The organism is Colwellia sp. MB3u-8, from assembly GCF_014076985.1.
Taxonomy (GTDB): domain Bacteria; phylum Pseudomonadota; class Gammaproteobacteria; order Enterobacterales; family Alteromonadaceae; genus Cognaticolwellia.
On sequence record NZ_JACGVA010000030.1, the window covers coordinates 346,028 to 461,370 of the forward strand.

The following is a 115,343-nucleotide window of genomic DNA, read 5'->3' on the forward strand; positions in this document are numbered from 1 at the left end:
TTCGCTTGAAAGCAACCAAGGTTCAAGACAAAAAAGAACAGTCGTTATTGGTTTAATGATATTACTGATTAGTATCGTGCTAATATTTTTCTTTGAGGTACTCTTTAGCTTTATCGTGAGTTTTACTACTCAATATAGCCAACCACTCATCAGTTTAATTACCTGTCTATTCATTGGTTGGGTATGGCATAGAAACAAAATATTAGAAGAATTAAAACAAGGTAATGAGTTATTAGAATCAACTTTTTTTTGGCGTATATGGCCCTACTATGTGAAATTGATCTGCCCTATTATTATCATGGTAATGTTCATTCAAACCATTCGAGCTTAAGGTGTAATGACTGAATAAACCTTGGCACTTCTTCTTGATTTTCTTTCGTGTTCCAAGTGAGAACGCACGTATATTGTTCAACACATACTGGTAAAAAAATGAGCCCTAGTTAATAAAGCAGAGTACCTTGGTTGAAATGTAAAGCAAGACGATATTTTTTGGCCATAGGTAGTTCACTACATGCGTCAAAGAAAAGATCAAAATCGCTGGCTAGGTAGCGGTTTAGATCCTCGAACCCAATTACGCTCAGTACACATTAGCAGAGTTTTTCTAATATACGTGATGAGCTAGGCCTATTTGATGATATTGAAAAATGCACAGACCGCCCTAGTTTTCACGATATTAGATCCTTATCTATACAGCTCCAAGAGAGTAATGTTTTTGATGCTCAAAAGCGTGCCGCCCACTTAGACAGAGTTTTTTAGTACCAGTAAAAATGTAATTGAGTTCTCAGGCATTTGAATATTCATCAGAATTTTTATTGGCTCAAGTCTTAGCATTTTGTTAACTAATTTGGCCATTGAAAAAATGGTATAATTCGCATAATTGTTCAACATAGTGAAAGTTGTAATGCGGATCAAAATAATCCAAGACATAACATGTCATCATGATACTTGTTCAACTAGAGAATAGTACTAGGCTGTATTGATATTACTGGACTTCCGATACTTCGCTCAGCAACAGCTGGTTGGCCAAACATCTATAGTAATCAAACTTATTTTATGGTTATTTATCGGTTTTTTCATCAAGGTTTTTCATCAAATCTTTATGCACAAAACGAGTACCAACAAAGACCAAAAAAATAACAATAGGTACTGAAAAACCACTAACCAAATCGTGATTATATGCAACGCCTAAAGAAGGTAAAGAACTTAGCATGGTTTCAAATAACTGCATACCATAGTAACTAATAGCGGCAACAGATAAGCCTTCAACCGTTTGTTGCAAGCGCATTTGTATACGAGCACGACGATTCATTGATTTGAGTAATTTTTGATTTTGCTCTTGCAGTACCATATCAACTCGTGTGCGGAGTAAATCACTAGCACGGGTAACTCGCCTAGAAATATCTTCTAAATGATTGGCCGCTGTTTGACAGGTTTTAACCGCTGGAGTAATTCTACGCATTAGAAATTCTTGTAGAGTCATATACCCTGAAATTTCGTCTTCTTTTAATTCTTCTATACGTTGTAAAAACACGTCGTAATAGGCATTAGTTGCCGAAAATCGGTAGGTACTTTGGCTACGAAAATCCTCAACTTTGGCTGCTATTATGGATACTTGGGTCAGTAATTCACGGTCATTTTTCTCTGTGCCGAAGGCGATGCAAGTGGTTACTTCTTGAAGCTGTAAATCCAGTTGATTGAGTTCGCTATTAATAGCTTGTGCTAATGGTAGCCCCAAGGTGGCCATTAATCTGTAGGTATCAAGTTGTAACAGTTGTTGTACTAATCGTCCTAACTGTTCAGACGATAGGTCTTGCTGATAAATCAAAAAACGAGCAAAACCATCCTCATGTAATTTAAACGAGCTCCATACCTTAGCCTTTGAGTTTACTGGCGCACTGGCAATTAACAGCATGTTATCAAAAAATCTCTCTACTTTATGTTCATTTGAAACCTTAATATCTTCAGGTTCAATCACTAGATGTACAGCAGAAATTACTTCGCCTGGCATATGTTCAAACCAACCACTTGGCACATAATCGATAGCATTTTTGATAAAAGGCTGGTCAGTTAATGGCGCTTGATGAATAAAAGTATAGGTAGAGTACTCTAAATGTCTTTCCCAGCGTAAATTGAACAAACCAAAGTCTTGATAAAAACAAGGCATAGGTTCTGCGGGACAACTGATTTGAAAGCGATTACATAGCAGAGAAATAAATGCATACTCTTGCTGTTTTAGTTCACCTTGATGCTGGATAACAATATGCGTAAGTTGCGAAGGGTTTGAGATTGACTGAAAAGGACGACTGTGTAATTCATTATAGAGCCTTTCTCTTAACGGGTGAATCACCATTTCACTTAACAAGGGTATAGAGGATCCTGTGTTGTTTGATGTTTTATTACCTATTGATTTTTTTAACAAAATAATACACCTATCACTTATATTTTTGTAGCTTTTATCTAGCCCTTATTTAAGAGTAAAGGGTATGTTGGTCGGACTTTTAATTTACTTTGTCGTCATAGTGATGACATTGATGTGAATATATGTATGTTTGAATGGTTGGTTTTTTCAATGAAATTTCTATTATAAAAGCACACTATAATCAAAATAAATTTTCCAATTATAGTGTGCTTGTATAGCTAACGTAAGCTTCACATTAGCTATGCAACTTAGAGCAATAGTAACTGTTTAGGTTTACTAGAAATAAATGTTTATTATTTAGGTAACTTAAATGTCCAAACACTACCACCTTGGTTTAAGTGTTTAATACGTTTAGCTACATCACCACCCCATAGAGGAACAGCGCCACCCCAGCCAGATAGTACTGAAATATATTGCTCACCATCCATTTCCCAAGTAATGGGAGAACCAACGATACCAGAGCCAGTGTTGAACTTATATTCAACATCACCGGTTTTAGCATTCAGGCCTAACAAGTAGCCTTCAGGGTTACCGGTAAATACTAAGTTACCTGCAGTCGCTAACACACCAGCCCATAACGGTGAGTAGTTTTTGAAACGCCAAACTTCTTTACCCGTTTTAGGATCCATCGCTCTTAAGACACCAATGTAATCTTCATTGATTGCTTTAATAGTAAAACCCGCACCTAAATAAGCTGAGCCTTTTTTATAGGCTGTTGGTTCATTCCAAATATCCATAGACCATTCATTTGATGGTACATAGAATAATTCAGTGTCTTTACTGTAAGCAACTGGCATCCAGTTTTTAGCGCCTAAGAAGGCAGGTGTAGACTCAACAGAGCTACCTTTTTTACCATCTTTAGAATCAGCCGGGTTACTGGGTCTGTTGCTATCAATGTAAAGAGGACGACCATTTTTATCTAGACCTGAAGCCCAAGAAATTTTATCTACAAATGGGAAGCCTCTAATGAAATCACCATTTTCGCGGTTAAGTACATACATGAAGCCATTACGGTCAGCAGTAGCCGCCGCTTTTATTGTTTTTCCATTTTGCTTGTAGTCAAAAGAAACTAATTCGTTTACACCATCAAAATCCCAACCATCATGCGGAGTAGTTTGGAAATGCCAAACAATTTTGCCGGTATCAGGATCAATCGCTAAACGAGATGATGAGAAAAGGTTATCACCTGGGCGTAAATGTGAGTTCCAAGGTGCAGGGTTACCCGTACCAAAAAACAGTAAATCTGTATCAACATCGTAAGTACCACCTAACCATGGCGCAGCACCACCTGATTTCCATAAGTCACCTGGCCAAGTTTTTCCGGCTTCACCGCCAGAAATACCATTTTCCATTTTCTTGCCATCTTTCCAAATATACCCCATATGGCCTTCAACAGTAGGACGTTCCCATACAAGTTTACCGTTTTTAGCATCATACGCTCTTACTTTACCGACAACACCAAACTCACCACCAGCAACACCCGTAATAACATTGCCTTTAACGACAATTGGCGCAGCTGTGATTGAATAGCCGGCTTTATAATCTTCTACTGTCTTTTTCCAAACAACATTACCGGAATCTTTATCCAACGCAACTAGCTTAGCGTCTAGCGTACCAAAAATAACTAAGTCACCGTATAAAGCAACACCACGGTTTATTACGTCACAACATGGCATTATGCCATCAGGTAACCTTGCATCATATTGCCAAAGTTCATCGCCTGTTCTGGCATCAATAGCATAAACACGAGAATAAGAGCCAGTAATATACATCACGCCATCTTTGATCATGGGTTGTGATTCTTGCCCGCGTTGTTTTTCACCACCAAGCGAAAAAGCCCAAACAGGTCGCATTTCTTTAACAGTTTCAGTATTGATTTTTTTCAACGGACTGTAACGTTGTCCTTTAAGGCCTAGGCCGTAAGAAACAACATCATCCGTTGTCATTTGGTCATTTAGAATGTCTTTATCGGTCACATTAGCATTTGCCATGCCTGTTAGCGCTAATGAGACTATCATCGATAATGACAATGCTTTGGTTTTATTTTTAGTCATTTTAATCATTGTTTTTCCCTCATGAAATTTAATATACAATTTGCTTATAATGCTATTTATACGTTGATATAACTTGCTAAATATATTTGAATTATGCAGGTTGAATTAATCATAAAATGTTGCTTTAGTATTAACTACTGAACCGCAGTATGAATTTGCCTCATCACTTAGGATGACTACTTATTCAGCAGCTTTATACAAATTGGGTATTTTGTAGATAACATGATATTTAGCGAATATTTTCTCTATTTCACCTGTATTTATCATGCTTTCAACGATATCAGCTACCATATAACCTAACTGTCTATAATCATTTTTAACCGCCATACCGATATCCCATTGTTGCTGTCCCATCATAGGAAAAGCATTTTTAGCAAGTGGATAGTTTGTTTTAGAAAGCTCACTTTGATAGTGACTAATCTGGCTGGTAAGTCCCATTACGGCATCAACTTTACTTTCGGTCATGGCACTAATGGCTTCGCTAATCGTTGGGAATTGTTTAGCTCGATCTCTCATGCGACCTTGAAAGGCAGAAGTGAGATAAAACTGAGGAATTGAATCAACTTCAACACCAACATCATGATATTGAAACACAGCAATGGTTTCGACTGATTCAATTTTTTTACTATTAAAGATAACTTTCCAAGATTCAGTATGAAAAGGTGCAAACATATGAACATGCTGATGAACTAGCTCGCCAATATCATCACGTAATAAAGAATAATCTCTATCATATGGTACTCTTAACATCAAATCAGCGACTGTGCGGTTAAGAAAGTGCCCTTTCCAGAGATTGTTGCGCAGATCGTCATCAACCGTCTCATCGGCAGTCATCCAACGGAGCTTAAGTTTAACACCGAGTTTTTTTGCGATGGCGTGTGCTAAATCAATATCTATGCCCTTTTCTTCACCATTCTCTAGATAAGAAAAAGGTTGAAAATCACGATAGACTGCAACAATAATTTCATTTTTTTCAATGATATCATCATAAGAACGCGAAAAAGCTGTTGCACAAAGAAACCAGCAACAGCTTAAGACGAGAAAAAGTAAACGTGAGTTACTCTTCATCATTTCTCACAGACTCTAACCAAGTTCGAACAGCCCAAAGTGCTTCTTGAGATAAATGTTCAGTCATTTTTGGCATATAGACAGCGCCGTTGCGTACCGCACCATTTTGTACACGATAGCCATACCATTCATCACCATCATAATCAGTTGGTAGAATACGAAGGTCAGGTGCTATACCTCCAGAAATGCCACCTAAGCCATGACAACGAGCACAATTTTGATTATAGGCAGATGCACCAATGCTAAGTACACTTTTACGCACATCACCTGTTACTTCACGATAAGGGTTTCTTTCTAGCCACTCTTCCCCTAATTGAGGTAGTTCAGATGTGTCTATTGATTGCGGCGTTACCGGTCCATGACCTGATACTCCATACGAAAAAAGGGATACACAGGCTATCAAGCATGTACGCTTAAAGTTTAACTTAATCATTTTTAAAACCTCTTAGTTCATTTTTAAATTGTATAAAACTAGTCTAGCGAATCGTTTGTTATTTCCGAACTGTACTTTAGATATGTTCCCCTCATCCTTTAGTATGATTTTAATCAACCTCTACTATAAAAAATACAGATAAATACTTAATAAACAGATGGTTAATGTTTTATTTGCTATAAATATTGCACCTATAAATCAGTTCATTACTACTATATGATGATAAATAATAAGACGTTATGACTTCTATAGCTGAGATTAAATTACCATGCTAAAAAAAAATTCATCTAAAAAACCAACACGACTAATAGGCATTATCTATTTTGCTTTTTTAGTTAGCTTTAGTGCTTTTTCAACGCCTTTATCTATTGATATTACTTATCTCAAGCTAGAAAAACAGCACGCGCCAGCTTTATCAAATGTGATAAAAATGGCACCTGACAGTGGTTATCAAGGGGTAAGGTTAGCAATAGAAGATTCAAATACTACGGGAAAGTTTTTACAGCAGCATTTTTCCCTGAGATCTTTTGAGTTTACAAAACAGCAAAACTTACTTAAACGTTTAAAAGAAGAATTCAGTCTTGGAAAAGCTATTTTCATACTTGATGCGCCATTACCTGTGTTGAATGAAATCAACGTGTGGGCACAAAATAAAAAAATTTTATTGTTCAATATAAGTGAATTTTCAAATAAATTACGTAATGGCCAATGTTTAAATAAAATTTTACATACTGCCCCAAGTAATGCCATGAAGTCTGATGCCCTTGCCCAATGGTTACTTTATCGACGATTAACTCAAGTATTGCTAATTCGTGGCGAAAAACCGGCTGATATTGCTTTAGCTAACTCATTTAAACGCTCTGCTAAGCGCTACGGCCTGAAAGTAATTTCAGAGAAAACATGGAGTTTTAATACCGATCTCAGACGAAGCGCCCAACAGGAAATACCACTTTTCACCCAAACATCAAAAGAATATGATGTTGTCTATGTTGCCGACCAAACTAAAGATTTTGCCGAGTACATTCCTTTCAATACTTACCTACCCAGACCCGTTGTTGGCTCTGCAGGTCTTGAAGCATTGTCTTGGCATAAAGTTATAGAGCAATGGGGAGCTGCGCAATTACAAACGCGCTTTAAAAAATTAACGAGTCGGTATATGAATGAAATTGACTTTACTGGCTACCTTGCAGTTCGATCCGTTGCCCAAGCCGTTCATAAAATCAACTCTGCATCAGTTACAGAGCTAGCAGCTTACATTAAATCTGCTGACTTTAAATTGGCGGCCTATAAAGGACGCAAGCTAAGTTTTCGCACTTGGAATGGACAGCTAAGAATGCCAATGGCATTAATTCAGCCTCATGCTTTGGTGTCTCAATCTCCTCAAGCGGGAATTTTACACCCTAGAACTGAATTAGACACCTTAGGTTTTGATCAAGAGGAATCTCACTGCAATGCCAATTAACGATTCAAATATGCACAGTCAAATACTCATATTAAAAGCATCTATTTTAAAAAAACCTCACTTTTAAAAGGTATATTATGAAAATTAAATTTTTACTTGGTTTATTGTTTATTAGCCAAATTTCATGTGTAACAGCGGCTGAATTTGCTTATGTTACCAACGAAAAAGACGATAATATTTCAGTGATAGACCTTCAAAAACAACAAGTGATTAAAAAAATATCGGTAGGCCGAAGGCCAAGAGGTATTATTTTTAATCATGACCAATCGCTTGCTTACATCTGTGCCAGTGATTCTGACCGTATTCAAATACTCGACTTAAATACAGAAGCGATTGTTGGCGAATTACCTTCAGGTGAAGACCCTGAAACCATCGCGCTTCACCCCAATGGTAAAACTATTTATACCTCAAATGAAGACGATGCTATTTTAACGGTAATTGATATTGCTTCTAGCCTAGTGATTGCTCAAATTGAGGTTGGTGTTGAACCAGAAGGTTTGGCGGTAAGCCCTGATGGCAGCCTGGTTGTTGTTACCTCAGAAACAACTAACATGGTGCACTGGATAGACACTAAAACCAATAAAATTATTGCTAATACCTTAGTGGGGGCAAGGCCTAGATCAGCACAGTTCACTCGAGATAATCAACATTTATGGGTAAGCTCTGAAATAGGTGGCGCTGTCGTTGTTATTGATGTAGCTAGTAAAAAAATCATCAAAGAATTTAATTTTAAAATTCGTGGCATTCACCGAGATAGAGTACAACCTGTCGGCATAGAATTAAGTCGTGATGGCCATTATGCGTTTGTTGCTTTAGGGCCAGCAAACCATGTCGCTGTTATTAATAGAGAAAGCATGGAGATTGAAAACTATTTATTAGTGGGCCGCCGAGTTTGGCAATTAGCGCTCAATCAAGATCAAAGCCAACTGCTTACTACCAATGGTATTAGTGGTGATGTATCTATTATTGATGTCAATAAAATGAAAGTAACAAAATCAATAAAAGTAGGTCGTTACCCTTGGGGTGTGGCTATCAAACACATTAACGATAAGTGAGGAAATAATATAATGGGCATAGTGACCAACAATTTATCTTTCGCTTATGGCAATAAAAAAGCACTGAACAATGTAAATCTAACATTAAGTAACGGTTTTAACGTGTTATTAGGTCCCAATGGCGCAGGTAAAAGTACCTTGTTTTCATTATTAACAGGGCTGACTCAAACCGTACATGGCACAATTAAGATTAACGAAAATAATTTAAGTGATCATAAATCAAAGATAATGTCTGAAATGGGCGTTGTTTTTCAACAAAGCACCTTAGACCTAGATTTATCAGTAAAACAAAACCTACTTTATTACGCTTCTTTGCATGGTATAGCACCGAAAAAAGCACTGATAAATATTGAACTCATTTTATCTCAATTAAGTTTAACTGAGCGTTTACACGATAAAGTAAGAACCTTAAATGGTGGACATAGACGACGGGTAGAAATTGCACGCGCACTCATTCATCAACCTAAAGTGTTATTACTTGACGAAGCCACCGTTGGCTTAGATGTTGATAGCCGTTTATTAATTATTTCTTACGTTCGCAATTTATGCGCCCAACGTGAAATTTGTGTGTTGTGGACAACACACTTAATGGATGAAGTAGAGCCGAGCGATCAACTTATTGTTATCAACAAAGGTGAAATTCAAGCGCAAGCTCAAAGTAGTCAATTGTGTGAACAATATAATGTCGATGATATTTACCAATTGTATTTTGCTTTAACCAAAAATACGGAGGCAGTATGACCTTAAACCACTATTTTTATTGCTGCTTAGGTATTGTTAAACGTGAAATATCACGTTTTTTTCAACAACGTTCGCGCTTATTTAGCGCCTTGGTTCGGCCCCTGTTATGGCTAATTGTGTTTGCCGCTGGTTTTAGGGCTGCATTGGGTGTTTCTATCATGGAACCCTATGGCACCTATATTACCTATCAAGAATATATCATTCCTGGCTTATGCTGCATGATAGTACTATTCAATGGCATGCAAAGCTCACTATCAATGGTGTATGATCGCGAGATGGGCAGTATGAAAGTATTGTTAATGAGTCCGTTACCTATGCCTTTTTTATTGTGCTGTAAACTGATTGCCATTGCCCTTTTATCCTTAATGCAAGTGTATGTTTTTTTACTTTGTGCACAACTAGTTGATGTTGATATATCGATTTTAGGTTACTTAACGGCAGCACCCGCTGTTTTTATGATTGCTTTTTTTCTCGGTGCTTTAGGTTTACTGTTATCGAGTTTAATAAAACAGTTAGAAAACTTTGCCGGGGTGATGAACTTTGTTATTTTCCCCATGTTCTTTCTTTCTAGTGCGTTATATCCCTTGTGGAAAATGCAAGAAGCCAGCATTTGGATATACTGGCTATGTCAGTACAATCCTTTTACTTATTGTGTTGAATTATTGCGCTTCGCACTGTTTGGGCAACTTAATTTGACCGCTTTTGCCGTAGTACTAGGCGCCACGTTAATAACAGCCGTATTAGCACTGATCAGCTTTAGTCCTAAATTTAGTCAAAAAAGATAAGCTGAAAATAACAGGTATAAGTAAATGTTATCACTCTACCCGGCCATTGAGCCTTTTAATCATTATCATCTAACCGTCACTAATGATGTGCTAACTGACGCAATAACAGCTGAAGACTCAACGCAAGCTCATCACCTTTATATAGAGCAATGCGGAAATCCTTTAGGAATTCCGGTGGTGTTTTTGCATGGTGGGCCAGGCTCTGGATGTCGACCATCACATCGCTGTTTTTTTGATCCTCAGCTTTATCATATTATTTTATTTGATCAACGAGGCTGTGGACGGTCTCGACCTTATGGGTCATTAACACAAAATACCACTGCGAATCTTATTCAAGATATGGAGGCCATACGACAGCATATTGGTATTACAAAATGGTTAGTTTTTGGTGGCTCTTGGGGAGCCACACTCGCTTTATATTATGCCCATCACTTTGCTGAGCAAGTATCCGGCTTAATATTACGCGGAGTGTTTCTTGCTCGTAAAGAAGATATTGATTGGGTTTACAGCGAAAATGGCGCAGCGAAAATTTATCCTGAGGCGTGGCATAACTTAGTTAACCATTTACCTTTATCACAACAAGCGCAACCGCTATCAGCAATTTATCAACAACTCACCAGTGATGACACTAAGGTATCAGACGCTATTTTTAATAAATTGCAACACTGGGAAGCTAGTCTTATCTATTGGCAAAAATCATTAAGCGTTGAAGAAAGTTCAATGGAAAAATCAATAAATGAAGACGATAAGTCCCCTGCCATTATTCAGCTGTATTATTCAATAAATGAATGTTTTATTGCCCAAAAGCCTTTGCTTGAACTTATCGATAATATTCGACACATCCCAACAAAAATTATTCATGGGCGCCATGATATGGTCTGCCCACTTCAACAAGCATGGCTATTAAAACAACACTGGCCTGAAGCTGAATTTTCAATCATTGAAATGGCGGGACATGTTGCCAATGAACCAAAAATTATTAACGCTTTAGTTAAGGCAACTAACCACTTTGCAAAACGTACATATGTAAAGCCTGTGCTTTAATTCATAATTGAATGGTTTTTTTGCCTAATCACCAATCACACCACCTAGCACCTAATAACTCACAACTTATTCATGCCTACGCCCCATCCTTTTCCATCTAAAGTAGGATGTTTTATTAAATGAAAATTAAATATAGTAAAAGGGTACTAAATAAAAAATAAATTAATATTATTAACCAGCGAGGAATAAATTATGTGGATTAAGCCTAACTTTGAAGAAATGCGTTTAGGATTTGAAGTAACTCTTTACATCAGTAATCGTTAATTAAAAAAATTAATAAGAATAAATTACCTCAGTGATAGCCAATGCTTAAATACTGAGGTAATTAGTTTATCACTAGGCAATTTTTTATTTCCCCCTTTGTCTTGATTTCGAGGCACATATGAAAATTTTAGTTCTAGGCTCAGCTGCAGGCGGTGGATTTCCACAATGGAATTGTCACTGCGCAAACTGTAAAGGCTTACGTGACGGTACAATTAAAGCAACCGCACGCACTCAATCGTCTATTGCCGTCAGCCCTAATGGCAAAGATTGGGTATTGATCAATGCATCTCCCGATATTCGTGAACAAATAAATAAATCTCCACAACTTTGGCCTGAGCAAGGTAGTCGTGGTACTAACATTCGTGCAGCCATTTTAACTGACAGCCAAATAGATCATACCACTGGGCTAGTAACCCTGCGTGAAGGCCTGCCACTTGATGTGTATTGCAGTGATGTTGTCTATGAAGATTTAACAACGGCTTACCCATTATTTAACTTGCTAGAACATTGGCATGGCGGTCTAAATTTCACCAAAATAGATACCGAACAACGACAAGCCTTTGATGTAAAGGGTGTTGACGGGTTAGCCTTCGTGCCTGTTATTATCGAATCAAATGCTCCGCCTTATTCACGCTATCGCGATAAAGTGGTGGATGGTAATAATATTGGTTTAAAAATTATTGATAAAAGTACCGGTAAATATTTATTTTATTTGCCGGGTATTGTTCAAAGCACGCCAGAAGTTGAACGCATATTATCCGAAGCAAGCTGCGTCCTCATTGACGGTACGTTATGGCTAGACGATGAAATGATTGCCCAAGGTGTGGGGACTAAATTAGGCTCTGAGATGGGGCATATGCCTGTCAATGGTGACTTTGGTACGGTTGCTCTATTGAATAAATTTACAATAGATCGAAAAATCCTTATCCACATTAATAATACTAACCCCATTTTAAATGAAGAATCTCCTGAGCATCAGTTTGTTTTAGACAATGATGTTGAAATTGCCACCGATGGCATGGAAATCACGATTTAACCTCACTTTAAAGGATCCACTTTTATGCAAGCTTGGACCAAAGAACAGTTTGAACATAAACTTAGAGACAAAGGTCAGCTATACCATATTCACCACCCTTTCCATATTGCTATGCATAAAGGAGAGTGTAGCGAAGAAGAAATTAGAGGTTGGGTTGCTAATCGATTTTATTATCAAGTAAATATACCGATTAAAGATGCCGCAATTATGGCAAATTGTCGTGACATAGAAACGAGACGCTTATGGATCCAGCGTATTCTAGATCACGATGGCAATGCCGGTGAAAAAACCTTAGGTGGTATCGAAGCTTGGTTACGTTTAGGCGAAGCGGTTGGCCTAGACAGACAAGATTTATTGGATGAAAAATTTGTACTTCCCGGTGTACGTTTTGCAGTAGACGCTTATGTAAATTTTGCACGCAAAGCTAGCTGGCAAGAAGCAGCCTGTTCATCATTAACTGAAATGTTTGCGCCTGAAATACATCAAAGCCGCCTTAATAGTTGGCCACAAAATTATCCCTGGATAAAACCTGAAGGGTTAGAATATTTTCAAATGCGTTTGTCGCAAGCCCGTCGTGATGTAAATCATGGTTTGCAAATAACCTTAGATCATTTTACTAGCCGCGAAGCACAAGAAGATGCCTTAAATATTTTACAATTTAAACTGGACATTTTATGGAGTATGTTAGATTCAATGACCTTGGCTTATCAACAAAATAGAGCGCCTTATCAAGTGATACTTGGTCAAGAAACCCTTAGTAACCCTATTTATCATAAAGGACTATTTAAGTGACTACACCTATAATACCCTCAAAAATAAGCCCGACAATGACCCCATCACTTAATGCGATGTTCCGCTTTCAGTGGGAAAAAGCGCAAGACTGCTTTGTGTTATTATTTCCGGAGGGCATGGTTAAACTCAATGGCGGTGCTGGCGAAATTATGCAGCTTATTGATAGCGAGAAAAACGTACAACAGATTACTGACGCATTGCACGTTAAGTTCCCAGATGCCGGAGACTTAACCACAGATGTAAATGAGTTTATCACCACAGCAATTGAAAAAAAGTGGCTTTATTATGACTAATCAACCCATAACTGACATCTCAAAGCAAGATTCAACTACCATTTCCGCTGGCATAGTTGGCCCGCCACTTTGGCTACTTGCAGAGCTAACTTATGATTGTCCTCTGCATTGCCCATATTGCTCAAATCCAACGAATTTAAGCGAAACAAAAAATGAGTTAAGCACAGAGCAATGGTGTCAGGTATTTAGCGAAGCAAGAGACCTTGGCGCGGTACAGCTCGGTTTTTCTGGTGGTGAGCCTTTACTACGAAAAGATTTAGAAGCACTGGTCAAACATTCTAGAGATTTAGGTTTTTATACCAATTTAATTACTTCGGGTATCGGTTTAACCGAAAAACGTATAGCTAAGCTCAAAGAAGCCGGCTTAGATCATATCCAAATAAGTTTTCAAGGGGCTGATCCTGAGTTAAATGATGCGATTGCAGGTCGCGGTAATGCCTACCAACAAAAATTTAATATGGCTAAATCGGTTAAAGCGCAAGGTTACCCTATGGTGCTTAACTTTGTTTTATCCAAACAAAACCTTGACCAAATTGCTGATATTATGCGCTTAAGTTGTGAGCTAGAAGCTGACTATGTCGAGTTAGCAACAGCCCAATATTATGGCTGGGCGTATGAAAACCGTGACCATTTATTACCGACGCGAGAACAGCTAATTGAAGCTGAACGTATTGTTAATGAATTTAGAGATGAGCAACAAGGCAAAGGGCCGCATTTTATTTTTGTCACGCCTGATTATTTTGAAACGCGTCCCAAAGCGTGTATGAATGGCTGGGGATCAACCTTTTTAACTGTTACACCTGATGGCTCAGCTTTACCTTGTCATAGTGCAAAAATGCTGCCACTCACTTTTCCTAATGTTAGAGACAAATCTATTGCCGATATATGGCTGCAAGACTTTTCTTTTGATTATTTTCGCGGCGATGATTGGATGCCACAACCCTGTAAAGGTTGTGATGAAAAAGAAAAAGACTTTGGCGGTTGTCGTTGTCAAGCCTTTATGATGACTGGCGACATGCATAAAACTGATCCCGTCTGTAGTAAATCTGAAGATCACCATTTAATTCAACAGGCGATAGCCAATGCAACTACCCCATCAAAACCAATAGTAAAGCGTGTTAACCAGAAGGCAATGAAACATGCTAAAGACACCAGGTTAAACATTGCACGTATGAAAGTATGATCTTGGCTTTAGCAATGAAAAAAATGACCAAATGATAGAAGCTATTTATCGCCATAAAAATGGTTTGAAACATATTAATATACTCAATAATGATGGCTTTAGCGCACTTTTTGTTGTTAATACGCCCATTTTTGATAATAGTGGTGTTGCTCATGCCGTTGAACATATGGTTTTTCGTCGTAGCACGGCTTTTCCCAAAGCAGAAACTTTATTTCAACTGACATCACTAACCGATGCTAAAATTAATGCATCAACATTGGCAAAAACCACTTATTTTCATTGCCAAAGCCAGTGCTCTCATACCTTTATGTTGGCGATTGATTACTTATTAAACGGCTTATTTAATCCTATTTTCGATGCTGAGGATTTACACTGTGAACTTCATGATGGTAATGACAGAGGTGTGATTTATCAGGAGTTGATCGGCGCAGAACAAGCAAATAAAGAAAGCCCTGAAAGCCGCGTTCAAAATAACAATCTAGATAATAATCAAAATGATTTTTGCTACGGCGGCACTAGCGCAACCATTGGTAAATTATCACTTAAGGACTTAACGACTTTTCATCAACGCCTTTACCAAGCAACTAAAATCATCTTAGTTACCGCTAATGCTGATAGTGAACAAATAGCAAATTTAATTGCTTTATTACCTAAGCCGGCTAATCAATCAAAGCAATCTAAACAGACAAAAGTAGCGTTAGATAAAAACAGAAAACAGTCAAAAAATAATGTCCAAGAAAATGCACAGGGTAATGAAAGTAACGCGCATCATCAAAAAAAATATTCCCCAGCAATCAATACGCTGATTACAAGCTATCATCTATGGTTGCAAGATCCCTATTACCAAGAAATTGATGACTACGGTGAAATTCAAAGCACTAACACCCAGTTTAAAACCAACACAGAGTCGTTACCCACACAGCCTAGTAGCAACTTAATATCACCATTGATCACCTTATCTAATACGCTAATAAAAGACGTTAGTAACGATCTAGCGATTGATGTGGGTAAAAAATGTATTGATATAAAACAATCAGCAAATAAAACATCACTACCTAACTTGTTCACCAAACTATACCAGCAAGCTAAAAAACAATTAACTATAAATGAGCTCATAAATGAGTCAAGCTTTCAGAGAAATCAAGTCTGTGTAAGTGATCAACGTAATGCCTTATGGCTAACGGATATTGCCGCTACTGAAAAAATACTCGCCACAATTACCAGCTACATTATTAGTGCATACCCCATTTTTTTAGCGCCTCGCTGTCAAGGCCTTTGCTACGCAACGCAAGCATTAACAATTGAAAAATCAGCTTATTTCGTTATATATAGTGCTTTTGATGTTAACCCCAACACTCGATTAAAAGCAATACCGCTTTGTTTATTAACATTAAGCCAAGATAAAAATTTTATAAGTATGAGTTTAGCCCTAGTTAAAATTAAATATTGCCAAGCGTACCACCTTGATAATAGCCAACTCATTAACATTACTTCTAGTGCCATATCTGCCTATCTACAAGTGCTAGCTAACAGCTCCCATCCTAAAGTATGAGTTTTTTTATGCCAAGGGAGCATAGTTTAACTTGCCAATAAGACCCTATTATATCCATAGACAAACATTGTTTAATTAATGACGCGATAATAATACAAGCCCCCCAAAACAAATAAAATTCTGGTGGGCCTAACATCTGAGGTGAATTATGATCTATGCAAATCCCGGAAGCGAAAATTCTGTAGTTACATTTAAATCAAGATATGAAAATTTTATCGGCGGTCAATGGGTTGCTCCGGTAAAAGGGAATTATTTTACCAACACAACTCCTGTGACAGGTGAAGTCATTTGTGAAATTCCACGTTCAAGTGCTGAAGATATTGAATTAGCACTTGATGCGGCTCATGCAGCAAAAGTGGCATGGGGGAAAACCTCAGTGCAAGAACGTTCAAACATCTTATTAAAAATTGCCGACCGTATTGAAGAAAACCTTGAATTAATAGCGGTAGCTGAAACATGGGATAATGGTAAACCAGTACGTGAAACATTGAATGCTGACATCCCGTTAGCCGCTGATCATTATCGCTATTATGCGGGTTGTATCCGTGCTCAAGAAGGTACTCTTTCACAGATAGATGACGATACGGTTGCTTATCATTTCCATGAGCCTATCGGTGTTGTTGGTCAAATAATTCCCTGGAACTTTCCTATGCTAATGGCGGCATGGAAATTAGCTCCAGCACTTGCCGCGGGTAACTGTATTATTCTTAAACCTGCAGAGCAAACCCCTGCAAGTATTCTGATATTTATGGAGTTGATTGCTGACTTGTTACCTGATGGTGTATTAAACATTGTTAATGGTTACGGTAAAGAAGCCGGTGAAGCACTAGCCACTAGTACCCGTATTGGTAAAATTGCTTTTACCGGTTCAACACCTGTTGGCCAGCATATATTAAAATGTGCGGCTGAAAATTTAATTCCTTCGACTGTCGAGCTTGGCGGTAAATCACCAAACATATTTTTTAGTGATATTACTCAATTTGAAGATGATTACCTTGATAAATGTGCTGAAGGTTTTGCTTTAGGTTTCTTTAACCAAGGTGAAGTATGTACCTGTCCTTCTCGTGCTCTAGTACAAGAAGATATTTTTGATGAGTTCATGGAAAAAGTACTTGAGAAAACCAAAAATATTGTTCGCGGTAATCCGCTTGATGTTAATACTATGGTTGGCGCACAAGCTTCTAAAGAACAATATGAAAAAATCCAAGGTTACCTACAAATTGGTAAAGATGAAGGTGCCGTTGTACTTTCTGGTGGTGCTGCTGAAAATTTAGACGGTCCACTAGGTAGTGGTTACTACATCCAACCAACTATTTTAAAAGGTAATAACTCAATGAGAGTTTTCCAAGAAGAAATTTTTGGTCCGGTAATCTCTGTTACTACCTTTAAAGATGCTGAAGAAGCGTTAGCAATAGCTAATGATAGTGCCTTTGGTTTAGGTGCTGGTGTTTGGACACGTGATGCTAACCTTGCTCACCGTATGGGTCGTGGTATTGAGTCTGGTCGTGTATGGACTAACTGTTACCATTTATACCCTGCTCATGCTGCATTTGGTGGTTATAAGAAATCAGGTATTGGCCGCGAAACACATAAAATGATGCTTGATCATTACCAACAAACTAAAAACTTATTAGTGAGTTATAGCACGAGCCCATTAGGTTTCTTTTAAATAGTAAAATAGCCCTTCACTTCCTCTAGAAGGGCTTTAACTCATAAGCTTTGGAGTCTAATTTGAACATAATGACCTTATTAAGACTCCCTTTTTATTTTGTCTGCTTATTTTTTTGTATTTCTTTAACACCTGCCTTTGCTTATCAAGAGTCAAACTCATTTGAAAACAGTGAAGTAACGGTAATCCCTGCGAACATAAAAGCGATTTTCCCTAGTGCTACACGTATTGGCACTGCTGACCCTGATTTAGCCATAATCCCTGTTTACCAGCTTAGTCAACTTCTAGGTTATGTTTTTGAATCTGACGATTTCACTAATTTCATCGGTTTTTCAGGTCAAACCATTAATCTATTAATGGGTATTGATATCAATGGCGTATTCGCCGGCTTTAAAGTACTAAATCATCATGAACCTATTTTTTTACATGGTCTTGGCGAAAAGCCTATGTTCGACTTTATCGACCAGTATGAAGGGCATTCTATCAAAGAGCGTTTTATTATTAATGCCCAAGATGAAAATACCCTAGGTATAACTAACTTTGATGGCATAACAAGAGCAACGATATCTGTTATGGTGATTAACGATACTATTATTGCCTCAGCCTTGAAAGTTGCTAGGGCTAAATTAGAAGGTTTCGCTGCCACTGCAAGGGTAAAAATTAAAACAGATTTTTTTCAAAAACTCAGCTTTAAACAACTTATTGAACAAGGCTATATATCGCATTGGAAAATAAGTACCAAGCAAAGCTTACAACTTACTGAAGACATCTCCAGTGAATTAGTAAGCGTTATTACTGAATTAGCTCAATCGTCTGACGCTAAAGGTCGAGACTTTATTGAGTTGTATTTTGCCTTTGTTAACATTCCTATTATCGGTAAAAACCTTTTAGGTGAAATGGAATATCAACGCTTACTTGAAAGCCTAAAGCCTGGTGAACATGCTTTAATGGTGTTTAATCGCGGTACTTATTCTTATGTCAGTGAAAACTTTATTCCCCAAACAGTTCCTCCTCGCCTAAGTATTATTCAAGGCGAGTTTCCGGTAGATATTCGTGATATCGATTTTTATAGCTACTATGAACCTTCGTTCAATATGGAAATCCCGGATATTAATCAACAAAAAGTATTCAGAATAAAATCACAATCTGGCTTTGAAATAAGTAAACCTTTCGAGGTATCGCTCGCAGTCAATTATAACCAGTCATTCTTGTCTAAAAAGCAATACCAATTCACCACTGTTCTGGATTTACCTAAAAAATTATTTTACACGCCTGACGTTGTGATAGAAAAAAAACAACCTTTGTGGGTAAGAATATGGCTTAGCCGTACAGTTGAAATAGCAGTAATCTCACTATACCTAATTATTTTATCTTTACTGTTTTTGAAACAAAAGCAACTCGCTAGCCATGTTAATGCTACTCATAGAATACGTTTTACTATGCTAATATTTACTATTTTTTACATCGGATACTACACCCAAGGACAACTTTCTGTTGTCAATATATATACCTTATTATTGTCAGTAACTAATGGCTTTACACTTGAAGTATTTTTATTAGACCCGGTGATTTTTATCCTATGGCTATTTGTATTCATTAGTCTATTTATTTTCGGACGGGGGCTCTTTTGCGGTTGGTTATGCCCTTTTGGTGCCCTTCAAGAAATGATGGGGTTATTAGCAAAGAAACTCAGTATAAGACAGATAAAAATATCACCTAAACATCATAAACAGGCACAAAAAATTAAGTACATCATTTTATTCATCTTAGTTGGCACATCATTTTATTCGCTTTCTTTAGCAGAGAAGCTGGCCGAAATTGAGCCTTTTAAAACCAGTCTCACCTTAAATTTTGTTCGCTATTGGCCTTTTGTTCTCTACGCTGTTCTTTTATTGTTATTAAGTTTAAAAATTCATAAATTTTATTGCCGGTATCTTTGTCCCTTAGGAGCAGGATTAGCCATTATTGGTCGTTTTCCTTTACTGAAATGGTTAACAAGAAGAAAAGAATGTGGCAGCCCTTGTCAATTATGTCGTAACAAAAAATGTGATATTGACGCTATCAATCAAGATGGTTCAATTGATTACGGTGAATGTATACAGTGTTTAGAGTGCTTAGTGACTATTGAAAGTCCTAAATTGTGTGTTGTTAATAAGTATGGTGATCGGCCTATTAAAATAAAAAAGGTATCCTAATTAACAACTTGATATAAATATGATCACATTTATATCATCAAATATTAGTTTAAACCGATAAAATAGACTTATATAGATTTAAGGCCTTTGTTAGCATATATTATTAAAAAGTATAGTTATTATAGTTATGTAGTTTACTCAAGCGTTCATTGATAACGTCACTTGCTATGTTTATTGCCGATAACCCATTGTATTTAATGGTTCTATTTCAATATAAACACCACTGAATGGCGCTATTTTTCAAATAATAGAATATACCTAATCAACCTGCATTGGCATATAAAAACGTTAACACTATTAGGCTAAGACATGACAAATATAAAAACAATAGTCGCTGTTAGTAAATCAATTGATCCCTTAAAAGCCAGTCAAGAAATACAACAACAATTAAATCATCCTGATATTGATTTTGTACTTTTCTACTGTTCAGCCGTCTATCAATTAGATGAATTAGCAGCAGCAATGACACTTTGCTTAAAAGGTATAGACATTGTTGGTTGTACCACTGCAGGTGAGTTCACTCGGGATGGTAGTGAACAAAAATCAATTGTAGCCATAGGATTTTCCGGTAAATATTTTTCTATTAGTGCTATACAGATAGAATCCATGGAGGATTTTACGGTTGTTGATGCACAAAATACCATGTCTGAACTTGCTGAGCAGTGTTGCTTAAAAGAACTTGCACCAATCCAAGATAATAGTTTTCTAGTGACTTTACTCGATGGGTTATCAAGAAAAGAAGAGTTGTTCTTACAAACGTTAAATTCTGCTACTTATGGAATCCCACATTTCGGTGGCTCGGCGGGTGATGATGTTAATTTAGCCAACACCCACGTGTTTTACCAAAATAAATTTTATCAGCAAGCGGCTATTGTCATTTTAATCAATACCAAGTGCGCCTTTGAAGTATTTAATTGCAATCATATCAAATGCCCTACCGAAAAATTAGTGGTAACAGAGGCTGATGTTGAAAATAGAACTGTGTATGAACTCAACGCTATGCCTGCGGCAATAGAATACGCTAACTTACTCAATATCGATGTAAAGGATTTAACGCCAGAAGTGTTTTCACTCAACCCTTTAGCGGTAAAAGTAGGGGGGCAGTATTATATTCGCTCTATACAAAAGGTAAATGTAGAGGATTTAAGTTTAACTTTTTATTGCGCTATTGATGTTGGCATCGTGCTTGCTGCTGTTGAAATGGATAATATTTGTGATTCATTAAACAACAAACTAGAAAATATTACTCAACACTTGGGCAAGTCTGAGCTAGTACTTGCCTTCGATTGTTTTTTACGTCGTATTGAAATTGAACAAAAAGAATTAAATAAAGAAATAGAGTCCTTATATGCCAAATATAACATTGCAGGCTTTAATAGTTATGGTGAACATATTAACGGTATCCACTTAAACCAAACTTTTGCAGCTGTTTTTATTGCAGGAAATGAGACCAAGGAGGATAACGTTAATGAATGATATCTGCAGTGAAGTATCATTAATTGATCAAATAGCACAACTGACAGACCAAAATCGTAAATTAAAAAAAATTAATCAGGCTTTAATGGAACGGGTAGAAAATCATGGTAATCACTTTGCTCCTTACGATGCATTTGAAAACTCAGTCTATTTAGCTGAACAGGTAAGAGAAAAAACCCAAGAATTAAAAAGCGCTTTAGCAAATTTAAAAGGTAGTAACCGGGCTTTAATACATGCAAATGATAAAGCTAATCTATTTAAACAACGTTTTATTGATGCTATTGAAAGCATATCTGAAGCGTTTGTTTTACTCGATTCTGATGGCAGAATCATACTACAAAACAGTACTTTTTCTTCTTTTTGGGGAGGCCTAGGTCTTTCTACTGGTGTAGGTGTGAACCTAAGAGACCTAAAAGATAGAGCTAAAAGCCGTGGCATTATCCGTCATGTTCATCCCGGTGATGCCTATAATATTAATCCTGTTTATAAATTATCAAATGGTCGATGGTTTCAGTTAAATGAGCGTCGCACAATGGAAGGTGGTTGGGTAATGCTTTATAGCGACATTACGGCTTTAAAAACCGCCGAGAATGTCCGATACGAGCAAGGTATGGCCAACAAGACTTTATTACTGCAAAGTTTAGTTAACAACCTTTCTCAAGGTGTGGTGTTAATTAGCAGTCAGCAACAAATTGAAGTGTGGAATAAGCGCTTTGCACAAATAAGTCAACTGTCACCTATCTTACTCAAAGAGAAACCTTACTTTTCTAATATCAAAAATTTAACTGAACTTGATTTAGAGCCTAAAAAAGAACAAGCATACCATGTACAAATTTTATCGAATGGGACGGTTGTAGAAATAAGAGATCATCATTTAAGTAACGGTAAAGTAGTTAAAACATTCACTGATATTACAGAAAGACATCGCTATGCAGAGTCATTGCAAAAGAATGAACGTTGGCTGCGTTTAATCACAGATAACGTGCCCGCTATGATTGCTTACGTGGGAGCAGATCTTAAATTTCAATTTACTAACCAAGTTTACAGGGAGTGGTATGGTCATTCGTCATCAGAGCCTTATAACTTAGAAGATATCCGCAGCCAAACTAACTTTGATTATAGTAAAGTACAGCCTTACGTAAATAAAGCACTTGCCGGAGAAAGTGTGAGTTTTGATTCAGAAGAAAAAAACCAAGCAGGCGAGCCTTGTTATTTATTAAAGTCCTATGTTCCCAATATTGATATTGAAGGTCAGGTACTTGGTTTTTTTGTGCTTATACGTGATATTACCAACCGAAGAGAAAATGCCTTAGCCCTACAAAAAGCACATGATTTATTAGAGATTCGCGTACAAGAACGTACATCTGAATTACAGATAGAAATTGAAGGCCATCAACAAGCACAAATTGATTTAGTCAAAGCAATCAAAAATGCAGACAAAGCTAACATGTCTAAAACAAAATTTCTCGCCGCCGTTAGCCATGATTTATTACAACCGTTAAATGCTGCGCAATTATTTAATAGCTCTATATCAGAACAAGTATTAAACACAAGTTTAGCGCCTATTGTAAATTCTGTTGACGCTTCGCTCAATGATTTAGAGAACTTAATTTGTACCTTAGTCGATATTTCCAAGCTAGATGCTGGCGTTGTTCAAGCAGATAAATCTTCTTTTAAATTAGCTGATTTACTTGATAATTTAGCCAATGAATATCATCAACAGGCAGAACAGTACGAGGTTAACTTACATTACGTATCGACCGATATAATTGTACATAGTGATAGTGTTTTATTAGCACGCGTATTACGTAATTTTCTTTCTAATGCTTTTAGATACACTGAAAATGGTAAGGTATTACTCGGCTGTAGAAGACAAGGTGACACTGTCTCTATTGAAGTCTGGGATAATGGTGTTGGTATTGCTAGAGAAAAAATAAACGAAATTTTTCAAGAATTTAAACGACTAAAATCATCTAAAGTAGCCTTTAGAAATGGTTTAGGTTTAGGCTTAGCTATCGTAGATAAGATAGCTAAAGTACTAGAGCATTCCATTAAAGTTGATTCAGTTCAAGGCAAAGGATCAATGTTCTCGATTCAAGTACCCATAGGAAGAATTGATCAACTCCCTAGCAATAATTCTATGCCCTGCCAAATATTGCAAAGTACTATTTTAGCGCAACGCATTGTTTGGGTTATCGACAATGATGCCAATATATGTGCGGGTATGGCGCGTTTACTCGGCGGATGGGATTGTACTGTTATAACAGCAATCAGCCTTGAACATTTAGAGGAACAAGTTAATATTTATCAAGATCATGCTGATATTTTAATTGTCGATTACCACTTAGATGATGATAAAACAGGCTACTCTGCCGCTAAAGCTATTAATAAGGGACGAAAATCAATAATACCGACCTTGATGATCACTGCAAACTATAGCAAGTCACTAAAAAAAGAATTGGAAAACACGGGGATTTTATTGCTGAATAAACCCATAAAACCAATGAAGCTAAAAACATCTATGTTACATTTGTTAAGGTAAAGTTCAGAGATACTGTTCAGTATTTTATTAGTGAAATTAGTTGTAAAAGCCTCCTACCTTAGTAGGAGGTTTGCAGCAGAAAAACAAAGTAACACCTTGATTTAAAACAAGTTAAAATCAAGGTGTTTTCTGTGTCAAATATCCCCTAACATTCCATTACTTAATTATTCACGTTACATTATGAGTGAACTTATAACTTAGGAAGATTAATGGCTCGGCTTATTACACTAACGATTTTACTTTTTTCCTTGCCAGTATTAGCTGATGATATTGAAAAAATCAGTGTTATTGGGCAAACGCCCCTATCAAGCAAAATGTCTACAGACAAAAATATTATTGGTAGCGCACAGTATGTTAGCGTTAAGGATATCACCCGTGCTCAAGCGACATCACTCGCTGATCACATGAAAAATCAATTAGTTAGTGTTAATATTAGTGATGTCCAAAACAACCCTTTCCAACCTGATGTTCAATACCGTGGTTTTACTGCTTCGCCTTTATTAGGCTTACCACAAGGGATTTCTGTTTATCTGAACGGAGTAAGATTTAATGAACCCTTTGGCGATACCGTTAATTGGGATCTAATACCTTTAGCTGCGCTTGATAGTGTTGCCTTATATTCAGGCTCTAACCCGGTTTTCGGGCAAAACACCTTAGGCGGTGCCCTAGCACTAAAAACTAAAAATGGCTTTAGTTATACTGAAAATGAAGCTGATGTTCGCTTTGGTAGCTTTGGTCAACAACAATACTCAGTTCAATCAGGTGGTAACAACGGCAACTGGGGATATTACTTTATCGCTAACCGTTATACAGAAGATGGCTGGCGCGATTTTTCTCAAAGTGAATTAAAACAAGCATTAGCCTCGTTTAGTTTTCAAGACAACAATAATTATTTTGAACTATTGTTAGCTGCTAATGATAATGAGATGACAGGCAATGGTGCTGCACCTGAAGAGCTCATTGCGATTGAAGGTCGAGAAACGGTATATACCCACCCAGATAAAACAAATAACGACTATAAAACAATTAGCATTTCTAGTGATTCAACTATAAATGAACAGTTATCTTTGCAAGCCAATGCATATTATCGCCAAAATAAAATCAATTCAATCAATGGTGATGACAGTGATTATGACGGTTGTGATTTTGGCGCTGGTGAAACCTTATGTGAAGAAGATGAAGAAGACAGCTCGTTAACCATGGTTGATTTTGTCGGTTATGATGAAGGCACGCTATTTAGTGATATTACTACTCTTGAGTCCGATGACGTTGACGGCACATTAAATGACGGTGCTACAAATAATAAAAGCTATGGTTTTGCTACTCAACTGATCCATATAACAAGCTTTGCCCGTCATGAACAAGAAATAATTATGGGCTTAGGAATGGATAAAGCCGATATTAACTTTAAGAGTAATACTCAATTTGGCATACTTAATAATGATTCTGCTGATGATGATCGTTCAGTTTCAGCAACTGGTTTTTTTGATAAGGAATCTCAAGTCCGCTTAGCGGTAACCACTGAACAACAATATATTTTTGCCTCTTATTCCATGGTTTTTAATCAAGGGCTGACACTAAATGTTGCTGGCCGTTACAACAACAGTCACATCATTATGAATGACCTTATCGATGACGGTGAAGGCTCACTTGATGGTGATCATAAATTTCATCGTTTTAATCCTGCTGTAGGTCTGAATTATCAACTTAATAAAGAATTTACAGCCAAGCTTAGCTATAGCGAATCATCGCGTGTTCCAAGCCCTGCTGAGTTAAGTTGCGCTGATGAAGACGACCCATGTAAATTGCCCAACGGTTTTGTTGCTGATCCACCGCTTGAACAAGTGATCGCTAAAACGGTTGAAGCATCATTACAATATAATGCTGATTCGGTATCAGCTATTGCTACTCTATTTTCAACTAAAACTCTTGATGACATAATTTTTCAACAAGCGGGGTCAACCTCATCTGAAGGATATTTTGTCAATATAGATAAAATACAACGCCAAGGAGTAGAGTTAGCCTACTCTGTAGCCTTTACTGAGGTAACAGTTGGCACTAGCTATAATTACTTAAAGGCGACCTTTGAGTCACCTTTTATATCCTTTAGCCCAGTAAATCCACGTGGAGCAAATCGCCAAGTTAGCCCTGGAGATATTATCCCTGGTCAACCACAGCATCAATTAAAACTCCATGCAGATTGGCAAATCAATGGAAAAATTAGCCTTGGTACAGAATTATTATATGCGTCTGATTCGTATTATCGTGGTGATGAGGCTAATGAGAATAAAATGATATCTGCATACTCATTAATCAACATCTATTCTTCTTACCAAATGACCAAGCGGCTTAGATTATCAGCAAAAGTGGATAATCTATTTGATCATCAATATGATACTTTTGGTACTTATGGCGAAGCTGATGAAGTGTTAGCCGATTTTTATCCTGATATTGAATCGCCTTATTTTGTTGGACCCGCTAGACCAAGATCTTACTCTGTAAACGTTAATTATAAGTTCTAACAATAAAAAGCTATTTGCACTATAGGCAAGTATATTTTTTCTTTTAATATTTTAGGTGTTGTTAATGTATATACCCGCTGCTCGATTATTACTCATTATTATCCTTTGCATTAGTTGCGTAAAAATTAATGCAGACATTTATAAAAATTTACCAAACGTTAGTGTTGGGGTATTAAAATACGGCACAGTTAATTGGGAAATGGCCGTAATAAAGCATTATCAATTAGATAAAAAATATAACTTCAATTTACAAGTAATGCCGCTAAGTAATAAAAATGCCTCTGCAGTAGCGCTACAAAGCAAAGCGGTTGATATTATTCTAAGTGATTGGTTATGGGTAAATCGCCAACGTTTTAATAATAAAAATTATACCTTAGTTCCTACATCAATTGCCTCGGGTGGTTTGTATGTGAATGGTAAATCTAGTGCAAAATCACTACACGACCTTACTCAAGCTAAAATTGGGATTGCTGGCGGTTCAGTAGATAAAAATTGGTTATTATTACAAGCCTATGCACAAAAAAAATATCAGCTAAATATTAAAGACAAAGCTGAGATAGTGTTCGCAACACCACCATTATTAAACCGTTTAATGCAACGGAATGAGCTAGATGCGGCAATAAACTTTTGGCATTACAGCGCTAGATTGAGTGCTAATGGCTACAGGTTGTTGGTGAGTGTGCCACAAATGTTAGCTGAGTTAGGCATAACCAATAACGTGCCTTTGTTGGGCTGGGTATTTGAACAAGAATGGGCTATTAAGAACAACCAAAAACTCACTGGTTTTCTGCAAGCGTCTAATGAAGCTAAACAAATATTACTTTTGTGTGATGATGAATGGCAACGTATTCGCCCTTTAACAAAAGCAGAAAATGATAATGTCTTTATTGCGTTAAAAAATGAATATAGAACTAGATTACTACATAAATTCGGTACAGAAGAGATGAAAGCAAGTAAGCAAGTCTTCACTATTTTAGCAGAGCAAGGAGGCCGAAATTTAGTCGGTAAAGCAACAACATTGGCAGAGGGAACATTTTGGCAAACAGCTAAAATAAATCCATCATTTTCCAAAAAAGTGGCACAAGACACAACAAAACACTCAGTCACATGCCCGATAAAATAGGATCATAAACCATTAACCAACATGCCAACGAGCCAGCATTAACAAGTCGATTATTTACCTTGTTAGTGTCTGTATTGACATCACCAGTATATGGCCGATTATTAATGTTAATAATCATAGCTAGCGCCTGGCAAAGTATCGCTTGGTTCGTTGATAGCTCAGATTTCCCGTCATTATTCATTGTATTGGAAAGCTTTATTTATCATTTTTTTCAAGGTGATATGTTAGTTAATCTCAGTGTAACCCTAAGTCGCGTATTGATCAGTTTTATCATAGCTATGGTCTTAGGTGTCATTATTGGTATTTTAATGGGCATAAGTAAACGCCTTAATCAATTGTCAGACACCTTACTCATAATCATCCTTAACATCCCTGCTCTAGTGACTATTTTACTGTGCTACATTTGGTTTGGCTTAGTGGAGTCAGCAGCAATTATGGCTGTTGTCATTAATAAAGTACCTACTGTTGTCGTGATGATAAGAGAAGGTGCCCGTGTAGTAGATGAAGATTTACTCAATGTTGCTAAAGTGTATAAATTATCATTAAGTAAAACCTTTTTTAAGGTATTTTTACCGCAACTTTACCCTTACATTATGGCTTCAGCACGTGCGGGCTTGTCTTTAATATGGAAAATTGTCTTGGTGGTTGAACTTCTTGGAAGAAGTGACGGTGTCGGGTTTGCATTAAACACCTTATTTCAGTTTTTTGATATTGCAGGAATTCTTGCTTATACCTTTGCTTTTATTTCAATTGTGTTAGTTATCGAAAACCTAATTTTCAGACCACTGGATAAGTTAATTGCTAGGGGAGTTCATCATGATAGAACTTGATATTGCCATTAAAGATAAGTACTACGCGAATAGCCCTTCTATAGTATTAAAAGATATACAATTTAGCGTTAAACCAGGGGAATTTATTGCCATCATTGGCCCTTCTGGCTCGGGGAAAACCACATTACTAAATATGCTTTCTGGGCTTGAAGATGCCACAGGACAAAAACTATTATGGAATGCAAAAACACTTAATGACTGTAAAGAATATCAACTAGGTTACGTATTTCAACAACCAAGATTAATGCCTTGGTTAACGGTTAACGAAAACATACAGTTAGTGTTACCTACAGTACAAGAGCAAAAAATTGAGACCTTGTTAACGCAAGTTGGCTTAGCAGGTAAAGGTGACTATTATCCCAAACAATTATCTGGCGGCATGCAACGACGAGTAGCTATTGCAAGAGCTTTTGCTGTTAACCCTGAGCTAATTTTGCTTGATGAGCCATTTAACTCTCTTGATGCGCCAACAGCAGCTAAACTCAGGCTATTACTGGTAAACCTATGTAAAAGTTGTGGTAGCACGGTTATTTTTGTTACTCATGATTTAAGTGAGGCGATTAACTTAGCTGATCGTATTATTTTTATGAGCAACTCACCCAGTTCAATCATTCATCAAGTCACTGTTGATTTACCTAAGCCGAGAAAAGGCTCAGGTAGCATTGAACTTGCTTGGCAAGCAAAATTAATGAATCAGTACCCTCAAATACTCTCTGGCAGTCTCTGTACCGATTAAAAAAAGACGCTTTATCATCCTTCAGCTTCTTTTACCCTCCTTAAGTAGTAAACGATCGAAGTAAGACTAAGGCATGTTTTTTTTCAACATCATTACCAGTAGTCCTTACTCATAGAGTTTTTTATTATTGCTGTAATTACAATAAAACATCATATAAAACGATGTGATTACAATAAAACCTAAAAAACATAAAGGAAATAAAACATGACTACGAAATTTAAATTAGCTGCAATCGCCCTAGCCTGTACCTCAGCGTTTAATGCAAGTGCCGCGGTTGAACTTTATAACAATGATGATGGAATGACGTTTACTGCCGATGGTTTAGTTAACATATTTTATTCTAGCAGTGATAGTGACCAAACTGATGCTGAAGGCATAGAGACAAACAGTAAACAATCACGTGTGCGAACAGGCTTTTTACCAAGCTATATTGGTTTAAATTCGTCTAACCAAGTGGGTGATTTTAAAGTAGCTACGCGTTCTTCATTTTGGGTTTCTCTAAGTGATACAGACAATAGTCGTGATGAATCACCTGGTGATTTAGGTACGGGAACATTAATTGATGTTCGTCAATTTTATGCTACGGTAAGTGGTGATTTTGGTGAAGTATTAATTGGTAAAGATTTTGGTCTATTTAACCGTTCTAATATTTTTGGCGATGAACTACTCATTGGTCATGGTCAAACATCTAACACTCTCGGTTTAGTTGAAGGCAATAATGTCTCTTTTGGTAATATTTCTACCGGTTACACTTATGCTTTTCCAAAAGCACAAATCACCTATAGATCACCTGATATGAGCGGCTTTAAATTAGCGGCTGGTATTATGGATCCTAATAAAGTATCTAAAACTTCAAATGAAGAAACACCACGTTTTGAAGCTGAATTAACATACAACACAACAATTGATGATGGTGCATTAACCGCTTGGGTTAACGGTATGTCACAAACAAGTGAATTAGCCGGTGTTGATTATGACTCATCAGGTGTTGGTTACGGCGCTAACGTTAAATTTGCAGGATTTTCATTAACGGCTTCCGGTTTTGGCGCTGAAGGTGTAGGACATGTTGCAGGTTTAGATACTTTTGTTGGAGCTGATACGAATGAGACTGATGGTCATCTAGTACAAGCCTCATACACTATGGGTGATAACCGTTTTGTCTTATCTTACGGTGAATCTACAGTAGATGACGGTACAACAGAGACAGAAAGTAGCAATACCAATGTTTCTTATTTCAGAACAGTGATTCCTGGAGTAACTGTGGTAGCTGAATTGAATAAAACTGAAATAGATAATAACCAGACTACAGTTGCAGAAGAGAATAATGTTTTCTCAATTGGTGCAGTGGTAACCTTCTAATTTATAACTTTATAGCCTGTCATAAGGAGCAGAAAATTCATTTCTGCTCCTTATCAATTAATCACTTCAATTAAACACATAAAATTAATGTAACAAATAGAGTTTAAAATTGATTGTTTTATAACTTAAAGATGAGATTCTTACGACTAAGGGATGATTAAATAGTTAAATTCTCTCTGGTAGAGTATAAAGGTGTATTTATTCAACAGGCAACACCATGTATAAAATTTTAGTCGCTGATGATCATCCTTTATTTAGGGATGCTGTTATAAATATTATTTCTCAAACTTTCCCTGAGTCTGAAATTTTTGAATCCAAAGACATTGAATCAACGCTCGCTTTAGCGCAAGAAACTAATGATATCGATCTTATTTTACTAGATTTGAACATGCCTGGCATGTCAGGTCTTGCCGGTTTACTTGATTTACGAAATCAATATCCAACAATTCCAGTCGTTATTATTTCAGCAGAAACTGAAAAACAAGTAATATTGCAAACTATTGCTTATGGAGCTGTTGGCTTTATTGCAAAGTCATCCGCGAAAGGTGTCATTGGTGACGCTCTTAAGAGTATTTTTGAAGGTAATGTTTATTTACCGGCAGATATTATGCGTTCACAAACAACAGTTAACACATCAAAAGAATTCGAAGTGTTACCAGAAAAAATGTTTTTATTAACACGCAGAGAATTAATGGTGTTAAAACACTTAACCAAAGGGGAAGCAAATAAACAAATTGCTTTTAACTTAAATATTTCTGAAACTACGGTAAAATCACATGTTTCTTCTATTTTGAAAAAGTTAGGCGCATCAAACCGTGTGAAAGTTGTTGTCGGTTGTAGCAATATAGATTTTAATCAATATTTAAAACGTTAATATTAAATATATGTTTTACTTAAATAAAATCAGAAATTCTTATAACGGTATCTTACTGTTTTCAGTATGAAAATCCATTATTATCAAAAAAAACTATATATTACTTCAATTCAAACTCAATTAGAGAATAGTAATTGATTTATAAAAATATATGATCTTGAGTCTATGCGGTAAATAGAGTCTACACTGACCTGGTCAACCAAATTCAGTCACCCTAGTTAAACAAGCATTTTTAATGCTTTACCTACTAACTAAAAATTATTTAGGCTTTGGAAATCCAAATAAAAATGAAGCCTATGCTTATTGCACCACATGGTTATGTAATTCAATATATCTTGCTGCACGTCATAACCTGCTTCATAGTGTCGTCAGTGCACAGGTTCTTGCTTTAGTAAGCATGGCTGATTAGATTACTCTACAGGAACACCAAATTTTTTAAGCCAAGGTTTTGCTATGTCCAAATCCCCCCCAAAAAAACTCCCGAGCAAGGTATTAAAAAACTAGAACAACAACTGGTAGACAGTCAACTCAAAGCGCAAAGACAAGTTATCAAACAAAAACATATAATACCTTAACAATTACAAAGGCTTGCTATTTTATTGGTATCACACGCCAAGCTTATTATAAACAATGTCTACGCAGGCACTGAGAACGAGAATGCCAATGACGAGTCAGAAAAGAGCAAATTTTAGCTATAGCTAAGTTATTTAAGCTTCAGATGAATTCGTGGAATTTGATACCGTATTGAAATATATGTCGAGGAGATTGATGACGCCAAAGGCGCCATCGTAGATAAATGTAATTCGATCCGCTGGGTTTAAGAAAGTGCAGATTTTGCTGCAGCCAACTCGGTTTGGCTGTTGGCAGTGAGTAAATCACCATCAGAGGATTCAAGATGGGCACGAATGAACCATTGGAACTGCTCAAGATCAGTCAACTGACCAATTAGCATGTCTTCCGATACCGGATCAAGTTCTGCCATTTCACCCATTGCTTTGCGATGATCACTGTTTACCCCGTTATACACTAAATCAAGGGCGGCCAAATGCTCGATGACCAATGCTTTGCCTAACGAATAGTCATGCCAAGTGCGACGGTCAGCAATAGATTGCGGAGTTCCTACCGGTGATCCGCCCAAAGTAGCTATTCGCTCTGCGATGGTGTCGGTCATCTCACGCACAGCTTCTACTTGAGGGTCTAGCATTTCATGAACGCCGATGAAATTGGGGCCAACAACGTTCCAATGAACGTGCTTTAGCGTAAGAGCCAAATCGATCAGCGCTACCATACGTTTGTCTAAAGTGGATATTGCTCGGTTAGCAGACGTTTCATCCATGCCTGGCACTGTGAATTTAGTTGATTTTTGCTGATTTCTTTGATTACTTATAGTCATTGTTTCTCCTATATGCTTCAAAATAACCGGAGAGGTATACCTTGCCAAAAATGGCATAAAGCGCCTCTCCCTGACCCATTCACACTATCAAATGCGCAAGCCCTTTGTCAAACAACAGAAACCGTATTGGGTGTCACGAGTGAAACATTTATGATGTCTGCAAAAAAGTATTACCTGCATCGATACCGGCACGATAATCATGCTGTAAATCCATATCCGAACTGCCTAAGCTTTTACTTCGAAGATGGTCTTTAGCAAAAATTTGAATGAGCTCGACATCGTCAGGAGGGTCAGCGATAAAGGCGAGCTCTTGGCGATAAGCTTGCTCATGCTGAACCAAGTAATCAATGGTTTTTGGGCAATGCCCAGACGAGTAAATCCATGACTTTAGTTTTTTTAGCCAAGCCGACTGAGCATGAAGATCAGCATTAACAGTACGAATAATAACTATTTTTCGAGCACCGCGGCGATAGGCTTCACGCACGGGTAAAGGCTCAGCTAGGCCACCGTCAAGGTAATAATCAGCTTGAGCTGCTTGTGCCTTATTAAACGAACGAGCATTTAACCTAGGCGTAAGTTTAACTCCTTCTTTATATAAAAAAGGTAATGCGCTCGAGGCTTTGAGCAACTTTCGCCAATGATTACTATTGCCGTTTGGGCGCAAAAAATAACCTTGCCTATCACGTGAATTTGTTGCGGTGATCAATAATTCTCGTTTTCCCAATGATTTCTTTGCCGCCGCAAAGTCTAAGGCAAATCTACCTTGAATGGTGTTATCAAAGTACCAATCCAAATCCACAACATTGCCCCCGACTAATCCACGGCCTAGCTTATAAAAACGCTTTTGACGCGATAAACCACGGATTAATTGTTTGGCATAGCCTTTTTGACGAGATAAAAAGCTCGTGATATTTTGCGAGCCCGATGACGTCCCTATAAATAAATCGAAAGGATCAAAATCATTCTCTAACCAAGCATCTAAAACACCTGCAGTGAATATTCCTCGTTGACCACCACCTTCAGCAATCAGCGCTATATTTACGCTCAAATCAATTCGCCCTTCTATTGTTGACCTTACACTTTGTAGTTCGTGAAGATAACTCCCCGAACACCCTTTGTGGCTCAGACAAATACAATCTAAAACAGAAAGCTTCTAACATGAGTTAAAGGTCAATTTTTTTAAAAATATATAAATGCTATCACAATTCAATAAAAAACCATTAAACCTTTGAATTAAATAAATAAAAAATCAACTAACATAGGTTAAGCTCGTTAAAGTCTAAAAGTAAGCAGCAACAATAGGTAGATGTGTAATTACAAACCCAATTAAACTATACACTTAACAAGTAAAAGCGTCTAACTGGAGGTCCACTCTGACCGACAAACCCCTTTGACTGAGTTTGTTTAATATTGCTTATTTAAACTTGCTTGAGCACCTTTGATAATTCACCAACGTTAACTTAGCGTACCCTGTTTATTTATAAATTAATTGAGGCAACCACTATCCTGACACAAGGGGGGTTTACATTCAAAACTCATGTACCATACTCCATGGTCTTAAATTTTTAAAAGACTATGGAGTTATGATGAAGACAACGGGATATGCAGCAAAGAGCCAAGGCTCTCAACTCACTGAGTTTTCTTTCGAACGCCGTGATTTACGCAATAACGATGTAGAAATTGAAATTCTATACTGCGGTGTGTGCCATACAGATTTACACGCCGTACGAAACGATTGGGGCGGCAGCAAATACCCTCTAGTACCTGGACACGAAATTGTAGGTAAAGTAATGTCGGTAGGTAGCGACGTTACAAAATATAAGCAGGGCGATACAGTCGCTGTTGGTTGCATGGTGGACTCATGTAAAAGCTGTGACCAATGCGATAACCACGAAGAACAACTGTGTCGCGAGGGTATGGTTGGAACCTACTCGGGTAAAGACAGAATAAGTGGAGAAATGACCCAAGGCGGTTATTCAAAACATGTTGTTGTGCGTGAAGAGTTTGTCCTCTCCGTTCCTGAAAGTTTAGAGCTATCACGCGTTGCACCACTCTTATGTGCTGGTATTACTACGTATTCTCCACTACACAAATGGGGCGTTAAAGAAGGTAGCCGTGTCGCAGTCGTTGGCTTAGGCGGACTTGGCCATATGGCAGTTAAAAACGCTGTCGCTATGGGAGCAACCGTCACCGTCATTGGCCGTAGTGAGTCTAAAAAAGATGATGCGATAAACTTAGGCGCACAACATTACTTAGTGTCAACAAACGATGATGAAATGGAAGGTTCGAAGTCTGCATTTGATATCATCATTGATACCGTACCTGTAAAACATGATTTATCAATTTACACACCACTACTCGATATAGACGGGACGCTTGTTATTGTTGGACAAATAGGCCCAGTTGACGAAGTTAACACGGTACCATTATTAATGGGTCGTCGTCGTATTGCGGGCTCATTAATTGGTGGCATTAAAGAAACTCAGCAAATGCTTGATTTTTGTGGTGAAAATAACGTATTGCCAGAGTGTGAAATGATCAATATTGACGAAATTAATACCGCATACGAGCGAATGGAACGCTCTGATGTTCGCTATCGTTTTGTTATTGATATGGCGTCGTTAAGCGCATAATTATTTAATGAGTAATTAATAACTAAAACCAGCACTGTAAGCAGAGCTGGTTTTTTTTGCCGCGCCGATTGCATAGTTTTCATGACATTTTAAAACAGCGACAGACAAGTAAAGTTATATTAGAAATAAATCAACAACCACTTAAAAGCGCTTTCATAATGTTAGTGTGAGTTTCAAACTTTAATGTCTTATCGCAAACATTAACATCCAGTTTCATACATTAATATGCTCGCACATTTTCCTGACTCTAAGACAACATAAATGGCGCCGTTAGACTGGTCTTCGATTTTGCTACTTGTGCTGGTGGTCCTTGTGCGACAACTAATCCACCTTCATCACCAGCGCCAGGTCCAATGTCGATAACCCAATCGCTGCTGCTAGCAACCTGCATATCGTGCTCGACCATAATAACGGTGTTACCTGAGTCAACCAATCCATTTAATTGCAGCATTAACATCGACACATCTTCTTGATGCAGCCCCGTAGTGGGTTCATCGAGCACATAGAGCGTATCGCCGCGCTGTGACCGCTGCAATTCTGTTGCAAGTTTAACCCGCTGAGCTTCACCTCCCGACAGTTCTGTGGCAGGCTGACCAAGTCTGAGGTAGCCTAGCCCAACCTGCAGCAACGCATCTAGAGCCCGCACTACTGAAGGTTCATTTTCAAAGAATTCGCGCGCAGTCTCTACCGTCAAAGCAAGGACTTCGGCGATGTTTTTGTCGCGATATGTTACCTCAAGTGTCTTGTCGTTATAACGCTGGCCTCGACACACTGAACAAGGGGAGTAGACACTAGGGAGAAATAACAATTCCACACTAACAAATCCCACGCCTTCACAATTCGAGCAGCGTCCCTTAGCAACGTTGAAAGAAAAACGACCAGCGTCATAACCGCGTGCTTTCGATTTTCGAGTCGAGGCAAATAACTTCCGCACATGATCAAACAGGCCGGTGTAGGTTGCAAGGTTTGAGCGCGGAGTGCGACCAATTGGCTTCTGATCAACGCTGACTAATCGTCGCACCAGTTCCATGCCCGCAACGATCTGTCCGCTGGTTGATGTTTCTAACTCTCGTTCAAGTAAGGCCGTCTCGCCACTGGGCACCTCAACGGTCTTTTTTTGACCCAGCGCATCGTAAACCAGTTCGACAAGCGCCTGACTCACTAGACTAGATTTACCCGAACCTGAAATACCGGTAACAGTTGACATAACACCGAGAGGGAACTCAATATTTAGCCCCTGAAGATTGTTTCGTTCAACCCCTTCTAACTTCAACCATGCTGTAGGCTTTCTTGGCAACTGTTTCGCGCTAGCAAGGGGTGAGAAAAGATGGCGACTGGTATGTGATCCTGTCACTGCACGCAAACCTTCTAACGGTCCGTTGTAAATCACTTCGCCACCGTGGTTGCCCGCGTTCGGGCCAATGTCTACAATCCAGTCAGCATGTTGAATAACGCTGACATCGTGCTCAACCACGAATAAGGAGTTGCCAGCTCGAATCAGTTCATCCAATGCCCCTAACAAGGATTGAGTATCGGCTGGGTGCAGACCTGCCGAAGGTTCATCTAATACATAAACGACGCCAAACAGCTGTGAACGGATCTGTGTTGCCAAGCGCAAGCGCTGTAGTTCTCCCCCTGACAAGGTTGGTGTGCTGCGCTCCAAAGACAGATAGCCCAAACCAAGCGTTGTGAGCGCTTCAACGCGAACCAAAATATCTCGGGTAATTCGCTGAACAACAATGTTTTTTTCTTGATGCGGGTCACTGTTTTTTGAGGCTTTATTGGCAGCATAGCGCAAGCGTTTAGCTAGCTCATTTAAAGTTAAGCGCGACAGTTCACCAATATCAAGTCCAGCAAATTTAACCCTTAAAGACTCTCGTTTTAATTTCTTTCCCTTACAGTCTGGGCATTGAGAAATATGCATGAATTGGGAAACACGTTTTTTAGTTCTTAGACTTTGGGTGGTCGCAAAGGAGTGCATAATAAAGTGTTTAGCGCTCGCAAACGTGCCCATATAATGAGGCTTTTCACCCTTATCAATCGCCTCTAACGTTTGCGCGAAATCATATTCGGGGTAAACCGGCACTGTGGGTGTTTCTTCAGTAAACAGGATCCAGTCACGCGTCTTCTTAGGTAGCATCTTCCACGGTTTATCAATGTCGTGTCCAAGAGAAACCAGTATTCTGCTAAGGTTCTTACCTTGCCACGCAGGTGGCCATGCTGCAATGGCACCCTCTCTAATCGTCTTAGTATCATCAGGAACAAGCATCTTTTCTGTGACTTCAAAAACTCGACCAATGCCATGACATTTGGGGCAAGCACCTTCTGGTGTGTTTGCAGAAAAAGAATCTGCATACAGTATTTTTTGCCCTTGCGGATACTGCCCAGCACGAGAATAAAGCATGCGTAATGCATTGGAAATTGTTGTCACACTCCCTACAGAAGAGCGAACAGAGGGCGTGCCTCTTTGCTGCTGCAGTGCGACCGCTGGTGGCAGACCGTCGATTGAGTCTACGTCTGGTTCATCTACTTGATCGATTAATCGGCGAGCAAAAGGAGAGACTGAATCAAGATAGCGGCGCTGTGATTCTGCAAACAGAGTCCCGAAAGCAAGCGATGACTTTCCAGAACCAGAGATGCCCGTAAATACAACGAGTGCGTTACGAGGTAAGTCTATATTGATATTTTTCAGGTTGTGAACGCGAGCTCCGCGCACTTGAACACAGTGTTCAGCATCACAAGGGACGCTATTTACTTTCTTTGGGGCGATAGTTGATCCTCCTTTAGCTTTACTCATTTAAACTTTTACTTCTTTTTGTTGCGTCACGTTGCCTAAGTAATAGTGCCATGACCCATACTGATTGAGGCCCAACCTATTCTAACTAACACAGCACATAAAACAGTGTTATTTTGTATTCCGCTAATTAATAAATGGAACGCTTAAAAAACTAAAATATTGAAAGCAATTAATATTAAAATAACTTTTACCACTTTATCTATTGTTCTTTTTAAATTATGAATTATGTTAAATCCGTTGATTAATAGACGAAAATAACCGATTTTGTCTCACTCAAGAATATAAAAGAGAGGTAAATATAGAAAATGAATCATATATTTTCATTTTATGAAAAATGACGTTTTATTCTACCTATAGACAAACTGAGTCCTAGTTCTTCACAAGCACTTTAGCAGTAATACCATATTCGTAAGCTTTGAGTAACGCCATACGATTAAGCTCAACAGAGTATCTTTGATAACGTTTACCTTTTGTCATAAAACATCTCCTGATGTATCCGTACAACGATGATTGTCTGTCCACGAAAGTGGGATAAGACGACTGAGTTCCAAAGATTAATTTGTCTCATTTATAGTCCATAAGCTTTGATTTTATCAGTTTCAAACTTTAAGCGATTTTACAAAGTTATAGGTAAGATAATAGATACGATAAATTAAGGGTTGCAAGACGTTTTAGTTTCAAAAATTGATACATCCTTACAAGTAACATGAGTTCAGGTCACTTGCACCGGTATCATTGAGTCTTTAAACATGAGATGGTGTGGAGTCTTATCTAAAATTTATCTGGACTCGATTTCTGCTAAGACTTAAAAAATTCGTAATTAATAAAAACTTAAGGAGGAAGATGAAGTATTTCTTTTTCATCGCAGCGCTTGGCTTACTTATAACTGCCGGTTGTGGAGATAACGCTGATAAAAGCACATCAGACGCTTCTCAAGATAATGAATTGCAAACAAAAGAGCGCCCTGCACACCAAGTTGGCGTGGTAACAATAAAAGAGCAAGCAATAGCGTTAAATCATGAGTTGCCTGGCCGCGTGAAAGCATTTATGACGGCTGATATTCGTCCTCAAGTGAGCGGCATCATTCAATCACGCTTTTTTGAAGAAGGTAGCCTTGTTGAAGAAGGTCAGCAACTCTACCAGATTGATCCAGCAAGATATCAGGCCGATTATCAAAGTGCAAAGGCGAGTTTGCAAAATAGCAAAGCTGAACTTGAGCTTGCCCTTGCATTCCAAAGCCGCTATCAAAGCCTGATAAAAACCAACACAGTAAGCGAGCAAACGTTTGATAGCGCAAAGGCAAGTGTGGCAAAAGCCAACGCCGCTGTTGCCCTCTCACTGGCTGAGGTAAAAAAAGCAAAAATCAACCTTGATTACACAAAAGTACATGCCCCCATTTCAGGCTATATTAGTCCATCAACTGTGACTAAGGGCGCCCTCATTACTGCGCAACAACAAACAGCTTTAGCAACAATCAGACAACTTGACCCAGTTTACGTCGACTTGTCTCAGTCGGCGGCCGATGCAAAGACTTTGCAGCAAAGTTTGATGACCAGTCGCATGACCAAAGGCGAAGATGCAAAATTTGAGGTAACGCTTTTATTTGGCAATAACGATTTTACCTATCCCCACAAGGGTAGCATGTATGCTACTGATTTAGCCGTAGATGAAAACACAGGTACGATTCGGTTGAGGTCTGTCTTTCCAAACCCAAATGGGGCTTTGTTGCCTGGCATGTTCGTGCGTGGAACCATTGAGGAAATGGGAATTGAAGAAACAATCATAGTGCCGCAAAAAGCCGTCAGTATAGAGGCCGATGGCTCAAAGGCGGTTTGGATAGTTGATGCTAATAATATAGCAAACAAGCGTGCAGTGGTCACCAGCGGCACTTACAAAAATAATTGGGTAATCAAAAACGGTCTTAAAACGGGTGATAGCGTTATTGTAGTGGGGGCCATGATGTTGCAGCCGGGCTCCAAAGTCGTGCCTAAAAAAATCAAATCGAATGATTCAACTAATACGTCCTCTGGTATGTCCTCTGGAGCAACAAAATCTGATGACAGTGCTACAGGTGACGCTAACAATAACAAAACGAGCTCGAATTAATGATCTCTAAATTTTTTATTAACAGACCCATTTTTGCGTGGGTTATTGCCATCGTTATTATGGGCTTAGGCTCTCTAGCCATTACATCACTGCCGGTTGAACAATACCCAAATATAGCCGCACCTAAGATATCAATATCGGTTACTTATCCAGGCGCATCGGCGCAAACACTCGAAAATACGGTGACACAAGTAATCGAGCAAAATCTGACGGGTATCGATAATTTACGTTATATCCAATCTCAAAGTTCCTCATCTGGACGTGCAAATATCAATCTTACTTTTGAGCCAGGAACTGACGCTGATATCGCGCAGGTACAAACACAAAATAAAGTGTCGCAAGCAGAGTCATCGCTTCCTCAAGCCGTCCAGAGACAAGGCGTTGCGGTCAGAAAAGCGGGCAGCAGTTACGCCCTTATCGTTAGTTTTTATTCAACGGATGATTCATATGGACGAAATGAAATCTCTGACTTCTTGGCGTCTAACCTTGAAGAACCACTCAGCCGGATAGATGGCGTAGGACAAATTAGGACATTCGGCCCTGAGCACGCTATGCGTATTTGGCTCAATCCACAATCCATGTACAATCTCAACATTACAACACAAGATGTCATTAATACCGTTCAGGAGCAAAATGTACAGCTAGCTACCGGTCAAATTGGCGGAGCGCCGAGTGTTCAAGGACAGCAACTCAACGCTACAATTACATCACAATCATTACTTGAAACCGTAGCAGAATTCGAAGCAATTTTACTAACGGTTGATCAGGATGGCTCCCAAGCAACCTTAGGTGATGTTGCTCGCGTTGAAATTGGTGCAGAAAGTTACAGTGTCATTGGACGCTACAATCGCCGGCCTGCATCAGGAATCGCGATCGAGTTGACTCCTAATGCCAATGCTTTACAAACCATTCAAGCGGTGAAAGACAGAATTGAAGAATTTAGCGACATCATTCCTGAGCAATTAGAAATCGCCTATCCAGTAGATATTTCACCTTTTGTACAAGCGTCAATTTATGAAGTAATCAAAACGCTGGTGATTGCTGCCTTATTGGTTATTTTAGTCCTTTACGCATTCTTACAAACATCACGTGCGACTTTGATCCCAACAGTGGCAATACCCGTTGTGTTACTCGGGACGTTTGCGTTTCTTTATGTTTTTGGTTACTCCATCAATATTCTAACATTATTCGCGCTGGTATTAGCCATTGGTATGTTGGTTGATGATGCGATAGTGGTTACCGAAAACATTGAAAACAAATTGGAAAATAATCCTGATATGACGCCAAAGGCTGCTTCAATTAAAGCCATGAAAGAAATTTCAGGGGCGCTTATTGGCACAACGGTTGTAATATGGGCGGTGTTTATTCCGATTACCTTCTTTGAAGGTTCAACAGGCGTAATTTATCGACAATTTGCGGTGACGATTTCCGTAGCGATGGGCATTTCGCTTTTTATTGCGCTCAGTCTCTCTCCATCCTTGTGCGCCATCGTTTTAAAACAAGGCAAGACAGAAAAGAAAACAGGATTTTTTGGCTTGTTCAATCGGGGCTTTAAAAAATTGAAGAGAGGACATGAAAACTTACTAGTGAAGTTATTGGCAAGTCGAATTGTTTTACCATTAGTTTTCTTAGCTATGATTGCGGCTGCAATTAGTTTATTCATTAAAATACCCACTTCATTTTTGCCTGATGAAGATCAAGGACGCATGTTCACCCTAGTTAGCGGGCCTGTAAGTTCAACGCTACAACAAACCGTTGAGAAAAATAAGCAAGTCGAGGACTTCTATTTAGACCAGACAAACGGTGCGGTTGAAGGAATATTCACTGCTGCGGGTTTCAGCTTTTCTGGCAACAGTCAAAATGTGGGTATCGGTTTTATTAAAATGAAACCTTGGGCGGAGCGCGAAGAAAATCAAAGCGTTTTCCAGATCAGTGAACAAGCTGGCAAGGCATTGTCAACTGTGCCAGACGCCATGATCATTCCAATTGTGCCACCGGCAGTATCAGCGCTAGGAAACTCAAGTGGTTTTGAATTTCAACTAGTCGATAGGGCCGGTTTGGGACAAGTCGCCTTTAATGAGGCAATGCAGCAATTCATTGGAGAGGCAAATCAAAGCGATCTGCTAAATAGGGTTCGTTTCAACGGACTGCCGCCTAGTCCACAATATGATATTGATATCGATGCCGGCAAAGCGTTAGCATTAGGTGTGTCAATGGCAACAATTAATCAAACCTTAAGTACCGCTCTTGGTGGTTCTTATATCAACGACTTCATAGAAAACGGCCGCATAAAGAGAGTATACGCGCAAGCGGACGCTGAGTATCGGATGCTGCCAACTGATATAGAACGATGGCACGTGCGCAATGACTCGGGTGCAATGGTGCCTCTGTCAACGTTTGGATCAGGCGAATGGACATATGGCGCATCCAAGCTAACGCGATTTGACGGCAATTCTTCTCTTGAAATTAAAGGTGAGGCCGCACAAGGCATTAGTTCAGGTGAAGCCCTTAACCAGATATCAAAACTCGCTGAAAGCTTGCCAAGTGGAATTGGTTTGCAGTGGACCGGCTTATCCTATGAAGAAAAACAATCGGGTGGTCAGGCATGGATTGTTTACATGATTTCAATCATAGCTGTGTTTCTAGCATTGGCAGCTTTATATGAGAGCTGGACAATTCCCTTGGCGATTATCCTAACGGTTCCACTGGGTATATTTGGTGCTGTTTTGGCCACATGGTGGTCTGGACAAGCAAATGATGTTTACTTTCAAGTGGGCTTATTAATGACCATTGCCTTGGCGGCCAAAAATGCAATTTTGATTATTGAATTTGCAAAAACCAACCTCGAAGAAGGCATGAATCCCTATGATTCAGCGGTGATGGCGGCTAAACAAAGACTTCGCCCTATTTTGATGACATCACTGACATTTATTTTAGGTGTGATGCCTTTGGCATTTGCCGCAGGGCCAGGGTCAGGAGCGCAAAACGCGATATCCATTGGTGTACTAGGGGGTATTACGGCTACAACAATATTGGTTTTATTTTTCGCACCCTTCTTCTTTATATGGGTCATGCGCCTATTTAAGACTGAAGAGTTAAAAAGTGACCGTCAAAGTTAGGGCAAAAATTCAATTTTATTCAGCGCAAAACAAGTGTTTAGGTTAGGTGCTTTTTTATGGGTCAAAGTGTATTCAAATATTTTAGTGAGCGGGACTTCAGTGGTCAGTCTACCGCTATTTTGATGAGCGAAAAATATTAACTTAATCTGCATAAAAATGATGAAGAGTACCCTAATGACAATGTGAGCTTCTGTTGATTCACACCAACTGAATTTTACATTCAATCGAACCAGTAAATTAAATTGTAATTAACTTATGTAATTGCAAAACATTTTTAAAAAATTTGAGGTGAAGCATATGCTTTTTAATAATTCAAACATCACTGAGTCCCCTACGCGTCAAAAAATTCGCGAGTTCTATCGTATTGATGAAAGTGTTGCGGTAGCGCATATTTTACCGTTAGCTGAAGTTAACGATGATGCTGTCAGCAGAGCGTGGGAAAAAGCCCGTAAAATGTCGCTGAAAATACGTAGAGACGAATCGGGAAACGGTGCGATAGATGCCTTACTGGCAGAATACACATTATCAAGTGAAGAAGGTGTGGTGTTAATGTGTTTAGCCGAAGCCTTATTACGTGTACCAGATAAGCATACTCAAGATGCCCTAATTAGTGACAAGATATCTAAAGGACAGTGGGACAGTCATATAGGCAGCAGTGATTCACTGTTCGTTAATGCCTCATCTTGGGGGTTATTAGTTACCGGAACCATGGTTGACTATGCTAATGAACGGGAAAAAGATAGCTTTGGTTTATTGAAGAAGGTTATTGGTCGATTAGGTGAGCCTGTCATTCGTAAGGCAATGAACTACGCCATGCAAATCATGGGTGAGCAGTTTGTTATGGGCGAAACGATTCAAGAGGCAACTGATCATGCGGCCAAGAAAGAGCGGCAAGGCTTCGTATATTCATACGACATGCTAGGTGAAGGTGCGCGAACCATGAGTGATGCTGAAAAGTATTTTAAAGCTTATCAAGTTGCCATAGATACCATTGGCGCAGTTGCTCGTGCGTCAGGTGAGAACGACCCTCGCAAATTGCCTGGTATTTCAGTTAAGCTTTCTGCTATCCATCCTCGTTACGAATTTGCCCAAAAAGAACGGGTAATGGCTGAAGCTGCTCCCAAACTTAAAGCACTTTGTTTGCAAGCCAAAAGCTACAATATTGGTTTAACTGTTGATGCGGAAGAATCTGAGCGATTAGATATATCCCTTGATGTTATTGAGGCGGTATTTAGTGATGATGAGTTAGCAGGTTGGAATGGCTTTTCAATGGCCCTGCAAGCTTATCAAAAACGCGCCACCTTTATAGTTGACTGGTTACGTGAACTAACCATGCGTGTTGACCGAAAAATGATGGTGCGCTTAGTAAAAGGTGCTTATTGGGATACTCAGATTAAAAACAGCCAAAAAGGGGGTTATCCGCATTTTCCGGTATACACTCGCAAGGCTTCTACTGATGTATCTTACATCGCCTGTGCGAAAAAATTATTAGAATATAGAGATACCATCTTTCCACAGTTTGCGACGCATAATGCTTATACTGTCGCTACTATTCTTGAACTGGCGGGCAATGACAAAACAAGTTTTGAATTTCAATGTCTATATGGCATGGGTGGCTCGTTATATGATCAAGTTGTTAGCAATGAAAATGTTCAATGTCGCGTCTACGCACCTGTGGGTCCTCATAAAGATCTACTCGCCTATTTAGTGCGTCGTTTGTTAGAAAATGGCGCTAACTCTTCCTTTGTTAATGCCATTATTGATGAGTCACAACCGGTCGAATCTTTACTTCGCGATCCCATTGAAAAAATGCATCGCTTAAAAGACAAATATAACGGCCAAATAATCAAACCCATCGCGTTATACCATGATGAAAAAGGTGTCGGTCGAGATAATTCCAAGGGCCTAGATTTAACCGATATCAATACACTAACCCCTTTAAAAAAATCACTGGATAACTGGCTTGTGAATCACTTGTTTTCTGAAAATGATCTGCCAGAAGGGTCAATCGCTATTAGAAATCCAGCAAAGCATAGTGAAATTATTGGTTTTCAACGACATCACAGCAAGGATGAAATGCTCGCGATGGTCGAAACCGCTCAAAACGCATTTGCTTCATGGTCACAAACGCCTGTATCTGAACGCGCGGCCTTATTATGCCGTGTTGCTGATGTTCTTGAACATCATATCGACGAGTTAATTGCCTTATGCATCAAGGAAGCAGGGAAAACGGCACAAGATGGTATTGATGAAGTCAAAGAGGCAGTTGATTTTTGTCGCTATTATGCACAACAAGCGATTGAACTTGCAGAAGATGATCGTTCAGAAGCCCGTGGTGTGGTGTTATGTATCAGCCCTTGGAACTTCCCATTAGCTATATTTATAGGGCAAGTAACTGCTGCCATTGCTACGGGTAATACTGTGTTAGCTAAACCGGCCCAGCAAACAAGTTTAATTGCATTGCGCGCTATTGAACTAATGACCTCTGTTGGATTACCCCATGGCGTTGTACAAGCCGTTATTGCAAAGGGTAGTGATGTGGGTAGAGTTATTATTCCTAATGCAGGTATACAAGCGGTTATTTTTACCGGTTCTAGTAAAACAGCAACTATGATTTCGCAAACATTGGCTGAGAGAGGCGGCGACCAAGTGCCCTTTATTGCTGAAACGGGTGGTCAAAACTGTATGTTAGTTGACTCTACCGCCCTACCTGAACAAGTCATTGATGATGTTATTTCTTCAGGATTTCAATCTGCAGGTCAACGTTGTTCTGCACTTCGAGTATTATTTTTACAAGAAGATATTGCTGATGATGTTATTACCATGCTTAAAGGCGCATTAGCAGAATTGCATGTGGGTAACCCAGAAAAACTGCGTACTGACGTAGGTCCTGTTATTGATCAAAAAGCGCTAGATTCACTCAATGCTCACAGTGACTATATGAAAACCCATGGTCAACTATTATACCAATGCGATATTGCTGATGAGATAACAAATGAAATAGCAGATAATGAACATTTCTTTTTTGCGCCGCGACTTTATGAAATAGAGAATATTAGCGTGCTGAAGCAGGAAGTATTTGGTCCTTGTGTTCATATTGTTCGCTTTAAAGGTGATGAAATAGAAAAAGTCATTGATGATATTAACGGCACAGGTTTTGGCTTAACTATGGGTATACATACCCGCATTGAACAGCGAGCGATAAATTTGGCGAAGCTATCACGAGCAGGTAACGTGTATATAAATCGCAATATGATTGGCGCTATTGTCGGTGTGCAACCTTTTGGTGGTCGTGGTCTTTCAGGTACAGGGCCAAAAGCAGGTGGCCCATATTATTTAACGCGTTTAGTTAAAGAAATAACAACGCCCGATGCTAAGAAACTTAATTTAATACCACAGCAAGCACAAGACTCAAACAGCGATACCGATGCGCAAGCCGTATTATTTATGGACAGAGCGAGTACAGCAGAAAAAATCTGGCGCTTGAGCGAGTTAAATACCCGTATATCTTGTGTTAGCGAAGTATTAGAAAAAATAGCTCATATCGATATCATTGATAATTTAGCAGACGATTTAACCCAGACTTTAGAAGCGGCGCGCTCACAATTAATTGATATTGAAAAACACTTGAAGGAGCCAAGCGTTTTACCGGGTCCAACGGGTGAGTCTAATATGCTATATTTAGAAAATCGTGGTAACATCATCTGTTTTGCTGACGAAAATGTTAGTTTTCACTTTTGGTTGCTTTCTGTCGTAACGGCTTTGGCAACCGGTAATACCGTGATCTCGGTTGTTTCTGACTTGTTTTATGATCAAGCAATCGCTTTTAGAGATGAACTTATTGCCACAGGCGAAGATGAGAATATTTTTCAAATTGCCCGGTTATGCCATTTAACAACCTTGCTGGCACAGCCTGGATTATCAGGTGTTGTTGTTGATAGTCATTGCGACCGTAAACATTATATCAGTGAAAAATTGGCAGAACGTCAAGGTGCAATTTTACCTGTGATCAGTTCAAAATATTTTGATAATTTAATGCAACGATTATTAACAGAAAAAGCTATCAGTATTAATACCACAGCTACTGGTGGTAATACGTCACTCATGACCTTAGATGAAGAAGATTAGCGATTAAGGGGCGGTTCGTTTTGGATACTAACATTCAAAGCGAAGCCCTTGACTGAGCAACCGTCATCTTAAGGTATTATTGACAAACAAAATCAGCAACGCGACGCTGACCTCTGCCCTACTTTTAGCATATATGGTAATCGTAGGGCAAAGGATTTTACTATAGCTTTACAAGGACGTTCGAGGCTATAAATCCTAGACAACATTTACCTTAAGCCGCTCTTGTGTATAGGTAAAATAAAGTGCTGTAACGCACTCTTTCGCTACATTCCCTAACCTTTCCAAACCTGAAGCTAAAATTTCCATGCTCTATTCCATGCTCTAAGTAACGGCTAAAATTCTGTTGAAAACGTTTCCTCTGTGTCAGTCCCCTTTTCTATGCTGTTTGCTTTGGCGCACAATACACTTGATAGAGGGTGGCAATGATCGCTTGCACTGCTGCGCTGGCCAACGAGTAATAGATAGTTTGCGCGTCACGTCTGGTGGCCACTAACTTTTCCCAGCGCAACTGGCTGAGATGTTGTGACAAGCTAGATTGTGGGATCGCTATCTGTTTGTTTAACTCTGAGACCCAGCGTTCCCCGTCATTTAACAAACACAAAATCATCAATCTATGCTGATTCGCCATGGCTTTTAACCATACGGCGGCCTTTCCAGCGTTGGCATACATGTCGTTGATTTCCATTGATAGTGCTTATTTTAACTTGGATGCCACTAGCATACCAAGCAGCATGCACAACACAAAGACCCAAATAGCGGGCAAACCGCCGGAAAGATTGGCTAATCCTGGCCCTGGGCAAATACCGCTTAATCCCCAGCCAATTCCAAATAAAGCTGAGCCAATAAGCAAGGGTTTATCTACCCCTTTTTTTTGCGGTACATGAAAATCGCCTGCTAATAAAGTACTTTGACGAGGCTTGATTATAAAATGGTAACCAGGTAAGTAGACCGCTATACCACCTAACATGACGAAGGCTAAAGTGGGATCCCAAGCGCCCAATATGTCTAAGAACCCCAGAACTCTGGCTGGGTCGACCATAGTTGAAATGGTTAAACCCGCTCCAAATAGCAGGCCTGCAATCAAGGCAGTTAAATTATGTTTCATAACAGTTATCCAATGACGTGATTGATCACAGCGACAGTAACGATAGCGCTGAGCATAAAGGTTAATGTGGCGACCAACGAGCGTTTAGATAAGCGGCCAATACCGCATATCCCATGGCCACTAGTACACCCTGAGCCGTAATGGGTGCCAACGCCAACGATTAATCCGCCGATAGCCAATTGCGGTAAGCCAACTGGCATGCTAGTGGGTAAGCCATAACCAAACAGGGTGGTAATTAACGGCGCGATAATTAATCCTACTAAAAACAACCAGCGCCACCAATTCTCGGGCGCCAATGAGGTGATCGCGCCGTGGGTAATCCCAGATACCCCTGCGACACGGCCGTTAAATAACATCAGTAGCAAAGACGCGACACCTATGAGGCCCCCGCCCATCAAGGCCTGTAGATAAATATTTTCCATCAGTTTTATTTCCTTTTCAGCTTGTTACTCTATCGGTTAAGGGGATCTTAATATATCGAACACCATTACTTTCACATTCAGGCAAAGATGCGCCCCACAAATTAACTTGTAAAGACGGATACAACAATTTGGGCGTGCCAAGCGTTGCGTCACGCTTTTTACGTAATGCGACATACTCGGTTTTTTGCCTGTGACTACCCACATATATGTTGGATTCACGACTTTCTTTTACCGTGGTTTGATAGCGCAGTTCACGCCCATCCGGCTGATAGTCGTGACATACCCAAATCTTATAATGATCCGGAAGCCCATGCAGGCGGGCGATGCTATCCCATAAAATATCTGCATCACCGCCAGGGAAATCACAACGGGCCGTACCTGCATCTGGCATAAACAGGGTATCGCCAACAAATACATTGTCTTCAATCAGATAACTGAGGCTATCACTAGTGTGACCTGGGGTACTGATGCCAGACAAAGCAGCTGAACCAAACACCAGTTGTTGCCCCTCTGCTAACAAGCAATCAAAATCAGGCTGTTCGCCAGGCCCACTAGTGGCCCGATTAAAGGTCTTGGAAAAGCGTGATCGAACCTCGGTGATCCCTTGCCCTATTACGGTCTTGGCCCCAGTTTTCGTGCGTAAGTAATTGGCCGCACTGAGATGATCTGCGTGGGCATGAGTATCCAGGATCCACACTAGCTGAAGGTTGTTATCAGCAATATATGCCAACTGCCGATTGGCAAACTCTGCTTTAACCTCGCCTGAGGCGATATCAAAATCCAACACGCTGTCGATGATTACCGCATGTTGCGCCTGACTGTCGACTACCAGGTAACTTAATGTGCCGGTGTCCTGGTGAAAAAAAACCTTAACCTGAACCGCCATAATTAACTCCTTGATTAAATTACCCTTTATATCATATATTCGTAATATTTGATATAAATCAAGGTATCTACCACTTAATGTTAGTAATGTTGCTGTTAAGCGCCGTGATCATAGGTTTAAGTTTGGGTTTGTTGGGGCGGGTGGCTCAATATTAACGGCGCCGGCACTGACCTTCTTCCTGGGCATGGATGAGCATGGATGAGCATGGATGAGAATACTGCGGTCAACAGCTCATTAAATAGTAGGCGGCATTGAACAATGGCGTAATCTGGACCAGCCGCTGTCCACTATCGAAAGTTGATCGCAGCCCAACCGGTAGCCATTTTACCGGTTGCAGAAATGCCGCTGACATCTAGGATCAGAACTGTTGATAGGTAAATCCAAACTAACTGACCAGTTTTTTTGCTTGCCAACCAAATATGGCGCGCTATCCAAGCTGTAAAATTACAAAGACAAATGACAAAGACTCTCATCGTAATAAATCACAAAACTATTTTTTTGGGCTGATCGTTATCATGGGAGTCCTGTTAACTACCAACGCCGCATTAAGCGGACTAAAATTGTTGACTATAATGTGTAGCGAAAGCGAGATATAAACGTAACAAACTGTTTTAGTTGTATTTTAATTTATTTTTAAGTACCTATTGAGCTGATGTCACAGCCCTTAATTCAACCATCAACTTTTCACCCTCTGAAGTAAAAGACCAGAACATTGCCATGCCACCTTTGGTTGTTTTTGTGTAATTGGTTTTTATTAGTCCCAGAGCTTTAAATTGGACAGCAATTGTTTGGAAAACTTGGTCATCAAGTGAATTTGTACGAGTGTTAATATTGTCCCTTTTTATTAGAGCTTGCTTAAGCGTCTCTTTTACAGAGTCTTGACTTGGGTTTTGTGACAAGTACGGAGAAATAATTGAAAAAATATCTAACCATGTAATTTCACTTTCCCAAGCTCTCTGACCACGGTCAGTATAATAAGTACCCGTTACAGTAAACGTTTCTTCTAATCCGGCTAGCCCTGCAATATCATATGACTCAGGTTTTGAAATTTTAGCCATTTCAATTTTTAAATTGCCGTTTTCTTTTCTCAGCTCATTTAGCTCCCCTAGAAGTTCCTCATTAGAAACATTGGTAGCTCTAACCCAACCAGTTGCAGGAAATATTTTTATTGTTTTAGAAAGGCTTAAAGCTACCAAACCAGGTAACTCTTTAGCTTCACTCCAAAACCTAACAAGGCGATTCCCCGAGACTTTGTCTCTAAATGCTTGAAGCTTTTCTCTTAACTCTGGTGCTATATCAGATTTCGCAACAGAGATCTCATCTGGCTTTTCATGCAATAGAGCAATTACCTTTAAACCTTTATCTACAGCGTAATCATATTCTTTTTCAGTGTAACTGATACCTTCATCTGTTGTTGTTCCGTATCGTCCACCAATAATTAATAGGTAATAATCACAATCATCTATAATTCTTTTAATAAAGTCCCACTGCTCTTCATCCGTAGCAGGAAATAACTCCATTCCCGCAGGAATACAATCCATCTCCATTAATGCTTGAGTTACATGTTGACGCTCTTCTTTTAAATCAGCATATGTTGAACTTACGAAAACTTGGTATCTTTTTTCCACAAAAACTCCTATTTACGGGAATATTGAAAGGCATTTAACGCCTCAAACACTGGTTTAGTGAAATTGGCAGCTTTTTTGGAACAAAAAAAGTGACAGCTTTACCAAGTCCGCGTGCTTTGACTTGTTAACCGTTTTCTCCCACGACAACATCCATGTATGCTTCGAACATTCTCGTTGCTTCGGGCCATTTATTATCCATTGTTAGTAACGTATCCAATTGATGAGCACCAGTTCTCTTAGCCTTTCCTATTGCCCACAGCAAATAATCTAGAACAATCGGCATACCAGATACCTCGAAAGCATGGAGGTTATTAATAGCCGTATGGGCTGGGTATTTTTGGTTTGCATCGTTAACTTTATCGATTAAAGCATCGCTTTTCCCCTTGAGGGCCACCGCAACATGCTGGGCCAACTGATCTTCTTGTGCAGCCTCTCTTTGTTTGGCGAATGCTAGTGCTTCTTTCAGGGCTTCGATTTCTGCTGCTGGAATTTTAGCAACAGTCTCTGGCTCACCTAACTGTCGTAGAAGCAGGCTAACTACAGCATCATATTGATCTTCGTCTGTGAAATCACCGTAGAACTTTCCTTTTAAGAATCCAGGTAACGCAACCTTTTCGATTAGAAGCGGAAGAACTACTACGCGCCTTTCTTCAATCTCTCTATTTGATGCAATATCTAACTCTCTTGTCACCCAAGGACTATCGATTGACGCCGATGATAGTATTGCAGCTACAAAATCAACTTGATCTAGACCTTCCCTGATTTTCTCAACTAGAGAGTCACCGATATTTATTTCAGCTTCATCAATCCATACACCGTGCCCAGCGGTTCGTAAGCTAGCAGCCAATTTTCTTGCAAAAGGTTTATCTGCATGGGAGTGACTAAGAAATACAGTACTCAATTTATATCCTCGATTTTAAAATGTGCCTGACGGTTAACGCCTACTTAAGCGGAAAAATATAGTTGGCTAAAATGTTGAACGGAGTGAAAACAGCCAACTGTATTTTTTCCGTTTGAAGTTCTTATAGGTATTTATTACGCATTGTTTGATAGCCACTCTTTATGTCCTTCTTGTAAAAGAATGGACTCAGGCAAGTTTTTAAAAAGCATAAATTCTTTTGCTAAAGGCATAAACTTTTGATTTCCATAATGGGAAAGGCAATTATAGTAAATAATAACAAGCTCATGATTAGATAGCTGAGCCCTAACTAAATTACTGTAGAAGTTTTTATTACCAATTTTTGAATTGTGAATAAACTTAAAAATATTATATAAATATCTAAAATAGTGACCCAATTCAATTTGATGTTCTTCATAGAAAATTTCATACGCTTTTAACACTAATTCTTTATCATCTGTAATATTATTAATTTTCTCATACTTCTCTTTTAAACGGGTGGCCATAACAGGGAAGCAATCTCTTCCTGTAGTTGTGACTACTTGCCGAGTGCCTCCACCACGAACAAAGTCTATAGAGTTAACAATATCATTATGGAGGCGTAACATTTGAAAGAATGAGTTTTCAAAATTTTGAAAAGCAAGAGTTTCATTTTGAGCAACTAACGCTTCAGATGAATTTCTTAATTCATCTCGGGTTAATTTAAGCTCCTTCGCTTGCAATGATATTGTAAGAAGTAAAGCTAGTAGACCTAAGAAACCAAATACAGGGTTTAGTACACCACCTAGAAAATCACCAAACTCGGCCCATCTGGAATGATCTTGAGATAGCACTCCACCAAAGTTATTCAAATACATCGTTATTGCAATTATTCCAATAATTACAGAAAAAATGAAAATTCCTTTTAAGCCACTTGTAAGACTTTTTGCATCGGTAGACAAATGGAGCTCCTTAAATACCTAACAGCTTATTATATATACGTCTCAGTAATACACGCATCATAAATAACATTTAATTAACATCAATATCCCATACTTTCAAAGCATTAGAAACCAGTAATGCTAAATCACATATATATTAGGGCGTGTTACTAAGACCGCTCAGTAATACAACCTGAACAAATATAAATAAAATAAATTAAATTCATATGGTTAAGTGGCTTTATTTAGTGTTTATTATAATAAATGGTGTGTTACTAAGACGTCTTAGTAACACACCTCAAAAAATCATACTGGCTTCCATATAAAAGGGCATTACATCGTTTACGCTAGTAGTTAATTCATTAGAAAATATATGGCAAGATTTTTAGCTGTAATGTCAGCACTACGCACAAAGTTAGTATTCGTAATAATACCAATAGCTAAGGTAGTTCTTTCCCATCAGAACACTCTAAACAGCGATTATTAGACACTTTTCCGAACATTAATAACAATATGCATCATTTAGTTTAAGTGCATTAATTTGATGGTTTGATGGTTTGATGGTCATTTTAAAACTGACTAATTGAGTGGCATATCAGATTAAAAATATAAATTTTATCTAGGATGAAGACAAATATAAGATCTATGTCAGGGAAGTATCTGCCGATATTGATAACTCACCAAAATAGTTAGCAACCAATTAGCAACCAAACGAAAAAAGGCCGATTCATTACGAATCGGCCTTTAAATGTCTATTTGTATAAGTTTAGTGGTGCGGTTGGGGGGACTTGAACCCCCACGACCTAAATCACCAGCCCCTCAAGCTGGCGCGTCTACCAATTCCGCCACAACCGCGCAATACTAAACTATACTATCTGTTTTACTAAGTTAACTTGCTAACTTGCTAATAATGAGGTTAATTAACAAGTTAACTTTTTGAGGCTACAACCCCTCAGTGTGGCGCGTCTACCAATTACGCCAAATCTGCAAATATCTTAAAACTAGTTTGGTACGTCGCTAGTTTTTTTTACAGCAGTGTCACTACCAGGTACGTCAGCGTTTTCAGCTTTAGGCTCAACGCTCTCAGTAGGTATAGCATCTGTCGCTGGCGCTAATTGCCCAGCAGGAGTTTCGATATTATTCCACTCGTCAGTTGCATTAACGCGGTTAGCGGTTAAGTTACCTAAAACTAAGCTGATGGCAAAAAATGCTATCGCTAAGTAAGTTGTCGCTTTTGTTAAGAAGTTACCAGAACCGCTTGAACCAAAAATAGTGGCTGATGAACCAGCGCCAAATGATGCGCCCATATCTGCGCCCTTACCTTGTTGCATTAGCACTAAGCCAATTAAACATAACGCAACGATCAAATACACTACAATTAACACTTGATACAACATTTTATTTTCCCTTTGCTGCCGAGCAAATTATTTTAAATTCCTCGGCTTTTAAACTAGCACCGCCGATTAATCCACCATCGATATCAGCTTGTGCAAATAATTCTTCACAGTTTGTCGCATTGACACTGCCACCATACAACAATGGCACTTTAACTGCGACGTTTTCATCAATTTTCGCGATAAATTCGCGTATAAACTGATGGGTTGTTTGTGCCATTTCTGGCGATGCTGTTTTTCCAGTACCTATTGCCCAAACAGGCTCGTACGCAATAACAACATCTACAAATGTCTCAATACCAATTTTATCAATAACCGGCTGTAATTGCGCCGCTAAAACGAGTTCGGTTTGTTCAGCTACACGTTCTTCTTCACTTTCACCTACACACAAAATAGGTTTAAGGCCAGCAGCTAATGCCGCCTGAACTTTTTCTGCAACCAATGAACTTGATTCTTTATAAATACTACGACGTTCAGAATGTCCAACAATAACGTAGCTAACACCCACTTCTTGTAACATTGATGTTGATACTTCACCTGTAAAAGCGCCTTTAGCATGTTCACTTAGGTTTTGCGCACCTAAACTAAACGTGCTTGCTAAGTTCGCCTTCGAACTTGCCAAACTAAATGCCGCTAAATATGGAAAGCTAGGACAAACGACAACTTCAACATTTTCATTTAACGTAATCTTACTTAACTCTGAAGCCATTGAGTTGACTAATGCCAAACTGCCATTCATTTTCCAGTTTGCTGCAACTATTGCACGTCTATTCATTTTTCATTCCTAAATCAAAGCGGCGAGATATTAACTAACCTGCCGGCAAGATACAAGTAATTCAAGCAATATCATGTTTAATTGCTCATTATTCACTCGACCGTTAAAATCAGCTGACATTCTTGACTAAAAAGCTTGTTTTACAGCGTCAGCAATTTCATGTGCTAAGCCAGTAACTTCATGATGTTCAGGGCCTTCAACCATCACACGAATTAAGGGTTCAGTACCTGATTTTCTTAATAGCACACGACCGCGACCCGTTAATATTTCATTAACTTTATTCACCGCGGCAACAACATCACGATTAATTAAAGGATCGCTGCTACCTGAAAACCTTACATTGACTAAAATTTGTGGTAATTTTTTCATGCCTTTGCGTAATTCAAATAATGTTTTACCGGTATTACACACGGCCGTTAATACATTCAATGCAGCAATAATACCATCACCTGTTGAGGTATGATTTAAGTTAATGACATGTCCTGAATTTTCTGCGCCTAATTTCCAGCCTTTTTGCTTTAGCATTTCCATGACATAGCGGTCACCCACCTTACTGCGGGCAAATGGCACATCCAAATCAGCAAGTGCAAGCTCTAAGCCCATATTGCTCATCAAAGTACCAACAACACCACCGTCAATATTGCCATTTTTTAAGTCGTTACAAGCGATAACATAAACACTTTCATCACCATCCATCACGTAACCTGTGTGATCAACCATCATTAATCGGTCACCATCACCATCGAGTGCAATACCTAAGTCAGCTTGGTGCTCAATAACCGCAGCACTGATGGCTGCCATCGATGTGGCTCCACATTCATGATTAATGTTGGTGCCATTAGGTGAGGTACCTATTTCAATCACTTCGGCGCCTAGCTCGCGAAAAACACTAGGGGCAATGTGGTATGTTGCACCATGCGCGCAATCAACAACAATCTTCATACCTTTTAAGGAGTATTGACTTGGAAAGTTACTCTTACAGAATTCGATATAGCGACCTGCTGCATCAGCAATACGGGTAACTTTGCCTAAATGTGCTGATTCAACACAGCCCATGTCTTTATCTAATTCAGCTTCAATGGCTAATTCAACATCATCAGGTAGCTTTTGTCCGTTTTGACAAAAAAACTTAATACCATTATCGTAATATGGATTATGCGAAGCACTAATCACAATGCCGGCTTCAGCACGAAAAGTTTTTGTTAAATAGGCAATAGCGGGTGTTGGCATTGGCCCTAATAGACCTACATCGATACCTGCGGCAGAAAGGCCCGCTTCTAATGCAGATTCCAGCATGTAGCCTGAAATACGAGTATCTTTACCAATTAAAACCTTTTTAGTGCCTTGTCCTGCCAAAACCCGACCGGCGGCATAACCTAATTTCATCACAAATTTTGGGGTAATTGGGTATTGACCGACTAAGCCACGAATTCCATCGGTACCAAAATATCTTCTTTCTGACATTACTTTTTCCCTTGTGCTAATCGCATTAGCGTTAGCCTTTTTAATACATCAGTGTTTAACGTAACCGATTTAATGCTGATCAGTTACCGCTTTTAATACTTTTAATGCGTCCACAGTTTCTTGAACATCGTGAACACGAATAATGTGAGCTCCTTGCTGAGCTGCAATAATTGCAGTAGCTAAACTGCCCGCAAGACGTTGTTCAACCTCACGGTTTAACAAGTTTCCAATCATAGACTTGCGCGACAAGCCGGCAAGTAAAGGTAAACCTAATTGATTAAATTTAGACAAATTGGCCAGTAAATAAAAGTTTTGCTCTAGGGTTTTCCCAAAGCCAAAACCTGGGTCTAATATGAGCCGCTCTCGGACGATGCCAGCGCTTAGGCAAGTGTCAATACGTTGTTGAAAAAACGCTATAATATCATTAATAACATGGTCATAGCTTGGGCTATTTTGCATGTTTTTAGGTATGCCTTGCATATGCATTAAACAAACCGGAATATTACTGTTAGCAATAGCCGCTAAACAGCCCTCATTCTGTAAGGCACGCACGTCATTGATCATATCAGCACCTGCATCTATCGCAGCATTCATCACCGAGGCTTTACTGGTATCAATAGAGACTAGAATATTAAATCTTTGTTTAATTGCCTTTAATACCGGAATAACCCGTGCTAATTCATCGTTTTCGCTAACCGCTTCAGCGCCAGGGCGTGTTGACTCGCCGCCAATATCAATAATGCTGGCGCCATCAGCAATCATCTGCTGAGCTTGCTCAAGCGCATAATCAAATTGAGCATATTTGCCACCATCTGAAAATGAATCTGGCGTAACATTAAGAATACCCATTACCTGTGGTGTTGATAAATCTACTAATGAATTTGAAAAATTAAGACGATTTAACACCGCATTCTCTCTGTTGATTTTTTGTTAATTAATAGCAATTGAAATAAATAATCAAACTTCACATAATACAAAGCCCCAATAGTTAATAAATCGAATGATTTAAACCATTGGGGCTCTTAATACTGTATTGCTAATTATTTAGCAGGAGCATCTGAAGCATCATCGGCGTTAGTAGGTTCAGCTGATGGTTTTTTATCTTCATCTTTTTTTTCTGATGGTTTGCTTGAATCGGCATTATTATCTGATTTACCATCAGAGTCATTGGCACCAAAATCAGCTGGTGGACGAACTTTCGTGCGATTCATTAAATCATCAACTTGCAATGCATCAATGGTTTCATATTCCATTAAGGCATCTTTCATCGCATGTAAAATATCTTCATTTTCTTTTAAGATAGTTGACGCACGTTCATAGTTACGATTAATGAAGTCTTTAATTTCGTCATCAATAGCACGAGCAGTTTCATCAGACATATTTAACGACTTAGACGATGATCTACCTAAAAATACTTCACCTTCTTCTTCAGCAAATAGCATAGGACCCATTTTTTGAGAAAAGCCCCACTGAGTGACCATTTTACGCGCAAGTTGTGTCGCACGTTCAATGTCATTTGAAGCACCCGTTGATACGTTGTCAAAACCGTAAATAAGTTCTTCGGCAATACGACCACCATATAAAGATGAAATATTACTTTCTAAATGCTGCTTACTGTGACTAAAACGGTCTTGTTCCGGCAAGTACATAGTAACACCTAGAGCACGACCACGAGGCATAATACTGACTTTATATACTGGATCATGATCTGGCACTAAACGACCCACAATGGCGTGTCCTGCTTCATGATATGCGGTCATTTCTTTCTCTGACTCACTCATCACCATAGAACGGCGCTCAGAGCCCATCATGATTTTATCTTTTGCTTTTTCAAACTCAGCCATACCAACAACGCGGCGTGCTGAACGTGCAGCAAATAAAGCCGCTTCGTTAACTAAGTTAGCTAAATCAGCACCTGAAAAGCCAGGGGTACCACGAGCAATAACTGATGCTTTAACATCATCGCCTAAGGGTACTTTGCGCATATGCACTTTAAGAATTTGTTCACGACCACGAATATCCGGTAAACCAACAGTTACCTGACGGTCAAAACGACCAGGGCGTAATAATGCTGGATCTAATACGTCTGGACGGTTAGTAGCAGCAATAACAATAACGCCTTCATTACCTTCAAAACCATCCATTTCAACTAGCATTTGGTTTAGTGTTTGTTCACGCTCATCATTACCGCCACCCATACCAGCACCACGTTGGCGACCTACAGCATCAATTTCATCGATAAAGATAATACAAGGTGCAGCTTTCTTCGCTTGTTCAAACATATCACGAACACGAGAAGCACCCACACCAACAAACATTTCAACAAAGTCTGAACCAGAGATAGTAAAGAAAGGTACTTTCGCTTCACCTGCAATAGCCTTAGCTAGCAAAGTTTTACCCGTACCTGGCTGTCCAACCAGTAAAACACCTGATGGAATGCGACCACCTAATTTTTGAAAGCGTGAAGGCTCTTTTAAATAATCTACTAATTCAGCAACTTCTTCTTTTGCTTCGTCACAACCCGCAACATCGGCAAAAGTAGTTTTAACTTGATCTTCACCTAATAAACGCGCTTTCGATTTACCGAAACTCATCGCGCCTTTACCACCACCACCTTGCATTTGACGCATGAAGAAAATCCATACACCAATAAGCAATATCATGGGGAACCAAGAAACAAAAATAGTGGTTAAGAAACTAGTTTCTTCCGGTAACTCACCTGATGCATTAACACCTTGCTTCACTAAATCGTTGATTAAATCACGATCATAGCCACCAGGAATAACGGTAACGAAGTTTTCGCCGCTACGTTTAATACCATTAATGACGCCGTTTCTATCAACGTCGACCTCTCTAATTTGACCTTGACGTACGTCTTGGACAAATTGTGTGTAATCCACTTGTTGTTCTTTGCCGCTTCCAGGGGTAAAACTTTGGAAGACAGACATCAATACAACTGCAATAACTAACCATAAAATAAGATTTTTTGCCATATCGCTCAACTTAATGACCTCTTGCTAATGTTCAAAATGGTGCGATGAAATAATTCCACCCAATATACTATAATTTACTACAATTTAAAGCCAGTCGCCACAAGATAAACTTCACGTGAACGAGCACGTGATGATTCAGGCTTGCGAGTTCTAACGGTTTTAAATGCGACTCGAGCATCTTTCATAAATTGCTCAAAGCCCTCTCCTTGAAACACTTTCACTACAAAAGCGCCGTCTTTCTTTAAAACTTGATTGCACATATCAAGTGCTAGTTCCACTAAATACATGCTACGGGCCGCGTCTGCAGTATCATTACCAGTAAAATTTGCTGCCATATCAGACATAACAACGTCGATATTTTTACCATTAATGCGAGTTAATAAAGCATTGAGTACCGCTTCTTCGCGAAAGTCACCTTGCAGGAAATCAACACCGGCAATAGGGGCCATCGTTAAAATATCACATGCAACAACTTGCCCGTTATCACCAACCACTTTCGTGGCGTATTCAGACCAACCGCCAGGAGCCGCACCTAAATCAACCACCTTCATGCCAGGCTTGATCAATTTATCTTTATTATTTATCTCTTCAATTTTAAAAATAGCACGTGAGCGTAGGCCCAGTCTTTGTGCTTTTTTTACATATTCATCATCAAAGTGCTCTTTTAGCCATCGGGCACTACTGACACTGACTTTATTCTTACTCATTCAATCCACTTATATATTTTTGTTGTTTAAAGCTTGCTTGCATTTCGAGATACCGATTTGTTTTATTTGCCACTAAAATAGCGACATGACTATATTAACCAAAAAAAAACCATAAAAATACGGTAAAAAGCTGACACTTCGTAAACAAAATTAGTAATACACACTAGATGGAGTTAAAATAGCAAAAATTCAAGCTAACTTGTAATGATAATTGTTAATGAACTTAAATAAAAAACAAATCCAGTATTTAAAAGGTCTGGCACATAGCCTTAAACCCGTTGTATTACTAGGTAATAACGGCCTTACCGAAGCAGTAGTTGCAGAAATTGACTACGCGTTAAACCACCATGAATTAATTAAGATTAAAATCCCCACAGAAGATCGTGAAACCAAAGCACTTATTATTGAAGCTATTTGTCGTGAAACAAATTCAACTCAAGTACAAGTGATCGGTAAAACCTTAGTTATTTTTCGCCAAACAGAAGAAAAGAAAATTCGTATACCAAAAATGTAATTAATTTAAATGCTTTGGTAATGTAAAAAAGGGCTTCGGCTCTTTTTTTATATCTTAAACTTTATATTTTGTTAAAACCAAACTCATCCATAAATGACTCGTTTGCTGCTAGTGAAACTAAGCGCCAAACTAAACATTAGAAAAAACAAACATTAGAAAAAACTAATATACAAAGTTTTATGCTTAGCATAGACTATAGCTATCACATAAATTTATGTAAGGTTTTAGAATGATTTTATCGGTACCTGAATTAGTTGCGCAAGCTAAAAATTCTGTTGATTGTGTTAGCGCCGCACAAGCATTTACTCACAAAAATGCCACATTTATTGATGTTAGAGAGCCTGCTGAGACTGCTGCCTCGCCAGTAACAAATTCAATAAACATTCCACGTGGTGTATTAGAGATGAACATTGCTAAATATTGTACTAACGCGGATATGGAAATTTATCTCCATTGCGCTTCTGGTGGTCGCGCTACATTGGCTGCTGAGCAGTTGCAACGCATCGGCTACAATAATGTTAAAGCGATTAGTTGCGATCATAACAATGTTTGTCTAGCGCAAAAAAACCAGTAACATATAATAAATTAATGCCACTGGTTTTAATCACCTTAAACCCACTTATCTGCTATTAAGTGGGTTTGCTTTTCATTTAACCATTTAACCATTTAACATAGTTTTCATTTAACATAGATAACTCATGTCAAATAAGGTTAAATGACCATAAATGCTAAAGGTGGTCTACCGAAATAATTTCATATTCAACCACGCCACCCGGTGTAGTAATTTCAATTTCACTATCAACTACTTTACCAATTAAACCGCGAGCAATTGGCGAGTTTAATGAGATACGTCCAGTTTTAAAGTCCGCTTCATCGTCACCCACTATTTTGTAAGTCACTTCAACGTCAGTATCAAGATTAAGCAGCTTCACTGTTGTGCCAAAAATAACTTTGCCGGTATTAGGGATTTTTGTTACGTCAATGACTTGTGCGTTACATAACCTGCCTTCAATATCTTGAATGCGACCTTCACAGAAACCTTGTTCTTCTTTCGCCGCATGGTACTCAGCATTTTCTTTTAAGTCACCATGCTCACGAGCAGTAGCAATATCTTTGACTATACGTGGGCGCCTTTCTGTTTTTAAAATTCTTAATTCTTCTTTTAACTGTTCAGCACCAAGAAGTGTCATTGGGTATTTTGTCATTTCACTCTTCTTTTTCTAGCAAGAAAGGCGGCTTACCCTAACTACTATGAGTAGGTTAACCACCTTTAGAAAATAATTCGCTTAAATAAAGTTTAAAATGAATTTGCTCTGTATTCATGTTTTCACACCATGAGCAAATTCATTGTTTAGCCGTTTATTTGCAGCGTTTATGTAACTCTTGTATTGAAGTTACGGTATTACGATCATCTGCAGCATGCGATTGGCAAACGGCAAATGCAGCGTTCAAGGTTGTAGTATATGCGACTTTGTAACGTAAAGCACCACCACGCAAGACTTTAGAATCTTCAATCGCTTTACGACCTTCTGTGGTGTTAATAATGTAGTTATATTCACCATTTTTGATTCTATCAAGAATATGCGGTCGACCTTCTTGCACTTTATTCACCAGGCGACAAGGAATATTAGCTTCACCTAATATCACTGCAGTGCCATGAGTAGCATCCACGTCGTATCCTAAAGCAACCAATTGTTTTGCTAATTCAACTACACGTACTTTATCACTATTACGAACAGAAATTAACGCGCGACCCGATTTAGGTACAGAAACACCAGCACCTAAACAAGCTTTTGCGTACGCTTCTTCAAACGTATTACCCACACCCATTACTTCGCCCGTAGAGCGCATTTCAGGCCCTACTAAAGGATCGCTACCATGAAATTTGTTAAACGGAATAACAACTTCTTTGACAGAAAAGTATGGAGGAATAATTTCTTTAGTGATCCCTTGCTCTTTCAATGTTCTGCCAGCCATAACACGGGCACCCACTTTCGCTAGAGGCACTGCTGTCGCTTTTGAAACGAATGGAATGGTACGAGCAGCACGAGGATTGACTTCAATGATGTAAACTTCGTTATCCTTTACGGCCATTTGCGTATTCATTAAACCAATAACACCGAGTTCAAAAGCTAAGTCAGTCACTTGCTGACGCATAACATCTTGTACTTCTTGACTTAAACTATATGCCGGTAATGAACATGCAGAATCACCCGAGTGAACACCTGCTTGCTCAATATGTTGCATAATGCCGCCAATAACTACATCGGTACCATCACAAACAAGGTCAATATCAACTTCAATCGCATCATCAAGGAAATGATCAAGTAATACTGGCGAGTCATTTGAAACGCTAACAGCTTCTGTCATATAACGACGTAAATCATCTAGGTCATAAACAATTTCCATTGCACGACCACCTAATACATAAGATGGACGAACAACAAGTGGGAAGCCTATTGCTTCTGCTTTAGCCATTGCCTCTTCTAGTGACGTTACCGTAGCATTTTCAGGTTGTAATAAACCTAAACGGTCTACAGCTTGTTGGAAACGCTCTCTATCTTCTGCTCTATCGATAGCATCAGGAGATGTACCGATAATGGGTACACCAGCTGCTTCTAAAGCACGTGCTAATTTAAGTGGTGTTTGACCACCATATTGCACGATGACACCTTTAGGTTTTTCAATGCGAACAATTTCTAAAACATCTTCAAAAGTGATAGATTCAAAATATAAACGGTCTGATGTGTCGTAATCTGTTGAAACTGTTTCAGGATTACAATTCACCATAATGGTTTCATAACCATCTTCACGTAATGCTAATGCCGCATGAACACAACAATAATCAAATTCAATACCTTGACCGATGCGATTTGGACCGCCACCTAAGATCATGATTGATTCTTTATCTGTCGGATTTGCTTCACACTCTTCATCGTAGGTTGAGTACATATATGCGGTGTCTGAACTAAATTCAGCCGCACAAGTATCAACACGTTTGTATACTGGAAAAATATTAGCTTTATGACGCTTCTTACGCACTTCAGCTTCAGCAACACCAATTAAATCAGCAAGACGAGAATCAGCAAAACCTTTACGTTTTAATTTACGTAAATAATCGGCTGTTAATACTTTTAAACCGCCTTCAGCGACTTTTGCTTCTTCTAAAACAATATCTTCAATTTGAATGAGGAACCAACGGTCAATCATAGTTAAGCGGTAAATGTCGTCAACCGTTAAGCCTAAACGAAACGCGTCAGCAATATACCAAATACGGTCAGCGCCCGCTTCTTGAAGCTCATGCATGATTTTAGTTTTAGCACCCGGTTGAGTGACATCAACCATAGAGTCAAAACCATTCACGCCAACTTCTAAGCCACGTAATGCTTTTTGAAGTGATTCTTGCTGATTACGACCAATTGACATAACTTCGCCAACTGATTTCATTTGAGTGGTTAATCTGTCTTCACAACCCGCAAATTTTTCAAAGTTAAAACGTGGGATCTTAGTCACAACATAATCGATAGTCGGCTCAAATGACGCTGGTGTTGCGCCGCCAGTAATATCGTTAGTTAACTCGTCAAGCGTATAACCTACGGCTAATTTTGCAGCAATTTTTGCAATAGGGAAACCCGTTGCTTTTGAAGCAAGTGCTGATGAACGAGAAACACGAGGATTCATCTCAATAATAACCATGCGGCCAGTCTCAGGACAAATACCAAATTGTACGTTTGAGCCACCGGTTTCAACACCAATTTCACGTAATACCGCAATCGAGGCATTACGCATGATTTGGTATTCTTTATCGGTTAGCGTTTGCGCAGGAGCAACCGTAATAGAATCACCGGTGTGAATACCCATAGGGTCAAAGTTTTCAATCGAACAAATAATGATGCAGTTATCATTTTTGTCGCGAACCACTTCCATTTCATATTCTTTCCAACCAATTAATGATTCATCAATCAGTAATTCTGACGTTGGAGAAAGGTCTAAGCCACGCGTACATATTTCAGTGAACTCTTCGATATTATAAGCAATACCACCACCCGTGCCACCCATAGTAAATGAAGGACGAATGATACAAGGGAAACCTAAAATTTTACTGGCGGCGTGTGCTTCTTCAATCGTATGTACAATTTCAGCATTTGGTGTGTCTAAACCAATTGCTTTCATGGCTTTGTCAAAACGAGAGCGATCTTCTGCTTTATCAATCGCATCAGCTGTTGCGCCAATCATCTCAACGTTAAATTCTTTCAATACGCCTTTTGCTTCAAGCTCTAAAGCACAGTTCAACGCCGTTTGACCACCCATGGTCGGTAATACAGCGCAAGGACGTTCTTTTTCAATAATTTTGCGAACAACTTCCCAATGAATAGGTTCGATGTAAGTTGCATCGGCCATTTCTGGGTCAGTCATAATGGTGGCAGGATTTGAGTTAACTAAAATAACTCGGTAGCCTTCTTCGCGAAGTGCTTTACAGGCTTGTGCACCTGAATAATCAAATTCACATGCTTGACCAATTACAATTGGACCCGCGCCCAAGATCAAGATACTTTTTAGGTCAGTACGTTTTGGCATTTTATATTCTCTCTTCTCTTGTCTAGGGTCTACGCTTTTTTAGCAGCAACGATTAAATCGATAAAATGATCGAACAATGGTGCGGCATCTGCAGGGCCAGGGCTAGCTTCAGGATGACCTTGAAAACTAAATGCAGCTTTATCTGTACGATGAATACCTTGAATTGAACCATCAAATAATGAGCTATGGGTTACTTTCAAGTTTTCAGGCAAGCTATTTTCATCAACAGCAAAACCATGATTTTGCGCTGTGATCATGACAATATTTCGCGCAAAGTCTTTAACCGGGTGATTTCCACCATGATGGCCAAATTTCATTTTAACCGTTTTAGCACCGCTGGCTAACGCCAGTAATTGATGGCCTAAACAAATACCAAACACTGGAATATCTGTTGTTAAGAATTTTTTGATTGCTGTAATAGCATAGTCACACGGCTCTGGGTCACCAGGGCCATTTGATAAGAAAATACCATCGGGCTTCATGGCTAATACTTCTTCAGCAGAAGTTTGCGCCGGTACTACCGTTATTTTACAGCCGCGGTCTACTAACATACGTAAAATATTACGTTTAGCACCGAAATCGTAAGCAACGACATGAAATGGCAGTTTTTCAGGCTTATCTTGAAAAGAACTATGGCCCTTGCCTAGTTCCCAACTCCCTTCATGCCATTGGTAAGCTGTTGTAGTAGAAACAACTTTGGCTAAGTCCATACCTTTAAGGCCAGGAAAGCTTTGTGCTTGTGCTAGCGCCTTGGCTTCTTCTGCACTGGCGTCAACTAAGTCACCCGCGATTATGCAACCGTTTTGTGCGCCTTTCTCACGTAGAATGCGCGTTAGTTTACGGGTGTCGATATCGGCAATGCCTAAAATATTTTTCGCTTTTAGGTAGTCACCTAAACTTTGTTCACTGCGAAAATTACTCGCTAATAGTGGTAAGTCACGAATTACTAAACCTTTTGCCCAAATAGTGTCAGACTCTTCATCTTCGCTATTGGTACCTGTGTTACCTATATGTGGATAGGTAAGGGTAACAATTTGCTCTGCATAAGAGGGATCTGTCAAAATTTCTTGGTAGCCTGTCATTGAAGTATTGAATACTACTTCACCAACAGCAGCCCCTTCTGCACCGATAGCGGTGCCCTTAAATACAGTGCCGTCTTCAAGCACTAAAATGGCAGATTTAGTCAATGTAACCTCCGTTAAGAAGAAAGAAAATTAATGGTAAAATAACTAAGAATTTAACCATTAACGATAAAAAGCGATACGCACAAAAAATGTCAAAAATATTAACCCGTTCGTCATGAACAGTAAATTTTTGACAAAATCCACTTATAATACGCTTGTAAGCGTCTTTCGTCTAGTAATAATTGTAAAAACTCTCTGTTTTTGACGTTATTGATGTAAAGACGCCAAAAACAACACTTTTCTATAAAATTAACCCGAAAATAGCACAAATTAATCTGCTAGTATTTGGCTAAATCACTTTAGGATTTTAGTTATCTTTAAAACCCAAAACATCTTGCATATCATAAAATCCAGCATGAGCTTCGCTTAACCAAAACGCCGCCCGCATTGCGCCTAAAGCAAAAGTCATTCTTGAACTTGCTTTGTGAGTCAACTCAATACGCTCACCAATATCAGCAAAATAAGCGGTATGTTCACCGACAATATCACCCGCCCTTACGGTAGCAAAGCCAATAGTTTCTCGGCTGCGCTCTGCCGTAATACCTTCTCGGCCATACACGGCTACTTTATTGAGGTCTCGGCCTAAGGTATCAGCAATAACTTGGCCCATTTTCACTGCTGTGCCTGATGGTGCATCTTTCTTAAATCTATGATGTGCTTCAAAAATTTCTATATCAGTATGCTTGCCAATCGCTTTGGCAGTGACTTCAAGCAACTTGAATAATAAATTTACACCAACACTGGTATTAGGTGCCAAAATAACGGCTATGTTATTACCTGCCATTTTGATCGTTTCTACTTGCTGATCAGAAAAACCTGTTGTGCCAATGACCAAGGCTTTGTTGTGTTGCTGACACCAGTCAAGATGCTCAAGCGTAGCTTCAATCGAGGTAAAATCAATTAACACATCAGCAGCCAACAAGGCTTTATAGTCTGTCGTTGTTTTTTGACCAATCGCACCAATACCAGCGATTTCACCTAAATCAAAATTTTCAAATGATGAACCCACACGAACACTGCCACCTACAAGTTCAACTGATTTGTGCTCAATAGCCGCTTGTATTAAATTTCGGCCCATGCGCCCACTACAGCCTAAAATCGCTACTTTCACTTTCATGACAACGTCTTCCTACTCGGTAATGTTATAAGGGGTGTTCTATACTTTATTATAAAAAATATTAAAAGCGTGTTTTAAATCAACTGATTGGCTAAGGTCTTGTGACACTACATTAAAAATTCGCCATTGGCCTTCGCTCAAAGCTAGATGGTAAAATGCTGAAAAATCGGTAAAAACTTCGGCCTTAGGGCCAATAAACTGCCAATCAACACAAGCCAGTATCAGGTTTTCACTCAACTGACTAAAGCTGGCTTTTAAGGCGACAAAACGCTTTATCTCTGCATGACTTAGTACGGTAAATATATCTAAAAATTCTTGTTCAAATACTTTATCACTCGCAATTAATACCACTTTATCGGGCGTATGCATAGTACAAGGCAACTGATAGCATTGTTGCATATCTGACATGTTTTGCTGATGAAACGCCGTTAGGTAGCGCTGGAAAAATTGTTCGATAGCTGATTTATGCATCAGTGATATATAACTCAAACTGGATTTACTTTATATAAATTATACTTATAAAAAAGCCCTCATTTGAGGGCTTTTAAAAAATAGTTTACTTAGCTAATAATCGCTAATAACTCAACGTCGAATACCAAGGTAGCATACGGAGGAATTGCACCTTGAGAGCCACGCTCACCGTAAGCTAAACCGTAAGGCACATATAAACGCCATTTTGAACCTTCAGCCATTAATTGTAATGCTTCAGTCCAACCAGCAATAACGCCGTTAATTGGAAATTCAGCAGGTTGGCCACGATCAACAGAGCTATCAAAGATATCGCCATTGCTAAATGTACCGTGGTAATGCACACGAACTGTGCTAGCAGCTGTTGGCTTTTCGCCTTCACCTGTTGCTATTACTTCGTATTGCAAACCTGATTCAGTTATTGTTACTTCTTCACGTTTTGCATTTTCTGCTAAGAAAGCTTCGCCTTCAGCTGACTTTTCTTTAGCTTCTGCTTGCTCTAGCTCTTGCATCTTTTGTGATACAACACCAAATGCTTCATTAAGTGCTTCGTCAGATACTTGGCTTGCAGTATTAGCAATTGCATCAGCTAAACCAGCTTGCACAGCAGATACGTCAAAATCTTTAAAAGGATTGTTACGTAGTTGGTCACCTAGTTGACGACCTACACCATAACTTACGCGTTGTTCGATTGATTCAAGTTTATTTTCAGACATTATTTAATCTTCACTTAATTGATACGATAAAAATTCGCCGATACAATAGCATAAATTTAACCTTCTCTGTAGTGCTAGCACGGGTGAATTTGTTATTTATTATAATTTTTTAACCTTAATCCTGCTAGAGAACTCATCACTAGCAACCTCACTTCACTATGGCGAACCTGACATTATTTTCTGGTAACACTGAGTTAACACGGGAACTGAGAGATTAAATTCTGTCACTAAGGTCATAGGATAAGCTATTAACACATCAAACTCTGAATGCTGTCCAGCGGCCAAATCTCGTTGCATTGATGTTTCGCTACTATCAGGTAAGCGTGATAAAAAACTTAAGGTTTCTTTTATATGCTTATCGCCAAGCTTTACCCCTGCTTTGCGCGCAATATCGGCATATTCATTAACAATACGTTCTAATAAAAAGATAATATGGCTTTGTGCTCGAATTTCGCCCAAGTTCAATTGTCTTGCCGAAGCCAATGCCCCCCAAGCAGCAACAAGTATAAATTTTCGCCATAATGCCAGCTTAATATCACTGGTTACCCCGACGCTAACACCCGCTAATTTAAAACATTTCGCTATCGCACTAAGCCGCTCTGTTACTTCTGCCTTAACTTGAGCAGCTTTTACTTCATTAACTTGTTCAACTCTTGAGTCCACTAACACTTCATCACTAAAAGCGCCTAAGGTGATATGAGGCTTTGCTCCGGTATGATTTATCACGCCATCAGCCGTTTTCTCAGCAATAATTTTTGCTAAACCACCAAAAATATTTTCTAAAGCAATACCGTGCTCTTGCATAACATCAACAGCATTAACACCGTTTAATAAGGGTATTACTCGCGTGTGAGGTGAAATCAGAGCTTTTATTTGGGCAATTGCCGCCGGTAACTGAAACGACTTTACACAGAGAAAAATAACATCGGCAGGCGTTGGCAAAGTGTCTGCCGTTAGGCTTTGTGCATTAACCACATTAACCTGATCAAGCTGCACATCGCCTTCAATACTTTTAATGGTTAAGCCCGAGGTTTGCATGCTTTGAAATTGCTGGCCACGGGCAACAAAGGTAACATTTTCGCCATGCTGCGCTAAACGGCCACCAAAATAACCACCCACAGCACCACAACCCACGATAACAAAATGCATTACTCTTCCTTCTATACGATAAATTATGCTCAAGTTTACCATGGCGAAATTAAAATGGTCAGGCGCTTAAGCTTGAAAATAGTGGCAAAAGTACACTTTATTCAATATAACTCGCTAGCATTAATAATGTTCAATCCAACTAAATGATGACACCTAGGTTTTTCAATTAGATTTTTCAATTAATCTTGTCATCTAAAGATGGCCTGTAAATAGTATGCTCTCAAGTCAATATTGCAACGCTAGGCATAACAGCAAATTCACGCTTAAGCTCTCTAGCCTTTTTACTTTAAGATAAAAGCTTTGCTTAAATAAAGCGTCCTTAAGCAGATTAAGCTTAAGCCTTAAGATTTGGCGCTTTGCCGGCTGCTATTAACGTCTCAAAAATAGGTTGCCAACCACAGACTCATTAAGTTCGTGCGCAGTAAATTAGATTAGCGCTTTGGCTTGTGAAAGCCAATAGCACTAACATTGAATAGATAACACTGTTATCGTTAGGCAAAAGTCATTTCTTGCTCGCGACTCCATTTAAAAAAACTTACATTTTATTAGAAAGGCTTATTACACATGTTAACTAATTCCCTGGCATGGCAAAACTTACAAATTCATTATTTAGACAGTAAAATAATACACTTAAAATCTTTATTTCGTATTGACCCTGAACGCTTTGATAAATTCACCATAACCGCATCAGGATTAACCTTAGATTACTCCAAAAATCATTTGGTGCCAGAAACAAAGGACTTACTTGTTGATTTGGCGAAACAGTGCGGTGTTGATGAAAAAATAGAAAAAATGTTTTCCGGCGCACCAATAAATACCACTGAAAATCGCCCAGTGTTACATACTGCCCTACGTAATTTTTCTAATGAGCCGGTTTATGTTGATGGCGAGAATATTATGCCCTTGGTCAATGACACCTTAGAAAAAATCAAAGGCTTTGTGAATGATGTTTCATCGGGCGTTACCAAAGGTTATAGCGGCAAGGCTTTTAAAGATATTGTTGCTATTGGCATTGGCGGCTCATTTTTAGGGCCTAAAATTATGTCTGAAGCCTTAAAGCCATATCGTCAAAAACACTTGAATGTACATTATGTCGCCAATGTGGATGGTTGTCATATTCATGATGTGCTGTCGGGTTTAGATCCAGCAACAACTTTGGTGATCACCTCATCAAAAACATTAACCACCCAAGAAACCCTAAGAAATACTGAAACGGCAAAAGAATGGTTTTTAAAACAAGCTAAATTCAGTGATATTCAACATAACTTTGCTTGTGTATCGGCTAATATTGCAGCCGCTAAAAGTTTTGGTATCAGTGAAAAAAATATCTTCCCCATGTGGGATTGGGTCGGTGGGCGATACTCTATTTGGTCAGCCATTGGTTTACCGCTTGCTATGGGTATTGGCTTTGATAACTACTTAGCGTTTTTACATGGCGCCTTTGAAATGGATGAACATTTTAGACAAGCACCATTTGAAGAAAATATGCCGGTAATTATGGCGCTACTAGGTATTTGGTATAGAAATTTCCATGGTGCACAATCGCAAGTATTATTGCCCTACTACCACTATTTACGTGGTTTACCGGCATACATACAACAACTGGATATGGAAAGTAACGGTAAATCGGTCAACTTAGATAATAAAGAAACCAACTACGATACCGGCCCTATTATTTGGGGTAGTGAAGGAACCAATGGACAGCATTCTTTTCATCAGTTAATTCATCAAAGTAAAACGCCGATACCGGTCGACTTTATTCTCCCGCTTAACCCTCATGTTGATATTTCAGATCATCATGACATGTTAATTGCCAACTGTTTGGGACAAAGCCAAGCGTTAATGGAAGGTCAAACTGAAGAACAAGTTATTGCCGCTATGACCAAAGCAAAATGCAGCACCGATGAGATAAGTTACTTATCATCTCATAAAGTCATGAAAGGCAATAAACCCAGTAATACTATTTTAATGCCCAAATTAACCCCTAAAGCTTTAGGTAGCTTAATTGCCCTGTACGAGCATAAAGTATTTGTTCAAGGCGTTATCTGGCAAATAAACTCATTTGATCAATGGGGTGTAGAATTAGGCAAAGCACTCGGTAATGACATATTTAGTAAGCTTTCAAATATTGATATACCTTTAGATATGGATGGCTCAACTAAAGGGCTGATCAACATTTGTCGAAAAAGACGTAGCATAACTTAACACCATAATACCTTAAATAAATGCTAGAAAGCCTTTAACGACATGAGTTAAAGGCTTTCTAGCATTAAAGTTTTTTATACAACAAAAACATTAACTTAAAGAGTTTTTATATTGATAATTAAGAGTTAAGAGTTAATAATTTCATCGAGTACAAAGCTAAGGTGGAACGCGATACTCTATTTACCAAATAAACAGGCGCTAAAGTGAATATTCAGCAAGATATGACTTAATAAATTTACGTTATTATTCAGACTATTCATTGCTGCTTGATGATCAAAAACTCATGAGAAATTTTCAGCTAGCTATGGTATTTGTATTTGTATTTGTATTTGTATTTTGCGCAACATTAGGAAATTCAAGAGAAAAACAACATCCTTCGCCCAGTTGAGAGTCAACTAACACCCGCCCATTATGCTTATCCATAATGGTTTTCACGATCGTCAAGCCAACCCCACTGCCTTTTATAGTGGATAACCTTTCAAATAGGCCAAAAATTATTTTGTGATATTTTGGGTCAATACCTATGCCATTGTCCTTGATATGAAGGGTGGTTGCAGTCGACGTTTTTGTGGTAAATATCTCAATAATTAAAGGCCGGGCAGGATCTAAGTAACGTAGTGCGTTACTTAACAAATTTAATATTCCTTCAGACAGTAAGCGCTCATTCGCACTCACAGTATCTAAATTTTTAGCAATATTGATTCTCGCACTCGCTTCTGCAATAGCTGCTTCTAAAGCAAGACACTGCTGTTCAATCACCAGGTTAACATTGACATTAGCGGTAGTAATAGCTTGTTGTACAATGCGAGATAAGTCGAGTAAATCGGCTAATAGTAGTTCCATGTTATCAGCATTTTGTATAATGCGGCTCAACCTATAGCTTTGCTTTTCTGTCAAGGTATCAACAAGTTCTGTTTGCAACTTTTGGCTGAATGCTGCAATGGTAACTAAAGGTGATTTAAGATCATGAGACACGGTGTAAATGAACTGCTCCATCTGTTTGTTCTTATTGATTAATTTTTTATTAAGTGTGGTGGCCTGACGTTTTTCTTTTTCCACATCTTGCATCACACTCAATAAAATGGTTTGTGAACGTGCCATATCAATTTCGTTACTTTCCATTTTGACATTTAGCGCCTTACTTAGCTCGAGTGCTTCTTGTTGCTTTTTGAAGAAAAATCGGATTATAGCCACTAAGGTGAGTAACAAGGCAACCATCACTAATAAACCCAACTTAAATTTTTGATCAAGTAAATCCAACAACTTGCTGGCAAATAAGACAGAAATTTTCTGGTATATCGCTTCTATTTCCAAATGAGACGGTTCATCGTTGTAACGCAGATAATGACCAAGTTCACGAACGTTGGTATTGTTATCAAGTAAACTAGGCAGCAAGGTTAAGCGTTCTCTGTAAGCTGTCAGCATATCCCTAGTCGCTGGCATTTTCAGCTCGCCAAGGATTAACCCACCTTGGTGCTCAATCTTATGCAATTGAATGGTAGCGACACGTAAATTTTCCGAGGCTTTGTCGATATGGTGGCTATCTTCGGTGCGCAAAATAGCATTTTTAAAATTATCAATTAAACCGACGTAGCCAATCTGGTTTTTAAGTTCACTGATCTGGGCATAAATCGCAACACGCTTTTGATTTAACTCTTTTTGTTTTGACTTATAATCCAAGGCAATTAGCACTTCAAGTGTGATAAAAAACAGCAGCAAGGTAGTCAGTACAGCATTTTTGGTATTCATTTAGACTCCTGACAATAACGGTTTTGCATAAAAAACGTTAACATAGGTATTTTTTTCTTTAAACATCGTAGCTCTGTGCTCGATCGAGTTCGCTCATCAGCGCATTCACCTCTTTTTTCAACTCAAGTATCCGATCCTCTCGGTCAAGTGTGACTGAATAAACTGAGCTCATTTGCTTGTTTTTTTGTTTTATCGCTTCAAGCTCTGCCATAGCGCTATGGTATTTAACTTCCACACCGGGTAATCGAATAAGCTGAGGTAGTTTGGGCGCCAAGACAATCGCGGTTAAAATGGAGGTAAAAGCGGTCAGTGCTTTTATCCAACCTTGATATTCATAAGCGGGATACCAAGTGACATAAATCGCCACAAAATGTGTGGTACCACAAAAGAAAATAAACGCCATAAATAAGGCAAATATGTCTTTGTGTGGCACGCTTTCTTTGCGTTTATAGAGCAATATCCCGATAATAAGGGTGATCAGATAATACGCAACACCAATGGTGATATCGGCTGTCACGTGGGTCCATAATATGTCAGGTCGCCAAAGGTAACAGTGTCCGTGAGGCATAAAATTGGGGTTAGCGAATTGTTGCAACCATTCGTTCATCTGCATTCCTTTTATGGCGTGTTTAATTGATTGTGATTGTTATTGTTAATAGTAAAAATGATAGTGCTTCACGCTTTAGGGAAACGCAGTTCAAAGCAACTACCCTGACCTAATTCAGACACTAGGCTTACCAAGCCGTTATGTTTTTCCATGGCGGCCTTAACTAGACTCAAACCAATACCTGTGCCTTGGCATGAATTAATTTGCTCAAAGACATTAAAAACACGTTTTTGATCGCTTTTTGCTATGCCTATGCCATTGTCACTAATAAACAAAGAGACTGAAGTTTCCAACTCTTCGGTGTGAATTTTTAATTTTAAATCCTGCTCAGCACTTCGATACCGAATGGCATTGCTTAACAAATTATCAATGCATTGAGACAACAGGGTTTGATTGGCACAGATGGCGTGCAGCGGCTTGGTTAGAACCAATTCAACCTTGACCTCTTTGTACCCTGTCATCAATCTTTGCCAATTTTGCTCAATCAGCGTTGTTAGATCAATCGGCGCTGTGCTAATCTCAGCTTTCATCACTCTTGAAAGCGCTAATAAATTAGTCAACAAATCCCCCATATGAGTCAAATTTTCAAGTATTCTTTGAAAACGATGTTTCTGCTTTTCCGTGGTATGAGCTGATAACTCTTTGGCTAACATACTGGTGAAACCGTTGATGGTCACCAAAGGCGATTTCAAGTCATGGGATACCGTATAGACAAACTTCTCTAGCTCTTTGTTTTTTGCTTCTAAGCTTTTAGTTAATAACAGCGATTGTTCTAATGACCGTGATTGCGCTAAAAGATCATGTTGAATTCGCCCCGCTTTTCTCAGTTCTAATTGCGTAACCACTTGTTGGGCAATAATGATCAACTGCCTTTTTTGTCGTGTAGTCAAGGAAGATGGTTTATGGTCGATAACACACAAGGTGCCTAATCGCAGGCCACTGGGTGTTACTAGCGGGGCTCCGGCATAAAAAATGACTTGAGTAGGCCCAGTCACTAAAGGGTTATCATGAAAACGCTGGTCTTTGCGGCTGTCTGGTATTTCAAATAATTCATTATGGTGAATAGCATGCGAGCAAAAAGCAATCTCGCGTGGGGTTTCTTGCGTGTCAAGCCCGTGATGAGACTTAAACCATTGTCGCTGCTCATCAATTAAAGAAATCAAAGCAATGGGGGTGCCACAAACACTAGACGCTAGCTCGGTTAGCTGATCATAAGCCTGCTCTGCTAGCGTATCTAAGATGTTATACTCATCCAAAGCGGTTAAACGAGCCAATTCATTATTGGGTATTGCCGCTGACTTCATCTTTTTAGCTCACTCGGTTTAGTATTGGCTTGTATACTTAATATTGCGGCAGCTAATAAAGCGCCGCTTGGGGGATTAACTTTGTTCAAGTAACTTTGCCTCTAACAAATCCGCTGGCATAGGCCGACCGAGTAAGTAACCTTGTATTTTGTCAATTTTCAACTTATGGCATAAGGCCAACTGGCTGGCTGTTTCAACCCCCTCGGCAACAACGGTAAAACTGAGTAACTTCAGCATCTGGGTGACCGCTTCCAACAAACATTTTTTATTGTTAGTATCCGATTCATTTTTCTGTAGTGATTTATCCAGTTTAACCACGTCAATCGGAAAATTGTTTAAATGGGCGATGGAGGAAAATCCCATGCCAAAATCGTCCAAGGCAATTTTAAAGCCAAGTGATGAAAGTGAATGCAATGTATCTCGCGTCACCTGGTCATCGGCGAGTAATGCTGTTTCCGTAATTTCTAAGGTAATGGTATCGGGAGAGACCCCATGCTCTTGGGTTTTATTTTTAATTTTTTGCGTCAATTGCTCATCCTGCAATTGCAGCGCTGAAATGTTAATGGCCATGGTAAAGTTAGGATCAAAACGCTTTTGCCATAAGGCTAAGTCAGTTAAAGCAGCATTAATAACCCACTGTCCTAAGTCATGAATTAAACGTGTTTCCTCTGCAATAGGAATAAACTCATCGGGTGTATAAAATTTGGGTGTATCAGGCCATCTAATCAGCGCTTCGACACCTTGTATTTTTTCGTTATGGGCAGAAAAAACCGGTTGATAGAATAACCTGAACGAAGAGTCTCTGAGAATATCGCTGATCTCACTTTGGATTAAGTAGCGACGGTTGAGCTCATCCTGATAATGTGACTGATAAAAGCGTAATGAGTTTTTACCGTTTTGCTTTGCTCGGTACATAGCGATATCAGCACACTTGACCAATTGATGACGGCTCTCAGCATCATTAGGATACAAAGCGGCGCCAATACTTACCGTGCAATTAATGCGTTGACCATCAATATAGAAAGGTTCTTGTACTGACTTTAAAATGCGATTGCCAATCATGTTAACTTCTTCAACCGAATGTATATTCGCCAAGGTGATAGCAAATTCGTCACCACCGAGTCGTGCAAAGCCATCGTTATCTCGGAGATATTTTTTGGCTCGAGCAACCCATTCAACCAATAATTGGTCTCCTGCATCATGACCCAAGGTATCATTGACGTACTTAAAGTTGTCTAAATCCAGCGCTAACATACCCACTGAGACCTTCAGTCGTTTGCTATTGGCAATCATGAATTTAAGCGTCTCATCAAAATAATAACGGTTCTGCAAGCCAGTTAACTGGTCTTTTTCCGCCATATTTTTTACGGCTAGGTAGCTTTGGTGCATTCTTTGCTCCATCTCAAAGCGCTTGGTCGAATGAATAATCGCTTGATGGAGTTTAATATAGGAAACATCACTTTTGGGGATAAAGTCTTGGGCACCCGCTTCAATGCAATTAAGCGCGATTGCTGAGCCTTGCGCTGCACTGATAACAATGATGGCTGTATTGCCTAAATTTGGCCGGGAGCGTATTTCAATAATCATTTCAATGCCATTAACTTCAGGCATGTGATAATCCAGCAAAATAATGTCGAAGGGTTCGGCATCTATCATCGCAAGACCGCTGGCAACAGAGTCGGCGTATTTCACTTGGTAATTATTTTTCAAAGAAGAGGTTAGCGCTCTTTTAACGATCGCTATATCGATTTCGTCATCATCAACAATTAATATTTTCATTTTTGATCTCATCCCTGTATGTATATTGGCTTTAAAAGCTATTAATCCGGCTATTTAAAACTTTTGCAAAATCAGATCATATTAAGCGTGTATTGAAAGCTTTTTTTTCAAAATTAAAGCTGCCTTTGGCTAAATACGCAAAAATATATTCTGATCCATTACGGGTAGTACTTTAGATCGCTCAATGCCTATTTCACACAAATTTCTCGTTGTGATATGCATTTACATTATCAATATAAGTTGATAATGTCTAAGAATATTTTATATATAAATCGCTTTGCATGTGTATATTTTGTATATAAATTGTAAACATTTCGTGTTTAAATTATGTACAAGATATTTAGATTAATGACCACGGATAACACCTAATATGAAAGTGATAGTAATAGAAGATAACCCCGATCATTTTGAGATTATTGAAGATGCGTTTGCGTCTATTACAGCAATACAGGCTCAAGTTGTTCGAGCTGACACTTTAGCCGCTGGAAAATCATTGCTATTTTCTGAGCACTTTGATATTTGCTTGTGCGACTTACAGCTTCCTGACTCAACAATAGCACAAACAGTAGAGTGGTTAAGTTCACAAACCCATCCATTGCCCATGGTAACATTAACCTCACTACACAGTATTGAAATAGCCCAAAACCTGCTGCACAAGGGCGTGCAAGACTATCTATCTAAAGACGAACTGACAGCACAATTACTCTACAAAACATGCCAGTATGCTATTGAACGTTTCAGACACCAACAAGAAGCCACTGGATATAATCAAGACATGCAAGTATTCTGTGACAGTTTATCGCACGATTTCAATGGCCACATTAACCGTATTAAAGGTGTATCCAGAGCGTTAAAGTCAGATTTGATGGAGAGAACCAGTTGCACAGCAGATGAATTGCAATGGTTTGATTATCTTGAAACAAGTACCTCAGAAGTACAAAACTTAGTCTCTGACTTGCAAAGTTACTTATCGGTTGGCTATGTAAACCAGAGCTTTGAAAAGGTCTGTTTGGAGTTGGTCGTCAAAAAAGTAGTGGCGTTCCTAAAAAGCGCCCTGCAAATTGATTTTGAAGTTAATATGCCAAACGAACTTGCGACCATTTCAGGCAACCCTGCGTTGTTGCAACTACTGTTCCAAAATCTTATCGCTAACAGCATAAAGTTCAATAATAACCGGCCAATTATCGACATAACCATGCAAGATAATGGTAATTATATTGATATTATTTTACAGGACAATGGCATTGGATTTGATCCAATACACGCCCAAAATATATTTTCGCCGTTTAATCGACTGGCTAATGGTAAGAAATTTTCAGGCTCTGGCTTAGGCTTAAGTATCGTTAAGCGCATCGTTGCACACCACGATGGCAGCATAGAAGCAGACTCAGCATTAGGCGTAGGCAGTAAATTTACCCTTAAATTAAAAAAAGAAGTATAAAAAGACTCATGTTTCACGTATCAACCATGGGCTAACTTATCTTAAAAAAGCCCAAACCAACAAGGAGACAAGTGTGGATAATTTTAAACCTATTTCGGCATTAATGGTAGAAGACAATATCGATCATGCAGAGCTGATGATAGATGCTTTCAACGATTTTAATATTAAAAATGCCATAGCACATGTCATGGACGGTGAGCAGGCTATTGCTTATCTAAAAAACGCAACACCTTATGAGGACAAGAGTAAATTTACCCGTCCAGATATTGTTTTTTTAGATATTAGAATGCCTAGACAAGGCGGTATTGAAACGCTAAAAATAATGAAAGCCGACGATGACCTGTGCAGTATTCCTGTTGTGATGATCAGTACCTCAAAAACGGCGCCAGAAATAAAAGAGTGTTATCGTTTAGGTGCTAGTGGCTATATTACTAAACCCCTAAAATTTGAAGACTTTTCAAAAAAAATGAAGGAATTAAACTACTATTGGGTACTCACATCTGAGTTACCAAAATAAAATATGAGCTGTTGTGAGCATGGTGTTAACTCGCCTGTTTAACAAGCGAGAAAATAATATCAAGACTTGAGCCATATTGGATAATCTCTGCTAGCGAAAACCAGTAGGGATTTTTTTGCTTATCAAACTAGCAAGCAACTCACCTGATGTTCATCGATTGCTCTCACTATTTTTAACTAAGCTTCCTGAGCTTTAACTAAGCAAACAGAGCTTAACTTAAACATGAGTTAAGCATGAGTTAAGCATGAGTTAAGCATGAGTTCAGTAGTATTAGCCCCACAAGTAGTCTCCTTGTGCAATAAACAGCTATTGAAAAATAAAAACGAACTTCTAGACGTCTAGATTGACAAGTGATATTAACACCATATAATACTATTCAATATAGACATTCCACAAAATACAGTTATTGTTTAGTTTGAATATAATAATAACTAAAAAGATCCTATTCATGAGCCATAATATTTCATCTAGACCTACGCCAACGTCATCGCCCAAAAACAACCCAAAACAAAGTTTAAAAAGCCTGTTACCTTTTGGCGCTTTTCTCGCCATATTTTTGGGTACGGGTATCGTTTTAACACTACAAGGCGTTGACTTTGCCTTCTACCAATTACCCGCCAGCATTGCCATTATTCCAGCCATATTATTAGCTATTTATATGGGTAGAGAGACAGTAAATGAGCAAATTAGCCAATTTATCGCTGGGGCTGGTCATCAAAATATCATTACTATGTGTATTATTTATCTTTTGGCTGGCGCTTTCGCGACTGTGGCTAAAGCAACGGGTAGTGTTGATGCGAGTGTGCAGCTAGGGCTATCTTTTTTTCCTGATTACTTTTTACTGCCTGGGCTTTTCTTAGTGGCGGCATTTCTTGCCACCGCCATGGGAACGTCAATGGGCACCATTGCTGCCATAGCGCCGATTGCTTTAGGCTTTATTGAGTCTGCTAATATCGATGCTAGCCTTATTGCTGGCTGTATTATATCTGGGGCTATTTTTGGTGATAATTTATCGATAATTTCTGATACCACGATAGCCTCGACCCGCAGCCAAGGCGCGCACATGAAAGATAAGTTTCGGGTAAACTTTAAGTTTGCTGTGCCTGCCGCATTAATCTGTTTAGCTATTTTAGCCGCCAATGGGGTTGCCTTAAACCACGAGGTTAGCCAAGACCTTGATGTTATCGGTTTCTTGCCTTATATCGTTATTTTGGTATTAGCGCTGTCAGGTGTGAATGTTTTTATGGTGCTCATTATCGGTATTATCTTAGCCGCGGCGATTGGTATGCTCAACAACGGTTATCAATTGGCGAGTTGGGTAAGTGATATCAATAAAGGCTTTGCCAGTATGCAAGATATCTTTATTTTGTCGTTATTTATTGGTGGTCTAAGTGAATTAATTAAACGCCAAGGCGGCTTAAGTGCTCTAACAGCGAGTATTGAAGGCTTAACGCATAAGATTAGCCCACACAATAAAAAGCGCGCTGCTGGTATTGGTATTGGCGCTTTAGCCTTTTGTTGTAATTTTTTCACTGCAAACAATACGGTTTCTATTATTGTGACCGGTGAAACGGCAAAAGACTTAGCCACTGATGGTGAACTCAGCCCAGCTCATTCAGCCAGTTTATTAGATATTTACGCTTGTATAAACCAAGGTTTATTACCCTACGGTGCTCAAGCTTTATTGCTGGGCGCTACCTTAAAAATATCCCCTTTAGAAGTGGTCGCCAATGCCTACTACCCGATGATTTTATTTTTTGTGGCTAGTTTTGCTTTTTGGCGTATTACGAAAAAATAAGCGACTTGCTCAAGCTAAAAAAAAACCGCTACGCTAATATGCTCACTTAACATGAACAAACATTAGCCTAGCGGCCTTTGTTTTTGTTTCAGTTTCAGTTTCAAGCTTAAGTTTGAAACTGAAACAAAACTAAACTTACCTAGTTAAATTAAGTTAAGTTAAGTTAAATTGCCGGTTGTAGACATTTAGGCGCTGTGGCTTGTTTGAAAATTGGCGTTGATATCGGCAAGTGTGCGGTTAACTGTTTAATACGCGTGGCGTTTGACGGATGGGTCGACATAAATTCAGGTGGCGCAGCTTTTGATAGTTTCGCCATATTTTGCCACAGCTTGATACTCGCTTTTGGGTCAAAACCTGATGTTGCCATTAAGTCTTGGCCAACAATATCCGCTTCACTTTCATGGCTGCGACCATAGGGCATTAACACCCCGTACTGCACACCTAAACCTAAACCTGCCATCACGGTATTTCGACTTTCAACATTTTGGCTTTCAAGTACCCCACTGACAATTGATAGGCCTATTTGGCTAACCTGATTTGACGATAAGCGCTCGTTAGCATGATGTTCGATGACATGCCCGACTTCGTGACCAATAATAGCGCCTAATTGGTCTTGGTTTTCTGTTACTTTTAATATCCCAGTATAAACGCCAATTTTACCACCTGGCAGTGCAAAAGCATTGACTTGTTCCGAATCAAACACCACCACTTCCCAAGCGCCGTTATGAGCAGATTTTGGCACATTTTTGGTGATCGCATTAGCAACACATTGCACATAACGATTGATTTGGGGCGACTGGCTAATTTTTTCTTTGCTTTTCATTTCTTCAAATGAGGCGCTGCCCATTTTATTAAGCTCACTTTCTGACATCATCATTAACTGTGAACGACCCGTTGAAGACGTTGTACAACCCGTTAAGGTCATTATTGCTAGGCATAGTGCCAAGGTTAGTTTCATCTCTTCTCCTAAAATACAGTCTAAAAATGCAGCCTAAAAAAATGGCTTGAAAAATTTATTTTAACATAAATACTTTAATCACTTATGCTAAGGAATGAAATTTATACTAATTTCATTAATTAGGTGGTCTACTTTATACGCAGGAAAAACGACCAAATATAAGGCATTTATTTTAATAACTAGTTGTTCTAATTATTAAATAAATAACGCAGTAATTGGTTATTTTAACCAGTAAAAATGATCAGATAATTAGTGAGATTGGTATTATTTGTTGATTAGCGTGTCTTGGCCTTTACTGACCCCATAAATATCATCAGGGAAAAAACCTAAGGTGACATGAAAGTCTTTATTTTTTAACAATAAGTTTTGACGAATAAATTGTCCATCCGCAGAGGATGCAACCACAAAGTAGCTGTTTTTCTCATCATTTTCAACGTGACCTAAACCATGTAAAATAACACGAAATTGCTCAGGTAATTTCAATTGTGCTTTATTAATAGTTTGATATTCATACGGATTGACCAAGGTAATATGAAAAGTTTGCTGATCACGCGCCGCTTGATACTGGCGATAAATAGCATATTGCTCTTCGCCTAATGCCGTTTTTAGTTGCTCTAAGTAACCGCTAAGGTCAGCCAGAGAAACTTTACCCCCTAAGTAAACTAAACCACTATTGTCTCTAAGTTCACTAATCTCTAAGCTTAAGGTTTTATCTTCGTTAAAGCTGTCGGCTGACAATGGATTTGCCGACTGCGCTAGCACTCTGGCTAAAGGCGTGGCTTTTTGTGACTTGGCTTCTAGTTTAGGATTTTCTTCTGTATAAGTACTGATATCATTATTTATATAAGTACTGCCAGTAATCATGGCAACTTGCTCAAGGCTTTGAACCAGTGATTTTTTTTCTTGTGTCAGCACTAGATGCTTTGTTAAGGGGGTTGCCGTAGCAGAATTAGCTAGGGTGGAGATCATGATGATCACAGCCCAATATATTTTTTTATTCATGAGATTAATTTCCTTCATGGCGCGCCACCTTAATGTTATGTCATTTATTGACCTAAGTTAGCACTATGTTCACTAGACGTTTCAGCAGACTTTTTTCAACACAGTGTTTTCAGCATTTTTTTCAGGGCTTAAGCACCTAAGCAGAGAGCTAGTATACTGTGAAAGTTTACCTTCACTAACGCAGACCCGTTAAATTTTTTATCTTACGGGCATAGTATCACTGACATTTCATCACGTTAATCGATATACTGAACCCGCGTCAGTATTTTGCCTAATAGCAAGGCAACAGCGACAATAAAAATTAATCACTTTGGGTTTTCTCAAGTCTTTATCTACATTAACTTAATCATAACGAGCAGGAGTTACTTTTCACTTAATGCCATTTTCAATTACCCCAGAACTCTTTAATTATATTGCGATTACCTTTGCCCGTTTTAAATGGCAACTTTTAGCCTGGAGCCTATTCTTTTTTGTGCTTTATATTGCTTTGCAATCACAAATTCAACTCAAAACTCCTAGTGTATTGGTTTGGTTAGCAATACTTATTTTATTTGTTGCGATTGAAAGCTTAGTGGTTTCAGCATTTATGTTTTTCTTTCAGGTGCTGCCCTCAACACGAGAAGAAAATGGTCCTTGGTTTACCTTCTATCGAAGCATTGAATGGTGTGAAACAATACTATTTGCCATATTACTGCCTTTACCCATAGTATTGTTTATTTATGCCTTTGTCCGCTTAGCTATTTAGTTGCTTAGCTAGTTAATTTTTTAACTATTGAGTAGCGCGATCATCTCATCTTCTGTTAAGACGCTAACGCCTAAGGTTTGTGCTTTGACTAATTTAGAGCCTGATTTTTCGCCAGCAACTAAATAATGGGTTTTGGCTGAAATACTGCCCGACACTTTTGCACCTAAAGCTTGTAATGCCGTTTTAGCTTCATTGCGGCCCATTTTACTTAAGGTGCCGGTGAGTACAAAAGTTTGATCTTTTAGTGGTAATTCGTCGTCACTCTTAGGTTCAATATCTGGCCATGATATAATATTTTCAAGCTCTTCAACGACTTCAATATTATGCGCTTGAGCAAAAAAGTTAATAATATTTTTTGCCACTATCACACCCACATCGGGTACTTGTTGTAATTGTGCTTCGGTCGCCGATTTAATCGCGGTAAAATTAAGAAAATATTGTGCTAGGTTTGCTGCGGTAGTTTCACCTACTTCCCGAATACCCAAAGCATAAACAAATTTTGCTAAGGTGGTGTTTTTCGCAACCTTAAGGCCTTTAATTAAATTATCAGCTGACTTTTGCCCCATGCGCTGCATGGTACTGACATCAAGTGTGGTTAATTTAAATAAGTCGGCAGGCGTTTTTATCAAGCCTTCATCCACTAACTGCTCAACTAATTTATCGCCTAAACCGTCAATATCAAGCGCCTTGCGCGAAGCAAAGTGTTTAATGGCTTCTTTACGTTGTGCCTGACAATATAAACCGCCAGTACAACGTAATACCGCCTCTCCTTCTGCCTTTAAAACCGCAGACTGACAAACCGGACACAGGGTTGGAAAGCTAATAACTTGGGCATTTTCAGGGCGACGTTCAAGCACCACACTGACGATTTGCGGAATAACGTCACCGGCGCGACGAATGATAACAGTATCCTTTATCTGTATGCCTAAACGGTCGATTTCGTCTTGATTATGCAAGGTGGCATTGCTAACAGTAACGCCACCAACAGATATGGGTTTAAGGCGGGCAACCGGTGTTATTGCACCGGTTCGGCCCACTTGAAAGTCGACTGATTCCAGTATGGTTAGCTCTTCTTGAGCTGGAAATTTATAGGCGGTAGCCCAACGCGGAGCGCGAGCAACGAAGCCAAGTTGCTGCTGCAGGGCAATGTCATCCACTTTAAATACAGTACCGTCAATTTCATAACTTAAGGCAGCACGTTGTTGTAAAATATCTTGATAGAAGGCTTCTACTTGCGTGGCATTTTCCAGTAGTTTTACTTCAGGACACATAGGTAAGCCTAACGCTTTTATTTGGCATAAACGCTGATAATGAGAATTTTCCAACCAGCTTTCGTCAATACTTTTTCTGTCGTCGTCACGCTCTGCTATCTTTACTAAAGCGCCGACAAAGCCGATACCATAAGCATAAAAGCCCAAGTTACGTTTTGCGGTAATTTTAGAGTCTAACTGTCGTAAGCTGCCTGCGGCGGCATTGCGTGGATTAGCAAAACCTTTTTCACCTTTTTTTATCGCCTGTTTATTTAAAGCGTCAAAGCTAGCTTTTGGCATAAACACTTCGCCACGAACTTCTAAAATATCAGGAAAACTTGTCCCTTGTAAACGTAATGGAATAGATTTTATGGTGCGCACGTTTTCGGTAATATTTTCACCCACTGTGCCATCACCACGAGTAGCCGCTTGAACAAAAACACCGTTTTCATAACGTAAACTTACCGCTAAACCGTCCAACTTAGGCTCGGCGCAAATGGCAAAATCAAGCCTTGATTTTATACCGCCTCGATTTAACCTATCGAGTAGTCGTTTAACAAATGCTTGCCATTCATCTGCTGAAAAAACATTGTCTAACGACAACATAGGTAATTGATGTGTTACTTGACTAAAAGATTTAAGCGCCGCCCCACCCACCTTTTGGCTAGGTGAATCAAGGGTTTTCAGTGCTGGGTGTGCGGTTTCTAAGGTCATTAATTCCCGCATTAACCGGTCGTATTCAATATCAGGTACACTAGGCTCATCAAGCACGTAATATTGATGATTGTAGTGATTAAGCAACTGACATATTTCAGTAATGCGTTTAGTAACCGTTTGTTCAGACATAAGTTTTATTTACTTTGAGAGTTGATTTTTTACGGTCAATAATGTGCGGCAAGTTTACCAGTGCACATTATTGACCATGAAATTTATCGAGCAGAAAAGTTTTTACTGTGAGCCGATGCGACTCTTGCGTTCAAACTCGCGAATAAGGCCAATATAATGCTGTTCAGTTTGTTTGGTCATCACACTACGCTTGTGATCGAGTAATTGCCCATGAAACTCTACCGCCAGTTGTTTAGCCGCATTTAACATTTGCTCAAACACTGAAAAAGCATCACCTGGATTAGGTAAGGTCATAAAAAGGGTAATGCCTTGGGTGCTAAAGTTTTCCATATCATCAAGATTAAACGTACCCGGATTCATCATATTGGCTAGGCTAAAGGTCACTTTTCCATTACCGGCGTTGTCTTGATGACGATGAAATATATTCATTTCGCCATATTTCATTCCTAAAGTCAGTAATGAGGGTAATAACGCAGCGCCTGACATCACTTGTCCTTTTGGCATAACAACCGAGAGCACGATAACTTGCGGCTCAATATTGATAGCGGTAGGTTTTTCACTTGCCGGTGTTGCCGACAGACTAGGCTCATCTTTGTTAAGCGCAGCGGCTTTATTCACTAATATGTCTGGCTTTGCCTGTGTCACTGGTTGTTGATAAACCGGTTTGGTTTGCAGGGCTTTTTTTCTATTAGCTTCATGGGTGGCCGTTTTATTAGCGGCTGACTCTTCAAAGCAGTCTTTGTCATAATCAGCTGTGTCTGACAAGGTTTGTTGCTTTAAATGCTCTGGTACGGCTTCAGTATCATTGTGCAGAGCACCGAAATTTAGTCCTTGCTCTTGGCCTTTTTCGTCAAAGTCAGCCAGAGGAACATCATTTGGCATGGGTGCTTCGCTATAAAAATCTGCACTACCTTCAACACGATGAGACTTAACAGCAAGCTCATCATCTTGGGCGCTAGCGCCAATCACTTTTGGCTTACTCACCCCGTCTTGATCAAAACCTGAGCCATCAAAACCCCGTGGCTTTGATGCCACAGGATCTACTTTAGTTTTTAATTTATAGGGATTTTTTTGTTTTCTAATAGTCCAATAACCATGAATAAAAATAGCGACTATCACGATAGCACTAATAATAATTAATGTGTTTCTGAAATTATTTTCCATTACCTTGCCTATGCTTATACTTCTGCCATGGCGATTGCTTCGTCAATATCAACCGCTACCATACGTGAAACACCTGGTTCAAACATAGTAACTCCGGTTAAATGTGACGCCATCTCCATAGCTATTTTATTATGACTTATATATATAAATTGCACTGTTTGCGACATTTCTCGCACTAGATTACAAAAACGACTCACATTTGCATCATCTAAAGGTGCATCCACTTCATCAAGTAAACAAAATGGTGCCGGGTTCAATCTAAAAATCGCGAAGACTAATGATAATGCGGTCAGCGCTTTTTCTCCACCAGATAATAGATGAATTGTGCTATTTTTTTTACCTGGCGGTCTGGCCATAATGGTAACCCCTGTTTCCAATAGGTCTTCACCGGTCAAGGTTAAGTACGCTTGACCACCACCAAAGACCTTAGGAAATAACACCTGTAGGTCTTTATTAACCTGATCAAAAGTCAGTTTAAACTTATGACGGCTTTCTTTATCTATTTTTGCAATTGCCGCTTCTAGAGTACTAATTGCATTATTGAGATCTTGATCTTGTTGGTCAAGGTAACTTTTACGCTTGAACTGGCTTTCATACTCTTCAATGGCGGCTAAATTAATCGCCCCTAATAACTGTATATCTTTAGCCAATTTAATTAACTGCGCTTGCCAGAGCGATTCTTTCGCATTGGCGGGCATGGCCTCAATGACACTAGCAATATTTTGTTGTAACTCAGCTAGAGTCTCCAAGGTACTTTCGGCTCTTAATTTAAAACCTTCGCTATCTAATTGTAAACGCGCTAATTGCTGATTAAGCGCACTGATTTTATTTTGACTGCTTTTTTGCTGTAATTCTAATGTCGCTAAACGTGTTTGGCTGTCATTCAAAGTTTGCTGATTAAATTGCAGCTTGTCATTAATGGCGACTAGGTTATCGAGCCATTCGGGTAACTGTTGCTCAAACTCTTGTATTGGCTGACTGTTATCGGTAAAAACTTGGCTATTACTGCTCAACCTTTGGGTCAATAAATTAACATTTTCTTGATTAGAGCGAATACTTTGTTCACCTTGCATACGCTGATTTTTAAGTTGTTCAACCACTAAGCTCGATTGATGTCGTTGTTGATGCAATGTTTGGCTGCGCGTTTGAATTTGCTCAATTGACGCTTGTAATCGTGTTTGTTGTTCAGAGAAATTATCCACGCTATCGCCGCTGTCATCAGATACTTGTGTTATTTGCGCTTGAAAATCAGCTAACTTTTGTTTAGCGATATGCTCACTGTTTAGCAAGTCATCTATTTGCTCAGTTAATTTTTGCTGCTGACTTTGTTGTTGTTCACTCGCCTGAGCTTTTAATGAAATTAAGTTGTTAAGCTCATTAAGTTTAGCGTGTTTTAAGCTGATATTTTGACTAATAGCACTTTTTTCACTTGCTAATCGTGCTTGCTGTTCGCTGGTTTGACTTTGCTGCTGCTCGGTATTTTGTTGTCTGCTCGATAAATCCTGAATCGCAGTTTGCTCACTGGCAAGTTGGCGTTGCAAGCTAATATAGTCGTAACCTTGTTCAATCTTGCCTTTGGTTAGCATGTGATGATGCAACCAAGTGCCGTCTGGGCAAATAATACTTTGGTGACTCGCTACATTCGATAATTCCTGCTTAGCTTCACGATAATTTTCAGCCAGAAAAATAGTATTAAAATAACTCGTGAGCGCACTAACACCACTCACTTTATTGGCTAAAGTATTCGCTTTAATTGTACTTAACGCGATGTTATGTTTATCCATACTTTGAGCACTGCTTTGATCAGGGCTTTGAGCCAAACTTTCAGCGCTGTGTCGATAAACAAAACACAAGTTATCCGCCGCTAAGTTGCCATCCGTATCAGCGTTGGGCAAGGTCTCAATAACATGGCCAGCTAACCAATGTGATAATACCACTTCAACCGCTTGCTCCCAGCCAAGAGCCACGTCAAGTTGACTTTGCAACGACACAACATCAGTAATGTTTTGCTGACTAAACCATAGGGCTTGTTTTTCACTCCAAGGCGATGTATCAGCAAGTTTTATCTGTAATGCTTCAATCACTTGACTTTTAACCGTGTGCTGGCCTGCAGCTACCGCCAACGTTTGACTTAATTCTCGGGACACTTGCTGCAGGCTTGCTGCTTTATCCGTTATCTGATCCTGTTGTTTTTGCAACTGTTCAATAGCGCCTGTTACCCGCGTTTTTTGTTGCCCTAATGCCTGCTCAGCAGCCGGGTCTTGTCGTGGTAATAAAGTTATTTGCTGATGCAATTTAATGCTTTGCTGGCTAACCTGTTCAATAATGGTTTGTTGTTGAGTAATATGAGCATGTATGGTCAATTTTTGCTGCTGATTTTTGTCGCGCTTTTGCTGGTGTTGCTGCCATTGGCTTTGCAATTCTTTCTGTTCTACTTGCTGTTGTGCCAACGCTGTTTGACAAGTTTTTAACGCCGCCTCTGTCGCTTGCAGTTGCGGTTGTTGTTCATTTAATTGTGTATTAAACAATTGCAACTGCGCTTGTTCGGTTAAAATTAACTGTTGTGCATTGAGTAATTGCTGTTGAGTGAGTTCGTTGTCGGTTTGACTTTTTTCTGACTGCTCTTTTAAGTACTTAACTTGCTGTTCAGCGCGAGCAATATTTTGCGTGACATTAAGCTTTTGCTGATGCAGTGTTTGATTATTATCATTGCATGCCTGCATGCTGGCTTTTAACTCAATCATCACTAAATCATTTTGACTTAGCTCAGCATTTTGACTTTCAACTTTACTTTCAAGCGCTAGAATTCGCGTTTGATGTTGTTGACGTTGCTGATCAAATTTTTGCCAGCGTAACACCGCTAGCTCGGCTTTATATTTGCGCTCTTGTTGTTTTAAGGTACGAAAGCGTTTGGCTGCTTCTGCTTGTTGATGCAATTTATCAATTTGTACATCAAGTTCAAGACGAATATCACTGAGCCGTGCTAAGTTTTCTCTGGTGTGACGTATTCTAGTTTCGGTTTCTTTACGGCGTTCTTTATATTTTGATATGCCCGCCGCTTCTTCAAGAAACACCCGTAACTCTTGTGGTTTTGATTCGATTAAACGAGAAATAGTGCCTTGTTCGATAATGGCATAACTGCGAGGCCCTAAACCGGTACCAAGAAAAATATCGGTAATATCGCGACGCCGGCACTTTGTACCATTTAAAAAATAAGTATTGATACTCTCGCGATTAACCACTCGACGCACCGAAACTTGGCTTCTGTCGGCCATATCACCTTGAATGCGGCCCTGAGTATTATCAAAAACTAACTCGACACTCGCTTGGCCAATAGGTTTTCGACTGGCTGCACCATTAAAAATGACATCAGTCATGGCTTCGCCACGCAGGTTTTTCGCAGAACTTTCGCCCAAGACCCAACGCACAGCATCAATAATATTGGACTTGCCACAGCCATTTGGTCCAACAATGGCGGTCATTTGTTGTTCAAAGTGAACTTTGGTGGGATCGACAAAGGATTTAAAACCTGCCAACTTTATATGCTTGAGTCGCATTAAATCGAAAAACCTAATCGCAATATTTTATTGGCTAAAATTAAAGCAAGAAACTCGCTAAATTTCTGTTAGCTAATAAAATTAGAATAAAACATCAGTAACTAAGGTAACTGTATCAGAGATTGATGTACTTTGTAACATCACAATACTGTTCATATTAGCCTAAGGAACCTATAATCGGGCTATGAATATCAATTAGTTAGGTTAATAAAACAACAATGAACAATAATAATAAACCCCCTTTGGCCGACGGTGGTGCTGGATATTTTATCAAAGGCTTTGAGTTGATCCGCACGCCTGGCATTCGACGTTTTGTATTTGTACCCTTAGCGGTTAATTTGATCCTTTTTAGTTATGCTTTTTATTATATGTTTTTGCAGCTCGAAAGTTATATGCTGACCTTAGACGATTGGCTGGGCGAATCGTTTTCTTGGCTCAGTAATTTTATTTGGCCATTAGCTGTGTTGTTTGTGTTAATTGTTTTTTCATTTATTTTCAGCTCTGTTGCCAATTGGTTAGCCGCACCCTTTAATGGTTTGTTATCAGAGAAAGTTGAGGCGTTATTAACAAATCAACCCTTAAATAATGCTGGGGCTTTCGACGTTGTTAAAGACATTCCTAGAACGCTAAGTCGCGAGTTAACTAAACTGGCTTACTATTTACCACGCGCACTGGCTTTCTTTTTACTTTATTGGCTACTACCGGTTATCGGCCAAGTGCTTTGGTTTTTATTTCTTGCTTGGATGATGGCAGTTCAATATAAAGATTATCCGTTTGATAACCACAAAATTAGTTTTAACCACATGCGTCAAGCCTTGAAGCAGCGCCAAGGGTTAAGTTATAGTTTTGGTATAACCACTGCCGTATTCTCGATGATCCCAATAGTAAACTTAGTTGTGATGCCCGTGGCTATTTGCGGTGCTACAGCACTGTGGGTTGACCATTATCGTGATGAATTTGTTGACCGTTCATAACAAATCAAATAACAATCAATAAGTTACTAACTTTTAAACGATAAGCCCAAACATTATGCATATTGTGATGTTTGTTTAAACTCGCGTTTACCTGCGGTTCAATGAGCTCAACGAAGATTTTACTATAATGTGACAGCAAAAAATCAATGGGCACACTTAATAATCTACCTGTGTCATTAATTAAATGATCTAGATTACGAACTTAATTACGGCCTTTATTTAATAATTTGTCGTGCTAATAATTAAATAAATAAACCTATTATGGCTGATTTCACTTAATATAAGTGATCATAGCCTTGGTGAACTGGGTTAAAATTTATCATTCAGATTATATTCATATTACATTGAGATTTAAAAGGAACTGGCAATGCAAGCACTGGACTATATACCCCAAACCTCATTTTTATGCCGTACTTTATTACTGCTGATGTTAAGTTTTAGCATTAACGCCGCCAGTATTGAGTCAGAAAAGATTACTAGAGATACAATGGATATTCCGGTCATTGAAGGCGCGCGCATATTTGCCAAATTTGATGATAAAACACCTATGGTGATCAATTACTTCACCTCAGTAACTGAAGATGACGTCATAGCGTTTTATAATAAAAATTATGGTGAGCCGATTCAGCACGAGCGTAAACGTGGCCGTTTAACTTTAAAATACCAAAAAAATTTACAACAAATACGTGTGGTTATTTCACAGCAAAACAAGCTGCGCCAAGTTGATGTCCTTGTTGATGTTATGGTTGATAAACGCACAGTAGAGCCATAATTATTTGTATAAAAAGCTAATGGCTAGACATAAAAAAACATCGCAAATAGCGATGTTTTTTTACTTTCTATTACCTTAACTTTTGAAAATTAACTAACTAACTCGCTCATTAATGCAATCATTGATCGCAACAACTGGACTTAAGTTGAACTTAATTTAACAAAATAGCGTCAACAGTACCCTGTGCTAATGGGTGGTAACCTGGACGTGCCTTTTTATATACCGCTTGTGCCCAACGCTTGCCTTTTGCAGATGTTGCCAACTCTTTATATAAAGGCACAATGAGCTTACGTCTACCTATTGATTCTAAGTAGTTTGCCATCGCCGGATACACCACGTCATAACCCGAGCGTAATGCTAACAAATACCAAGCATGAGCAACCTCGGCGTTGCTACTTTTGGTGAGGTTAAAGGCTTTATCTAAACTGGCCATACGCTGATGAGAAATACTCAAAGGCAGATTATTAATAAAGTGTAACCATTCATGTAAGGTCCAGTTTTGTGTCGGTATTTGCGCCAACTCGAGCTGATCACTGGTCCATTTTGAAATAGTATCATCAATTTTAATAAAAGCATTTGAGCGTGGCTTAGGGGCGTAACTAGGTAAACCTTGCTCATAAATCCATTCATTGAGTTCGACATCACTCACGATATTAGGGTATTTATCCGTTAAATTAGCTTTGAGATAAATAACAAAGTTTTTGGTACCTAAACTTTGAAAGGCGTGATCATCAAAATATTGCATGATGAAGGTATCAAATTTGTCTCGACCAAACTTTTCTTCTAAGTAAACTAAAAATAACTGCCCTTTAGTATAAGGTACGCCAGAAAAAGCATCATCAGGGTCACGACCTTTAAGGTCGATATACAACTGAGTATCGCCTGGTGGTAGTTCAGCCATTTCATAACTTAAATTTTGCGCATCTAATGCGCGTTCCATTAAGGCTCTATCGGCGCCAAATACGGCTTCCATAATACGATTTTCAACATAACTGGTAAAACCTTCGTTTAACCATAAATCGCGCCAGCTTTCATTGGTCACTAAGTTACCTGACCAAGAGTGTGCTAGTTCATGAGCAATTAAATTGACTAAACTTTTATCACCCGCAACGACGGTTGGCGTAATAAATGACAATCTCGGATTTTCCATGCCACCAAAAGGAAAACTTGGTGGTAATATTAATAAGTCATATCGACCCCAACGATAGGCGCCAAAAAGCTTTTCAGTTTCATCGATCATCAATTGCGTATCATCAAACTCAGCAACGGCCCGATCTAAAATGTATTGTTCGGCATAAATACCGGTTTGCTTACTCATAGCTTTAAACTGTAAATCACCCACGGCAATAGCAATTAAATAAGCGGGAATAGCTTGCGGCATAGCAAACGAATAATCGCCATCACGTAAAGCATCAGGTTTATTGTCCGCACTCATCACGGCTAACAAGTCGTCTCTGGTGGTAATGCGAGCGTTGTAAGTCATGCGCACGCTAGGCGTATCTTGTATGGGTATCCAAGAGCGGGCATGAATGGCTTGGCTTTGGCTAAACATAAAGGGTTTGTCTTTACCGGCGGTTTGCTCAGGAGATAACCACTGTAAACCAGAGGCTTGCGGCAGTGAGTTATAATAAACTCTAATCATTGGCGTTTGAAAAGGTGTGTTAATGGTTAGCTTTGAACCCATCACATCATCACGCTTAGCCAAGTGGTAATTTAATTTTACCCACTGATCACTGGCATTTTTTGCCATCACACGATGAATGTCTAAATCGCGGGTATCTAAATAAATATCAGCGACATCATCGTTCAGCCAGTTAAGGCTTAATTCAGCAAAGCCCTTTAATGACTTTTGCTCAAAATCAACATTCAAGTCTAGATAAAGGTGGCTAATTTTTACTTGGTGATAATTTGCATAAGTTAATGCATCGGCTGCTTGCGCCGAGGCTAATTGAACCCAGGCAAGCTGTACAACGCAAAGCGTAGTGGCAACAAGGCGAACTAAAAATTTCATAAATCACATCCAAAGCTAAAAAGGCCTGTAGGTTACAGTGAATCTACAGGCCTCTTCAAGTGCTATTTATTTTTAACCGCTTAAGATAAAACTATGGCTGTTCCATACGGATAACAACTCGACGGTTTTTGCCACGGCCGATAATGGTTTCATTAGAAGCTACGTGGCGCTTTTCGCCATAACCATTCGCTTCAATGCGACTCGCGTCGATACCGCTGCTAACAATAAGTTCTCTGACATTATTTGCTCGACGTTGTGACATTTTCAAGTTAGTGTTTCGGCCACCATAACTATCTGAATAGCCATCAATGAGCACTAAGTCTAGTTTAGAATCAAGTGCTAAGTACTCAACAATCATATTCATCCGCTTTTGTGATGCTTTGGTTAATTTATCAGAGCCAAATTGATAGTTAAGCACGGTGTAAGAAATATCATCAAAGTTAAAGTCTAGTAAATTGCTCACGCAACTGACAAAGGCTTGATACGCTTGCTGAAAACGTGCGGTAGATAAACCAACGGTAATTTTATCGTTATCACTGTACCAGTCGTTATAATAAAATGTTGGGCTCATGCCTTGATCAAGCTCATTAAGCATATTCCAAGCAATTTTTTTCGGTAGACCGGGTGAGAATTGTTTATGTAGTGTCATATTCGCCAACGTTCTACCGGCAATGCCAGGTCGCCAATTAGGCGCTTCAGAACGTACTTCGGCTAAAGAATAGCTGTCAGGCAGACGCATCATGTCCAGTTCAAATTCCATATTCATTTTTCGGCTCGCCGAACTATAAAATTTGGCTTGACCATAACGTGGAATTTGATGTGATAAGGTGCATTGCAAGCGAGAATTATCGGTTAACTGCCAACTAGAGTTTGAAATATCTGCGCGATATTGCCTAATCCCCGCATTTGTTTGGGCAATCAGTAAGGATAATGTAACTAGCGTAATAGTTTTTTTCATAAAAATAATTTCATGTCAATTAAGGTAAATTTTATAGCGACATCTTTACTATCGACAAAATCGTCAATAACTTTAACAGTTAATTAAAATATAGCCAAAAATAAATTCACGCTTTTAGTTTTGGGTGATGTCTTAACCGTTTATTTCTGCGATAATCTCAAATAATATTTTTGCTAACCAGTACCCTTTGCCTTTATGTCTGATAATAAAACAGCGACTAACACCACTACTGAAAAATCACTATTTGCTCAACGCTTTCGAGGCTACTTCCCTGTCGTTATTGATGTTGAAACCGCCGGTTTTAATTCACAAACTGATGCCTTACTGGAAATTGCCGCAACCACACTGACCTTAGATGAAACTACTGGCCAATTAAGTTTAGATGAGACCATACATTTTAATGTTGACCCTTTTGAAGGCGCTAACCTAGAGCCAGCCGCATTAGAATTTACCGGTATCGATCCCACTAATCCGTTACGTGGCGCAGTCGATGAGAAAAAAGCGATTACTGAAATATTCAAACTCGTGCGAAAAAAAATGAAAGCGGCTGGTTGCCAGCGCTCGATTATAGTGGCACACAACGCAGCCTTTGATTTAGGTTTCGTTAATGCGGTCACTCAACGTTGTTCAATTAAGCGCTCACCTTTTCATCCTTTTGTTAGTTTCGACACCACAACCTTGTCAGGCTTAGCATTAGGGCAAACGGTATTAGCAAAAGCCTGCGCAACAGCGCAAATTGATTTTAATAATAGTGAAGCGCATTCGGCATTATATGACACAGAAAAAACTGCTGAGTTATTTTGTTATATCGTTAATAAATGGCAACAGTTAGGTGGTTGGCCATTAATTCAACCCGAAGAAACTGCACAGGAAAGTGCTGCTGAAGAATAATTTCAGTTCTATTTTAGCGCTATTGCTATGTTACACATCTACAACAGTTAACTGGCTAAAATTAAAATAATGACTTTGCTTTTCGGCGATTGTTGACTCTGAAAAGCAAATTTCTTAATGCCAGCATCATTAACAAAAAAGCTAAAAACTGTAAACTGGGTAAACTGGTTTTTAATAACATAACCGTAGCAAAAGCAAAGTAGGTATAAGGTAGGTATTCGTAAAGCCATTCAGGTAAAATGTTTTTTTTATTTGGCTGCTGTTCATTAGCTTTATAACGGTCAAGGCGACGATAGCCTGAGCGAGTGACCAAAGTTGCACAACCCGCCAGATAGAATAAACCGACAGAGGCAAACACAGGCCAAGTATCATAAAAAGCAATTAAATAACCACAAACTAAAAAATAAGCGTACGGCAGATTTTCATAAATGCATTTTGGATAAAACATCAGCATTCCTTTGTGGGTTTATTTTTTAGCTAGTCTTTGTAGCATTAGCTGGTCTTTCTAATAAAGAGTGATTTGTTTCATACCAAGCAAATTAATTCTGAGCGAACTCAATATTAGCTTAGTTATAAAATGCTATTTTTCAATGCCTTTTATATCCCTTTTATATCCCTTTTTAAATTTTCAATAAATTTTAGCCACAAAAAAAGCCGCTAAAAGCGGCTTTTTAACTGATAAATTAACTTAAGCGTTAAAGTTTATCGGCGTTATCTTTAAGGTAAGCCGCAACACCTTCTGTCGTCGCTGTCATACCTTTATCACCTTTGTTCCAACCTGCAGGACATACTTCACCGTGTTCTTGGTGAAATTGTAAAGCGTCAACCATACGGATCATTTCATCAACGTTACGACCAAGGGGTAAGTCGTTAACCACTTGGTGACGAACATTGCCTTCTTCATCTATTAAGAATGAAGCACGAAAAGCTACACCAGCTTCTGGATGCTCAACATCATATGCTTTACAAATCTCATGTTTAACATCAGCAACTAAAGTATATTGAACTGGACCAATACCACCATCGTTTATCGCGGTGTTGCGCCATGCGTTATGAGAGAATTGAGAATCGATAGAAACACCGATAACTTCAACACCACGGTTTTTGAATTCTTCAATACGGTGGTCGAAAGCTAATAACTCTGAAGGACATACAAAAGTAAAATCAAGTGGGTAGAAAAATACGACCGCTTTTTTACCTTTAATGGCTTGTGCAAGATTAAAGCTATCTACAATTTCACCTGATCCTAAAACTGCTGCTGCTGTAAAGTCTGGTGCTGCGCGACCTACTAATACACTCATTATATTCTCCAATTTTTAAAATAAATTTAAATTACTTAATGTTCACTCCACCTGATATGGTGGTGTTAGCTGATAATTCAATAGTTATTCTGAACTTTCTGCTGCGCTATGCTTAGCGGCAGATTCAGTGATCAAGGTTTGTAATTCACCTTGCTGATACATTTCCATGATGATGTCACAACCGCCAACAAGTTCACCGTCAACCCATAGTTGTGGAAACGTTGGCCAATCAGCATATTTTGGTAATTCAGCACGAATATCAGGATTGAGTAAGATATCAACATAAGCGAATTTTTCACCACATCCCATCAACGCTTGAGAAGCCTGTGAAGAAAAACCACAATTAGGTAATTTTGGTGAGCCCTTCATGTAAAGAAGGATGCTGTTTTCACTGATTTGTTCTTTAATGCGTTCGATCGTATCCATAATAACCTCAAAAATTAATACTTATTGTGCTCAGTACTTAAAGTAAAACTCATGAAAATAAACAGAACAATAAATACTAAAGCAAAAAACTTATATATTAAAACATAATAGCCTTGATAAAACCTATGGTAATACCTATATACATGAGTAAACTATGTAAGCTTTAATACTTGAGTAGTTTACTAGGTTTTAGAAAAACAAACTACCTCTTTAAATTTGCATAAGAATAATTTTTTATAATCACTATCTGGAGAATATAATGACTATCGAGTTACCCGCACTACCATATGCTATGGATGCACTAGTACCACATATCTCAAAAGAAACGCTAGAGTTTCATTATGGTAAGCACCACAATACTTATGTTGTAAAGTTAAACGGTCTTATTGAAGGTACTGATTTTGAAGGAAAATCTTTAGAAGATATCGTTAAAACATCAACAGCTGGTGTTTTCAATAATGCGGCACAAATCTGGAACCATACCTTCTACTGGAACAGCTTAAGCCCTAACGGCGGTGGCGAACCAACAGGTGCATTAGCAACCGCTATTGATGCAAACTTTGGCTCATTTGCAGAATTTAAAGAAAAATTCACTGCTAGCGCCATTAATAACTTTGGTTCAAGTTGGACGTGGTTAGTTAAAAATGCTGACGGCAGCCTTGCTATCGTTAATACATCAAACGCTGCGACGCCACTTACTGATGAAGGTGTTACACCCCTTATCACAGTAGATTTATGGGAACATGCTTACTACATTGATTACCGTAATCTTCGCCCTAGCTACATGGAAGCTTTCTGGGCCTTAGCGAACTGGGATTTTGCCTCAGCAAACTTCGCTTAATCGCTAAAGCAGATTAATTTCAATTTAAAAGGTCAGCATTAATTGCTGGCCTTTTTATTTACCTTAAATTTAACCAATACACCTTTTCAACCAACATACCTTAAAGTTGATCGTCTATTCAATAACATAGCTTCCTCACTATCACCCTGTGGTTACAATTCTTTTCGCTAATATTTACCCGCTTTCATAATTAACATCTAGACTTATACATATACTAAGTAAAACAGTAGTGCTAAAAAAAGTCACATTATTATGTCGGGTTTGATAAGTAACATTCTCAACTAGTCGCGTTATCAGCCCAACCTAAACGATTTATCTTCTGGAGGCAGTTATGAGTATATTTCAACATTTCCAATCACGTTACGACGAAGCACAAGAAGAGTGCTATTCAATTCAAGACTTTCTTAGTCTATGTCGTCATGACCCTATGGCCTATGCAAGCGCAGCGCAGCGGTTATTAAAAGCCATTGGCAAACCAGACATGATAGATACCTCGAATGAGCCTTGTTTAAGCCGGATTTTTTCCAACCGAGTTATTGCCCGTTATCCCGCTTTTAAAGATTTTTATGGTATGGAGGAAGCCATAGAGCAAATTGTGGCCTATTTAACTCACGCTTCACAAGGCTTAGAAGAACAGAAACAAATTCTCTATTTACTTGGCCCAGTGGGTGGCGGTAAGTCGTCATTAGCTGAAAAATTAAAAGCGTTAATACAGCAAGAGCCGATTTATGTCCTGAGCGCGAACGGCAAACGCAGTCCAGTCAATGATCACCCTTTCTGTTTATTTGATGCCAATGCCGACGGAAAAATATTGCAACAAGAATACAATATTCCCGCACGTTATCTCAGTACCATCATGTCACCTTGGATTGCAAAGCGTTTGCATGAGTTCAAAGGTGATATAGCAAAATTTGAAGTGATAAAAATCTATCCTTCCATTCTTGACCAAATTGCCGTGGCTAAAACCGAGCCAGGAGATGACAACAACCAAGATATTTCTGCTCTGGTCGGTAAAGTAGATATTCGCCAATTAGAGCACTTTGCCCAGAATGATCCTGATGCCTATAGCTATTCAGGTGCTTTATGTCGTGCCAACCAAGGATTAATGGAATTTGTTGAAATGTTTAAGGCACCCATTAAGGTGTTACATCCGCTTTTAACCGCAACACAAGAAGGTAACTACAATCCGACCGAAGGCCTTTCCGCCCTGCCATTTAATGGCATTTTACTGGCCCACTCCAATGAGTCTGAATGGACAACCTTTAGAAACAATAAAAACAATGAAGCCTTTTTAGACCGAGTTTATATTGTCAAAGTACCTTACTGTATGCGCGTTTCTGAAGAAGTAAAAATTTATCGAAAATTATTAGAAAATAGTGAATTAAATCATGCCCAATGCGCACCAGATACCTTAGAAACCTTAGCCCAATTCTCAGTACTTTCACGCTTAAAAGAACCAGAAAATTCAAGCATATATTCTAAGATGCGCGTGTACGACGGCGAAAGCTTAAAAGATACCGACCCAAAAGCAAAATCATATCAAGAGTATCGAGATTATGCCGGTATCGACGAGGGTATGTCAGGGCTTTCAACACGTTTTGCCTTTAAAATATTATCTCGTGTCTTCAACTTTGATCATTTAGAAGTGGCGGCAAATCCGGTGCATTTGTTTTACGTACTTGAACAGCAAATAGAACGAGAGCAACTACCCAAAGAGATCAGTGAGCGTTATCTAGCCTTTATCAAAGGTTACTTATCACCACAATATATTGAGTTTATCGGCAAAGAAATTCAAACCGCTTATTTGGAGTCTTATTCTGAATATGGCCAAAATATTTTTGATCGTTATGTCACTTACGCTGATTTTTGGATTCAAGACCAAGAATACCGTGATGCTGAAACTGGGCAACTATTTAACCGTGAAGCACTGAACAATGAGCTGGAAAAAATAGAAAAACCTGCGGGGATCAGTAATCCAAAAGATTTCAGAAATGAAATTGTTAACTTCGTCCTGCGTGCAAAAGCCAATAATAATGGTAAAAATCCTTTATGGACTAGCTACGAAAAATTGCGCACTGTTATTGAGAAAAAAATGTTTTCAAATACCGAGGACTTATTACCTGTGATTTCATTTAACAATAAAACCTCCAGCGATGATCAGCAAAAGCATGATGATTTCGTTGAACGCATGATGACTAAGGGCTACACAAAAAAACAAGTCAGATTGCTTTCTGAATGGTATTTACGCGTAAGAAAATCTTCTTAGGTTGTACTTAGTACCTCTAAGTTAGGAGCATAGATGACAAACTTTATCGATAGGCGATTAAATAGTAAAAACAAAAGCACTGTCAACCGACAGCGCTTTATCAGACGTTATAAAAGCCAAATTAAACAGGCTGTTTCTGAGGCGGTCAATAAACGTGGCGTCACTGATATTACCAGTGGTGAAAATATTACCATTACTAAAAAAGATTTAAATGAACCCGTTTTTCATCAAGGTAGTGATGGTATTAAAGACCGCGTTCATCCAGGTAACGACCAGTTTACCAGTGGCGATCACATTGCTCGACCACCACAACAGCAAGGGCAAGGCGGCCAAGGTGATGCAAGTGATTCTGGCGAAGGCGATGATGACTTTGTCTTTACTATTTCCAAAGATGAATATCTACATTTACTTTTTGAAGATTTAGAGTTACCTAACTTAGAAAAAAATCAGTTAGATAAAGTCACTAATTATAAAACTGTGCGTTCGGGTTATTGCGCTGAAGGCGCAGCTTCCAATATCGATATTGTGAAATCATTACAAGGCTCAATAGCGCGCAGAATTGCCATGACCGCTGATAAACGCCGTAAACTTAAAATACTCGAAGCTGAGTTAACCTTGCTAGAGCAAGATAGACACGATAACACTCTAGCTAAAAATAAGCTTATTACCGCCATTGGCAATCTTAAAAATAAAATCAGTAAAGTACCTTTTATTGACTCCTTTGATTTACGTTATCGTCATTACGCCAAACAAGCGGTGCCAACATCAAAAGCGGTGATGTTTTGTATAATGGATGTCTCAGGTTCGATGGATCAAGCCACTAAAGATATGGCTAAACGTTTTTATATTCTTTTATACCTATTTTTAACCCGTACTTATAAAACCATCGACGTGGTTTATATTCGTCACCATACCCAAGCAAAAGAAGTTGACGAACATGAGTTTTTTTATTCGCAAGAAACCGGCGGTACCATAGCATCAAGTGCTTTAGAGCTAATGATTGAGATAATGACGCAGCGCTATAATGAAAAAGAATGGAATATTTATGGCGCTCAAGCGTCTGACGGCGATAATTGGGCCGATGACTCTCCACACTGCCAGCAATTAATGCGCGAAAGTATACTGCCAAAAACCCGATACTTTAGTTATATAGAAATATCTCAGCGTGCTCATCAAAGCTTATGGCAACAATATGCTCAACTTGCTGATACCGACGATGCTTTTTCAATTGAGCACATTAAAACAGTGGCAGATATTTATCCGGTATTTAGAGCCTTATTCAAAAGAAAAAAAGTACAAGCCGCCTAGGAATTTAATACATTGGAGCTTTTATGACTAAACGTAAACCACTCGACGATAGCAGTGACTGGACATTTACTAAGCTGGAGCAATACCAAAGTGAAATTGAGCGTGTTGCGCAACATTATCGTTTGGACACCTACACTAACCAAATTGAAGTAATCACCGCTGAGCAAATGATGGACGCCTACGCGGGTGTCGGCATGCCTATTGGCTATAATCATTGGACCTTTGGTAAGAGGTTTATTCAAACTGAGCAAACCTATAAACGCGGACAAATGGGCTTAGCTTATGAAATTGTTATTAACTCAGACCCCTGCATTGCATATTTAATGGAAGAAAACACCATGGCGATGCAAGCCCTTGTTATGGCACATGCTTGTTATGGGCATAACTCATTTTTCAAAGGTAACTATTTATTTAAATCATGGACAGACGCAAATTCAATTATTGACTACTTACTGTTTGCTAAAAAATATATTGCTGACTGCGAAAATAAACATGGTATTGACGAGGTTGAAGCTTGCCTTGATGCTTGCCATGCCTTAATGAATCATGGGGTTGACCGCTATAAACGACCACAAAAAATATCGATGGAAGCAGAATTAAAACGTCAAAAAGAACGTGAGTCTTATCTGCAGTCACAAGTGAACATGCTGTGGCGAATTGGTACAGATAATGAGAAAGAAGGCAAAAAACCCAAGGCAAATTTTCCAACCGAGCCCCAGGAAAACATCCTTTATTTTATCGAGAAAAATGCCCCGCTATTAAAACCTTGGCAACGAGAATTAGTGCGCATTGTCCGAAAAATTTCACAGTACTTTTACCCTCAAAAACAAACGCAAGTGATGAATGAAGGTTGGGCTTGTTTTTGGCACTACACTATCCTAAATCATCTCTACGATGAAGGCTTAGTAACAGATACCTTCATGCTAGAGTTTTTACATAACCATACTAATGTGGTCGCACAACTTGACTATAACAGCCGCTATTATTCAGGTATAAATCCCTATGCACTAGGCTTTAATATGTTTATGGATATTAGGCGGATATGTGAAAATCCAAGCGAGGAAGACAAGCTTTGGTTTCCAGAAATAGCCGGCAGTAATTGGCTTGATACTGTGCATTTTGCTATGGAAAACTTTAAAGATGAAAGCTTTATAAGCCAGTTTTTATCACCAAAATTAATGCGAGATTTTAAACTATTTCATTTACACGATGACAGTGATAAAAACTACATTGAAGTGGGCGCTATTCATAATCAAAGTGGCTATCAACAAATTCGAACTATGTTATCTGACCAATACAATTTAAGTAACCTAGAAGCAAATATCCAGATTATTAATGCCGATGTAAGTGGCGATCGTTCATTAACTTTACGCTATATTCCGCACCAAAAAGTATCACTCGCCGACTCTAAAGATGAAGTATTAAAGCACTTATATTACCTGTGGAAATTTGATGTAAAACTACTACAAGAAAATAAACGCGGGGTTGATGAAATTATTGCGCAATGCCCAGAGCCAGGTGAATTGGCAAAAAAAAAGGCAACTATTTAGTTGCCTGATTTACTTTACATGCTTTACTTTACATAATAACGTTAACTTCAGATTATTATTTCTTAGCTATGACTTATTGATAATTGATTATTACTTCTTAGCTATAGTTATTAATTATTCAGCAAGTTCTTTTAATACTTCGTCTTTTAGCTCAATCCAAAGTTTACCTGATTCAATGCCATATTTTCTGACCGCAAATACAGCTTCGTCGCATTGGCCCGCTTTAGCTAGTTCAATCAGTTTTTTATAATAGGTTCGTGATATTTCACGGCCGCGCGGATGAGAATAATACAAAGTACCTAAACGCGAATACAAACCTCTGAAGCCATTTAGAATCAACAAATAAATAGAGTTTCCTGAGGCTACAACCAAGTCTTTATTAAGCTTGTAATCAAATTCTGCAAACGCTTCGCCAGTATCTTCAACATCTTCAATGGCTGACAATAATTCAATGGTTTTTTCTGGATTATTTTTAATGGCGCCACGAACATATATCGCACTAATATTGGTACGCGCCGACATTAAATTATCCACTAAATCAGGAATACCTTCTTGATCAAGCTGTGCTAACGTTTCAAGAATGTTAAGGCTAGAGGTTTCCCAAAAATTATTAACTTTTGTCGGCTTACCATGTTTAATGGTTAACCAACCATCGCGTGCTAACCGTTGTAGCACTTCTCTTAATGTCGTTCTTGTGACGCCGATAAGTTCTGATAATTCACGTTCAGCGGGTAAAATAGTACCCGGTGGAAATCCACCATTCCAAATAGATTCTACAATATACTGCTCGGCAAATCCTGCTGGGCTGTGCGCTTTTATAACCATGTGGCTCCACATCACTTAAATTTGACTGTAATTGAAACAGATTGTACCAGAAGATCCAATGGACACAAGCGCAATAGAATTGATAATAATTGACTAGTGCCACTTAAGTCGATAATTCAGGCAGCTTGAGAATTTTTATCATTAAAATTTAGCAGCAGATTACAGCTAGGATTGTTTAGGCAGCTTAAGGGGATTCAAAATCCGGTTTCGAAAGAAGTGACGGTTCAAGTCCGTCCTGCGGTACCAAAATATGAAAGCCCTGATTCGAAAGAGTCGGGGCTTTTGGTTTTTTAAATTCAGAATTTTAAATCCATATCTTGCCTAGACTGTACAATTTCGTCTAGCTGTTATTTTTCATTGCCATTCTTATTTACTAGCAAGATAATCAGCATCATTGCGAATAAGGCCACAATACTCACCTGTAGGGGACCTGAAATGTTAACCCCTAACTTGCTGCCGTTAAGGATATCGAAGATATCTTTCAGTGCACCTATAGATATCAATGCCATTGAACCAGATAAAACACGGGTGAAGCGTTTACTATTTCGAGTGCGTATCTTTTCATACAGCTTGGCTGTTTCTGAAATAATTTCTTCTTGGCGATTTTGAATCTTATCTAAAGTGCTCTGAGTGCGCATATGGAGTTTTTCAAAATCCATATGCTTGAAGACCTTTTGGATCATACGTGTATGATCCGGAAAGGTCATCATACTACCTGCGCTTATCAAATCCAGTAACCAATGGGCATCGTTGGTGAACTGTTTGAGGCACTCCCCTTCAGTTTGTAAATTTTCTACACGTGATTTAAGCTTTGAAGCAGTAATTTTTTTATCGCTCAGTGTTGGTAATACTTGATCTAAGCTAAATTTCAGTTGTTTATCTAATCGTTTATTGGTGAGCTGAAATAAGTTATTAATGGCGGCGGCAACACCCATCATTTCGGCAGATTGTTCTATCACCCAATTAGGTTGTTGAAGTAGACCTAAAACGCACTCATGATGATTGGTATAAGCAAACTCTTCATGGTTATAGCAATCTTGGTTCAAGTTAAACGATTCTGAGTTCACTGTCCTAAGGCACCAGTCATCAACCGCGCTTCGCAGCTCTCGTTGCTGCAGGACAAAAACAGGGTAAGCAAAATGTGATTTAATCGATTTAGCCGTGACTGCAGCGCACTCGCCATCGACACATTCAACTATCCGGTCCAGCAATGTAGATACGTAGCGATTCTCTGTTTTATTAAACGAGAGGATGTCAGAAACAGGTTTTTCATAATGATCAAAATTGCTATTGAGGCTATTGGCTAATTCGATAAAACGATTTTCAGCGAACTCTTCTAGTAAGCCCATATCTTGATTGTGCCAGCGCATTTTTTGGTCCATAGCAAATGGGGTGCCCAGTGACATGGCATGTCGAACGCCACTTGCGCTAACATTATTTAATTGTGCTTTTAGGTTTAGTGCAAAAATACCCATGGGATAATAAATCAACTCAACTGCAAAATTAAGATTGGAGTCTTTGCCGTTTTTATTGCGGAATGGCATAGTTAATTCTGGTAATTGCCATGAATAAATATCTTCAAAGTTTTTTGAAATTCCAGCCCAAATATCATTTAGCATATTGCGTTGAGGTGCTTCTGCTCCCCAGTCTTCAAGATAGAGTTTATGTGTTTTTGGGGCTTGGTCAACGATGTTTGATAGCGATTGCCTTAACTCTCGTGTCACCGTGTGATTGACGCAAGCAAAGTATGAAATATTAATTGCCCCACGTTCGACAAAGAGTTCTCCTGAACCTTTTGGCCTATTTTCACTAAAAAATCTTAACGATGGCCAAAGCGCTTCCAAATCCGTCGACATAATGTATTTGTCATCGTCGGTTAATGCCTTTACTGCTTCCAGAAACTTTGGCCGAAGCTTGGCCATTTGTTGAGTAAGGATTTCAGGATCTCCCCAGCGGATAGCACACAACTGGGCAATAATTGAAACGCCTGCACTAAAGTGACGATATGAATTGAACTCTTGCACTAAATGCTCAGAATATAATTGGCACTCAACGTCATTAAACTCAGCGGTTAGTTCGTTAATACATACTAAGTGGGCATCAATATTTTCAGCTGCTTGTGTCATCAACCATTCTTGACTGGTATAAATACCGCGATCGATATAGCAAATATCAATTTGAATTACGGCGAACTGTTGTAGCGTTTTGTTGAATGCACACGAGGGTAACGCTTTTAATGCGGTAATGCTTGAGCGCACTAATGTTTCAGCATGATTATACCAATTACTCTCTTCGACCTCGTGGCGAGCGTAGCCATAGCAAGCACAAAACAATAATAATATTTCATCGTTGTTAATGTTCTCGATACTTTGAGTGGTTATTGTGGCTTGGTCTTCTAATTGATTAACAAGCGTAAAAGCGGGAGAATTGTTGGCTTGTAACTCTGTTTTTGCCCAATGGAAACATTGTTCAAAATTTTCTGAGCGAATATATTCAAAAAACTTGGTTAAAATGAATTGTTGTCCGATGTTCTGCTCGAATGACATTAATTTTCCTTGGATAAGATACGGTTGCGTTGTTGCTCTAATCTTGGATCATCAGGCATCAGGTAATAGCTTTGCAAGAATATTTGTTCAATGATGTCAGCAAGTTGATATTTAGAGGGGGGGGGGTGTTTCGAGCTAGCGTGATACATCAATGCCATTGGCGTTGATTGCATATTATCATAATGGGGTGAAAGATATTCAACATTGAGCGTGGTAAACCCTAATTGCTTGTAAAAGTCTTCAGGTCCCGACTCGGCCTCGACTAATAACCATTTTAAATCAGCGTTAGCATCGAAAAAATTAAACAATTCATTGCATAGCAGTTTGCCCAAACCTTTGCCCTGATGATGCGGCGCAATGAATAAATAACCTAACATGGCAAAAGACAAGGGCGAGTAAAACTCAGTTAATGACATACCGAGCACTCGATTATCTTTGCACAGCAAGATGCATCGAGATTGTCCGTTGTTAATAGCTTGTTCAATGTCAACTATCGGCTCTCGCTCCCATTGAGGAAATATATCGCAATACAACGCAATAGCCTCTTGCCAGAGTGGACCCTCGGCATGTGTAAGTTGTCTAGTCTGCATGAATTTAACTACTTCTTCTTTTTCTAAATAATATCAAAACTAGGCCAGAAATGTTTCTTATTTTTCAACCATAACCAGAGATTATGAATATGGCCAAGCGGAGTATTGTCCTTCTATGTTTTTTATGACAATTCCTATAATCTCGGCTCCAGATATATTGAAAGCTATAGGAGAAGCAATGATCGGTTTAATAGATTTTTCTCAGCACAACAAGATCACAAACTTAATGAGATTGGTATAAAATAAATAACCTATCCAAAAATTTTACTTTACAGATTTTTCTGTATCTGAGTCGATTCTTCTTCTCAGCAAGATAAACGCATTATGGACTTCCCACATTTACCTTCAATAGGTATGTCATGGTCAAACTTCATTGGATATAATGCACGTAGCTCAATGCCGTTTTGGGATGGCATCATTTTGTTCTTCTTTCTCAGTATCTTTTGTATACCATTTTCTATCAATTCTAAAGGGGCGTACCAGAGATTTCTATTGTCATATTTAACAATATGTAGTGTTTTATCTATTACATATCTATTACATGTCTAGCAACTTGTTTAGCCATTTATTGAGTGTTTTAGAGGTAAATAATACTGGGATTAAGAGTACGCTCAGGAATTAACTTTTGCAAAGTATATGCAAAGTGTGTTTTTGGTATATTTAATTGTTTGGCTTGGCACTATACTTTAATATAAGGCGACTGGCTTTTCATATCTATTCATCATTAACTATGCCATTTCACATCTCGCTCGACAGGCCAGTTTTGAATATTTCGAATTAGCACGTCATGGGTAACAACGTAAAATAGGTTGAGGCGTCAACACACATTTTTAGCATCTAGTGTTATCGCGGCTAATGATATGTTACTGACCGATATAGAAAGAACAGCTAAAATGCATGCAAAATTGCTGTATTTGATTATTTATCGATTACCTGTGGATTTAGCAGATATTGACATACACTTATATTGGCACAAAAATCTAAATTTTTAATTTGTAAATAAATGACTGATAAATAAAGTTATTCAATAAACACCGAGGGCTTTAACACTCGGTGAAGATACAGAGTACGGTCAACCAAAAAGCGCTTTAACTTTACAATTGAGACTCAATTAACTCTAGTGCTTCATCTAAAATAATCGTCACTGCGTTACGAGCTTTTTCGGGGTTTCTAGATTTTATGGTATCAATAATTTCAGCATGCTTTTTAACATCAGCCCCTGGTACACCTTTAATCTTGTTTGTATAACGTATACTCACTCTGAGTGCAGTACTGATAAACTCGGTAAGTTGCCCAAAGAATCGATTACCACTAGCAACCAATATGCTGGTATGAAATGCAATATCTGCCTCTAAAGGGTCATCTAATCCTAGTTCTGCTTCTTTCATACGAATAAGCGCTTTATCAATAGCTTCCAATTGTTCAAAGGAAGCATTCATCGACGCTAATGCAGCAGCTTGAGGTTCTATCGCAAGTCTTACTTGAGTAAATTCCTTTAACAAAGACAGAGAAGGTTTGTTGCTTAATATCCAAGTTAATACATCAGTATCAAACATATTCCAACTACTTTCAGGCAAAACTCTTATGCCCTGTTTAGGGCGTGATGAAATAAGTCCTTTGGCCGACAACATTTTTACGGCTTCACGAGTCGAACTGCGACTAACATTATGTTGCAAACAAAGATCAGCTTCTGATGGAAGCCCTTGGCCAATTGGATAAGTACCTTTGACTATTGCCATCCCTAGATCATGAGTCAGTTGATGGGTTAGGTTTTGTCTAGGAGAATGCTTCATTTAGTGCTGTTCCGAACTTGTGAATTAATATGTTATATCATATTTAATTTCATGAAAATATGATATAAGTTTATCTCATTAATCAATAGTAATGCGGTAATCCCCCCTAAAAATAATCGAAGTCAAAAGTAGAATCTTCTCTTATGCCATAAGCAGGAGAACATTCATGTAAAACAAACACTTTAGTGACAGTCAAATATTAGCTATTTTAAAGCGAGCTGAAAATGGCGTTTTAAATACGGCGGCATGGATGCTTCACTTATGACAAGAATGAAAGAGCTAGAAGAAGAAAGTAGACTTTTGAAAAAAGTGTCTGCTGAAGAGCGTTTAAAAGCATAAATTATTCAGGAGCACTGACAAAAAAGGTGAAAGCTTCTGAGCGTAAAATCATGGTTCAAGAAGCGATACATCATCATAATGCCAGCATCAGTCCAATCTGTAGAATATTCGCCATTAGCGAAACCTGCTATCGGTATCAGCCAAAGCTGAGTAGTGATAATGAAAAAATAGCAATTCTCCTCTGACTTTAACGTTGAAGCAACGATGCAGATATATCCTTGCCCGCAGAGCGTGTTATTCGAGCACTTAATAGAATTAGTGAGTGGCGTGGTAAACGTATTCGCTCTGATAACGGGCTTGAATGTATTAGTCATAAACTCGCAACTTGGACAAAACAGAACGACATTGAATTATGCTTTATTCAGCCGAGTAACCCACAGCAAAACGCATATATTGAGCGTTTAAATCAGACAGTAAGATATCACTAGCTCAGTCATTAGATTTATCGTGATATTGAAAAGTTACAAAACAGAGCACCACAATGGTTATAGACTTATAACCATGAGCGACCTAACATGGGGTTTGGCGGTATTACTCCAATTTAAAAAATTAAACTAACACAGAGTAAAGTGTCTACTACCAACCGCCATTAAAATGGGGGGATTACCATACAAGGCATCATAATACTTTGTATGCTATTAAGAGAAATATATAACCTTTTTAACTAGTTGGAGTATTGAAATGGGTTTATCAACTCAATATAAAAATTTAAAAGATAAAGTCGTTTTTATTACTGGTGGCGCTAGTGGTATTGGTGCATCTATGGTTAAAGCGTTTGTGCAGCAAGAAGCAAAAGTAGCCTTTATAGATTTAAATCAAAATCTAGCTGAAGAATTAATAAGTAACTTGCCTTCAACCACACTCGATAATGTGTGGTTTAGAGCGATTGACGTGACAAAATCTGAATCATTAAAACAAGCTATTACCGATGCCGCAGAGCATTTTGGCAGTTTAGATGTACTCGTCAATAATGTTGGTAATGATAATCGTCAAGATATTGAAAAAATTTCGGCACATGATTGGCATAAATGTATGCAAGTCAATCTAGACCCTGCATTTTTTTCTGCTCAAGCTGCATATAGCATTATGAAAAAAAATGCCTCTGGTAGCATCATCAACTTCAGCTCTATCAATGCATTAATGGGACAACAACATATGACAGGGTATGTTACCGCTAAAGCCGGATTAATAGGCATGACCAAAGCCCTTTCAAAAGAATTTGGTGATCAAAATATTAGGGTTAATGCAATAGTTCCAGGCTGGGTAGCAACTGAACGTCAATTAGCAAGCTGGTTGACGAATAAAGAAGAAGACAAATGGACTGAATCTATGGCGCTTAAAACAAGAATTTTGCCAGAAGATGTTGCAAATTTAGCCTTATTTTTAGCGTCGGATGATAGTGCGTTAATCACAGGACAAAACATAATAATTGATGGCGGGAGAACATAATTGTTAATTCATGAATATATTGTTGCTGTTGATTGGGGAACAAGCCATTTACGTGCTTTTTTATGTAAAGTAAATAAAGATAACCCCCTGACATTGGTTGATAAAGCGAATAGCTTAGGAGTGAATAAAGTTATTCATAGCTTTGAACAAACCCTATTTGACTGTATTTCCCCTTGGCTTTCACAATATGGCAAAGTTCCTATTTTTATGATCGGACAAATTGGCTCAAGTCTTGGTTGGAAAGAAACTGACTACCTCCCTTGCCCAACTAAGCTTGGAGGCATAGCAGTAAAAGGTGTTAACTTTACTTGTGCTGGCCATGACATCACTATTATTCCAGGGTTGAGCTGTCGTTTAAGTAATGATAATTATGATGTGATGCGAGGTGAAGAGCTGCAAACGCTTGGGTGGTTACAACAAGATACTCAAAGATTTAAAGGGACACATCTAGTTTGTTTACCAGGCACTCATACTAAATGGGTGTTGATTAAAGAAGGTAAAGTTGAACTCTTTAAAACAGCGATGACAGGTGAACTTTTTGACTTATTAACCAATCACAGTATTTTAATTCAAAAAGGTAATGCGACTTTCGATCAACCTGCATTTAAAAAAGGCGCTGACTTTACGCTAAAAAGTGAATTAGGTAGTTTTACTCACGGTTTATTTAGTGTGAGGAGTAAGCAACTTTTTGGAGAGTTAACTAATTCGCAAGCATCCTCATATTTATCAGGTTTGTTAATTGGTAGTGATGTGCGTGCAGCAATGAATGCTGAAGAATGGAACTTACCTGAATTAGGTGAGGTCTCTATAATAGGCGCTAAGCACTTAAGTCAGCAATTTTCACAAGTACTGGAAATACATGGGATCAAAACAAATATGTGCAAAGTTACTGATATGACTTTATTAGGTTTTAATGCCGTATACCAGCAGATTCTAGCATTACCGAGCCAACAAAATTAAAGAGTTAATAGTTTATTAACTAAGGATTATCGTTGGAAAAATATATTAAAAAGCACCCTGTCATTGCTATTTTACGTGGTATAACACCTGAAGCTGTCGTCGAAATAGCACAATGTTTATACGCTCATGGGATCCGTGTCATTGAAGTGCCTTTAAATTCGCCTCAAGCAATTAAGTCGATTGAAAAACTTGTTAATGCTCTGCCAGATGACTGCTTAATTGGTGCTGGTACCGTGTTCAACATAGAACAAGTTATACAAATAGAAAATGTTGGCGGTAAACTCATTGTTTCACCACATTGTGATCCAGATTTAATTCAATATTGCCAATCAAAAAACTTACATGTTATAGCTGGAGTAGCAACACCAACCGAAGCCATTTTAGCTTATCAAGCTGGAGCAAGGTGGTTGAAACTATTTCCCGCACAAACTTACGGTTTTAGTCATGTTAAGGCACTAAAATCTGTTTTACCTAATGACGTACATATCATTCCTGTTGGGGGTGTTTCACAAAGTAATGTTTTACAATGGTTATCATCTGGGGCTAGTGCTTTAGGCTTTGGGAGTAGTTTATATCAAAGTAATGACTCTCTTGATGAAACTATGGCTAAAGTAATTAAATTAAATAAAGTACTCAATATAACACCCAATACTAATATAAATAAACAATGGCAAACATAATGAGTACTACAACGGCTACGTTATTGAAAATTATTCCTTGTCAATGTCAGTTAGGTGAAGGCGTTTTATGGCATGACGAGCAACAAGCTATTTATTGGCTCGATATTGAAGCATGTGATTTGTACCGATATTATATTTCCAGTGAGGTATTAGAAAAATTTACCTTACCTCAACGTATGGGCAGCTTTGCATTTACTCCGGTTAATAATCAAATCATTGCAGCCTTTGAACAGGGTTTTGCTCGATATAACTTTATAACATCTCAGATAGATTGGATAAATCAACCTGAGCTTCACATAAAAGGTAACCGCCTTAATGATGGTCGAGTAGATAAGCAAGGACGATTTTGGGCAGGATCAATGGTTGAATCAACAACTACACCCAAACAGAAGTCCGCATTATATTGTGTTGATCATCAACTTAACTGCCATAAAAAGATGGATGATTTACTTATTTCTAATAGTTTATGTTGGAACAAAGCAGGAGATATTCTCTATCATGCAGATTCTCCTAGCCATCAAATATTTCAATATGATTTTTGTAAAGAAAAAGCCGCAATCAGCAATAAACAATTATTTGCGACAACAAACACTTCAACGTTTCCTGACGGTTCAATAGTAGACGCCCAAGATTACTTATGGAATGCGCAATGGGGTAGCAGTAAAGTCATAAGATATAATTGTAATGGCGAAATTGACTTATCAATAGTGCTCCCTGTATCACAACCTTCATGTGTTACTATCGGAGGCGCAAACTTAGATTGGTTAATAGTCACCAGCGCTAAACAAGGCTTATCCAGTTCCGCTCTCACCAAAGAACCCTTATCAGGTAACCTCTTTATTTATCAGTTAACTGGTGCTTCTGGTTTAGTAGACCCTCAGTGCACAATTTGCTTTAACTGGTCTTCATAAAATAATACAAATCCCCTTAATTATCCTAAATTTATCACTAGACAAGACTACATCTTAGTGTTTTAATTTAGCTAAATTATCATATAAATAATATTTAACTCAATTATGGCCTCAATATTTTTAAAGAGTGATATTGCTAGCATAGAGATTTCACCTGAATTAGGTGGAGCTATTTTGGCTTATGATGCCAAATTACATAATAGCTTTGTACCTATATTAAGAAACAGCAATAACGCAAAATCTGTGCTAGGTAGTAGCTGTTTCCCGCTTGTACCCTATTCTAACCGTATTAAATATGGTCTTTTAAATTGGCAAGAAAAAAGTAGTCAACTTCTGCTGAATCATTTACCTGAAAAGCACAGTATTCATGGACATGGTTGGCAATTACCTTGGAAGGTTATACATCAAACCGATACTAACTTAACGCTC

Annotated in this window: 90 protein-coding genes, 1 tRNA gene and 2 pseudogenes (2 of these 93 running past the window's edge); 46 read left to right on the forward strand and 47 right to left on the reverse strand. The window is 38.8% G+C overall.

From position 1 onward, the window contains the following. Positions 1-331, forward strand: the 3' portion of a protein-coding gene (locus tag H4J54_RS01685) for a sodium-dependent transporter (protein WP_182189088.1). Its footprint begins 1,019 nt before the window's first position; the window shows 331 of its 1,350 coding nt (coding positions 1,020-1,350); its start codon lies off the left edge, out of view; the stop codon is at positions 329-331. Between the two features lie 726 nt (positions 332-1,057). Here the strand turns inward: H4J54_RS01685 and H4J54_RS01690 are convergent. The 4 genes from H4J54_RS01690 to pedF all read right to left on the reverse strand — a co-directional run bounded on the left by H4J54_RS01690 (position 1,058) and on the right by pedF (position 5,974). Beyond that, positions 1,058-2,419, reverse strand: coding sequence for a DUF3422 family protein (locus H4J54_RS01690; protein ID WP_182189089.1), 1,362 nt, complete (start codon positions 2,417-2,419; stop codon positions 1,058-1,060). A gap of 293 nt (positions 2,420-2,712) precedes the next feature. Continuing rightward, positions 2,713-4,473, reverse strand: a complete 1,761-nt coding sequence (locus H4J54_RS01695) for a PQQ-dependent methanol/ethanol family dehydrogenase (protein ID WP_182189191.1) — start codon at positions 4,471-4,473, stop codon at positions 2,713-2,715. A gap of 180 nt (positions 4,474-4,653) precedes the next feature. Then, the gene (locus H4J54_RS01700) at positions 4,654-5,544 is read right to left on the reverse strand and encodes a substrate-binding periplasmic protein (protein WP_404851884.1); all 891 of its coding nucleotides are present in this window, start codon (positions 5,542-5,544) and stop codon (positions 4,654-4,656) included. After that, a complete protein-coding gene (gene pedF / locus H4J54_RS01705) occupies positions 5,531-5,974 on the reverse strand; it encodes a cytochrome c-550 PedF (protein WP_182189090.1) in 444 nt (147 codons plus the stop codon). Before pedF ends, H4J54_RS01700 begins: the two co-directional genes overlap by 14 nt. Positions 5,975-6,242: 268 nt before the next feature. Here pedF and H4J54_RS01710 point away from each other — a divergent pair, with 268 nt between their 5' ends. The 21 genes from H4J54_RS01710 to H4J54_RS01810 all read left to right on the forward strand — a co-directional run bounded on the left by H4J54_RS01710 (position 6,243) and on the right by H4J54_RS01810 (position 31,507). Beyond that, positions 6,243-7,436 carry an ABC transporter substrate-binding protein gene (locus H4J54_RS01710; RefSeq protein WP_182189091.1) on the forward strand — a complete coding sequence of 398 codons (1,194 nt, stop codon included), beginning with the start codon at positions 6,243-6,245 and terminating at the stop codon, positions 7,434-7,436. Positions 7,437-7,513: 77 nt separating this feature from the next. Then, the gene (locus H4J54_RS01715) at positions 7,514-8,491 is read left to right on the forward strand and encodes a YVTN family beta-propeller repeat protein (RefSeq protein ID WP_182189092.1); all 978 of its coding nucleotides are present in this window, start codon (positions 7,514-7,516) and stop codon (positions 8,489-8,491) included. 12 nt (positions 8,492-8,503) lie between these two features. Next, on the forward strand, positions 8,504-9,232 hold the full coding sequence (locus H4J54_RS01720) for an ABC transporter ATP-binding protein (RefSeq protein WP_182189093.1): 729 nt from the start codon (positions 8,504-8,506) through the stop codon (positions 9,230-9,232). Then, complete coding sequence (locus H4J54_RS01725) at positions 9,229-10,017, forward strand: ABC transporter permease (RefSeq protein WP_182189094.1); 789 nt, start codon at positions 9,229-9,231, stop codon at positions 10,015-10,017. Before H4J54_RS01720 ends, H4J54_RS01725 begins: the two co-directional genes overlap by 4 nt. A 24-nt stretch (positions 10,018-10,041) precedes the next feature. Further along, a complete protein-coding gene (gene pip / locus H4J54_RS01730) occupies positions 10,042-11,061 on the forward strand; it encodes a prolyl aminopeptidase (protein ID WP_182189095.1) in 1,020 nt (339 codons plus the stop codon). A 192-nt stretch (positions 11,062-11,253) separates the two neighbouring features. After that, entirely contained in the window at positions 11,254-11,325 is a 72-nt protein-coding gene (pqqA, locus tag H4J54_RS01735) for a pyrroloquinoline quinone precursor peptide PqqA (RefSeq protein WP_081154332.1), read from the forward strand. A gap of 118 nt (positions 11,326-11,443) precedes the next feature. Beyond that, complete coding sequence (gene pqqB / locus H4J54_RS01740) at positions 11,444-12,361, forward strand: pyrroloquinoline quinone biosynthesis protein PqqB (protein ID WP_182189096.1); 918 nt, start codon at positions 11,444-11,446, stop codon at positions 12,359-12,361. 24 nt (positions 12,362-12,385) lie between these two features. Beyond that, the gene (gene pqqC / locus H4J54_RS01745) at positions 12,386-13,153 is read left to right on the forward strand and encodes a pyrroloquinoline-quinone synthase PqqC (protein ID WP_182189097.1); all 768 of its coding nucleotides are present in this window, start codon (positions 12,386-12,388) and stop codon (positions 13,151-13,153) included. Then, a complete protein-coding gene (pqqD, locus tag H4J54_RS01750) occupies positions 13,150-13,446 on the forward strand; it encodes a pyrroloquinoline quinone biosynthesis peptide chaperone PqqD (protein WP_310650142.1) in 297 nt (98 codons plus the stop codon). Before pqqC ends, pqqD begins: the two co-directional genes overlap by 4 nt. Beyond that, positions 13,439-14,629 carry a pyrroloquinoline quinone biosynthesis protein PqqE gene (gene pqqE, locus H4J54_RS01755; protein ID WP_182189098.1) on the forward strand — a complete coding sequence of 397 codons (1,191 nt, stop codon included), beginning with the start codon at positions 13,439-13,441 and terminating at the stop codon, positions 14,627-14,629. Before pqqD ends, pqqE begins: the two co-directional genes overlap by 8 nt. Before the next feature lie 31 nt (positions 14,630-14,660). Beyond that, positions 14,661-16,181: an insulinase family protein gene (locus H4J54_RS01760; protein ID WP_182189099.1), complete on the forward strand. Its 1,521-nt coding sequence runs from the start codon at positions 14,661-14,663 to the stop codon at positions 16,179-16,181. A gap of 148 nt (positions 16,182-16,329) precedes the next feature. After that, positions 16,330-17,850 carry an aldehyde dehydrogenase family protein gene (locus tag H4J54_RS01765; RefSeq protein WP_182189100.1) on the forward strand — a complete coding sequence of 507 codons (1,521 nt, stop codon included), beginning with the start codon at positions 16,330-16,332 and terminating at the stop codon, positions 17,848-17,850. 71 nt (positions 17,851-17,921) lie between these two features. Then, positions 17,922-20,045, forward strand: coding sequence for a 4Fe-4S binding protein (locus H4J54_RS01770; protein WP_182189194.1), 2,124 nt, complete (start codon positions 17,922-17,924; stop codon positions 20,043-20,045). Positions 20,046-20,354: 309 nt separating this feature from the next. Then, on the forward strand, positions 20,355-21,521 hold the full coding sequence (gene nosP / locus H4J54_RS01775) for a nitric oxide-sensing protein NosP (RefSeq protein WP_182189101.1): 1,167 nt from the start codon (positions 20,355-20,357) through the stop codon (positions 21,519-21,521). Next, on the forward strand, positions 21,514-24,063 hold the full coding sequence (locus H4J54_RS01780; RefSeq protein ID WP_182189102.1) for a PAS domain-containing hybrid sensor histidine kinase/response regulator: 2,550 nt from the start codon (positions 21,514-21,516) through the stop codon (positions 24,061-24,063). Before nosP ends, H4J54_RS01780 begins: the two co-directional genes overlap by 8 nt. A gap of 209 nt (positions 24,064-24,272) precedes the next feature. Beyond that, on the forward strand, positions 24,273-26,585 hold the full coding sequence (locus H4J54_RS01785) for a TonB-dependent receptor (protein WP_182189103.1): 2,313 nt from the start codon (positions 24,273-24,275) through the stop codon (positions 26,583-26,585). Positions 26,586-26,649: 64 nt separating this feature from the next. Further along, positions 26,650-27,708: an ABC transporter substrate-binding protein gene (locus tag H4J54_RS01790; RefSeq protein ID WP_182189104.1), complete on the forward strand. Its 1,059-nt coding sequence runs from the start codon at positions 26,650-26,652 to the stop codon at positions 27,706-27,708. Positions 27,709-27,812: 104 nt separating this feature from the next. Next, a complete protein-coding gene (locus tag H4J54_RS01795; RefSeq protein ID WP_182189105.1) occupies positions 27,813-28,538 on the forward strand; it encodes an ABC transporter permease in 726 nt (241 codons plus the stop codon). After that, a complete protein-coding gene (locus H4J54_RS01800; protein ID WP_182189106.1) occupies positions 28,525-29,274 on the forward strand; it encodes an ABC transporter ATP-binding protein in 750 nt (249 codons plus the stop codon). The genes H4J54_RS01795 and H4J54_RS01800 overlap by 14 nt, the downstream gene beginning before the upstream one ends. A gap of 204 nt (positions 29,275-29,478) precedes the next feature. Beyond that, entirely contained in the window at positions 29,479-30,633 is a 1,155-nt protein-coding gene (locus H4J54_RS01805; RefSeq protein ID WP_182189107.1) for a porin, read from the forward strand. 217 nt (positions 30,634-30,850) lie between these two features. Then, complete coding sequence (locus tag H4J54_RS01810; RefSeq protein WP_182189108.1) at positions 30,851-31,507, forward strand: response regulator transcription factor; 657 nt, start codon at positions 30,851-30,853, stop codon at positions 31,505-31,507. A gap of 251 nt (positions 31,508-31,758) precedes the next feature. On the opposite strand, the pseudogene H4J54_RS19305 reads toward H4J54_RS01810, so the two are convergent. From H4J54_RS19305 to H4J54_RS01820, 3 genes and pseudogenes are all read right to left on the reverse strand, one after another. Continuing rightward, positions 31,759-31,899, reverse strand: a pseudogene (locus tag H4J54_RS19305) (IS3 family transposase); the annotation flags it as partial. 425 nt (positions 31,900-32,324) lie between these two features. Then, positions 32,325-32,900, reverse strand: a complete 576-nt coding sequence (dps, locus tag H4J54_RS01815) for a DNA starvation/stationary phase protection protein Dps (protein ID WP_182189109.1) — start codon at positions 32,898-32,900, stop codon at positions 32,325-32,327. 148 nt (positions 32,901-33,048) lie between these two features. After that, the gene (locus H4J54_RS01820; RefSeq protein WP_182189195.1) at positions 33,049-33,966 is read right to left on the reverse strand and encodes a patatin family protein; all 918 of its coding nucleotides are present in this window, start codon (positions 33,964-33,966) and stop codon (positions 33,049-33,051) included. A 520-nt stretch (positions 33,967-34,486) separates the two neighbouring features. On the opposite strand from H4J54_RS01820, the gene H4J54_RS01825 reads away from it, so the two are divergent. Further along, positions 34,487-35,533 carry an NAD(P)-dependent alcohol dehydrogenase gene (locus tag H4J54_RS01825; protein ID WP_182189196.1) on the forward strand — a complete coding sequence of 349 codons (1,047 nt, stop codon included), beginning with the start codon at positions 34,487-34,489 and terminating at the stop codon, positions 35,531-35,533. A gap of 247 nt (positions 35,534-35,780) precedes the next feature. On the opposite strand, the gene H4J54_RS01830 is transcribed toward H4J54_RS01825, so the two are convergent. Further along, on the reverse strand, positions 35,781-38,330 hold the full coding sequence (locus tag H4J54_RS01830) for an excinuclease ABC subunit UvrA (protein WP_182189110.1): 2,550 nt from the start codon (positions 38,328-38,330) through the stop codon (positions 35,781-35,783). A gap of 843 nt (positions 38,331-39,173) precedes the next feature. On the opposite strand from H4J54_RS01830, the gene H4J54_RS01835 reads away from it, so the two are divergent. The 3 genes from H4J54_RS01835 (at position 39,174) to putA (ending at position 47,683) form a co-directional block, all read left to right on the forward strand. Next, the gene (locus H4J54_RS01835; protein WP_182189111.1) at positions 39,174-40,436 is read left to right on the forward strand and encodes an efflux RND transporter periplasmic adaptor subunit; all 1,263 of its coding nucleotides are present in this window, start codon (positions 39,174-39,176) and stop codon (positions 40,434-40,436) included. After that, a complete protein-coding gene (locus tag H4J54_RS01840; protein WP_220464278.1) occupies positions 40,436-43,555 on the forward strand; it encodes an efflux RND transporter permease subunit in 3,120 nt (1,039 codons plus the stop codon). Before H4J54_RS01835 ends, H4J54_RS01840 begins: the two co-directional genes overlap by 1 nt. Positions 43,556-43,852: 297 nt before the next feature. After that, positions 43,853-47,683, forward strand: a complete 3,831-nt coding sequence (putA, locus tag H4J54_RS01845) for a bifunctional proline dehydrogenase/L-glutamate gamma-semialdehyde dehydrogenase PutA (protein ID WP_182189112.1) — start codon at positions 43,853-43,855, stop codon at positions 47,681-47,683. A gap of 376 nt (positions 47,684-48,059) precedes the next feature. Here putA and H4J54_RS01850 read toward each other — a convergent pair whose 3' ends face one another. From H4J54_RS01850 to rlmE, 14 genes are all read right to left on the reverse strand, one after another. Next, positions 48,060-48,368, reverse strand: coding sequence for a helix-turn-helix transcriptional regulator (locus H4J54_RS01850; protein WP_182189113.1), 309 nt, complete (start codon positions 48,366-48,368; stop codon positions 48,060-48,062). 9 nt (positions 48,369-48,377) lie between these two features. After that, complete coding sequence (locus tag H4J54_RS01855; protein WP_182189114.1) at positions 48,378-48,788, reverse strand: YeeE/YedE family protein; 411 nt, start codon at positions 48,786-48,788, stop codon at positions 48,378-48,380. Positions 48,789-48,793: 5 nt separating this feature from the next. Continuing rightward, positions 48,794-49,210, reverse strand: coding sequence for a YeeE/YedE family protein (locus tag H4J54_RS01860; RefSeq protein ID WP_182189115.1), 417 nt, complete (start codon positions 49,208-49,210; stop codon positions 48,794-48,796). Positions 49,211-49,226: 16 nt separating this feature from the next. Next, positions 49,227-50,096, reverse strand: coding sequence for an MBL fold metallo-hydrolase (locus H4J54_RS01865; protein WP_182189116.1), 870 nt, complete (start codon positions 50,094-50,096; stop codon positions 49,227-49,229). A gap of 641 nt (positions 50,097-50,737) precedes the next feature. Then, positions 50,738-51,724: a DUF4062 domain-containing protein gene (locus tag H4J54_RS01870; RefSeq protein ID WP_182189117.1), complete on the reverse strand. Its 987-nt coding sequence runs from the start codon at positions 51,722-51,724 to the stop codon at positions 50,738-50,740. 124 nt (positions 51,725-51,848) lie between these two features. Beyond that, a complete protein-coding gene (locus tag H4J54_RS01875; protein ID WP_182189118.1) occupies positions 51,849-52,625 on the reverse strand; it encodes a toll/interleukin-1 receptor domain-containing protein in 777 nt (258 codons plus the stop codon). 134 nt (positions 52,626-52,759) lie between these two features. Next, entirely contained in the window at positions 52,760-53,563 is an 804-nt protein-coding gene (locus H4J54_RS01880) for a putative phage abortive infection protein (RefSeq protein ID WP_182189119.1), read from the reverse strand. A gap of 749 nt (positions 53,564-54,312) precedes the next feature. Beyond that, positions 54,313-54,397: transfer RNA gene (locus tag H4J54_RS01885), tRNA-Leu, on the reverse strand. Between the two features lie 146 nt (positions 54,398-54,543). Continuing rightward, on the reverse strand, positions 54,544-54,939 hold the full coding sequence (gene secG / locus H4J54_RS01890; RefSeq protein WP_259367103.1) for a preprotein translocase subunit SecG: 396 nt from the start codon (positions 54,937-54,939) through the stop codon (positions 54,544-54,546). 1 nt (position 54,940) lies between these two features. Next, entirely contained in the window at positions 54,941-55,711 is a 771-nt protein-coding gene (gene tpiA / locus H4J54_RS01895; protein WP_182189120.1) for a triose-phosphate isomerase, read from the reverse strand. 126 nt (positions 55,712-55,837) lie between these two features. Then, positions 55,838-57,175: a phosphoglucosamine mutase gene (gene glmM / locus H4J54_RS01900; protein WP_182189121.1), complete on the reverse strand. Its 1,338-nt coding sequence runs from the start codon at positions 57,173-57,175 to the stop codon at positions 55,838-55,840. Between the two features lie 69 nt (positions 57,176-57,244). Continuing rightward, entirely contained in the window at positions 57,245-58,024 is a 780-nt protein-coding gene (folP, locus tag H4J54_RS01905) for a dihydropteroate synthase (RefSeq protein ID WP_182189199.1), read from the reverse strand. Positions 58,025-58,215: 191 nt separating this feature from the next. After that, positions 58,216-60,168 carry an ATP-dependent zinc metalloprotease FtsH gene (gene ftsH / locus H4J54_RS01910; protein WP_220464277.1) on the reverse strand — a complete coding sequence of 651 codons (1,953 nt, stop codon included), beginning with the start codon at positions 60,166-60,168 and terminating at the stop codon, positions 58,216-58,218. A gap of 77 nt (positions 60,169-60,245) precedes the next feature. Continuing rightward, positions 60,246-60,875 (reverse strand): 23S rRNA (uridine(2552)-2'-O)-methyltransferase RlmE, encoded by a 630-nt coding sequence (gene rlmE, locus H4J54_RS01915; protein ID WP_182189123.1) that lies wholly within the window; start codon positions 60,873-60,875, stop codon positions 60,246-60,248. A gap of 217 nt (positions 60,876-61,092) precedes the next feature. On the opposite strand from rlmE, the gene yhbY reads away from it, so the two are divergent. Together yhbY and H4J54_RS01925 are read left to right on the forward strand one after the other, a co-directional pair. Next, positions 61,093-61,389, forward strand: coding sequence for a ribosome assembly RNA-binding protein YhbY (yhbY, locus tag H4J54_RS01920; protein WP_182189124.1), 297 nt, complete (start codon positions 61,093-61,095; stop codon positions 61,387-61,389). A 229-nt stretch (positions 61,390-61,618) separates the two neighbouring features. Continuing rightward, positions 61,619-61,963 (forward strand): rhodanese-like domain-containing protein, encoded by a 345-nt coding sequence (locus H4J54_RS01925; protein ID WP_182189125.1) that lies wholly within the window; start codon positions 61,619-61,621, stop codon positions 61,961-61,963. Between the two features lie 154 nt (positions 61,964-62,117). On the opposite strand, the gene greA is transcribed toward H4J54_RS01925, so the two are convergent. The 7 genes from greA to H4J54_RS01960 form a co-directional block, all read right to left on the reverse strand. Continuing rightward, entirely contained in the window at positions 62,118-62,594 is a 477-nt protein-coding gene (greA, locus tag H4J54_RS01930) for a transcription elongation factor GreA (protein WP_146878345.1), read from the reverse strand. A gap of 154 nt (positions 62,595-62,748) precedes the next feature. After that, complete coding sequence (gene carB / locus H4J54_RS01935) at positions 62,749-65,967, reverse strand: carbamoyl-phosphate synthase large subunit (RefSeq protein ID WP_182189126.1); 3,219 nt, start codon at positions 65,965-65,967, stop codon at positions 62,749-62,751. A 29-nt stretch (positions 65,968-65,996) separates the two neighbouring features. Beyond that, a complete protein-coding gene (carA, locus tag H4J54_RS01940; protein ID WP_182189127.1) occupies positions 65,997-67,154 on the reverse strand; it encodes a glutamine-hydrolyzing carbamoyl-phosphate synthase small subunit in 1,158 nt (385 codons plus the stop codon). 304 nt (positions 67,155-67,458) lie between these two features. Next, positions 67,459-68,268 carry a 4-hydroxy-tetrahydrodipicolinate reductase gene (gene dapB / locus H4J54_RS01945; RefSeq protein WP_182189128.1) on the reverse strand — a complete coding sequence of 270 codons (810 nt, stop codon included), beginning with the start codon at positions 68,266-68,268 and terminating at the stop codon, positions 67,459-67,461. Positions 68,269-68,307: 39 nt separating this feature from the next. Further along, a complete protein-coding gene (locus H4J54_RS01950) occupies positions 68,308-68,757 on the reverse strand; it encodes a hypothetical protein (RefSeq protein ID WP_182189129.1) in 450 nt (149 codons plus the stop codon). 71 nt (positions 68,758-68,828) lie between these two features. Further along, entirely contained in the window at positions 68,829-69,452 is a 624-nt protein-coding gene (locus tag H4J54_RS01955; RefSeq protein WP_182189130.1) for an FKBP-type peptidyl-prolyl cis-trans isomerase, read from the reverse strand. A 156-nt stretch (positions 69,453-69,608) separates the two neighbouring features. After that, the gene (locus tag H4J54_RS01960) at positions 69,609-70,601 is read right to left on the reverse strand and encodes a ketopantoate reductase family protein (RefSeq protein ID WP_182189131.1); all 993 of its coding nucleotides are present in this window, start codon (positions 70,599-70,601) and stop codon (positions 69,609-69,611) included. A 564-nt stretch (positions 70,602-71,165) separates the two neighbouring features. On the opposite strand from H4J54_RS01960, the gene pgi reads away from it, so the two are divergent. Beyond that, positions 71,166-72,806 carry a glucose-6-phosphate isomerase gene (gene pgi / locus H4J54_RS01965; RefSeq protein WP_182189132.1) on the forward strand — a complete coding sequence of 547 codons (1,641 nt, stop codon included), beginning with the start codon at positions 71,166-71,168 and terminating at the stop codon, positions 72,804-72,806. A 294-nt stretch (positions 72,807-73,100) separates the two neighbouring features. On the opposite strand, the gene H4J54_RS01970 is transcribed toward pgi, so the two are convergent. From H4J54_RS01970 to H4J54_RS01985, 4 genes are all read right to left on the reverse strand, one after another. Next, positions 73,101-74,555, reverse strand: a complete 1,455-nt coding sequence (locus H4J54_RS01970) for an ATP-binding protein (RefSeq protein WP_182189133.1) — start codon at positions 74,553-74,555, stop codon at positions 73,101-73,103. Positions 74,556-74,613: 58 nt separating this feature from the next. After that, positions 74,614-75,162: a hypothetical protein gene (locus H4J54_RS01975; RefSeq protein WP_182189134.1), complete on the reverse strand. Its 549-nt coding sequence runs from the start codon at positions 75,160-75,162 to the stop codon at positions 74,614-74,616. A 68-nt stretch (positions 75,163-75,230) separates the two neighbouring features. Continuing rightward, positions 75,231-76,466, reverse strand: a complete 1,236-nt coding sequence (locus tag H4J54_RS01980) for an ATP-binding protein (RefSeq protein WP_182189135.1) — start codon at positions 76,464-76,466, stop codon at positions 75,231-75,233. A 75-nt stretch (positions 76,467-76,541) separates the two neighbouring features. After that, positions 76,542-78,245 (reverse strand): GGDEF domain-containing response regulator, encoded by a 1,704-nt coding sequence (locus H4J54_RS01985; protein ID WP_182189136.1) that lies wholly within the window; start codon positions 78,243-78,245, stop codon positions 76,542-76,544. A 370-nt stretch (positions 78,246-78,615) separates the two neighbouring features. Here H4J54_RS01985 and H4J54_RS01990 point away from each other — a divergent pair, with 370 nt between their 5' ends. The 3 genes from H4J54_RS01990 to H4J54_RS02000 all read left to right on the forward strand — a co-directional run bounded on the left by H4J54_RS01990 (position 78,616) and on the right by H4J54_RS02000 (position 82,001). Further along, a complete protein-coding gene (locus tag H4J54_RS01990; RefSeq protein WP_182189137.1) occupies positions 78,616-79,686 on the forward strand; it encodes an ATP-binding protein in 1,071 nt (356 codons plus the stop codon). A 73-nt stretch (positions 79,687-79,759) separates the two neighbouring features. Beyond that, complete coding sequence (locus H4J54_RS01995; protein ID WP_182189138.1) at positions 79,760-80,203, forward strand: response regulator; 444 nt, start codon at positions 79,760-79,762, stop codon at positions 80,201-80,203. Positions 80,204-80,651: 448 nt separating this feature from the next. Then, positions 80,652-82,001 carry a Na+/H+ antiporter NhaC family protein gene (locus H4J54_RS02000; protein WP_182189139.1) on the forward strand — a complete coding sequence of 450 codons (1,350 nt, stop codon included), beginning with the start codon at positions 80,652-80,654 and terminating at the stop codon, positions 81,999-82,001. 163 nt (positions 82,002-82,164) lie between these two features. On the opposite strand, the gene H4J54_RS02005 is transcribed toward H4J54_RS02000, so the two are convergent. Next, positions 82,165-82,959, reverse strand: coding sequence for a M48 family metallopeptidase (locus tag H4J54_RS02005; protein WP_182189140.1), 795 nt, complete (start codon positions 82,957-82,959; stop codon positions 82,165-82,167). A gap of 264 nt (positions 82,960-83,223) precedes the next feature. Further along, complete coding sequence (locus H4J54_RS02010; RefSeq protein ID WP_182189141.1) at positions 83,224-83,961, reverse strand: hypothetical protein; 738 nt, start codon at positions 83,959-83,961, stop codon at positions 83,224-83,226. A gap of 376 nt (positions 83,962-84,337) precedes the next feature. Here H4J54_RS02010 and H4J54_RS02015 point away from each other — a divergent pair, with 376 nt between their 5' ends. Next, positions 84,338-84,706: a hypothetical protein gene (locus H4J54_RS02015; RefSeq protein ID WP_182189142.1), complete on the forward strand. Its 369-nt coding sequence runs from the start codon at positions 84,338-84,340 to the stop codon at positions 84,704-84,706. A gap of 20 nt (positions 84,707-84,726) precedes the next feature. Here the strand turns inward: H4J54_RS02015 and ligA are convergent, their stop codons facing one another. The 3 genes from ligA to smc form a co-directional block, all read right to left on the reverse strand. Further along, positions 84,727-86,802, reverse strand: a complete 2,076-nt coding sequence (gene ligA, locus H4J54_RS02020) for an NAD-dependent DNA ligase LigA (protein WP_182189143.1) — start codon at positions 86,800-86,802, stop codon at positions 84,727-84,729. Positions 86,803-86,904: 102 nt separating this feature from the next. Next, positions 86,905-87,966, reverse strand: a complete 1,062-nt coding sequence (zipA, locus tag H4J54_RS02025) for a cell division protein ZipA (RefSeq protein WP_182189144.1) — start codon at positions 87,964-87,966, stop codon at positions 86,905-86,907. Between the two features lie 14 nt (positions 87,967-87,980). Continuing rightward, positions 87,981-91,523 (reverse strand): chromosome segregation protein SMC, encoded by a 3,543-nt coding sequence (smc, locus tag H4J54_RS02030; protein ID WP_182189145.1) that lies wholly within the window; start codon positions 91,521-91,523, stop codon positions 87,981-87,983. A gap of 218 nt (positions 91,524-91,741) precedes the next feature. Here smc and cysZ point away from each other — a divergent pair, with 218 nt between their 5' ends. After that, complete coding sequence (gene cysZ, locus H4J54_RS02035) at positions 91,742-92,497, forward strand: sulfate transporter CysZ (protein WP_182189146.1); 756 nt, start codon at positions 91,742-91,744, stop codon at positions 92,495-92,497. Between the two features lie 367 nt (positions 92,498-92,864). Beyond that, the gene (locus H4J54_RS02040) at positions 92,865-93,269 is read left to right on the forward strand and encodes a hypothetical protein (protein ID WP_182189147.1); all 405 of its coding nucleotides are present in this window, start codon (positions 92,865-92,867) and stop codon (positions 93,267-93,269) included. A gap of 151 nt (positions 93,270-93,420) precedes the next feature. On the opposite strand, the gene H4J54_RS02045 is transcribed toward H4J54_RS02040, so the two are convergent. Together H4J54_RS02045 and H4J54_RS02050 are read right to left on the reverse strand one after the other, a co-directional pair. Beyond that, positions 93,421-95,280 carry a M1 family metallopeptidase gene (locus H4J54_RS02045; RefSeq protein ID WP_182189148.1) on the reverse strand — a complete coding sequence of 620 codons (1,860 nt, stop codon included), beginning with the start codon at positions 95,278-95,280 and terminating at the stop codon, positions 93,421-93,423. A gap of 91 nt (positions 95,281-95,371) precedes the next feature. Continuing rightward, on the reverse strand, positions 95,372-96,238 hold the full coding sequence (locus H4J54_RS02050) for an OmpA family protein (protein ID WP_182189149.1): 867 nt from the start codon (positions 96,236-96,238) through the stop codon (positions 95,372-95,374). 195 nt (positions 96,239-96,433) lie between these two features. Between H4J54_RS02050 and rnt the strand changes: the two genes are divergently transcribed. Continuing rightward, positions 96,434-97,129, forward strand: a complete 696-nt coding sequence (gene rnt, locus H4J54_RS02055; RefSeq protein ID WP_182189150.1) for a ribonuclease T — start codon at positions 96,434-96,436, stop codon at positions 97,127-97,129. 61 nt (positions 97,130-97,190) lie between these two features. On the opposite strand, the gene H4J54_RS02060 is transcribed toward rnt, so the two are convergent. The 3 genes from H4J54_RS02060 to H4J54_RS02070 all read right to left on the reverse strand — a co-directional run bounded on the left by H4J54_RS02060 (position 97,191) and on the right by H4J54_RS02070 (position 98,856). After that, positions 97,191-97,577 carry a hypothetical protein gene (locus H4J54_RS02060; protein ID WP_182189151.1) on the reverse strand — a complete coding sequence of 129 codons (387 nt, stop codon included), beginning with the start codon at positions 97,575-97,577 and terminating at the stop codon, positions 97,191-97,193. A gap of 247 nt (positions 97,578-97,824) precedes the next feature. Then, positions 97,825-98,430: a peroxiredoxin gene (locus tag H4J54_RS02065; protein WP_182135205.1), complete on the reverse strand. Its 606-nt coding sequence runs from the start codon at positions 98,428-98,430 to the stop codon at positions 97,825-97,827. Between the two features lie 84 nt (positions 98,431-98,514). Then, positions 98,515-98,856, reverse strand: coding sequence for a Grx4 family monothiol glutaredoxin (locus H4J54_RS02070; protein ID WP_220461162.1), 342 nt, complete (start codon positions 98,854-98,856; stop codon positions 98,515-98,517). 259 nt (positions 98,857-99,115) lie between these two features. Here H4J54_RS02070 and H4J54_RS02075 point away from each other — a divergent pair, with 259 nt between their 5' ends. From H4J54_RS02075 to H4J54_RS02090, 4 genes are all read left to right on the forward strand, one after another. Then, on the forward strand, positions 99,116-99,697 hold the full coding sequence (locus H4J54_RS02075) for a Fe-Mn family superoxide dismutase (protein ID WP_182189152.1): 582 nt from the start codon (positions 99,116-99,118) through the stop codon (positions 99,695-99,697). A gap of 331 nt (positions 99,698-100,028) precedes the next feature. Then, on the forward strand, positions 100,029-101,963 hold the full coding sequence (locus tag H4J54_RS02080) for a PrkA family serine protein kinase (protein ID WP_182189153.1): 1,935 nt from the start codon (positions 100,029-100,031) through the stop codon (positions 101,961-101,963). Positions 101,964-101,996: 33 nt separating this feature from the next. Continuing rightward, the gene (locus tag H4J54_RS02085) at positions 101,997-103,271 is read left to right on the forward strand and encodes a YeaH/YhbH family protein (RefSeq protein ID WP_182189154.1); all 1,275 of its coding nucleotides are present in this window, start codon (positions 101,997-101,999) and stop codon (positions 103,269-103,271) included. A 23-nt stretch (positions 103,272-103,294) separates the two neighbouring features. Further along, positions 103,295-104,821 (forward strand): SpoVR family protein, encoded by a 1,527-nt coding sequence (locus H4J54_RS02090; protein ID WP_182189155.1) that lies wholly within the window; start codon positions 103,295-103,297, stop codon positions 104,819-104,821. A 114-nt stretch (positions 104,822-104,935) separates the two neighbouring features. Here H4J54_RS02090 and fadR read toward each other — a convergent pair whose 3' ends face one another. The 4 genes from fadR to H4J54_RS02110 form a co-directional block, all read right to left on the reverse strand. Beyond that, on the reverse strand, positions 104,936-105,646 hold the full coding sequence (fadR, locus tag H4J54_RS02095) for a fatty acid metabolism transcriptional regulator FadR (protein WP_182189156.1): 711 nt from the start codon (positions 105,644-105,646) through the stop codon (positions 104,936-104,938). Between the two features lie 347 nt (positions 105,647-105,993). After that, positions 105,994-108,192 (reverse strand): hypothetical protein, encoded by a 2,199-nt coding sequence (locus H4J54_RS02100; protein ID WP_182189157.1) that lies wholly within the window; start codon positions 108,190-108,192, stop codon positions 105,994-105,996. After that, the gene (locus tag H4J54_RS02105) at positions 108,192-108,782 is read right to left on the reverse strand and encodes a GNAT family N-acetyltransferase (protein ID WP_182189158.1); all 591 of its coding nucleotides are present in this window, start codon (positions 108,780-108,782) and stop codon (positions 108,192-108,194) included. Before H4J54_RS02105 ends, H4J54_RS02100 begins: the two co-directional genes overlap by 1 nt. A 1,094-nt stretch (positions 108,783-109,876) precedes the next feature. After that, positions 109,877-110,575: a FadR/GntR family transcriptional regulator gene (locus H4J54_RS02110; protein WP_182189159.1), complete on the reverse strand. Its 699-nt coding sequence runs from the start codon at positions 110,573-110,575 to the stop codon at positions 109,877-109,879. Positions 110,576-110,771: 196 nt separating this feature from the next. Here H4J54_RS02110 and H4J54_RS02115 point away from each other — a divergent pair. From H4J54_RS02115 to H4J54_RS02140, 6 genes and pseudogenes are all read left to right on the forward strand, one after another. Then, positions 110,772-111,402 (forward strand): annotated as a pseudogene (locus H4J54_RS02115) (integrase core domain-containing protein); the annotation flags it as partial. Positions 111,403-111,595: 193 nt separating this feature from the next. Continuing rightward, a complete protein-coding gene (locus tag H4J54_RS02120) occupies positions 111,596-112,363 on the forward strand; it encodes an SDR family NAD(P)-dependent oxidoreductase (protein WP_182189160.1) in 768 nt (255 codons plus the stop codon). After that, complete coding sequence (locus H4J54_RS02125) at positions 112,364-113,323, forward strand: 2-dehydro-3-deoxygalactonokinase (RefSeq protein WP_182189161.1); 960 nt, start codon at positions 112,364-112,366, stop codon at positions 113,321-113,323. Between the two features lie 32 nt (positions 113,324-113,355). Further along, positions 113,356-114,003, forward strand: coding sequence for a 2-dehydro-3-deoxy-6-phosphogalactonate aldolase (locus H4J54_RS02130; protein ID WP_182189162.1), 648 nt, complete (start codon positions 113,356-113,358; stop codon positions 114,001-114,003). Next, complete coding sequence (locus H4J54_RS02135; protein WP_182189163.1) at positions 114,003-114,914, forward strand: SMP-30/gluconolactonase/LRE family protein; 912 nt, start codon at positions 114,003-114,005, stop codon at positions 114,912-114,914. The genes H4J54_RS02130 and H4J54_RS02135 overlap by 1 nt, the downstream gene beginning before the upstream one ends. Positions 114,915-115,019: 105 nt before the next feature. Beyond that, a protein-coding gene (locus H4J54_RS02140; protein ID WP_182189164.1) for an aldose 1-epimerase crosses the window boundary here: on the forward strand, positions 115,020-115,343 show its 5' end (the start). 558 nt of this gene lie beyond the right edge of the window; the window shows 324 of its 882 coding nt (coding positions 1-324); the start codon lies at positions 115,020-115,022; its stop codon lies beyond the right edge, outside the window.

What these genes read in the sequence shown, in the direction of transcription:
- H4J54_RS01810 (WP_182189108.1), top strand. Translation starts at nt 30,851, where the DNA reads ATGTATAAAATTTTAGTCGCTGATGATCATCCTTTATTTAGGGATGCT.
- H4J54_RS01700 (WP_404851884.1), bottom strand. Translation starts at nt 5,544, where the DNA reads ATGATGAAGAGTAACTCACGTTTACTTTTTCTCGTCTTAAGCTGTTGC.
- H4J54_RS02010 (WP_182189141.1), bottom strand. Translation starts at nt 83,961, where the DNA reads ATGAATAAAAAAATATATTGGGCTGTGATCATCATGATCTCCACCCTA.
- fadR (WP_182189156.1), bottom strand. Translation starts at nt 105,646, where the DNA reads ATGGTTATAAAAGCGCACAGCCCAGCAGGATTTGCCGAGCAGTATATT.
- secG (WP_259367103.1), bottom strand. Translation starts at nt 54,939, where the DNA reads ATGTTGTATCAAGTGTTAATTGTAGTGTATTTGATCGTTGCGTTATGT.
- nosP (WP_182189101.1), top strand. Translation starts at nt 20,355, where the DNA reads ATGACAAATATAAAAACAATAGTCGCTGTTAGTAAATCAATTGATCCC.
- H4J54_RS01850 (WP_182189113.1), bottom strand. Translation starts at nt 48,368, where the DNA reads ATGGAAATCAACGACATGTATGCCAACGCTGGAAAGGCCGCCGTATGG.
- rnt (WP_182189150.1), top strand. Translation starts at nt 96,434, where the DNA reads ATGTCTGATAATAAAACAGCGACTAACACCACTACTGAAAAATCACTA.
- H4J54_RS01710 (WP_182189091.1), top strand. Translation starts at nt 6,243, where the DNA reads ATGCTAAAAAAAAATTCATCTAAAAAACCAACACGACTAATAGGCATT.
- H4J54_RS02080 (WP_182189153.1), top strand. Translation starts at nt 100,029, where the DNA reads ATGAGTATATTTCAACATTTCCAATCACGTTACGACGAAGCACAAGAA.
- putA (WP_182189112.1), top strand. Translation starts at nt 43,853, where the DNA reads ATGCTTTTTAATAATTCAAACATCACTGAGTCCCCTACGCGTCAAAAA.
- H4J54_RS01725 (WP_182189094.1), top strand. Translation starts at nt 9,229, where the DNA reads ATGACCTTAAACCACTATTTTTATTGCTGCTTAGGTATTGTTAAACGT.
- H4J54_RS01835 (WP_182189111.1), top strand. Translation starts at nt 39,174, where the DNA reads ATGAAGTATTTCTTTTTCATCGCAGCGCTTGGCTTACTTATAACTGCC.
- dps (WP_182189109.1), bottom strand. Translation starts at nt 32,900, where the DNA reads ATGACTATAAGTAATCAAAGAAATCAGCAAAAATCAACTAAATTCACA.
- carB (WP_182189126.1), bottom strand. Translation starts at nt 65,967, where the DNA reads ATGCCAAAACGTACTGACCTAAAAAGTATCTTGATCTTGGGCGCGGGT.
- H4J54_RS02065 (WP_182135205.1), bottom strand. Translation starts at nt 98,430, where the DNA reads ATGAGTGTATTAGTAGGTCGCGCAGCACCAGACTTTACAGCAGCAGCA.
- H4J54_RS01695 (WP_182189191.1), bottom strand. Translation starts at nt 4,473, where the DNA reads ATGACTAAAAATAAAACCAAAGCATTGTCATTATCGATGATAGTCTCA.
- glmM (WP_182189121.1), bottom strand. Translation starts at nt 57,175, where the DNA reads ATGTCAGAAAGAAGATATTTTGGTACCGATGGAATTCGTGGCTTAGTC.
- H4J54_RS01980 (WP_182189135.1), bottom strand. Translation starts at nt 76,466, where the DNA reads ATGAAGTCAGCGGCAATACCCAATAATGAATTGGCTCGTTTAACCGCT.
- H4J54_RS01840 (WP_220464278.1), top strand. Translation starts at nt 40,436, where the DNA reads ATGATCTCTAAATTTTTTATTAACAGACCCATTTTTGCGTGGGTTATT.
- pip (WP_182189095.1), top strand. Translation starts at nt 10,042, where the DNA reads ATGTTATCACTCTACCCGGCCATTGAGCCTTTTAATCATTATCATCTA.
- H4J54_RS02000 (WP_182189139.1), top strand. Translation starts at nt 80,652, where the DNA reads ATGAGCCATAATATTTCATCTAGACCTACGCCAACGTCATCGCCCAAA.
- H4J54_RS02085 (WP_182189154.1), top strand. Translation starts at nt 101,997, where the DNA reads ATGACAAACTTTATCGATAGGCGATTAAATAGTAAAAACAAAAGCACT.
- pgi (WP_182189132.1), top strand. Translation starts at nt 71,166, where the DNA reads ATGTTAACTAATTCCCTGGCATGGCAAAACTTACAAATTCATTATTTA.
- H4J54_RS01785 (WP_182189103.1), top strand. Translation starts at nt 24,273, where the DNA reads ATGGCTCGGCTTATTACACTAACGATTTTACTTTTTTCCTTGCCAGTA.
- H4J54_RS02045 (WP_182189148.1), bottom strand. Translation starts at nt 95,280, where the DNA reads ATGAAATTTTTAGTTCGCCTTGTTGCCACTACGCTTTGCGTTGTACAG.
- H4J54_RS02105 (WP_182189158.1), bottom strand. Translation starts at nt 108,782, where the DNA reads ATGCAGACTAGACAACTTACACATGCCGAGGGTCCACTCTGGCAAGAG.
- H4J54_RS01715 (WP_182189092.1), top strand. Translation starts at nt 7,514, where the DNA reads ATGAAAATTAAATTTTTACTTGGTTTATTGTTTATTAGCCAAATTTCA.
- H4J54_RS01865 (WP_182189116.1), bottom strand. Translation starts at nt 50,096, where the DNA reads ATGGCGGTTCAGGTTAAGGTTTTTTTTCACCAGGACACCGGCACATTA.
- H4J54_RS01720 (WP_182189093.1), top strand. Translation starts at nt 8,504, where the DNA reads ATGGGCATAGTGACCAACAATTTATCTTTCGCTTATGGCAATAAAAAA.
- H4J54_RS02015 (WP_182189142.1), top strand. Translation starts at nt 84,338, where the DNA reads ATGCCATTTTCAATTACCCCAGAACTCTTTAATTATATTGCGATTACC.
- H4J54_RS01960 (WP_182189131.1), bottom strand. Translation starts at nt 70,601, where the DNA reads ATGCATTTTGTTATCGTGGGTTGTGGTGCTGTGGGTGGTTATTTTGGT.
- H4J54_RS01825 (WP_182189196.1), top strand. Translation starts at nt 34,487, where the DNA reads ATGAAGACAACGGGATATGCAGCAAAGAGCCAAGGCTCTCAACTCACT.
- H4J54_RS01955 (WP_182189130.1), bottom strand. Translation starts at nt 69,452, where the DNA reads ATGTCTGAAAATAAACTTGAATCAATCGAACAACGCGTAAGTTATGGT.
- pqqC (WP_182189097.1), top strand. Translation starts at nt 12,386, where the DNA reads ATGCAAGCTTGGACCAAAGAACAGTTTGAACATAAACTTAGAGACAAA.
- cysZ (WP_182189146.1), top strand. Translation starts at nt 91,742, where the DNA reads ATGAACAATAATAATAAACCCCCTTTGGCCGACGGTGGTGCTGGATAT.
- folP (WP_182189199.1), bottom strand. Translation starts at nt 58,024, where the DNA reads ATGGGTATTCTTAATGTTACGCCAGATTCATTTTCAGATGGTGGCAAA.
- H4J54_RS02070 (WP_220461162.1), bottom strand. Translation starts at nt 98,856, where the DNA reads ATGGATACGATCGAACGCATTAAAGAACAAATCAGTGAAAACAGCATC.
- H4J54_RS01860 (WP_182189115.1), bottom strand. Translation starts at nt 49,210, where the DNA reads ATGGAAAATATTTATCTACAGGCCTTGATGGGCGGGGGCCTCATAGGT.
- ligA (WP_182189143.1), bottom strand. Translation starts at nt 86,802, where the DNA reads ATGTCTGAACAAACGGTTACTAAACGCATTACTGAAATATGTCAGTTG.
- H4J54_RS02050 (WP_182189149.1), bottom strand. Translation starts at nt 96,238, where the DNA reads ATGAAAAAAACTATTACGCTAGTTACATTATCCTTACTGATTGCCCAA.
- H4J54_RS02040 (WP_182189147.1), top strand. Translation starts at nt 92,865, where the DNA reads ATGCAAGCACTGGACTATATACCCCAAACCTCATTTTTATGCCGTACT.
- pqqB (WP_182189096.1), top strand. Translation starts at nt 11,444, where the DNA reads ATGAAAATTTTAGTTCTAGGCTCAGCTGCAGGCGGTGGATTTCCACAA.
- H4J54_RS01830 (WP_182189110.1), bottom strand. Translation starts at nt 38,330, where the DNA reads ATGAGTAAAGCTAAAGGAGGATCAACTATCGCCCCAAAGAAAGTAAAT.
- H4J54_RS01990 (WP_182189137.1), top strand. Translation starts at nt 78,616, where the DNA reads ATGAAAGTGATAGTAATAGAAGATAACCCCGATCATTTTGAGATTATT.
- zipA (WP_182189144.1), bottom strand. Translation starts at nt 87,966, where the DNA reads ATGGAAAATAATTTCAGAAACACATTAATTATTATTAGTGCTATCGTG.
- H4J54_RS01765 (WP_182189100.1), top strand. Translation starts at nt 16,330, where the DNA reads ATGATCTATGCAAATCCCGGAAGCGAAAATTCTGTAGTTACATTTAAA.
- H4J54_RS01805 (WP_182189107.1), top strand. Translation starts at nt 29,479, where the DNA reads ATGACTACGAAATTTAAATTAGCTGCAATCGCCCTAGCCTGTACCTCA.
- H4J54_RS02100 (WP_182189157.1), bottom strand. Translation starts at nt 108,192, where the DNA reads ATGTCATTCGAGCAGAACATCGGACAACAATTCATTTTAACCAAGTTT.
- H4J54_RS01790 (WP_182189104.1), top strand. Translation starts at nt 26,650, where the DNA reads ATGTATATACCCGCTGCTCGATTATTACTCATTATTATCCTTTGCATT.
- rlmE (WP_182189123.1), bottom strand. Translation starts at nt 60,875, where the DNA reads ATGAGTAAGAATAAAGTCAGTGTCAGTAGTGCCCGATGGCTAAAAGAG.
- H4J54_RS01770 (WP_182189194.1), top strand. Translation starts at nt 17,922, where the DNA reads ATGACCTTATTAAGACTCCCTTTTTATTTTGTCTGCTTATTTTTTTGT.
- H4J54_RS02120 (WP_182189160.1), top strand. Translation starts at nt 111,596, where the DNA reads ATGGGTTTATCAACTCAATATAAAAATTTAAAAGATAAAGTCGTTTTT.
- pedF (WP_182189090.1), bottom strand. Translation starts at nt 5,974, where the DNA reads ATGATTAAGTTAAACTTTAAGCGTACATGCTTGATAGCCTGTGTATCC.
- H4J54_RS01985 (WP_182189136.1), bottom strand. Translation starts at nt 78,245, where the DNA reads ATGAAAATATTAATTGTTGATGATGACGAAATCGATATAGCGATCGTT.
- dapB (WP_182189128.1), bottom strand. Translation starts at nt 68,268, where the DNA reads ATGAAAGTGAAAGTAGCGATTTTAGGCTGTAGTGGGCGCATGGGCCGA.
- greA (WP_146878345.1), bottom strand. Translation starts at nt 62,594, where the DNA reads ATGACAAAATACCCAATGACACTTCTTGGTGCTGAACAGTTAAAAGAA.
- H4J54_RS02005 (WP_182189140.1), bottom strand. Translation starts at nt 82,959, where the DNA reads ATGAAACTAACCTTGGCACTATGCCTAGCAATAATGACCTTAACGGGT.
- H4J54_RS02135 (WP_182189163.1), top strand. Translation starts at nt 114,003, where the DNA reads ATGAGTACTACAACGGCTACGTTATTGAAAATTATTCCTTGTCAATGT.
- H4J54_RS01800 (WP_182189106.1), top strand. Translation starts at nt 28,525, where the DNA reads ATGATAGAACTTGATATTGCCATTAAAGATAAGTACTACGCGAATAGC.
- smc (WP_182189145.1), bottom strand. Translation starts at nt 91,523, where the DNA reads ATGCGACTCAAGCATATAAAGTTGGCAGGTTTTAAATCCTTTGTCGAT.
- H4J54_RS02060 (WP_182189151.1), bottom strand. Translation starts at nt 97,577, where the DNA reads ATGTTTTATCCAAAATGCATTTATGAAAATCTGCCGTACGCTTATTTT.
- H4J54_RS01975 (WP_182189134.1), bottom strand. Translation starts at nt 75,162, where the DNA reads ATGAACGAATGGTTGCAACAATTCGCTAACCCCAATTTTATGCCTCAC.
- pqqE (WP_182189098.1), top strand. Translation starts at nt 13,439, where the DNA reads ATGACTAATCAACCCATAACTGACATCTCAAAGCAAGATTCAACTACC.
- H4J54_RS01970 (WP_182189133.1), bottom strand. Translation starts at nt 74,555, where the DNA reads ATGAATACCAAAAATGCTGTACTGACTACCTTGCTGCTGTTTTTTATC.
- yhbY (WP_182189124.1), top strand. Translation starts at nt 61,093, where the DNA reads ATGAACTTAAATAAAAAACAAATCCAGTATTTAAAAGGTCTGGCACAT.
- H4J54_RS01925 (WP_182189125.1), top strand. Translation starts at nt 61,619, where the DNA reads ATGATTTTATCGGTACCTGAATTAGTTGCGCAAGCTAAAAATTCTGTT.
- H4J54_RS01855 (WP_182189114.1), bottom strand. Translation starts at nt 48,788, where the DNA reads ATGAAACATAATTTAACTGCCTTGATTGCAGGCCTGCTATTTGGAGCG.
- H4J54_RS02110 (WP_182189159.1), bottom strand. Translation starts at nt 110,575, where the DNA reads ATGAAGCATTCTCCTAGACAAAACCTAACCCATCAACTGACTCATGAT.
- tpiA (WP_182189120.1), bottom strand. Translation starts at nt 55,711, where the DNA reads ATGAATAGACGTGCAATAGTTGCAGCAAACTGGAAAATGAATGGCAGT.
- ftsH (WP_220464277.1), bottom strand. Translation starts at nt 60,168, where the DNA reads ATGGCAAAAAATCTTATTTTATGGTTAGTTATTGCAGTTGTATTGATG.
- H4J54_RS02090 (WP_182189155.1), top strand. Translation starts at nt 103,295, where the DNA reads ATGACTAAACGTAAACCACTCGACGATAGCAGTGACTGGACATTTACT.
- H4J54_RS02075 (WP_182189152.1), top strand. Translation starts at nt 99,116, where the DNA reads ATGACTATCGAGTTACCCGCACTACCATATGCTATGGATGCACTAGTA.
- H4J54_RS01760 (WP_182189099.1), top strand. Translation starts at nt 14,661, where the DNA reads ATGATAGAAGCTATTTATCGCCATAAAAATGGTTTGAAACATATTAAT.
- H4J54_RS01795 (WP_182189105.1), top strand. Translation starts at nt 27,813, where the DNA reads ATGTTAATAATCATAGCTAGCGCCTGGCAAAGTATCGCTTGGTTCGTT.
- H4J54_RS01780 (WP_182189102.1), top strand. Translation starts at nt 21,514, where the DNA reads ATGAATGATATCTGCAGTGAAGTATCATTAATTGATCAAATAGCACAA.